Consider the following 111,389-nt stretch of genomic DNA (forward strand, 5'->3'; position numbering starts at 1 on the left):
ATCGGCGGTTCGATCCGCATCCCCGCCTCGTCCACCGGCACGGTCGGCTTCAAGCCCCCGTACGGGCGGGTGCCGGCCATGGCTCCGTTCAACCTCGACACCTACTGCCACGACGGCCCGATGGCCCGCACCGTCGCCGACTGCGCCCTGCTGCAGAACGTCATCGCCGGACCGCACCCGCTGGACGCGGTCTCGCTGCGCCCCAAGCTGGTGCTGCCGGACCGGTTCGAGGGTGCCGCGGGGCTGCGGGTCGCGCTCTCCGTCGGCCTCGGCGACTGGCCGGTCGACCCCGAGGTCGAGGCCAACACCCGGGCCGTCGCCGACGCGCTGCGCGCCGCCGGCGCGGTCGTCGAGGAGGTCGCGGTCCCGGTCACCCGGGCCCAGGTCCGCAAGGCGGCGATGATCCACTTCGGCTCGGTCTTCGGCCCGTACGTGGCCTCCGTCGCCGCCGAGCACGGCGACCTGCTCACCCCGTACGCGCGCGCCTTCGCCGAGGACACCGCCGCGTACGTGGCCGAGCCCGGCAGCTTCCTGGAGGGGCTGGTCGTGGAGGGCGAGGTGCAGGCCGCGCTCGGCACCCTGCTCGACCGGTACGACGTCCTGCTCTGCCCGACCCTCGCCATCCCGGCCTACGCCGCCGACGACGACTACACCTCGACCGAGGTCGTCGTCGACGGCGTGACCCTCGACCACTACATGGACGCGGCCCTGACCACGGTGTTCAACATCGCGAGCCGCTGCCCGGTGCTGAGCGTGCCGTCCGGCTTCGCCTCCAGCGGGGTGCCGACCGGGGTGCAGATCGTCGGCCGCACCTACGAGGACACGACGGTGTTCCGTGCCGCCGCCGCGATCGAGGCCGTCCGCCCGTGGACCGGCATCCCGACGCTCTGACGCAACCCCGAGGCCGCTCCGCCGAGTTGAGGTAGGTTCGCCGCATGACCGCACCGACCGGACCGACCGCACCCGCCTGGCCGCCGCCCGCCCCGATACGCACCGCCCGGCTCGCGCTCCGCGCGTCCGAGGCCCGGGACCGGGCGGCGTTCGTCGAACTGTTCTCCTCACCGGACGTGGGCGCCCACACCGGCGGCGCCCGCCCGCGCGAGGAGCTCGAACGCGCGATGCCCGAGGTCCCCGGGCAGCGCCCCGGCTGCTTCGTCGTCGACCTCGACGGCACGATGATCGGCCTGGTCACCCTCGACCCGCGCACCGTGGACCGCCCGGCCCCCGGCAAGACCGAACTCGGCTACCTCTTCCTGCCGCGGGCCTGGGGCCGGGGCTACGCCGCCGAGGCCTGCGCGGCCGCCCTCGACTGGTTCACCACCGGCCACCCCGGCGAACCCGTCCTGCTCGTCACCCGGATCGCCAACACCCGCGCCCTGCGGCTCGCGGAGAAGCTGGGCTTCACCGAGGTGGAGCGCTTCGAGGCGTACGGGGCGGAGCAGTGGCTGGGGGCGCGCTGAGCGCGCGCCGGCGCACCTTCATGGAGAAACGGTGCGGGATCCGACCCGGCGACGTGGGGTCCGGCGGGAGATGAGAGGGTCGGGCGGGTGAGTGAGACAGCGACGAACACCCTGCAATACCGATCCGACGGCCCCGAAGACGCCCCGGTCCTGGTCCTGGGCCCCTCCTTGGGCACCACGTGGCACATGTGGGACCGGCAGATACCGGAGCTCACCCGCGAATGGCGGGTCGTCCGCTTCGACCTGCCGGGCCACGGCGGCGCACCCGTGCAACCCGCCGGGTCGGTGGCCGAGCTCGGGGACCGGGTGCTCGCCACGCTCGACGAGCTGGGCATCCAGCGGTTCGGGTACGCGGGCTGCGCGCTCGGCGGTGCCATCGGGCTCGACCTGGCGTTGCGGGCCCCGCACCGGGTGGCCTCCCTCGCCCTGGTCGCCACCTCGCCCCGCTTCGGCACCCCCGACGAGTTCCGCCAGCGCGGGGTGATCGTGCGGACCAACGGTCTGGAGCCGATCGCCCGCACCGCGCCCGAGCAGTGGTTCACCCCGGCCTTCGCCGCCGCCCAGCCCGCCATCGTCGACTGGGCCGTGCAGATGGTCCGCACCACCGACCCCGGCTGCTACGTCGCCGGCTGCGAGGCGCTCGCCGTCTTCGACGTCCGCGAGGCCCTGGGCCGGATCGGGGTCCCCGCCCTGGTGCTGGTCGGCGCCGACGACCAGGTCACCGGCCCGGCCGAGGCCCGTACGCTCGTCGCCGGGATCGCCGACGCGCCACTGGCCGTCGTCCCGGGCGCCTCCCACCTCGCGCCCGTCGAGCAGCCGGCCGCCGTCACCGAACTGCTCGTCGGGCACTTCGCCGGCCTCGCCTCGGACACCGGCTCCCTCACCGCCCCGCCGGTGCCGCCGGTCCCCGCCCCCGTCGTCGCCGGGGAGCCGGCCCCGGCCGCGCCCGCCGAGGACGAGGAGTCGCCGCGCCCGGACCCGTACGAGCACGGGCTCAAGCTGCGCCGGGAGGTCCTCGGCGACGCCCACGTCGACGAGGCCCTGGCCGACGGGTTCGGCACCGACTTCCAGCGCCTGGTCACCCGCTTCGCCTGGGGCGAGGTGTGGAGCCGCGACGGCCTCGACCGGCGCACCCGCAGCGCCGTGACCCTCGCCGCGCTGATCGCCGGCGGCCACCACGACGCCCTCGCCGACCACACCCGGGCCGCCCTGCGCAACGGGCTCACCCCGGACGAGATCCGCGAGGTCCTGCTGCAGACCGCCGTCTACTGCGGACTGCCCGCGGCCGAGAGCGCGCTGCGGGTGGTCGGGCGGGTCGTCAAGGAGGACACCACGCCGCAGGCCTGATCGGCCCGGGGTGTCTTCGGCCATGCGGGCCGGACCCGGCGGGAAGGGGCGGACACGCCCTAGGGTGGGTGCCGTGAAGCTGACGAAGAACACGCACGCCTGTGTCCGGCTGGAGAAGGACGGGCGGTCGCTCGTCATCGATCCCGGCGCGTTCACCGAGCAGGACGCCGCGCTCGGCGCGGACGTCCTGCTCGTCACCCACGAGCACCCCGACCACTACGACGAGGGGCGGCTGCGGGCCGCCCTGGAGGCGAACCCGGCCGCCGAGCTGTGGACGCTGCGCAGCGTCGCCGAGCAGCTGGCGGCGGCGTTCCCCGGCCGGGTCCGCACCGTCGGGCACGGCGACACCTTCACCGCGGCCGGCTTCGACGTCCAGGTCCACGGCGAGCTGCACGCCGTGATCCACCCGGACATCCCGCGGATCACCAACGTCGGCTATCTGATCGACGGGTCCGTCTTCCACCCCGGCGACGCCCTCACCGTCCCCGACCACCCGGTGGAGACCCTGCTGCTCCCGGTGATGGCCCCCTGGAGCAAGATCTCCGAGGTCATCGACTACGTGCGCGAGGTCAAGCCGCGGCGCGCCTACGACGTCCACGACGCCCTGCTCACCGACCTCGCCCGGCCGATCTACGACCGCCAGATCGGCGCCCTCGGCGGCACCGACCACGGGCGGCTCGCTCCGGGGGCCTCCGCCGAGCTGTGAGCCGGCTCCCGGTGACTGTCACAGGGCGCGGCTAGGCTTGCGCTCATGCGCATCGCCACCTGGAACGTCAATTCGATCACGGCCCGACTGCCCCGGCTCCTGGCCTGGCTGGAGAGCACCGGCACCGACGTGCTGTGCATCCAGGAGACCAAGTGCACCGCCGAACAGTTCCCCACCGAGGAGCTCCGCGCGCTGGGCTACGAGTCGGTCGTCAACGCCACCGGCCGGTGGAACGGGGTCGCCCTGGTCTCCCGGGTGGGCCTGGAGGACGTCGTCACCGGGCTGCCCGGCGGCCCCGACTACGACGGCGTGCAGGAGCCCCGGGCCATCTCCGCCACCTGCGGCGGCGTCCGCGTCTGGTCGGTCTACGTGCCGAACGGGCGGGAGGTGGACCACGAGCACTACGCGTACAAGCTGCGCTGGCTGGAGGCGCTCAAGGCCGCCGTCGCCGACGACGCGGCGGGCGAGCGCCCCTTCGCGGTGCTCGGCGACTACAACATCGCCCCCACCGACGAGGACGTCTGGGACATCGCCGAGTTCGAGGGCGCGACCCACGTCACCGCGCCGGAGCGGGCCGCGCTCGCCGGACTGCGCGAGACCGGGCTCGGCGACGTCGTGCCCCGCCCGCTGAAGTACGCCCACCCGTACACGTACTGGGACTACCGCCAGCTGCGCTTCCCGAAGAACAAGGGCATGCGCATCGACCTGGTCTACGGCAACAAGCCCTTCGCCGAGGCCGTCAAGGACAGCTACGTCGACCGCGAGGAGCGCAAGGGCAAGGGCGCCTCCGACCACGCCCCGGTCGTCGTCGACCTCGACGTGTGACCGACGGCGCCCCTCCCCGGCCGGCGGGTGCCGGCCGGGCCGTCCGCTCCCGATGATCTCCGCGCGCCGGGTGGTGCCCCGGGAGGGTGCGGTGCGACGCTGTTCGGATGAACATTCCTTTCCTGGACAACTGGCGCAAGAAGCATGATGCGGGACGTTCCCCTCTGGTCTCGGCCTTCGACCGGGACCCGGAGGGGGCCGCCGAACTGCTCGCCGAGTGCGAGCTGCTGCGCGCCCGTGCCCAGGAGGCCGGAGTGGTGCTCGACGACACGCCCCGCTCGCTGGCGGCGCTCGACCAGCTCCCGCCGCGCTGGCGGGACGACCCCGAGGAGCTGCCCTGGATCGGCAACGACGCGGGGCTCTATCTGGGCACGGTCATCGTGCGCACGGTCGCCGCGGCCGGCTGGCGGCTGCGCCCCGACGGACAGCCCGTCGTGCTGCTGCCCTCCGGCCGCGAGGTCAACGTGGTCGAGGCCGGGCTCGACTGGGCCGCCACCGGGACCCCCGAGCTCTCCCAGGTCTACGCGGAATCGGCGGAGTACTGACGGTCCCGCCGGTCCTTCCGCAGTAAATACGGCTTATCGCGCTTATCCCGCTTTCATGCGTGTCGGCGGTGAAGTCCCTTTCCGAGCTGGATAGTTTGCGCTGACCTCGACACCAGCCGAGAGACACAGGGGCAGGGCAGCGTATGGGCGTCGTCGATGAACCGTTGATCGAGCTGCGTGGCGTCAACAAGCACTACGGCACCCTGCACGTCCTGCAGGACATCGATCTCACCGTCGGCCGCGGCGAAGTGGTCGTCGTCATCGGCCCCTCCGGCTCCGGCAAGTCGACCCTCTGCCGGGCCATGAACCGCCTGGAGGCCGTGGAGGCGGGCGAGATCCTCATCGAGGGGAAGGCGCTGCCCGAGGAGGGCCGGGAGCTCGCCCGGCTGCGCGCCGAGGTCGGCATGGTCTTCCAGTCCTTCAACCTCTTCGCCCACAAGACCGTCCTGGCCAACGTCTCCCTCGCGCAGATCAAGGTCCGCAAGCGCAAGCGGGACGAGGCGGACCGGCGCTCGCGCGAGCTCCTCGAACGGGTCGGACTCGCCGCGCACGCCGACAAGTTCCCCGCCCAGCTCTCCGGCGGCCAGCAGCAGCGCGTGGCCATCGCCCGAGCCCTGGCCATGGACCCCAAGGCGCTGCTCTTCGACGAGCCGACCTCCGCCCTCGACCCGGAGATGATCAACGAGGTCCTGGAGGTCATGCAGCAGCTGGCCCAGGAGGGCATGACGATGGTGGTCGTGACCCACGAGATGGGCTTCGCGCGCTCCGCCGCCAACCGCGTGGTCTTCATGGCCGACGGGAGGATCGTGGAGGACCGCGCCCCCGAGGACTTCTTCACCGCCCCGCGCAGCGAGCGCGCCAAGGACTTCCTGTCCAAGATCCTCAAGCACTGACCGGACCGGGAGCCATGCAGCGTACGAAACGAACCCTCGCCGCGCTCGCCCTGCTGCTCGCCGCGCTCGGCGCCGCCACGGGCTGCGGCAGGGAGGGCAGCCCGCCGGTCAAGGGCCCCCAGCCCGGCCAACTCCCCGTCTACCAGGTGCAGTCGGGCTTCACCCTGCCCGCCTCGCCGACCTGGGAGCGGGCGAAGAAGCGCGGCCACCTGGTGGTCGGCGTCAAGGAGGACCAGCCCTACATGGGCGAGAAGGACCCCGCCACCGGCACCTACTCGGGCTTCGACATCGAGATCGCCCGCATGATGTCCGCCTCGCTCGGCTTCGACCCGGCGACCATCCGGTTCCGCACCATCGCCTCGGCCAACCGCGAGACCGCCCTGCAGAACGGCCAGATCGACTACTACGTCGGCACCTACACCATCAACGACAACCGCAAGAAGCTGGTCGGCTTCGCCGGCCCCTACTACATGGCCGGCCAGTCGCTCCTCGTGCGCACCGACGAGAACGACATCCACGGGCCGCAGGACCTCGACGGCAAGCGGGTCTGCTCGGCCGCCGGATCGACCCCGTACCAGCGCATCCAGAGGGAGTACCCGAAGGCCGAACTCGTCGCGTACGACACCTACTCGGTCTGCGTCGACAACCTGCTCACCTACCAGGTCGACGCCGTCACCACGGACGACACCATCCTCATGGGGTACGCGGCCAAGGTCCCCGACGAGCTCAAGCTGGCCGGGAAACCGTTCTCGAAGGAGCCCTACGGCATCGGCGTGCCGCACGACGACAACGCGCTGCGCTTCGCCCTCGACGACGCCATCGCGGCCCACGAGAAGAACGGCGACTGGAAGAAGGCCTACGACGTGACCCTCGGCCTGTCCGGCGTGCCCGCCCCGACACCGCCCGCCATCGACCGCTACCCGGCGAGCTGAGGAAGGAGCACCGCCTCCCATGGACGTCCTGACACAGAACTTCTCGCTCTACGGCGACGGCTTCCTCGGCACCGTCGAACTCACCTTCTACGCCTCGATCCTGGCCCTCGTCCTCGGCTTCCTGATGGCCTCGTTCAGGGTCGCGCCCGTGGGCTCCTTCCGGGTCTTCGGCACCGTGTGGGTGACCATCCTGCGCAACACGCCGCTCACCCTGCTGTTCTTCGCGGTCATGCTGGGGCTGCCCCGGTTCGGAATCGTGCTGCCCTTCAAGCTGTTCGCGATCCTCGCCCTCGGCTGCTACACCTCGGCCTTCATCTGCGAGGTGCTGCGCTCCGGCATCAACACCGTTCCCCTCGGGCAGGGCGAGGCCGCCCGCAGCCTCGGCATGACCTTCGGGCAGACCCTCGGCGCCGTCGTGCTGCCGCAGGCCTTCCGCTCGGTCATCCCGCCGATCGGCTCCACCCTCATCGCCCTCGCCAAGAACTCGGCCATCGCCGGGGCGTTCAGCGTCACCGAACTCCTCGGCACGTACAAGACCCTGAGCGAGCTCGGCTACAACATCGTCTGGACCTTCGTCTGGATCGCCGTCGGCTACCTCATCATCACCCTCGCCATCAGCGCGCTCTTCCACTTCCTGGAGAAGCGCTGGGGAGTCGCCCGATGACCACCGCCACCGCCGCCTCCACCGCGCTCTACGACATCCCGGGCCCCCGCACCCGCAGGCGCCACCTGATCTACGGGCTCGTCTCGACCGTCGTCATCCTGGGGCTCGCCGCCTGGATCCTCTATCTCCTCTTCGACACCGACCAGTTCACCGCCACCAAATGGGCGCCCTTCACGTACAAGGGCATCCAGGAGCTGCTGCTGCGCGGCCTCGGCAACACCCTCAAGGCCTTCGCGTACGCCTCGGTGCTCTCGCTCGCGCTGGGCGCGGTGCTCGCCACCGGGCGGCTCTCCGAGCGCCGGGTCTTCCGCTGGACCTGCACGGTGCTCGTGGAGTTCTTCCGGGCCATGCCGGTGCTGGTGATGATCTTCTTCATCTTCGTGGCCCTCAAGGTCCAGCCGCTGCCCGCGCTGGTGGCCGGCCTCGCCCTGTACAACGGCTCGGTGCTCGCCGAGGTCTTCCGCACCGGCATCCACGCGGTGGCCCGCGGCCAGCGGGAGGCGGCGTACGCGCTCGGCATGCGCAAGACGCAGGTGATGACCTACGTCCTGGCGCCGCAGGCGCTGCGGGCCATGCTGCCCGCCATCATCAGCCAGCTGGTGGTGGCGCTGAAGGACACCTCGCTCGGCTACCTCATCACCTACGAGGAGTTCCTGCACGCCGGCAAGCTGATCGCGTCCAACCTCGACTACGACCTGCCGTTCATCCCCGTCGTGATGGTGATCTCACCCCTCTACATCGGGATGTGCATGCTGCTCTCCTGGTTCGCCACCTGGGTGGCCAGGCGAGAGCGGCGCGACCCGCGGACCAGGGCCGTGGACGTCGCCCCCGCCGAGCCGGTCACGGTGCTGCCGGGCCGGGAGTAACCCGCCCCGCACGGGCCCTGCCCGCCCGGCAGCAGCCGGTGATCACTCCGCCCGAAGCGGTACCGACACGTACGAGGGGTCGGCCGCGGGGGAGGAGAAGGTCAGCTGCGCGCCGGTCGGGTTGTGCTCGATGTACAGCGGGTCGACGGTGTCGACGACCAGGGCGAGCCGGTGTCCGGCGGGGACGTCGTACGCGGTGGAGAACAGGTCCAGGTCGACCGGGAAGGCCTTCCCCGGGGTCCGGTCGTGGAAGGTGTACGGGGCGTTGGTCACCAGCTTGCCGACGCCGAGCGGACCGACGTCGTAGAGGTACGCGACGAAGGTGCCGCTCTCCGCGGTCGGGGTGACCGTGGTGTGCAGCCGGGCCGTGCCGCGCACCCGCTGCGCGGTGGCGTACCGCTCGGACTGCCAGACGCCGGCGAAGGCGCGGGGGAGCAGCGGGATCGACGCGACCGGGGGTGCCTGGAAGAACTGGTCGAGCAGGTTGGAGAGCATGACGATGCCGCCGTTGGCACCGGAGTCCACGTTGGCCCAGACGTGTTCGGAGTCGGCGAGCGCGAACTTCCGCCGGTTCGCGTTGACCGACTTCCAGTCCGCGTACCCCTCGTAGCCCGCGTCGGAGCGCGGCTTGAGCTGGACGGGCCGCTCGCGGTCGATGCCGTTGTCGGCGCCCTTGAGGTAGTGGTCGAACCAGCGGTGTGCGTTGGTCCAGGTGTCGTTGGGCAGCCCGAGCAGGCCGGTGGCCTCGGCGGTGGCGTGGTCGCCGGGGCGGAACTCCAGCCGCTTGGGTCCGCTGAGCTTCTCGTAGAAGCTCGCGAACTGGTTGGGCGGGAAGATCGTGTCTCCCCAGGCGTTGCCGAGCATGAGGGCCGGGCGGTTGGCGTTGAGTGCGTTGAGGTAGGTGGCGGCGGAGCGCTCGCGCCCCCAGGCGATCATCTCGTCCTCCTTGTCCAGGTTGGACGAGAGGAAGTCGCCCAGGATCGCCTGGAGTTCGGGGCCGGGGCGGCCGGTGAGGTAGCCGGCGCCGCCGAGCAGGGCGGCGGCCTGGAGGTGCTGGGTGCGCCCGCTGTAGATGGAGTCGATGAGGTCCGCCCAGCCGCTGAGCGCGGCGACGGCCTTGATCCGCTTGTCGTGCGCGGCGGCGAGCAGGCTGATGCCGGCGCCGTAGGAGACGCCGGCCATGCCGACCCTGGCGGGGTCCGCGGGGGTGTTCGCCAGGGCCCAGTCGATGACGAGGGAGGCGTCGGCGATGTCCTTGGGGCCCGCGGTCTCGATCTCGCCGCCGGACTGCCAGAAGCCGCGCGAGTTGTAACCGACCACGACGTAGCCGGAGTCGGCCAGCTTCTTGGCCTGGGCGAGGTACTCGATCTGGGGCATGGCCCAGCTGGTGGGGAGCACGATCACCGGGTAGCGGGCCGAACCGTCGGCTCCGGCCGGGGTGACGACGTTGGCCTTGAGGACGGTCCCGCCGTCCCCGGCGATGTCGACGAAGCGGAGGGAAGCGTCGGTTCCGGCGGCCTGGGCGGCGGGGGCGAGCCCGAGGGCCGTCCCGGCGACGAGGGCGGCCGAGACGGCGAAGGCCAGGGCTGTGCGCACGGGTCACTCCTCACTGGTTCACTGAATGGGGGGCAGTGAAAGTGACCCGACGGTAACCTCGGCGGCTTACTCAAGGTAACTGGTCGGTAAGTTACGCGAGGGTAACGATTGTTGAGGCGTCTACATCACCGCAGCGCGCTCTTGCCCTGCCAGTCGGCCCACGAGAGGTTCCACTCGCCGTAGCCGTTGTTCAGCGCCTGCGTCCCCTTGGCGTCGGAGCCCGTGATCTCGAACGGGTCGCCCACCTGTACCTGGTCGTACACGGCCTTCGCGTCGGCGTCGCTCATCCCGACGCAGCCCGAGCTGTGGTTGGCGCGCCCGAAGTAGGCCGCGTTCCACGGAGCCGCGTGCGCGTACATGCCCGACCAGGTCAGCCGCATCGAGTAGTCGACCATCTTGTCGTACGCGTCCCCGAGCCCGACCGTCTCGGAACGCATGTTGATCGTCCCCTCCTTGGCCATCAGCACCGTCCTGCCGCGCCAGGACGCCTTCTCGCCGCCCGGCGTGCCGGCCGACATCGGCAGGTTCGCCACCTGCTGCCCGTCGCGCAGCAGCCGCAGCCGGTGGGAGTCCAGGTCGACCTTCACGACCTGGCTGCGACCGATGGTGAAGGTGGTCGTGTAGTCGCGCACGAACCAGCCGCCGGCGCCCGAGTCGATCCCGTTCAGGTCCGCGTCCAGGGTGACCTTCGTCCCGGACTTCCAGTACTCCTCGGGGCGCCAGTCGACCCGGTCCTTGCCCGACCAGTCCTGCATCCACCCCCAGGAGCCGACGGTGCCGTTCGAGGTGGTCACCTTCAACTGCCGCTCCACCTCGGCCTTGTTCTTCACCGGGTGGTCGAACACGATCGACAGCGGCTGCGCGATGCCGACCGTGGTGTTCTTCCCGGGGGCCAGGGTCAGCTTGTTCACCTTGTCGGCCGCCGCGGTGGTGAACGAGGCCGTCGCGGTGCCGCCGTCGGCGACCCGCGCCTCCACCGAGTACGCGGTCCCCGGCGCCGCCCGCCGCTCGGACGTCCAGCTCGCCCCGTCGGCGGTGACCTTCCCGGCCAGGTTCCCGCCCCGGGAGTCCGTCACCGTGACCTGCTGGAGCCGCTGCCCCTCGGAGGCCCGCACCACGACGGGCGCGCCGGGCGCCGCCTGGGTGCCGGCCAGGTTCACCGAGACGCGCACCGGCGGCTTTTCCTCCGCGGAGTCGCCCGCCCCGCCCTTCCCGCCGGACCCACCGGAACAGGCCCCGAGCGTGAGGGCCAGGGCGGTGGTGGCGAGCAGGGCGGGGACGGGTATGCGGCGCACGGGAACGACCTCCGTTGACGATCTCTTACGGGGGGAGAGAGTCCCGGCGATCGGGGATGGTTCCGAAAATATGAACTATTCCGCCGATGTCGGATGTGACATGGGCGATACGGGAACATCCGGCAGCGCCAAGGCGTCCGCGAAGTCCCGCCGCGCGTCCCCGTACCGCTCCACGGCGACGAGGAACATCGCGCGATCGGCGAGCGCCCGCGCCAGGGCCGACGGGGAGCCGGGGAGCCGGCGGGCCAGCGCGATCCCCTCGTCGTACGACGGGAGCAGCGTCTCCGCCGTCCGACGGCCACGGGTCTCCCAGAGCAGCGCCCGCCGGACCGTCAGGCGCCGCTGGACGGCGAGCAGCCCCGGGAGGTCGCCGGACGCGCGCAGGGCGTCGGCCCGCCCTTCCAGGTCGGGAACCGAGGCGAACCAGGCCTCCCGGACGTCGGGCGACCAGCCGTGCCCCGAGTAGCAGCCGAACGCCGGCAGCGGGACCTCGGCCGTGGCCGCCGGCTCGTCCTCTCGCCCCGACAGGGTGAACAGCGTGATCCAGCTCGCCTGGACGTTGCTCCAGCTCACCGGCTCGCCGTCCCGGGCGAGCCGGTCCAGCAGGCCGAGCGCCTCCGCCCGGACGGAGGCCGCCTCGGCCCGCCGCCCCGCCGCCCGGAGCATCCCGGCGTACCCGTGCAGCTCCCACACCAGGACCGCCAGCGGGCCGCGGTCCGCCGCCACCCCGCGCCGGCCGTCCGCCACGAGCTGCCCGAAGACCTCCAGGGCCCGCTCCCTCCGCCCGGCCGCGTCGAGCGTGCCCGCCCACTCGATCAGGGCCCAGCCGGACACCGCGTCCTCGGCACCCCCGAGGTGCCGCTCGTGCACCTCGGCCGCCTCCGCGTGCCGCCCCTCCTCGGCCAGCACCGTGGCCCACCGCCGGAACGCCCCGTTCTCCGCCCGCTCCGCGGACACCGCGCGCCCCTCGGCGCGCCGCCCCGAGGAGAACAGCGCGTACTCGTGCGCGCTCAGCGCCCTGCCCAGCAGCTCCGCCGCGTGCGGCGTGCCGGGGTCCAGACGCCGGGCCGCGGCCACCGCCTCCCCGGCCGGCGCCGCCGCGGACCCCTGGTCGGCGACCCGGTGGACGTACGCGAGCAGCGCGCCGACCAGCTTCGGCAGGTACGCGCGCGGACTCACCTCGGCCAGCACCCGGTACGCCCCGACCTCCTGCCACGGATCCAGCCGCCCGGACCCCAGCAGCAGCACCCGCGCCCGCAGCACCGCGTCCTGATCGATCCCGCTCGTGTCTCCCATGTGCCCCCTGTTCTCCGTCCGATGCACGACGGAGATTCTGGGAGTCGGCGGGCAGGGCGGACAAGGCTCCCGAACTGTGCGTTCCGTCCTACGAATAGCGCCGCTGACCTGTCATGATGGTGACGTCTTCACCCCTACGGGAGGGCCGTTGAGCGACGCGAGCGACGTACGCGAAGAGCCCGAGGCGTTCCACGTTCCCGGCGTGCCCGACGTCTTCGACCCGCGCCTGTACGCCGCGGGCATCCCGCACGACCGGTTCCGCGTCCTCCGCGACCACCACCCGGTCGCCCGCCAGGACGAGTACGAGGTGCTCGGCTGGCCCGCGGGCCCCGGGTTCTGGGCCGTGACCCGGCACGCCGACGTCCTGCGCGTCCTGAAGGACCCCGGCACCTGGTCCTCGCACCTCGGCGCCACCCAGATCCGCGACCCCGACCCGGCCGACCTGCCGTTCATCCGGCGCATGATGCTCAATCAGGACCCGCCTCACCACGGGCGGTTGAGGCGTCTCGTCAGCCGCGCCTTCACCCCGGGACGGATCGAGCGCTTCGCCGACACCGCGCGGCTGCGGGCCCGCCGGCTGCTCCGCGACGCGCGGGAGGCGGGGGGCGAGACCGATCTCGTACGGGCCGTCACGGACGACTACGCCCTGCTCAACCTCACCGACATCCTCGGCGTGCCACCGGACGACCGCGGCCTGCTGCACACCTGGACCGAGCGGGTCATCGCCTACCAGGACCCCGACGAGCCGCCCGTCCTGGACGCCGGGGGACGCCCGGTCAACCCCCGCTCACCGGCCATGCTCGCCGAGATGTTCGGCTACGCCCAGGACCTCGCCGCGCACAAGCGCGCCCACCCCGCCGACGACGTCATGACCGTGCTCGCGCACTCCGAACTCCAGGACGCCGAACTGGAGATGTTCTTCTTCCTGCTCACCGTCGCGGGCAACGACACCGTCCGCAGCGCCGCCCCCGGCGGAGTGCTCGCGCTCGCCGGACACCCCGACGAACGGCGCCGGCTCTGGGACGGCGAACGGGACGTCGACACGGCCGTCGGCGAACTCCTGCGCGTCCACCCGCCCGTGCTGCACATCCGGCGCACCGCCGCCCGCGACACCGAGCTCGCCGGCGTGCCGATCGGCGCCGGGGACAAGGTCGTCGTCTTCCACGCCTCCGCCAACTTCGACGAGCGCGTCTTCGCCGACCCCCACCGCCTCGACCTCACCCGTGCGCCGAATCCGCAGCTCGCCTTCGGCGACGGCCCGCACGTCTGCCTCGGAGCCCACTTCGCCCGGCTCCAACTGCGCGTGCTGCACGAGGAGATCCGGGACTCCTGCGCGGACCTGGAGACCGCCGGGCCGCCCCGGCGCCTGGTCTCCCACTTCATCAACGGGATCAAGTCGCTGCCGGTACGGGTGGACTGGCGGCGCTAGGCGTCAGCGCCCGCCGGGTCACGTCGGCCACCAGCTCGACGACGTCGGGGCCGTACGCCTGCGAGTTGACCACCTTCAGGAGCAGGACGAAGCTGCCGCCCCGATGGGAGCGGGCGAGCCGTTCGTGGTGCCGGGCCAGATAGCGGGTGGCCGCCTGGTTGGTGATCGCCCGCTGGCCGCAGAAGAGGAAGACCGGGCGGCCGCCCTCGCCCGCGGTGACCCGGGCGAGCAGGACGTACTCGCAGACACCCGGCTCCATGAGGTAGCGGTCCTCGCCGATTTGTATCGCCCCCCGCTCCGCCACCGGCTCCCGCTCCACGCTCATCGCCAGACCCGGCAGAAGGGACGAGAGGTGCGCCGCCATCCGCCGGTTCGAGCCCGGACCGCCGACGCAGAACTCCGTGCGGTCACCGAAGCCGAGCTGGGCCAGATCGTGCTGGACGATCTGCGCGTGCGCCCCGCAGTCCTTGATCAGCGCGGCGAGTTCGAGCAGCGCCGAGACGTCGAAGCGGTGCACCGCGCCGTCGTTGCCGGCCTCCCGGTTGACGACGAGCAGGCACTCCGAGTGGTGGGGCAGTCCGAAGAACGCCTGCTTCCGGCGGAGCCGCCGCCGCCACAGATAGGTGCGGGTCAGCCAGCCGAAGGAGCCGCTGACCCCGGTGGCGAGCACGCCCAGCACGATGTTGCGCAGGTCTTCGTTCATGGGCGCGCATGGTAGCGGGGGAGCGGGCTGTTGTTCGAGTGGCGTCCGCGTGACAGTCCTGTTGCGGCCCGGACGCGCTCCTGACGGGGAGCACGGGCAGAAGTTACGCTGCGCGGACGGGCGTTGACTGGAGGTACGGATGCAGTCTCGAATGCGGCGTTCCACCGCACGGAACCTGGCGGTCCTCACCGTCGCCGCGACGGTCCTCTCGGTGGGGGCGGCCGCCCCGCCGACGGCGGAGGCCCCGCCGCCGTCCGCCAAGGTGCCCGTCGCCAGCGGCTGGGGCGGGGCCGTGTCCAGCGTCGACGCGGACGCGTCGGCCGCCGGCATCGAGGTACTGCGCAAGGGCGGCAACGCGGTGGACGCCGCCGTCGCCGTCGCCGCGGCGCTCGGCGTCACCGAGCCGTACTCGGCCGGCATCGGCGGAGGCGGCTACTTCGTCTACTACGACGCCAAGACCCGTACGGTCCACACCGTCGACGGGCGCGAGACCGCGCCCCGCTCCGCCGACGCCGGACTCTTCGTGGAGAACGGCAAGCCCATCCCCTTCGAGGAGGGCCAGACCAGCGGCCGCGGCGTCGGCACCCCCGGCACCCCCGCCACCTGGGACACCGTGCTCGACGAGTGGGGCAGCAAGCCGCTGCGCCGGCTCCTCGAACCCGCCGAGCGGCTCGCCCGCGACGGCTTCACCGTGGACGCGACCTTCCGCGCCCAGACCGCCGCGAACGAGGCCCGCTTCCGCGACTTCCCCGCCACCTCCGAACTCTTCCTGCCCGGGGGGCAGTTGCCCGTCGTCGGCGCGACGTTCAAGAACCCCGACCTGGCGCGGACGTACGCGAAGCTGGGCCGAGAGGGCGTCGGCGCGCTCTACCGGGGCCCGCTCGCCCGCGACATCGTGAACACCGTCCAGCGCCCGCCGGTCCGCCCGGACGCCACCCGTGTGGTGCGCTCCGGCGACCTGACGGAACGGGACCTCGCCGGGTACGGGACGATCCTGCGCGAGCCCACGAAGGTGTCCTACCGCGGTCTCGACGTCTACTCCATGGCGCCCTCCTCCTCCGGCGGCACCACCGTCGGCGAGGCCCTCAACATCCTGGAGGGCGCCGACCTCTCCCGCGCCTCGCAGGCCCGTTACCTGCACCGCTTCATCGAGGCCAGCCGGATCGCCTTCGCCGACCGGGGCCGCTGGGTCGGCGACCCGGCCTTCGAGGACGTCCCGGCCCGCGCGCTGCTCTCCCAGCGGTTCGCCGACTCCCGGGCCTGCCTGATCCGCGACGACGCCGCCCTGACCAGCCCGCTCGCACCCGGCGACCCGCGTCACCCGGCGGCCTGCGCGAGCGGCGGGACGGCCGCACCGACGCCCTACGAGGGCGAGAACACCACCCATCTCACGGTCGCCGACAAGTGGGGCAACGTCGTCGCCTACACGCTCACCATCGAGTCCACCGGAGGCAGCGGCATCACCGTCCCCGGCCGCGGCTTCCTCCTCAACAACGAGCTGACCGACTTCTCCTTCGCCCCGGCGAACCCGGCCGTCCACGACCCCAACCTGCCCGGCCCGGGCAAGCGTCCGCGGTCCTCCATCTCGCCGACGATCGTGCTCGACAAGACGGGCCGGCCGGTCCTCGCGCTGGGCTCGCCGGGCGGCGCGACCATCATCACCACCGTCCTGCAGACCCTCACCGGGGTCGTGGACCGGGGCCTGCCGCTGGTCGACGCCATCGCCGCGCCCCGGGCCAGCCAGCGCAACCAGGCCACCACCGAGCTCGAACCCGGGCTGTGGGACAGCCCGCTCCGCGCCGCACTCGAAGCGATCGGCCACGGCTTCCGCCAGAACCCGGAGATCGGCGCCGCCACCGGTGTCCAGCGCCTGCCGGACGGCCGCTGGCTCGCCGCCGCGGAGCCCGTCCGCAGGGGCGGCGGCTCGGCGATGGTGGTCCGGCCGGCGCCCTGAGTGCGCCCCCGCGCGGGCGGGGTCCGGCCCTCGGGCTCACGGCGCCGTGAGGACGCGCACCCGCGCCCTCACAGCGCCGTCAGGATGCGCGGTCCCTCGTCCGTGATCGCCACGGTGTGTTCGGTGTGGGCCGCGCGGGAGCCGTCGAGGGTGCGGATGGTCCAGCCGTCGCGCGCCGTGTAGTGGGCGTCGCGGCCGCCGCCGACGAGCATCGGTTCGATCGCGATCACCATGCCGTGCCGCAGCGGCACACCCCGGCCCGGGCGTCCCTCGTTGGGGATGCCCGGTTCCTCGTGCATCGTGCGGCCCACGCCGTGGCCGCCGAGGCCGTCGGGGATGCCGTATCCGGCGCGGCGGCAGACCCGGCCGATCGCGTGCGCGATGTCGCCGACCCGGTTGCCGACCGTCGCCGCCCCGATCCCCGCCTCCAGCGCCTCGTACGCCGTGTCGACGAGCCGGGTGTCCTCGGGGCGGGCCCGGCCGACCGTGAAGCTGACGGCGGCGTCCCCGACCCAGCCGCCCAGGACGGCTCCGCAGTCCGCGCTGACCAGGTCGCCGTCGGCGAGCGGCGTGCCGTCCGGGATCCCGTGCACGATCGCGTCGTTCACCGAGAGGCAGACCACCGCCGGGAAGGGCACCGGGGCCCACTCCGGGTGGTAGTCCAGGAACGGCGATCCCGCCCCGGCCCCGGCCAGCACCTCCCGGGCCACCCGGTCCAGTTCGGCGGGCGTCACGCCGGGCGCGGCCTTCTCCCGTACGGCCGCGAGGGCCTGGGCGACCACCCGGCCCGCCTCGCGCATCGCCAACAGGGTCGCATCCGTCTTGATCTCCATCATGCCAATTACTATACCGGTATTAGAATGGGTGACATGGTGCGCACCCCCCTCACCCCAGAAGAGCGCGAACGCGGCGAACGCCTCGGCGCGCTGCTGCGCGACGCCCGTGGCGGGCGCTCGATGGCCGAGATCGCCGCGGCGGCCGGCCTCTCCGCCGAGACCCTCCGGAAGATCGAGACCGGCCGGGCACCGACCCCCGCCTTCTTCACCGTCGCCGCCCTCGCCGGGGTGCTCGGCCTGTCGATGGACGAGCTCGTGATCCGCTGCGCCCTCGCCCCCGTGTAGCCCCTCCGGCGCGGCGCGGTCCCGAGTGGACCCGCCGCGCCGGAGGGGGGACGCTGGAAGCGAGCGTCCGGGTGTGCCGAGGGCGTAGCGAACGGAGCCTCCGCCCGGTCGGAAAGGGCCGCGCCATGCGCATGCTGCTGAAGGTTCAGATGGACACGCCGGCCTCCAACGAGGCCATCAAGGCGGGCACCCTCCAGGAGACCATGGAGGCCGCACTCCAGAAACTGCGCCCCGAAGCCGCCTACTTCACCGTCGAGGACGGCTGTCGGACGGCGTACCTCTTCTTCGACCTGATCGACCCCTCCGACCTGCCGATGATCTCGGAGCCGTTCTTCATCAAGCTCGACGCCAAGGTCCACTACTCGCCGGTCATGAACCCGGACGACCTGCGCAGGGGCCTCAGCGCCATCCAGCCCAAGGGCTGACCGCCCCGCCCCGGGCGGTCCCGTGGCCCGGCAGCGGGTGCGCGGCCGGTCGGCGCGGGCCATCGTGGACGCGTGAACCGGCGTCAGAAGCTCCTCCCCGCCAGGCGTGCGCCCCTGGTCCGCGCCGCCGGCCGCACCCCTGCGTAGGCTCCCGGGCATGACGCCCGACACGATCCCCGACGAGCTGCGCCGCGGCCGCTACGTCAGCCTCACCACCTTCCGGAAGAACGGCACCGGGGTCGCCACCCCCGTCTGGTACGCGGTGGACGGCGACCGGCTGTACGCCTGGACCCGCACCGACTCCTGGAAGGTGAAGCGGCTGCGCCGTGACCCCCGGGTCGTGGCCGCCGTCTGTGACGTGCGCGGGAACGTCGCCGAGGGGGCCGTCCGGGTGGAGGGCACGGCCCGGCTGGTGACGGGGGAGGAGCTGCGCCGCGTGCGCCGGCTGCTCTCCCGCAAGTACACCTGGCAGTTCTGGGCCGTCGACTGGCCCGCGACCGTCGCCCGCCTCGGGAAGCGCCCCCACACCGGGATCGTCGTGAGCTTCCCGGGCGCCTGACCGAAAACTCTGCGTAGCCGTCCCGTAACACGACTGCGGTCCAATGCCGGGGACCGAAAGGCAGTGGTATGACGGTGTATCAACTTCCGGTGGAGCTCGCCGCGTTCGCCGGCTGGCTGAGCGAGCTCGCCGGCCGGCTCCGGCCGGGCGAGGGCTGGTACGGGGTCTTCGCCGCCCGCGACCCGGAAGGCCTGCGCGCCTGCTTCGACGGTACGGAGCTCCCGCCCTGGGACGTCGTCGCATCCCTGCTCCAGGACCTCGGCGAGCCGCCCGGCGCACCCCGGGCCGCCCGCGGCCGGGCCCTGTACGAGGCCGCGGCGGCCGCCCACGACCGCGCCCCGGACGCGGCGCGGTCCCTCGCCGCCCGCCACCGCCGGGCGCACGAGGCCGCCGCCGAGGCCGAGACCCGCCTCCAGCACCTGGCCGCCACCCCCGGCCCCGCCCTGGCCTGGGCCCGCGACGACCTGTACCGCGCCCGGGCGCGGGCGGCGGAACTGGGGGCGCGGAGGGCACGGATGCCGGAGGTGGCGGAGGCGGCGGGGGCGGGGGCGGGGGGAAGCGTGGCTGCGGGCGCGGACACGAGCGTCGCACCGGCCTCGGGCGCGGACGCGAGCGTCGCACCGGCCTCGGGCGCGGCCCCGGCCTCGGGCTCGACCCTGGCCCCAGGCGCTGCACCGGCCTCGGCCTCCACCCGCGATCCGGCCGCGGCCCCGGACTCGCCCCCGGCCGCAGCCCCGTCCCCGTCGGCGCCGGCGCCCAAGCGCCGCCCCCGTGGCGCGCGCTACGCGTGGCTCGACGGCGACGGCGACGGCGACGATGCCGCCGCCGTCGACGGTCCGGTGCGGTCCGCCGTCCCCGAGCTGCCCGCGGGGGGCGCGGCCCCGCGCGGTGCGCGGTTCGGCGGGGCGACGGCCGCCGCCCCGGTGCCCGCGCCCGCGCCGGTCGTCGACCCCGGGCAGGCGGCCCGCGCCGCGGGGAACGCCGTCTACGCCCTGCGGCGGCTGCGCGCCCAGGGGCGGGGCGGTGACGCGCACGGGCTGCTGTGCGAGGCGCTGGCCGGGCCGCCCGCCTGGCTGCCGGTCCTGGCGGCCGAGCTCCACCGCGCCGGTCTGGACGCCGACTGGGCCACCCTGCTGTGGGAGGCCGCCTCGCTGCCCCCGGCCCGGCTGGCCGCCGTCGCGGGGGCCCTCGCCGACGCGGGCCGCCCCCACGACCGCGACCAGCTCCTCCGCCAGGGCGTCGCCCGCCCCGTGGCGGAACTGGCCGACGCCTGCGCCGTCCTGTCCGCCGAGGGCCACGAGCCGGAGGCGCGGGCCCTGCTCACCGCGTTCGTCCGCGCCCGCACCCCGGAGGACGCGGCCCGCCTGGCCGCCCTCGACCCCGCCGCGCTCACGCCCCGCCTGCTCTCCGCCGCCCGCGACGTCTCGCCGTCCCGCGCGCGCGACCTGCTGCACGCGCTACGGGTCGCCGGTCTGGCGTGAGGCGGCGGCGCCCGGAGTGCCCGCCGGCCGGTCCGGAAAGTCTCGTACATGGGCGCGATCGCGCCGAAGAGGACGTGTCGGTACGTGTCCGACGTGGACCACTCGGGTATGAAACATGATCGACTAGGCCGGTTCGCGGCAGTGGTCTTGCTCCGGGCTGTGACGGGGCTTACGTTCTCCTCCTACGCACCGCGTCTACGTGCGTAGAGGCTCTCTGACGCCGTGCCGAAGGAGCAGCTCATGACCGACGTCGTACGCGCCGCGCTCGTCCAGGCGACCTGGACCGGCGACACCGAATCCATGATCGCCAAGCATGAGGAACACGCCCGCGAGGCGGCCCGGCAGGGGGCGAAGGTCATCGGGTTCCAGGAGGTGTTCAACGCCCCGTACTTCTGCCAGGTGCAGGAGCCCGAGCACTACCGCTGGGCCGAGCCCGTGCCCGACGGGCCGACCGTGCGCAGGATGCAGCAGCTCGCCCGGGAGACCGGGATGGTGATCGTCGTCCCCGTCTTCGAGGTCGAGGACGCCGGGTTCTACTACAACACCGCCGCCGTCATCGACGCCGACGGCAGCTACCTCGGCAAGTACCGCAAGCACCACATCCCGCAGGTCAAGGGCTTCTGGGAGAAGTACTACTTCCGCCCGGGCAACGCCGGCTGGCCCGTCTTCGACACCGCCGTCGGCAAGGTCGGCGTCTACATCTGCTACGACCGGCACTTCCCGGAGGGCTGGCGCCAACTCGGCCTGAACGGCGCCCAGCTGGTGTACAACCCGTCCGCCACCTCGCGCGGCCTCTCCGCCTACCTCTGGCAGCTCGAACAGCCCGCCGCCGCCGTCGCCAACGAGTACTTCGTCGCCGCCATCAACCGCGTCGGCCAGGAGGAGTACGGCGACAACGACTTCTACGGCACCAGCTACTTCGTCGACCCGCGCGGCCGGTTCGTCGGCGACGTCGCCTCGGACAAGGGCGAGGAACTCGTCGTCCGCGACCTCGACTTCGGCCTCATCGAGGAGGTCCGCCGGCAGTGGGCCTTCTACCGGGACCGCCGTCCCGACGCCTACGACGGGCTGGTGCAGCCGTGAGCGGCCTCTACGCGCGCCACCGCGCCGTCATCCCCGACTGGGTCGCCCTCTACTACCGCGACCCCATCGAACTCACCCACGGCGAGGGCCGCCACGTCTGGGACGCAGACGGCAACCGCTACCTCGACTTCTTCGGCGGCATCCTCACCACGATGACCGCGCACGCCCTCCCCGAGGTCACCAAGGCCGTCGCCGAACAGGCCGGGCGGATCATCCACTCCTCCACCCTCTACCTCAACCGCCCCATGGTGGAGCTCGCCGAACGGATCGCCGCTCTCTCCGGCATCCCCGACGCCCGCGTCTTCTTCACCACCTCCGGCACCGAGGCCAACGACACCGCCCTGCTCCTCGCCACCACCTACCGCCGTTCCCCTCAGATCCTGGCGATGCGCAACAGCTACCACGGGCGCTCCTTCTCGACCGTCGGCATCACCGGCAACCGCTCCTGGTCGCCCACCGGCCTCTCCCCGCTGCAGACCCTGTACGTGCACGGCGGCGTCCGCAACCGCGGCCCCTACGCCGAGTACACCGACGAGCGGTTCATCGACGCCTGCGTCGCCGACCTGGAAGACCTCCTCGGCCACACCCGGGACGTCGCCGCCCTCATCGCCGAACCCATCCAGGGCGTCGGCGGCTTCACCTCCCCGCCCGACGGCCTCTACGCCGCCTTCCGGCGCGTCCTCGACCGGCACGGGATCCTCTGGATCGCCGACGAGGTGCAGACCGGCTGGGGCCGCACCGGCGAGCACTTCTGGGGCTGGCAGGCGCACGGCCAGGCCGGACCGCCCGACATCCTCACCTTCGCCAAGGGCATCGGCAACGGCATGTCCATCGGCGGGGTCGTCGCCCGCGCCGAGATCATGAACTGCCTCGACGCCAACTCCATCTCCACCTTCGGCGGCTCGCCCGTCACCATGGCCGCGGGCCTCGCCAACCTCACGTACCTCCTCGAACACGACCTCCAGGGCAACGCCCGCCGGGTCGGCGGCCTCCTCATCGAACGGCTGCGCGCCGCCGCCGCGGGCGCCGCGTCCGTACGGGAGGTCCGCGGCCGCGGCCTGATGATCGGCATCGAACTCACCGAGCCCGGCACCGACCGCGCCGCCCCCGACACCGCCGGGGCCGTCCTGGAGGCCGCCCGCGCCGGCGGCCTGCTCATCGGCAAGGGCGGCGGCCACTCGACCAGCGCCCTGCGCGTCGCGCCCCCGCTCTCGCTCACCGTCGCCGAGGCCGAGGAGGGCGCGGCCATCCTCGAACAGGCCCTGCGGTCGGTCTAGTCCGCCAGTGCCGGCGGCCCGCCGGCCCGAGCCCCGTCCCGCCCGCCCACACCAGACCGCACCCGTCCAGTTCGCAGGGGAGAAGTCCGTGAGCAGCACCCGTACTCTCATCCGGGGCGGTCTGGTGATCACCGCCGCCGACGAGCTCCACGCCGACGTGCTCATCGAGGACGGCCGGATCGCCGCCCTCGCCGCCCACGGCTCCGACATCGCCGCCGGGTGGACCGCCGCGCGGACCATCGACGCCACCGACCGCTACGTCATCCCCGGCGGCGTCGACGCCCACACCCACATGGAGCTGCCGTTCGGCGGCACCTCCGCCTCGGACACCTTCGAGACCGGCACCCGCGCCGCCGCCTGGGGCGGCACCACCACCATCGTCGACTTCGCCGTACAGAGCGTCGGCCACTCCCTGCGCGCAGGGCTGGACACCTGGTACGCCAAGGCCGACGGCGTCTGCGCGATCGACTACGCCTTCCACATGATCCTCTCCGACGTCGACGAGCACTCCCTCAAGGAGATGGACAAGCTGGTCCAGGAGGGCATCACCTCCTTCAAGCTGTTCATGGCCTACCCCGGCGTCTTCTACAGCGACGACGGGAAGATCCTGCGGGCCATGCAGCGCGCCTCCGCCAACGGCGGACTGATCATGATGCACGCGGAGAACGGCATCGCGATCGACGTCCTCGTCGAGCAGGCCCTCGCCCGCGGCGAGACCGACCCGCGCTATCACGGGGAGGTCCGCAAGGCGCTCCTGGAGGCGGAGGCGACGCACCGGGCGATCCAGCTCGCCCGGGTCGCCGGAAGCCCGCTCTACGTCGTCCACGTCTCCGCGGAGGAGGCCGTCGCCGAGCTGGCGGCCGCCCGCGACAAGGGCCTGCCGGTCTTCGGCGAGACCTGCCCGCAGTACCTGTTCCTGTCCACGGACAACCTCGCCGAGCCCGGCTTCGAGGGCGCCAAGTACGTCTGCTCGACGCCGCTGCGGCCCAAGGAGCACCAGGAGGCGCTCTGGCGGGGGCTGCGCACGAACGACCTCCAGGTGGTGTCGACGGACCACTGCCCGTTCTGCTTCAAGGGGCAGAAGGAGCTCGGCCTCGGCGACTTCTCCAAGATCCCCAACGGTCTGCCGGGCGTCGAGAACCGCATGGACCTCCTCCACCAGGCCGTCGTCGACGGGCACATCTCCCGGCGCCGCTGGATCGAGATCGCCTGCGCCACCCCGGCCCGCATGTTCGGCCTCTATCCGCAGAAGGGGACCCTCGCGCCCGGCGCGGACGCGGACGTCGTCATCTACGACCCGCACGCCCGCCAGACCCTCTCCGCGACCACCCACCACATGAACGTCGACTACTCCGCGTACGAGGGGAGGACGGTCACCGGGCAGGTCGAGAGCGTCCTGTCGCGCGGCGAACCCGTCATCGACCGGCGCGCCTACGTCGGCCGCGCCGGACACGGCAGCTTCGTACCCCGTTCCACCTGCCAGTACCTGAACTAGGAGACCGCCCCGTGGACTTCGGACTCGTCCTGCAGACCGACCCGCCCGCCTCGCAGGTCGTCGGCCTGATGCGCCGGGCGGAGCGCAACGGCTTCCGCTACGGCTGGACCTTCGACTCCGCCGTACTGTGGCAGGAACCCTTCGTCATCTACAGCCAGATCCTCGCCCACACCACCAAGCTCCACGTGGGCCCCATGGTCACCAACCCCGGAACCCGCACCTGGGAGGTGACCGCCTCCACCTTCGCCACCCTCAACGACATGTACGGCAACCGGACCGTCTGCGGCATCGGCCGCGGCGACTCCGCGATGCGCGTCGCCGGCCGCAAGCCGAACACCCTCGCGCGCCTCGGCGAGGCCATCGACGTCATCCGCGACCTCGCGGAGGGCCGTGAGGTGGAGGTCGACGGCAACCCGATCCGGATCCCGTGGGTGAAGAACGGCAAGCTGCCCGTCTGGATGGCGGCGTACGGCCCCAGGGCCCTCGCGCTCGCCGGTCAGAAGGCCGACGGCTTCATCCTCCAGCTCGCCGACCCCTTCCTCACCGAGGGGATGGTCAAGGCCGTCCGGCAGGCCGCCACCGACGCAGGCCGCGACCCGGACGCGCTCACCGTCTGCGTCGCCGCCCCCGCGTACGTCACGGCCGACGACTCGCCCGAGGCCCTGGCCCACGCCCGCGACCAGTGCCGCTGGTTCGGCGGCATGGTGGGCAACCACGTCGCCGACCTGGTCGCCAAGTACGGCGAGCACTCGTCGATGGTCCCCGAGGAGCTGACGGCGTACATCAAGGACCGGCAGGGCTACGACTACTCCCACCACGGCCGCGCCGACAACCCCGACACCGCCTTCGTCCCGGACGAGATCGTCGACCGCTTCTGCCTCCTCGGCCCCGCGGAGTCCCACATCGCCAGACTCCGCCACCTCAAGGACCTCGGCGTCGACCAGTTCGCCGTCTACGACATGCACGACAACCGCGAGGGCACCATCGACGCGTACGGCTCCGAGATCATCCCGGCGCTCACCTCCTGAACCCGCCGCTGCCCGTGCCGACCGTCGCGGAGCCCGGTGCGCCGGCGCCGGCACAGGTGTCACCCGCATGGTGGGGGGAAGGAGACGGGGGACGCTTGTACGCGTCATGAGGCTTCCCCGCTCCGCGCCGGGGAGCTACGGGGGAGGCACGTTGCTGGAACCGATCACCGAGCTCGCCATGTCGGGCGCGACGGCGGTGGTGGCCGCCATGGCCACCAGCGCCTGGGGCGGGACGCGTGAGGCGGTCGTGCGCCTGTTCCGCCGTCAGGAAGGGCAGACCGAGACGTCGATCGAGGAGCAACTGGACTCCACGGCCGCCCGCGTGGCCGGGGCGCCCGACGCGGTCGTCGCACGCGAACGGATCATCCCGCTCTGGCAGGGAGAGCTGGAGGACCTGCTCCGGCGGCATCCCGAGGCGGCGGAGGAACTCCGAGGACTGATCGCCCGGGCCCGCGCCGGACTGCCGCGTCCCGAACAGGCGCCGGTGCAGAACATCACCGCTCACGGCGCGGGGCACGCCTACGGCGCGCTGAACGGGAACGTCGTCGTCCACCACCACCCTCCTGCCGCCCCGCCCCCGGACGAGGGCCCCGGGGCGTGAGGTGACAGCGGACGCCGACGGCCCCGTCGGATTCCCCCGGTTCACCCAGCACGTCACCGCGGTCAACGGGTTCGCCTACGGGGTGATGGGCGCCGACCTCCATGTGACCGCCACGGGGGTTCCCGTCTACCTGCTCGCGCGGTGGCGGCCGGCACCGTCCACGGATCCGCAGTGGCTGCGCGAGCTTCCCAGCAGGATGCTCAACGCCCGCCGCTCCGTGGTCCCCTTCGTCCTGCGCGAGGAGGAACTCGACGATCTGGTGTCCTGGCGCGACGGTGACGCCCGGCTCGCGGTGCGCTGGCTGTACGCACCGGGCGGACAGGGCAAGACCCGGCTCGCCGGCGAGCTCGCGAGGAGGTCCGAGGAAGAGGGCTGGACGCCGGCCGTCGCCTTCCACGGACCCGACGCGGACCCCGTCCCCCCAGGCAGCCAGGACCTCCGCGTCGCCGACGGGGGCAAGCTCCTGCTGATCGTCGACTACGCCGACCGCTGGAGCATGGAGAGTCTGACGTGGCTGCTGAAGAACGTGATGCTCCACAAGGAGGAGGTCCGGGCGCGCGTCCTGATGATCGCCCGCACCGACCACGCCTGGCCCGCGGTGCGGGCGCTCACCGACGCGCACCAGGCCCGTACGTCCCTTCGGCGCCTTCCCCCGCTGGACGGCGACATCGAACGCACCCTCATGTTCCGCACGGCGGTCGCCGCCTTCCGGACCCTGTACGGCTCCCGGAGCACCGAGGAACTCAGCCCCTCGGACTCGCTCGACGGCGATGACCTCGGGCTGCCCCTCGCCCTGCACGTCGCCGCCCTCGTGGCCGTCGACGCCCACGCCCGGGGCGCGTCCGCCCCGGCGGGACTCGCCGGACTCACCGCCTACCTCCTGGACCGGGAACACCTGCACTGGCACCGCCTGTACGCCGCCGGGAACCGGGAGGGACCACCGACGGGCGACGACGGGAGCGGCTACGCCACGGAGCCCGAGGTGATGAACCGGGCGGTGTTCACCGCCTGCCTGACCGGGACGGTGCCGCACGCGCTGGGCGACGCGGCCCTGCGGGCCCAGTCCCTTCCCCGGATCGACGGAGTCCTGCGGGACCACGCGTTCTGCTACCCGCCGCTGGACGGCGGCGCCGGCACGGTCCTCGAACCGCTCTACCCGGACCGGCTCGCGGAGGACTTCGTCGCGCTCACGCTGCCCGGTCACACCGGCGAGTACCCGGTCCGCTCGTGGGCACCTCGTACGGTCACGGCACTGCTCGACCACGGCAGCTCGGACGGCGGGGCCGTCCCGCGCTGGACCCCGCGCCTGATCACCGTGCTCGCCTCGGCCGCGGGTCCGGGCCGCTGGCAGCACGTGGCGGACCTCCTGAACGGCCTCCTGTCCGACGACCCCGGTCTCGCCGTCGCGGCGGGCGGAGCGGCGCTCGCCGCGCTGGCGGACGCGCCCGCCGTGGACGCCAGGGTGCTGGAAGAGGTCGCCGCGCGCTTTCCCGTGGGCTCGCATCCGGAGCTGGACGCGGGGATGGCCACCCTGACCTACCGCCTCGCGCACCACCGGCTCTCACGGACGCAGGACCCCCTCGCCCACGCGACGGTCAGGGACGACCTCGCCGCCCGGCTGCACCACGCGGGCATGCACCGCGAGGCGGTGGTCGCCCAGCGGGACGCCCTGCCCGCGTGGCGCCATCTGGCGCGGGTCGACCGGGCCCGCCACGGCAGCGGGCTCGCCACCGCCCTGGCGGATCTCGCGGTCGCTCGGTCGGGTCTGGGCGACGAGAGCGCATCCGCCGGATCCGAGGGGATGCGGAGCGATCCGGTGCTGCACCAGATACGCGAGGCCCGCGCCCTCTACGAAGAGCTCGCCGATGAGGACCCGGTGGCACATCGCAGGGGCCTGGCGGTCACGTTGCGCAAGATGTCCACCGTCCTGCTGGCCCGCAGGGGACCCGCCGATGCCGCCCGCTGCGCCGACGAGGCCACGGCCTCCTTCCGGCTCCTGCCGCAGAACGACCTGCGGCAGTGGCGCGAGGACCTGGCGCACGCCCTGAGCGCCTCGGGGCTGATGTGGCAGACCGCGGGCGACAGGGAGCGGAGCGTGTCCCACGGCGAGGAGGCCGTCCGCCTCTACCGTGCCCTCGCCGAGGCGGACCCGGGGGCACTCACCGTCGAGCGCTGCAAGGCCTTCCTCAACCTGTCCGTCGGCTACGCCCTTCTCGGACGAAACCGTGAGGCGATCGCGCTGGCGGAAGAAGTCCTGCCCACCGTCCGGCACTTCGCCCAGGTCAACGACGTGGCGTGGGTGTCCGAACTGGCCCTCGCACTGAACAACCTCGCCATCAACCAGGCACGCGTCGGCGCGACGGGCGACGCCCTGGAGACGGCGCACGCCGCGGTGTCCCTCGCACGGCAGTGCGAGGCGGCCGACCCCGTCCTGCACGGCGGGCTCCTGATGATGGCCCTCATCACCCTCGCCAACCGGCTGACCGAGGCGCGCCGGCCGCGCGACTCCCTCGCCGCCGCGGAGGAGGCCGTAGGGGTGAGCCGGAGGAACGTGCGCTACGACCGCAGGCACCATCTGCCGGGGCTCGCCCTCGCCGTGCGCGTGCTCCGCGAGCGGCGACTCGGCCTCCAGGACCGGTCGGGAGCCGTCGAAGCCGCCGGAGAGGCGGTCGAGCTGCTGAAGGAACTGGCGCTCCAGGACCCCGGGACGTTCCTGCCGTCCCTCCGGGAAGCGGAGTCGCGCTTCCTCATGCTGACGTCGATCGCCGTCATCGGCTTCGACCCCTGACTCGCGTCACCCCAAGTCAAGTTACTCAAAAGTAATGTTGACACCCCTTCAACTTTTCGGCGGCCCGCTGCGAGACTCCAGCTCCTGGCCCATCGGCCGACCGAGTGAGTGAAGGAGTCCGCTCCGTGACCGACGCCTCCCGTACCGCGTGGGAGCACCTGCGTGACACAAGTGCCTTCCAGTGGTACGTCATCCCGCTCCTGCTGATCGTCCTGTACGTGTACGCCGTCGAGGTCGAGCGGCGGAACTGGAACGTCTTCTTCGCGGGCCTGGCCTTCTGGGGCATGGACTGGTTCAACGAGATCTGGAACGCGCTGGTCTTCCACTTCACCGGACGCGCCCCCGTGTGGGGAGCGCCGGGCGGGGAGTCGGCGTACCTCGTCCTCATCGGGCTGAACATCGAGATCTGCTTCATGTTCGCGGTGTTCGGCGTCGTCGCGGCCAAGCTGCTGCCGACCGACCGGAACCTGCGGGTGCTCGGCCTGCCCAACCGCTGGGTGCTCGCCGGCGCGGGGGCCGCCGCGGCGGTCGTCGTCGAGATCGCCCTCAACGCCATGGGCGCGCTCACCTGGGAGTGGTCGTGGTGGCGGGCCGGAATGCCGCTGCTGGTCTGGCTGGTGGGGTACCTGCCGTTCTTCCTGGTGAGCTACTGGGTCCACGACCTGCCCAAGGTCCGCTCCAAGGCGCTCGCCGTCGGCGCGCTGCTCGGCCTGGACGCCCTCGCCCTCATCGTCTTCATCTCCCTGGGATGGATCTGACATGCTGCGTCACACCCTCGCCGCGACCCTCCTCGCCGTCGGGGCCCTCGCCCCCGCCGCCCCCGCGGCGGCGGCCGACGGCCCGTGCCGGCCGGTCGGCACCGCCGGACTGGCCGACCTCGTACCGGGGGACGGCACCCTCGGCCTGTCCGCGTTGCCGCCGGCGACCGTCGACCTGCCGCCGCAGGTCTTCCTCCGAGGCACCGCCGAGACCTTCAACCGGCGCTGGTCCTTCGCGCTGCGCGACGGGCGCATGTACGTGAAGAAGGCGACGGCCGCGGGGGAGTGGCGCACCATGGCCCTGCCCGACTGCCTGGCCGGCCGCGTCACGGGCATCTCCGTCGACGACGACGAGCTCGTCGCGCTCGACGACGGCGGCCGCATCTACACGATGGACCACGCCCTCAACGCCCCCTGGACCTGGAACTGGACCTACCGCTACGGCGCCCCGCTGTGGCTGGGTGACGGCAACACCGTCCCGTACGGCTCGACCCGCTGGACCTGGTCGGTGCTCTCGCCCGGCGAGGACCAGGTGTGGCGCGACACGGCCGGCAACGACCACCCGGTCGGCGGCGCGAAGGTCTCCCACGTCTTCGCGCTCAGCCCCGACGGAAGCCGGATCACGTACGTCGACCCCTGGCTCCCCGCCGACCACAGCTACGAGATGGCCACCCCGCACCGCGGCCGCTTCCGGGCCGAGGCGCTGTCCACCGCGGCCTCCACCTCGCTCGTCGTCAACCGCTACGGCGACCTGTACACGCGCCTGTACGACTTCGACATCGCGGGCTCCGACCCCGTCTTCTTCGGCTACTCCTACGAGGACCAGCGCGGGGCGGTGTTCCCGAAGATCCAACTGCCGGCGCCCGACTGGGTCCACCAGCCCAAGGTCCCCGCCTCCGGGGAGGTCACCGACCGGATCTCCGTCCACAAGACCGGCCGGGGCTCGGACGCCCGCGAACTGCGCGTCGAGGGGCGGGCGCACGGCGTCACCGGGTACTGGCACAAGGCGCTGACCGCCGCCGGGTGGAGCTTCACCGAGACGGGCGAGCCCCTCCGCGGCCGCCTCCTCCAGAACACCCCCGACGACCGCTCCACGGACACCCTCGCGGCGCCGTCGCCCTACGACTACGCCGGCACCCAGGGGCAACTCGGCGTCCGAGTAGCCGAGTTCGATCTCGCCGTCGAGTCCACCCCGCTGCTCCTCCAGGCCGGCGACCGTACGCTCACCGTCACGCTGCACACCGTCGACGGCCTGCGCCAGACCGTCCAGGCCCCGGGCCTCGGCTCCCAGCCCCGCACCTTCTACGGCACGGTCGAGGTCCCGCGGTCCGTCCTCGACGCCCTCGACGCCCAGCCCCCCGCGCTGCGCGACTTCGTCCGCGACCGCCTGCGCTCCGCACGCTTCACCGCGACCGACGTCGTCGTCACCGACCGCACCATGACCCTCCCCGGCCTGGGCCTCACCCTGAACCGCGCCTGAGCACCCGGGGGCCCGTTCACCCGTCGGCCGGGTCCCCGTCGCCCGGCCGCCGAGCCCGTGCTGGTCGTCAAGGGACTGCGCCGCGCCTACGGGGCCGTGCAGGCCGTCGACGACGTGTCGTTCACGCTGCCGCCGGGTGGATCGCTGGGCATCGTCGGCGAGCCGGGCTCCGGCAAGACCGCCACCGCGCGGATCGTGGTCGGCCTGGAGCGGGCGGACGAGGGCGAGGTCCACGTCCTCGGCCGGTCTCCCCCTGCGGCCCCCCCGGCGGCACTGATCACGACGACGCGCCGTGAACCCTGGACCAGGCCCTCCCGTTGCCATAGCCTCCACATACCGAGACACGAAGGCGTGCCCCGGTCCGGCGCCTGCCCGTGTCCGGACGGGCCTCCGCCTCCGTAACTCGCTTCCCACGGTGTCGTTCTGCGTTCATACGACGCAACGAAGGCGGTCATCACATGTCCGGCACGGAGTCATCCGACTACACCCAGCGGCTCGCGCGGCTCGAGACCTCGGGGATCAAGCGGCTGTTGCCGACACAGGCCCCCTACCGGTGGAACCTCAAGCGCCTCGGTCTCGGCCGGGTGCTCGACGTGGGCTGCGGCCTCGGGCGCAACCTGCTGAACTGCGGTCCCGACAGCGTCGGTGTCGACCACAACGCGACCTCGGTCGAGACCTGTCGCGAGCGGGGCCTCACCGCCTACACGCCCGACGAGCTCGCCGCCGCCCCGGACTGCGGCCCCGGCTCCTTCGACTCGCTGCTGTGCGCCCACGTCCTGGAGCACATGGACGAGTCCCTCGCGAACTCGATCCTGGAGCAGTACCTGCCGCTGGTGAAGCCGGGCGGCTCGGTCGTCCTCATCACGCCGCAGGAGGCCGGCTACAAGACGGACGCCACCCACGTCCGCTTCGTCGACTTCGAGGGGCTGCGCGGGCACGCGGAGAAGGTGGGCCTGACCATCGACCGCACCTACTCGTTCCCCTTCGCGCGCTCGCTCGGCCGGGTCTTCCCGTACAACGAGTTCATCCTCGTCGCCCGCACCTGAGGCCGGTCCGGGGCGGCCCCGGCCGGGCCGCCGGAGCCGGCCCGGCCGGTCCGCGGCACCGTGCCCCCCCGGATCCTGGATCCCGCCTCACGGCACCCGGGCGATCCACTCCGGGGTGGCGAACTTCGTCTCCGCGAGCTCCTTCGCGCGGGTCAGCTCCTCCTCCGTGACCGTGCCCTCGGACAGGCCGTAACGGGAGCGGAAGGAGGCGACCATCCGGTCGATGACCGCCTCCCGGGGCAGCCCGGTCTGGCGGCGCAGCGGGTCCACCCGCTTCTTGGCGCTCTTGGTGCCCTTGTCGGACAGCTTCTCCCGGCCGATGCGCAGCACCTCGGTCATCTTGTCGGCGTCGATGTCGTACGCCATGGTCACGTGGTGCAGCACCGCGCCGTCGCCCGCCACCATCCGCTTCTGCGCGGCCCCGGCGATCTTGCCGGCCTCGGTGGCGATGTCGTTGAGCGGCTGGTACCAGGCCTTGACGCCCATGTCGCCGAGCGCCCCCAGCACCCAGTCGTCCAGATACGCGTAGCTGTCGGTGAAGGACAGGCCCTGGACCAGGGCGTCGGGGACCGACAGCGAGTACGTGATGGTGTTGCCCGGCTCGATGAACATGGCCCCGCCGCCGCTGATCCGGCGCACCACCTCGATGCCGTGCCGCTCCGCCGCCTCCGGGTCCACCTCGTTGCGCAGCGACTGGAAGCTGCCGATGACGACGGCGGGGGAGCCCCACTCCCACACCCGCAGGGTCGGCGGACGGCGGCCCGCCGCGACCTCTGCGGTCAGGACCTCGTCGAGCGCCATGTGCAGGGCGGGGGACTGCGGCGGCTCGTGGATCAGCTGCCAGTCGTAGTCGGTCCAGTCCGTGGCGTGCGCGAGGGCCCGCCGGACCGCCACCCCGATGCCCTCCGTGGTCAGCCCGTACATCTGCGTCCCGGGCGGCAGCGCCGCGTCGATGCGGGCGGCGAGACCGGCGGCGTCCGTGTCGGCCGGGGCACCCTCCAGGGCGCGGTCGATCGCCAGGATCGCCTCGTCCGGTTCCAGGAAGAAGTCGCCCGCGACCCGGACCCGGCGCAGGACGCCGTCCTCCGCGTCGAGGTCGACGACGACCAGCTTGCCGCCCGGAACCTTGTACTCGCCGTGCACGGGACCCTCCCTGGAAGTAAGGGGTGAACTCGATCAAAGCGTACTCGCGGCCGGCAGGTCGTCCTCCGGTTGTCCACAGGTCGCCACGGGGCCTCCGGAATGTCAGCCGGGTGTGCTTGGCTGGTCACATGACCGGATACGCCGAGACCGCAGCCAGCGCAGCCGCAACGGCCAGCGCAGTCACCGCAGCCTTCCTCGAGCACGTCCTCGCCGGAGGTACGGCCGAGGTGGAGGAGGCGGTCCGCAAGGCCGCCGCCGAAGAGATCATGCCGCGCTTCCGGCAGCTCGGCGCGGAGGAGATCGTCGAGAAGAACGGGCCGCACGACCTGGTCACCGTCGCGGACCGGAACGCCGAGGCCCACCTGACCGCCTCCCTCACCGCCCTGCTCCCCGGCTCCGTCGTCGTCGGCGAGGAGGCCGTGCACGCCGACCCCGAGGTCTACGAGGCGCTCAAGGGCGACGCCCCCGTCTGGATCGTCGACCCCGTGGACGGCACCCGCCAGTTCGTGCAGGGCGAGGCCGGCTTCTGCACCCTGGTCGCCCTCGCCCGGTACGGCGAGCTGATCGCCTCCTGGACCTACGCGCCCGTCCTGGAGGAGCTGGCCGTCGCGGTCCGCGGCCGCGGCGCCACCGTGAACGGCGCGCCCATACGTTCCGGCGCGCCCGCCCCGGGAGCGGCCCTGGACGTCGCCACCTCGCACCCCGACTACACCACTCCCGACCAGAAGCGCGCCCTGCTCGGACTGCGCACCGACGGCGTCCGCCCCCGTCCCTGCGGCTCGGCGGGCCTGGAGTACCTGGCCGTAGCCAAGGGCGAGCTCGACGCCGTCGCCTTCTCCTGGGAGTACGCCTGGGACCACGCCGCCGGGCTGCTCCTCGTCGAGGAGGCCGGCGGCACCGATCTCACCCTCACCGGCGACCGGTTCCGCATCACCGGGGGCAACGCGCTGCCGTTCACCGCGGCCCGGGACACGGCCACCGCCCAGCGGATCCGGGCCCTCCTCGGGGCTGGGTAAGTCCCTTACGGGGCCGCGCATATGCTGGGATCCCTGGCCATCGGCTGACGAAGGAGTCCGAAGGTGCCGTCGATGCTCGATGCCGTCGTCGTGGGGGCGGGTCCCAACGGGCTGACCGCCGCCGTGGAGCTCGCGCGGCGCGGATTCTCCGTCGCGGTCTTCGAGGCGAAGTCCACCGTGGGCGGCGGAGCCCGGACCGAGGAGCTGACCCTCCCCGGCTTCCGCCACGACCCCTGCTCGGCCGTGCACCCGCTGGGCGCCGGATCGCCCGTCTTCAAGACGATGCCGCTGGACCGCCACGGCCTGGAGTGGCTGCACCCCGCGCTGCCCATGGCCCACCCCTGGGACGACGGCACCGCGGCCGTCCTCTCCCGCTCCGTCGCCGAGACCGCCGCCTCCTTCGGGCCGCGCGACGCCGGCACCTACCGGCGGCTCGTCGCGCCCTTCCTCGGCAAATGGGACACCCTCGCCGCGGACTTCATGCAGCTGCCGCTGACGGCGCTGCCCCGCGACCCGGTCACCCTCGCCCGCTTCGGACTCGCCGGACTCCCGCCGTCCACCTGGCTGACCCGCCGCTTCCGCGACGACAAGGCGCGCGCCCTGTTCGCCGGCCTGGTCGGCCACGTCATCGCCCCGCTGGAGGGCTTCGCCACCGGCGCGGTCGGCCTGGTCTTCGCGCTGGCCGCGCACGCGGGCGGCTGGCCGCTGCCGCGGGGCGGCTCCCAGTCCGTCTCCGACGCCCTCACCTCGTACCTGACGGAGCTCGGCGGCGCCGTCCACACCGACTACGAGGTCAAGCGGCTCGACGACCTGCCGCCGGCCCGCGCGTACGTCTTCGACACCTCGCCCACCGCGCTCGCCCGGATCGCGGGCCTCGGCGGCCACTACGACGCCTACCGCTACGGCGCCAGCGCCTTCAAGATCGACTACGCGCTCTCGGGCCCCGTGCCGTGGACCGCCGAGGCCGCGCGCCGCGCCGGCACCGTCCAGATCGGCCCCACCGCGGGGGAGATCGGCACCGCCCTGCGCCAGGCCTCCTCCGGCACGGCCCCCGACACGCCGTTCCTCATCGCCGCCCAGCCCAGCCTCGTCGACCCCGGCCGCGCGCCCGAGGGCAAGCACGTCTTCTGGGTCTACGGCCACGTCCCCAACGGCTGGCGGGGCGACCTCACCGACGCCATCGAGCGGCAGATCGAGCGCTTCGCCCCCGGCTTCCGCGACCTGGTCCTCGCCCGTGCCACCGCGGGCCCGCCCGAGCTGGCCGAACGCAACGCCAACTACGTCGGCGGCGACATCGCCTGCGGCGCGGCCCGCGGCCTCCAGCTGCTGCTGCGCCCCAAGCTGTCCCTCTTCCCCTACTCCACCCCGCACCCCGCGGTCTTCCTCTGCTCCTCCGCCACCCCGCCCGGCCCCGGCGTCCACGGCATGTCCGGCCACAACGCGGCGAAGGCGGTCTGGCGCAGACTGCGCACCCCCGTCGGACGGTAGCCGCGAGGCCGCCGGCCGCCGCGGGCAGACCAGGTGCGGGGCCGGGGGCCGGGGCGGGAGGATGGAGGCATGACCTTCCGGCCCGCGATCGTCCTCGTCCTCGGCGACATCACCCACCAACACGCCGACGTCATCGTCAACGCCGCCAACTCCTCGCTGCTCGGCGGCGGGGGAGTGGACGGCGCGATCCACCGCAGGGGCGGGCCCGCCGTCCTCGCCGAGTGCCGCGCCCTGCGCGCCGGGCACTACGGCCGCGGCCTGCCCACCGGGCGCGCCGTCGCCACCACCGCCGGTGACCTCGCCGCCCGCTGGGTCGTCCACACCGTCGGCCCCGTGCACAGCACGGAAGAGGACCGCTCGGAGCTGCTGGCCTCCTGCTACGCCGAATCCCTCCGGCTGGCCGCCGAGCTGGGCGCCGAGACGGTCGCCTTCCCCGCCGTCTCCACCGGGGTCTACCGCTGGCCCATGGAGGACGCCGCCCGCATCGCGATCCGCACCGTCCGCGAGGAGGCCACCGCGCCCGTCCGGGAGGTCCGCTTCGTGCTCTACGACACGGCCGCCTACGCCGTCTTCGCCCTGGCGCTCGCGGAGGCCGACGCCGGCGGACGTTGATGTCGTTTTCTCGCCAGCCCCGACCGCCGTCGATCACCGATCCTTGACCCATGCACACCGACACCGAGCGCTGCGTGCGGGCCGTCCGGTCGAAGGACGCCCGCTTCGACGGCGTCTTCTTCACCGCCGTCCGCACCACTCGGATCTACTGCCGGCCCAGCTGCCCGGCCGTCCCGCCCAAGGACGAGAACATGGAGTTCCACCCCAGCGCCGCCTCCTGCCAGCGGGCCGGGTTCCGGGCCTGCAAGCGCTGCCGCCCCGACACCAGCCCCGGCTCGCCCCAGTGGGACGTGCGGGCCGACGCCGTCGCCCGCGCCATGCGGCTCATCCGGGACGGCGTCGTGGACCGGGAGGGCGTACCGGGACTCGCCGCCCGGCTCGGCTACTCCGCCCGCCAGATCGAGCGGCAGCTGCTCGCCGAGCTCGGCGCCGGGCCGCTCGCGCTCGCCCGCGCCCAGCGCGCCCAGACCGCGCGGCTGCTCATCGAGACCACCGCGCTGCCGATGGCCGAGATCGCCTTCGCGGCCGGCTTCTCCTCCGTCCGCACCTTCAACGACACCGTCCGCGAGGTCTTCGCCCTCACCCCCGGCGAACTCCGCGCCCGCGCCGGCCGCGCGCGCACCGCGCCCGCCCTCACCCCCGGCGCGATCACCCTCCGGCTGCCGTTCCGCGCCCCGCTCAACCCGTCCAACCTCTTCGGCCACCTCGCCGCGACCGCCGTCCCCGGCGTCGAGGAGTGGCGCGACGGCGCCTACCGCAGGACGCTCGCCCTGCCGTACGGACACGGGATCGTCGCCCTCGCGCCCCGCCCCGACCACGTCCTGTGCCGGCTCTCCCTCACCGACCCGCGCGCCCTCACCCACGCCATCAGCCGCTGCCGCTGGCTGCTCGACCTCGACGCCGACCCCGTCGCCGTCGACGGACAGCTGCGCGCCGACCCGCTGCTCGCCCCGCTCGTCGACGCGGCGCCCGGACGGCGGGTGCCGCGCACCGTGGACGCCGCCGAGTTCGCCGTACGGGCGGTGCTCGGCCAGCAGGTGTCCACGGCCGCCGCCCGCACCCACGCGGCCCGCCTGGTCACCGCGCACGGCGTCCCCGTCGACGACCCCGAGGGCGGCCTCACCCACCTCTTCCCGGCCCCCGAGGCGCTCGCCGGGCTCGACCCGGAGACCCTCGCGCTGCCCCGCAGCCGCCGCGCCACCCTGCTCACCCTCGTCGCGTCGCTCGCCGACGGCAGCCTGACCCTGGGCCCGGAGAGCGACTGGGCCGAGGCCCGGGCCCGGCTCCTCGGCCTGCCCGGCTTCGGCCCGTGGACCACCGAGGTCATCGCGATGCGCGCGCTCGGCGACCCCGACGCCTTCCTCCCCGGCGACCTCGGCGTCCGCCGCGCCGCCCAGGGCCTCGGACTGCCCGCCACCCCCGCCGCGCTCACCGCCCGTGCCGCCCGCTGGCGGCCCTGGCGCGCCTACGCGGTCCAGTACCTCTGGGCCACCGACGCCCACCCGGTCAACCATCTCCCCGCGTAAGGAACCCCGCTCATGCCCACTGTCCAGCACACGGTCGTGGACAGTCCCTACGACGCGCTGACCCTGGTCGCCGTCGACGGAGTCCTCAGCCGCGTCCACATGACCGACCAGCGCCACCGCCCGGCGGAGGACACCTTCGGCTCGCCCGACCCCCGCCCCTTCGCCGAGGCGATCCGCCAGCTCGACGCCTACTTCGCCGGCGAACTCACCGAGTTCGAGCTGCCGTTGCGTCTGATCGGCACCCCGTTCCAGCTGCGCGTCTGGGAGCAGCTGCGCCTCATCCCGTACGGGGAGACCCGGACGTACGGCGAACTCGCCGAGGCCCTCGGCAACCCCGGTGCCTCCCGCGCGGTGGGCCTGGCCAACGGCAAGAACCCGGTCTCCCTGATCGTCCCCTGCCACCGCGTCATCGGCGCCGGCGGCTCCCTGACGGGGTACGGCGGTGGCCTGGACCGCAAGAAGCGCCTGCTCGCCTTCGAGTCGGGCCGCGAGGACACCCTCTTCTAGCTTCTAGCGCAGGCGCTCCAGCAGCGCGGGCAGCGCCGTCCCGATCGGCTCCCGCACCACCTCGTCCGCCAGCGGGTCGTACGGCGTGGGCTCGGCGTTCACGACGATCAGCCGGGCCCCGTGCTCCGCCGCGATCCCCGCGAGGGAGGCGGCCGGCTGCACCTGCAGACTCGTGCCGACGGCGATGAACACCTCCGCCGCCTTGGCGACGGACATCGCGTCACCGAGCACTTTGGGATCGAGCCGCTGCCCGAACATCACCGTCGCCGACTTGAGGATCCCGCCGCACACCCGACAGGCCGGGTCGTCCTCGCCGCCCCGCACCCGGTCCAGGGCCTCGGCCATCGACGACCGGGCGTGGCACGCGGTGCACACCACCGACCGCGCCGAGCCGTGCAGTTCGAGCACCTTGCGCTCCGGTACCCCGGCGGCCTGGTGCAGCCCGTCCACGTTCTGCGTGACGACCCGCAGCGCGTGCCCGGTCCTCCCGAAGGCCGCGATCGCGTGGTGCGCCGCGTTCGGCTCGGCCCGCAGGACCGGCCCGTCGAGCCGCATCCGCCACGAGCGCCGGCGGATCTCCGGGTCGGTCATGTACGGCTCGTAGGTGACGAGCCGCTCGGCCCCCGGGTCGCGCCGCCACAGCCCGTCGGGCCCCCGGTAGTCGGGAATGCCCGAGTCGGTGGAGATTCCGGCTCCGCTGAGGATCGCGACCATGGTCATGTCGCGAGCGTAGAGCGGCCCGAACGGCTCACGCGAGCGGATAATCCGGTGTGACGTTCCGCGTCATGGTCAAGGTCGTCATCTCGCTCGACGCCGGGCTCGTCGTCGAAGTCATGGTCCTCGCGGGCGTCGGCAGCCCGCAGGACGCCGTCGAGGCGGTCGTCCGCGACCACATCGCCCGGGGCACCGCACCGAGGCCCGCACGGCTTCGCGCGACGAGCCCGTGCGCACCGGCGGCCTCACCCCGCCCGAGCCCGAGCGTGGCTGAGGGCGAACCCGGCCGGTGCGCCCGCGCGGCTCAGCGCGCCACGCGGCCGTTCTCCAGCTCCGCCGGACCGTGGCCCGCGGCCAGGACGTCGAGGGCGGCCAGGACGCGGAGGCCGAGGGCGCCCGGCAGGTGGGCGGTGGCCTCGGAGGGGTCGATCAGCTTCCAGGAGAGCAGTTCCTCCTCCTGGAGGCGGATCGCCGCGAAGGCGGATTCCGACAGGACGCCGCCGTCGTACACGTACGCCACGACCGGCGGCCGGGCCGCCCCGTGGACCCAGTCGACCACGAGCAGCGCGCCCAGCTCCAGGTCGAGGCCGATCTCCTCGGCCGTCTCGCGGCGGGCCGCCTGGCGGGGCGTCTCGCCCGTGTCGGACTCGATCGTGCCGCCCGGCAGCGTCCAGCCCTCCCGGTAGTTCGGCTCGACGACGAGGATGCGGCCGTCGGCGTCGCGGAACAGGGCGGCCGCGCCGGCCAGGACACGGGGCAGGCCCGCGATGTACGCGGCGTACGTGGAGGATTCGGAGGTCGTCATCCCGTCAGCGTAGCCAGCCGCAGGGTCCGTTCGGCCAGCTCGCCGATCCGTACGCCGTCGAAGCCGGACACCGCGCTGCGCACCCGGTCGCGCAGCGGCTCCGACCACTGCGCAGGGATCGCCGCCGCCCCGCACAGCACCCCCGCCACCGAGCCGGCCGTCGCCCCGTTGGAGTCGGTGTCCAGGCCGCCGCGCACGGTGAGCGTGATGGTGCGGGTGAAGTCGCCCTCCCCGTAGAGGAGTCCGGCGGTGAGCACGGCGGCGTTCGGCACGGTGTGGATCCAGCCGAGCCCGCCGGTGTCCTTCCGGAGCTCGGCGAGGGTCTCGGACCACTCCAGACCCGCCTCGTGCAGGGCCATCGTGTGCCGCACCACCCGGGCGAGCCGGCTGCCGGCGGGGACGCGGTCCAGCGCGGTCTCCAGGGCGTCGCGCGGGCCGGGCGCGGTGAAGGCGGCGGCGACCAGGGCGGCCGCCCACATCGCCCCGTACACCCCGTTGCCCGTGTGCGAGAGGACCGCGTCCCGGCGGGCCAGCGAGGCGGCCCGGCGCGGATCGCCGGGGGAGGTCCAGCCGTAGACGTCCGCCCGGATCAGCGCGCCGATCCACTCCTGGTGCGGGTTGTCGTAGGTGGCCGTCAGCGGCGGCTTCAGCCCGTTGGCGAGGTTGCGGTACGCGACCCGCTCGGCCGTGAAGGTCTGCAGGTACGGCAGCCGCAGCAGCCACACCTCGCCGACCTGCTCCGTGGTGAAGGCGAAGCCCCGCGTCTCCAGGAGGTGCAGGCCCAGGATCGAGTAGTCGATGTCGTCGTCCCGGCAGCTGCCGTTGATCCGGCCGCGGACGCACTGCGGCCACTCGGGCCGCAGCTCGAAGCCGTCCGCTCCGGCGGGCGGCGGCGGCAGGTAGTCGGTGAGCGGCAGGGCGTCGGTCAGGCGCAGGTAGGCGTCGATCCGCTCGGGCGTCCAGTGGTCGCCGCGCTCGACCGGCTTGCCGAGCATGTTCCCGGCGATCCGCCCCGTCCAGCCGCCGAGGATCCGGTCGGCGAGTTCGCTGTGCTTGAGGAGGCCCATGGCACCGGTCTACCGAATGCGCCGCCGGGCCGCGCGCCGACGCACCCGCGCGGCCCCGAGGGATCGTTCCGCCGGTCCTCCCCGGTCGCCGGACGGCCGGTCAGAAGCCGTCAGCGGCAGTCAGCGTCCGTCAGCGTCCGTCAGAGGTCTTCAGCGGCCGCCGCCGGCGTTCCTCGGCCTGCTCGGTCGTCCCCGGACCGTCGCCCTGGCCGCCCGGACCATCCTCAATCGCCCTCGCCCTCGCCCTCGCCCTCGCCCTCGCCCTCGCCCTCGCCCTCGCCCTCGCCCTCGCCCTCGCCCCCGCCCCCGTGCTCATTCGTCCTCCGCGCCCGAGCGGGACTTCGCCGCCCGGCGCAGCCGGTGGTGCCGGGACGCCCCCTGCTCGCTGATCGCCTCGCCGACCGCCGCGCGGACCGCGTCCCGTACCCCGTGCAGCGCCTGGTGGCGGGCCGGGCCCGCGCCCGGGTCCTCCCGGAGCTCCTTCAGGAGCGCCCAGCACAGCCCCAGCATCACCAGGACGAAGGGCAGCGCGACCAGGATCGTCGCCGTCTGCAGCGAGCTGAGCCCGCCCGCCACCAGCAGCACCGCCGCGACCGCGGCCATCAGCACGCCCCAGGCCACCACGAGCCAGGTCGGCGGGTCCAGCGCGCCCCGGCTGGTCAGCGAGCCCATCACCAGGGAGGCCGAGTCGGCGCTGGTCACGAAGTACGTCATCACCAGGAGCATCGCCAGGTACGAGGTGACCGTGCCGATCGGCAGCGCGTCGAGCATCGCGAACAGCGCGGCCTCCGGGCCGTCCTTGACCGACGTCGCCAGGTCCGCCTCGCCGGTGGACTGGAGCCGGATCGCGGTGCTGCCCATCACGCAGAACCAGATGACCGTCGCCCCCGACGGCACGAGCAGCACCCCGAGCAGGAACTCGCGGACGGTCCGGCCGCGCGAGATCCGGGCGATGAAGGTGCCGACGAACGGGGCCCAGGACAGCCACCACGCCCAGTAGAAGATCGTCCACGCGCCCAGCCACGTCCGGTCCGTGAACGCGCCGGTACGGCTGGCCATCGGCAGCAGCTGGTGCAGGTAGCCGCCCACCGAGGCGGGGATGGTGTCGAGGATGTAGACGGTCGGGCCGATCAGGAAGACGAAGAGCGCCATGCACCCGGCGAGGACGATGTTCAGCGTGGAGAGCCACTTCACGCCCTTGTGCAGGCCCGAGAAGGCCGACAGCACGAAGGCCGCCGACAGCGACACGATGATGATCAGCTCGGTGGCCGTGGAGTCCTTCACGCCCATCGTCAGGTTCAGGCCCTCGGAGACCTGGAGGGCACCCAGCCCCAGGCTGGTCGCCGTGCCGAAGACCGTCGCGAAGACGGCCAGCAGGTCGATCGCCTTCCCTGGCCAGGACCGCGCCCGGCGCTCGCCCATCAGCGGCACGAAGGCGGCGCTGAGGGTGTTGCCGCGCCCCTTGCGGAAGCCCGCGTACGCCAGGGCGAGGCCCGCGATGCCGTAGATCGCCCACGGGGTCAGCGTCCAGTGGAAGAACGAGTACTCCAGGGCCGTACGGGCCGCCGCGCCGGACTGGGGCGGCACCCCGCTCGCCGGGGGCGGACTCAGGAAGTGCTGGAGCGGTTCGCCCACCCCGTAGAACATCAGACCGATGCCCATGCCGGCGCTGAACATCATCGCGATCCAGGCCAGATCGGTGAACTCCGGCTCCGAGTCGTCGGCGCCGAGCCGGATCCGCCCGTAGCGACTCAGCGCGATCACCACGCACAGCACCAGGAAGACGTCGGCGGCGGTGACGAAGAGCCAGGCGAAATTCGAGAGGACCCAGTTCAGGGCGGAGGACGAAGCACTGTCGAAGGATTCCTTGCCGAGCGCTGCCCAGCCCACCACGCCGACCACGACCGCCATTCCGATGGCGATGAGTTTCCCGTCGGGACCGGGAGAAGGGGCGGGACCAGGGCCTTCTGCTGATGTTTGATCGATCAGTTCCGTACTCATGATGGCCCACTATGGTGCGGAATTTCGCTTTATCAGGGGGTGGCACGCCGTCTTGCCGTGCGGATAGGGTCGGCCTCGGCGCGACTGCCTGTTCGAAAGCAAGGGATGCAAGGTGACGGACGGAGCAGTAACTGAGGTCGCACGCGTACTGGTCGCGGCTGACAAGTTCAAGGGTTCGCTCACGGCCGTACAGGTCGCCGAGCGGGTCACGGCCGGCCTGCGACAGGTCGTCCCGGAGCTCGAAGTGGAGACACTGCCCGTCGCGGACGGCGGCGACGGCACCGTCGCGGCCGCGGTGGCGGCCGGATTCGAGCGCCATGAGGTCACCGTGACCGGGCCGCTCGGCGAGCCCGTCACCGCGGCGTTCGCGCTGCGCGGGACCACGGCGGTGGTGGAGATGGCGGAGGCCTCCGGCCTCCAGCTCCTGCCGGCCGGGGTCTTCGCGCCGCTCACCGCCACCACCTACGGCTCCGGCGAGCTGCTGCGCGCGGCCCTCGACGCCGGTGCCACCTCGATCGTCTTCGGTGTGGGCGGCAGCGCCACCACCGACGGCGGAGCCGGCATGCTCGCCGCGCTCGGCGCGGTCTTCCTGGACGCGGACGGCGCCCCGGTCGGCCCCGGCGGCGGCGCCCTCGCGGGCCTGGCCTCCGCCGACCTGTCCGGCGTCGACCCGCGCTTCGCCGCCGTGGACCTCGTCCTCGCCAGCGACGTGGACAACCCGCTCACCGGCCCGAAGGGCTGCGCCGCGGTGTACGGGCCGCAGAAGGGCGCCACCCCTGAGGACGTGGCGACCCTGGACGCGGCCCTCGGGCACTACGCCCGGATCCTGGAGGAGGCCATCGGGCCCAAGGCCGCCGAGCTGGCCGCCTCCCCGGGCGCCGGCGGCGCCGGCGGCATCGGTTACGGCGCGCTGCTCCTCGACGCGAGCTTCCGTCCCGGCATCGAGCTGATGCTGGACGTGCTGGGCTTCGCCCCGGCCCTGGAGCGCGCGACCCTCGTCATCACCGGCGAGGGCTCCCTCGACGAGCAGACCCTGCACGGGAAGGCCCCTGCGGGCGTCGCCGCCGCGGCCCGCGCGGCCGGCAAGGAGGTCGTCGCGGTGTGCGGACGCCTCGCCCTGGCCCCCGAGGCCCTGGGCGCCGCCGGGATCCGGCGCGCCTACCCGCTGACCGACCTGGAGCCCGAACCCGCGAAGTCCATGGCGAACGCGGGGCCCCTCCTGGAGCGGGTCGCGGCGAACATCGCGCGGGACTTCCTCGGCTAGCCCCCGGCCGCCTGAGCCGCCGGACACGTGTACGTAACACGCACATGTGAGGCTCGCCCGTATGAACGCACACGACGGCACCATCCGACCGCTCGCGCCCGAGGAAGTGCTCCAGCGGGCCCCTGAGGGCCTCGGGGCCCTCCTCGTGGACGCGGTGGCCCAAGGAGCCTCCCTCGGCTTCCTGGCACCCCTGGACGCCGTGGAGGCAGCGGCCTGGTGGTCCGCCGCGGCCGCCACCCACGAGGTCTGGGCGGCGTGCGGCCCCGGAGGCGAGGTGCTCGGGGCGGTCACCCTGGTCCGGGACGGCAAGGCCAACGGGCGGCACCGGGGCGAGATCGCCAAGCTGGTCGTGCACAGCGACGCCCGCGGCCGCGGCCTCGGACCCCGGCTCCTGGCCGCCGCCGAGGCCCACGCCGCGGCCACCGGCCTCACCCTGCTCGTCCTCGACACCGAGACCGGCAGCCCCGCCGAACGGCTCTACCGCGCGGCCGGCTGGACCGCGGCCGGGGTCGTCCCGGACTTCGCGGCCGACCCCGGCGGCACGCTGCGGGCCACCACCCTGTTCTACAAGCGGCTCGGCTGACCCGGAGGCGGCCGAGCCGCCGTGCGGGCCCGGAGCGGATCGGCCCAGGACCGGCCCGAGCCCGGGCGCGCACCGGCCCGAGCCCGGGCCCGCACCGGCCCGAGCCCGGGCCCGCACCGGCCCGAGCCCGGGCCCGCACCGGCCCGAGCCCGGGCCCGCACCGGCCCGAGCCCGGGCCCGTACCGGTCTCCCGGAGGGCATGCGAAAGGGCCCCGGACGTTCTCACGTCCGGGGCCCTTCCGTATGTCCTGCGGTCTGCGCTACGGCAGCTGCGCCGCCTGCGCCTGCCGCGCCTCCCGGCTCTCACGCCGGTTGTCGCGGAAGGTGTTCACGCGGCGGGCGGTCGCGAAGAGGGGGATCACGGCGCCCAGTACCACCTGCAGTGCACAGCCGGTCTGGAGCAGGAACGCTCCGCCCGGTGCGTCGAACGCCCACGCCGCCAGCATCGCCATCGCGCCGACGATCCAGCTGAGCATCGCCACCGCGAGGATGCCCCGCGGCTTCGGGTACTCGACCCGGCTCACCATCAGCCAGGCGACCCCGATGATCGCGAGCAGCGTCGGGATGAACGGCAGCTCGAGCAGGATGATCGACACGACGGTCAGGGCGCCGAAGGGGCTCGGCATGCCCTGGAACATGCCGTCCTTCATCGTCACGCAGGAGAACCGCGCGAGTCTCAGCACCACCGCCAGCAGCACCACGATCGCGGCCAGCGCCGAGACCTTCTGCTGGGCGTCGTCCGCGACCATGCCGTACACGAGCACGAAGTAGGCCGGGGCGAGGCCGAAGCTGATCAGGTCCGACAGGTTGTCGAGCTCGGCACCCATCGGCGAGCTGCGCAGCTTGCGGGCCACGATGCCGTCGAAGAGGTCGAAGATCGCCGCGGCCAGCATCAGGATCACGGCGGTGGCGGCGCTGTTGCGCGCCATGCCGGTCTCGCTGCTGCCGGTGAGGTGCGGGATGAGGATGCCGGTGGTGGTGAAGTACACCGCCATGAAGCCGCACGTGGCGTTACCGAGCGTGAGGGCGTCCGCTATGGACAGCCTCAGCGACAGCGGCATCTCCTCGGCCTCGTCGGCGGCCTCCGCCTCCGCGTCGGCGGCCCAGTCGGCCGCCCGTGTGTCGGGATCAATCACGGTCAATGCGAGTCACCCCCGCGGTCGTGGTCTGTCCGACCTCGACGGCGACCTCGACACCCTCCGGAAGGTAGATGTCGACGCGCGACCCGAAGCGGATCAGACCGATGCGGTCACCCTGCTCGACCTTCGTCCCCTGGGGGATGTACGGCACGATGCGCCGGGCGACGGCGCCCGCGATCTGGATCATCTCGATGTCGCCGAGCTCGGTGTCGAAGTGCCAGACAACGCGCTCGTTGTTCTCGCTCTCCTTGTTGAACGCGGGCACGAAGCCGCCGGGGACGTGCTCCACGGACGTGACCGTGCCGGCCAGCGGCGCGCGGTTGACGTGCACGTTCAGCGGGCTCATGAAGATGGCGACGCGGGTGCGCCCGTCCTTCCACGGCATGATGCTCTGCACCACGCCGTCGGCGGGCGAGATGACCCGACCCTGAGCGATCTCGCGCTCGGGGTCGCGGAAGAACCACAGCATGCCGGCCGCGAGAGCGGTGGTCGGCACGGCGATGGCCGCGGCGCGCTTCGACTTGCGGGAGCGCGCGAGGCTCAGCGCCGCGGTGGCGACGGTCGGCAGAAGCCACGGCGATGCTCCGCGTGCGATGCGAACGCCCTTGCGGCTGTCGCGAGGTGCAGAGGTTTGGCTGTGGGGCATGGATGACCTTCGTAGCGGATGATGCCGCGCTGGCAACAGGGGGACGGCGGCTTTCCGGCGATGCTATCGGTTGCGGGGCGCAACTGGGCAAGCCAGGAACCGAGTCGGCGGCCGGAAGACGAACACGGGGTGTGATCTTCTTCGCGGCCGAACCGGCTCAAAAGCGACAATCAGCCCTGGAATCGGTACTCCTCCAGGAGGCGGCGGCCAATGATCATTTTCTGGATCTCGGCGGTACCTTCACCGATGAGCAGCATCGGCGCCTCGCGGTAGAGGCGCTCGATCTCGTACTCCTTCGAGAAGCCGTAGCCACCGTGGATGCGGAAGGCATCCTCGACGACCTCCTTGCAGTATTCGGAGGCGAGGTACTTCGCCATCCCTGCTTCGAGGTCGTTTCGTTCCCCGGAGTCCTTTTTGCGTGCTGCGTTCACCATCATCGCATGGGCGGCCTCGACCTTGGTAGCCATCTCGGCCAGCTTGAACTGAATCGCCTGGTGCTGAGCGATCGGCTTACCGAAAGTGTGACGCTGCTGGGCATACTGGACGCCGAGTTCGAAAGCACGCTGCGCGACGCCGCAACCACGGGCCGCCACGTTCACGCGGCCGACTTCCACGCCGTCCATCATTTGGTAAAACCCTCGTCCGGTCTCGCCGCCGAGGACCCGATTGGCCGGAATGCGCAGTCCGTCCATGATGAGCTCGGTCGTGTCGACGCCCTTGTAGCCCATCTTCTCGATCTTGCCGGGAATGGTGAGTCCGGGGCGGACCTCTCCGAAGCCCGGCTCCTTCTCGACGAGGAAGGTCGTCATCGACTTGTGGGGCGCGGTCCCCTCGGGGTGTCCTTCGTCACTTCGGACGAGGACGGCGACCAGCGTCGACGTGCCGCCGTTCGTCAGCCACATCTTCTGGCCGTTGAGGACGTACTCGTCGCCGTCCTTGACCGCCTTGGACGTGATGGCCGACACGTCCGAGCCGAGGCCCGGCTCCGACATCGAGAACGCGCCCCGCGTCTCGCCGGCCGCCATCCGCGGGAGGAAGTAGTCCTTCTGCTCCTGGGTGCCGTGCTGCTTGAGCATGTACGCCACGATGAAGTGGGTGTTGATGATGCCGGAGACCGACATCCAGCCACGCGCGATCTCCTCCACGCACAGCGCGTAGGTGAGCAGCGACTCACCCAGGCCCCCGTACTCCTCGGGGATCATCAGACCGAAGACACCGAGCTCCTTGAGCCCGTCGACGATCTGCTGGGGGTACTCGTCACGGTGCTCCAGCTCCGTGGCGACCGGGATGATCTCCTTGTCGACGAAGTCCCGGACGGTGGCGAGGATCTCCTGCTGGACGTCGGTCAGACCGTGGGTCTGGGCGAGTCGCGCCATGACTACTTCCCCTGTTCCTTCAGCTGGGGGCGGCCGGGCTGCTCGCCGCCGCGCGCTTCGATGTACTCGGCGGTCGGGACCATCACCTTGCGGCGGAAGACGCACACCAGGGTGCCGTCCTGCTTGTAGCCCTTGGTCTCGACGTAGACGATGCCGCGGTCGCTCTTCGACTTCGACGGCGTCTTGTCCAGGACGGTCGTCTCGCCGTAGATCGTGTCGCCGTGGAAGGTCGGCGCGACGTGGCGCAGCGACTCGATCTCCAGGTTGGCGATCGCCTTGCCCGAGACGTCCGGGACGGACATGCCGAGCAGCAGCGAGTAGATGTAGTTGCCGACGACGACGTTCCTCTTGAAGTCCGTCGTGTTCTCCGCGTAATTCACGTCCATGTGCAGCGGATGGTGGTTCATCGTCAGCAGGCAGAAGAGATGGTCGTCGTATTCGGTGACCGTCTTTCCGGGCCAGTGCTTGTAGACGGCGCCGATCTCGAACTCTTCGTAGGTGCGGCCGAACTGCATGGGGCTCAGGCCTCCGGGATCTCGAACTTGGTGGTGCGCTGCATGCCGGCGGCGCGGCCCTTTCCGGAGATGACCAGGGCCATCTTGCGGGAGGCCTCGTCGATCATCTCGTCGCCGAGCATGGCCGAGCCCTTCTTCCCGCCGGCCTCGGAGGTGTAGTAGTCGTACGCGTCGAGGATCAGCTCGGCGTGGTCGAAGTCCTCCTGCGCGGGCGAGAAGATCTCGTTCGCCGCGGCCACCTGGTCCGGGTGCAGCACCCACTTGCCGTCGAAGCCGAGGGCGGCGGCGCGCTTCGCGACCGCGCGGTAGCCCTCCTGGTTGCGGATCTGCAGGTAGGGGCCGTCGATCGCCTGCAGGTTGTTGGCGCGGGCGGCCATCAGGATGCTCATCAGGATGTGGTGGTACGCGTCCGCCGGGTAGCCGGGCGGCTGCTCGCCGACGACCAGGGACTTCATGTTGATGGAGGCCATGAAGTCGGCCGGGCCGAAGATGATGGTCTCCACGCGCTGCGAGGCCTGGGCGATCGCGTTGACGTTGTTGAGGCCCTGGGCGTTCTCGATCTGCGCCTCGATGCCGATCTTGCCGACCTCGAAGCCCATGGTCTTCTCGATCTGGGTGAGCAGCAGGTCGAGCGCGACGATCTGCTCGGCGTTCTGGACCTTCGGCAGCATGATGCAGTCGAGGTTCTGGCCGGCGCCCTCGACGACCGTGACGACGTCACGGTACGTCCAGTGGGTGGTCCAGTCGTTGACGCGGACCACGCGGGTCTTGCCGGTCCAGTCGCCCTCGTTCAGGAACTTCACGATGGTGTGCCGGGCCTCCGGCTTGGCCAGCGGGGCGCAGGCGTCCTCCAGGTCCAGGAAGACCTGGTCGGCGGCGAGGCCCTGGGCCTTCTCCAGGAACCGGGGGTTCGAACCGGGGACCGCGAGGCACGAACGGCGGGGGCGCAGGCGGTTCACGGGGGAGACGGGGCTGGTCATGCGGGGACCTCCGTACTTTCAAGGGGGCTGAGCTGGTTCGCTTTGCGGATCTCGTCGACGATACGGCCGATGATCCCGGTGATGCCGAAGTCCTTCGGGGTGAAGACGGCGGCCACGCCGGCGGCCCTGAGATCCTCGGCGTCGGCGTTCGGGATGATCCCGCCGACGACCACCGGGATGTCGGCCGCGCCGGCCACCCTCAGGCGGTCCAGCACGTCCGGCACGAGCTGGGCGTGGGAGCCGGAGAGGATCGACAGGCCGACGGCGTGCACATCCTCCTCCAGGGCCGCGTCCACGATCTGCTCCGGGGTCAGCCGGATGCCCTGGTAGACCACCTCGAACCCGGCGTCGCGGGCCCGCACGGCGATCTGCTCGGCGCCGTTGGAGTGCCCGTCGAGGCCCGGCTTGCCGACCAGGAAGCGCAGCTTGCCGACGCCCATGTCCTCGGCCGTGCGGTCCACCTTGCGGCGCACCTCGGCCATCGGGGAGCCCGGCTCGGCCGGGACGGCCACCGGGGCGGAGGAGACGCCGGTCGGGGCGCGGAACTCGCCGAAGACCTCGCGCAGCGCCCCGGACCACTCTCCCGTGGTGACACCGGCCCTGGCGCACTCCAGGGTGGCCTCCATCAGGTTCCCGGTGCCCTTCGCGGCCTCCTTGAGCTGCTCCAGGGCCTGCTGGGTGGTGGGGAAGACGAAGGGGTCGCCGTTGCCCTGCCGGTCCGTGGACTCCTGGCGCTCGGTGCGCCAGCGGCCGAGGGCGGAGACCACCCGGGCCTCGACGGCCGGGTCGACCGTCTGGATCGCGGTGTCCAGGTCGGAGGTGAGCGGGTTGGGCTCGGTCGTCTCGAAGATGTTGACGCCGATGATCTTCTCCTCGCCCGACTCGATGCGGGCGCGCCGTTCGGCGTGCGAGGAGACCAGCTGCGCCTTGAGGTAGCCGGACTCGACGGCGGCCATGGCGCCGCCCATCTCCTGGATCCGCTCGATCTCGGCCAGGCACTCGGCGACCAGGGACTCCACCTTGGCCTCGATGACGTGCGAGCCGGCGAAGATGTCCTCGTACTCCAGCAGGTCGGACTCGTGGGCGAGGACCTGCTGGATGCGCAGCGACCACTGCTGGTCCCAGGGGCGCGGCAGGCCGAGCGCCTCGTTCCAGGCGGGCAGCTGCACGGCGCGGGCGCGGGCGTCCTTGGAGAGGGTGACGGCCAGCATCTCCAGGACGATCCGCTGGACGTTGTTCTCCGGCTGGGCCTCGGTGAGGCCGAGCGAGTTGACCTGCACGCCGTAGCGGAAGCGCCGCTGCTTGGCGTCCTCGATGCCGTACCGCTCGCGGGTGATGGTGTCCCAGATGCGCCCGAAGGCGCGCATCTTGCACATCTCCTCGACGAAGCGGACACCGGCGTTGACGAAGAAGGAGATCCGGGCGACGACCTCGCCGAACCGCTCCTCGGGCACCTGGCCCGAGTCGCGGACGGCGTCGAGGACGGCGATCGCCGTGGACATCGCGTACGCGATCTCCTGGACCGGCGTGGCCCCCGCCTCCTGCAGGTGGTAGCTGCAGATGTTGATCGGGTTCCACTTCGGGATGTGGTTCACCGTGTAGGCGATCATGTCCGTCGTGAGTCGGAGCGAGGGCCCGGGCGGGAAGACGTGCGTCCCGCGCGACAGGTACTCCTTCACGATGTCGTTCTGGGTGGTGCCCTGGAGCTTGGTGATGTCCGCGCCCTGCTCCTCGGCCACCACCTGGTAGAGCGCCAGCAGCCACATCGCGGTGGCGTTGATGGTCATCGAGGTGTTCATCTGCTCCAGGGGGATGTCCTGGAACAGCCGCCGCATGTCACCGAGGTGCGAGACGGGCACCCCGACCCGGCCGACCTCGCCACGGGCGAGGATGTGGTCGGGGTCGTAGCCGGTCTGGGTGGGCAGGTCGAACGCGACCGAGAGGCCGGTCTGGCCCTTGGCGAGGTTCCGCCGGTAGAGCTCGTTCGACGCCTCGGCGGTCGAGTGGCCGGCGTAGGTCCGCATGAGCCACGGCCGGTCCTTCTGACGCTCTGTCATCTGTGGTCCCGGGGTCAGATGTTACGGAAGCGGTTGATGGCGTCGATGTGCTTGGCGCGCATCTCCGGGTTGCGGACGCCGAGGCCCTCCTCCGGGGCGAGGGCGAGGACGCCGACCTTGCCCTGGTGCAGGTTGCGGTGCACGTCGTACGCGGCCTGGCCGGTGTCCTCCAGGGAGTAGACCTTGGAGAGGGTGGGGTGGATCTTGCCCTTGGCGATCAGGCGGTTGGCCTCCCACGCCTCGCGGTAGTTGGCGAAGTGCGAGCCGATGATCCGCTTCAGCGACATCCACAGGTACCGGTTGTCGTACTGGTGCATGTAGCCCGAGGTGGAGGCGCAGGTGGTGATGGTGCCGCCCTTGCGGGTGACGTACACGGAGGCGCCGAAGGTCTCGCGGCCCGGGTGCTCGAAGACGATGTCGATGTCCTCGCCGCCGGTCAGCTCGCGGATCTTGGAGCCGAAGCGCTTCCACTCGCGCGGGTCCTGGGTGTTCTCGTCCTTCCAGAACTTGTAGCCCTCGGCGTTGCGGTCGATGACCGCGTCCGCGCCCATCGAGCGGCAGATGTCGGCCTTCTCCGGGGAGGAGACGACACAGATCGGGTTGGCGCCGCCGGCCAGCGCGAACTGGGTGGCGTACGAGCCGAGTCCGCCGCTCGCGCCCCAGATGAGGACGTTGTCGCCCTGCTTCATGCCGGCGCCGTTGCGGGAGACCAGCTGGCGGTACGCGGTGGAGTTGACCAGGCCGGGGGAGGCGGCCTCCTCCCAGCTGAGGTGGTCCGGCTTCGGCATCAGCTGGTTGGACTTGACCAGGGCGATCTCGGCGAGTCCGCCGAAGTTGGTCTCGAAGCCCCAGATGCGCTGCTCGGGGTCGAGCATCGTGTCGTTGTGGCCGTCCGAGGACTCCAGCTCGACGCTCAGGCAGTGCGCGACGACCTCGTCGCCGGGCTTCCAGGAGTTGACGCCCGGGCCGGTGCGCAGGACGACGCCCGCGAGGTCGGAGCCGATGACGTGGTACGGCAGGTCGTGGCGCTTGCTGAGCTCCGACAGACGGCCGTAGCGCTCCAGGAAGCCGAAGGTCGAGACGGGCTCGAAGATCGAGGTCCAGACCGAGTTGTAGTTGACGGAGCTGGCCATGACGGCGACCAGGGCCTCGCCCGGGCCGAGCTCGGGCAGGGCCACGTCGTCGAGGTGCAGCGACTTGCGCGGGTCCTTGTCGCGGCTGGCGAGCCCGGCGAACATCTCGGCCTCGTCCTTGTGGACGGTCACGGCGCGGTACGACTCGGGGAGCTTGATGTGGGCGAAGTCGGCCGAGGTGGAGTCGGGCGACTGGATCGCGTCCAGGATGTCCTTCACGGGATGCCTCCGGCGGTGCGGCGTCTGAGGGGGACGCGCTGAGGGTTACGTCGGGGTTGGTGCTGTGGAGGTGTGCCGTCGGTTCGGCGCGGTGGTGCGGTGGCGGCGCCGGGTGTGGCGCGAGGGGTGCCTGTGACGCAGGCGTCCGGGCGCACGAGCAGGATCGCTTGTGGGGACAGCCGGCGCGCGAGGCGATTCTCTGCGTGCCGGCCGCCCGGACACCTTCAACGTATGGCACGCCGTGTCACGTGACAAGGCACTGCGTGCCAACAATTTCACTCAGATGCAATCTGGTGGTCACGGATGAGCGATGATCGATCGAAAACCTGGCTGAGCTGCGCAAACGCGACATGGGCCGCCCCCGGAAAACCGGGAACGGCCCATGCGTGAGGGTGCCGGAGAGGCCCCGAGGGGGCCCCGCGAGGTCCTGCGAGGGCGGCTCAGCCCTGCTTGAGTGCCCTCTGGATCGTCCGCATGACCTCGTCGAGCGGTGCGTCCGTCCGGGCGACGGCGATGACCACGTCACCCGCCGTGGAGGCGGTGGCGGCCGGCACCGCCTCGGCGCCCGCGGCGGCCGCGGGCGTCCCCGAGGGCGCCGTGGGACGGCCCGCGCCTATGCCCGAGCCGAAGGTCTCCCGCACGATCGCGAAGGCGTGGTCGAGCTGTGTCTCCACGTCGCCCTGGCCGCCCGCCCGCAGCCAGCGCCGCAGCACGTGGTTGTGGGCGGTGACCACCGCGGAGGCGGCCACCTCGGCGAGCAGCGGGTCGTCGTTGCCGTCGTGGTGGTCGCGCTCGTCGAAGTGCCCGAGCAGATAGCGCGTGAACAGACGCTCGTAACGGGCCACCGAGGCGATCTCGCGCTCCCGCAGGGTCGGCACCTCGCGGGTCAGCCGGTAGCGCTCCACGGAGACCGCGGGCGAGCCGGCGTACATCTTCATGACTTCCTTGATGCCCCGGCACACCGTGTCGAGCGGGTGCTCGTGCGGCGGGGCGGCGTTCAGGACGGCCTCGGCGCGCACCAGGGTGTCGTCGTGGTCCGGGAAGATCGCCTCTTCCTTGGAGCGGAAGTGGCGGAAGAAGGTCCGCCGGGCCACCCCGGCCGCCGCGGCGATCTCGTCGACCGTCGTGGCCTCGTACCCCTTGGTCGCGAAGAGCTCCATGGCCGCGGCCGCGAGCTCACGGCGCATCTTGAGCCGCTGTGCGGCGGCTCGGGTCCCCGCGGCGCTCTCCTGAGCGTCGGGCGTGGACGTGGCACGGGGTGTCTTCGCGACCTTGGACATGTCCCGAACGTACTGCATCGGAGCGGGAGTGTGCCCAGGTGGGGGAGGGGAGCCGGACCCGGCACCGGTGGTGCCCGAGGGGCTCAGCAGCCCTCCCCACTGCCCGTACGCCTCGGTGTGGGCCTCAGCGGCGGGCATATTCGCGGAAGCCGCGCCCGGTCTTGCGGCCCAGGCAGCCCGCGGCCACCAGGTGCTCCAGGAGCGGCGCCGGGGCGAGGCCCGGGTCGCGGAACTCGCGGTGCAGCACCTGCTCGATGGCGAGCGAGACGTCCAGGCCGACCACGTCGAGGAGCTCGAAGGGCCCCATCGGGTAGCCGCCGCCCAGCTTCATCGCGGCGTCGATGTCGTCCAGGGTCGCGTAGTGCTCCTGGACCATCTTGATCGCGTTGTTCAGGTACGGGAAGAGCAGCGCGTTCACGATGAAGCCGGCCCGGTCGCCGCAGTCCACCGGGTGCTTCCGGATCTTCGCGGTGACCTCGCGGACGGTGGCGTGGACGTCGTCGGCGGTCAGGACGGTACGGACGATCTCGACCAGCTTCATCGCGGGCGCCGGGTTGAAGAAGTGCATCCCGATGACGTCCTGCGGGCGCGAGGTGGCCCGGGCGCAGGCGACGACCGGCAGCGAGGAGGTCGTGGTGGCGAGCACCGCGCCCGGCTTGCAGATCTTGTCCAGGCGGGCGAAGAGCTCCTGCTTGATCTCCAGGTTCTCGGCGACCGCCTCGACCGCGAGGTCGACCTCGGCGAAGGCGTCCAGCGAGCCGGCCGCGACGATCCGGGCCAGCGTCTCGTCGCGCGCCTCGCCCGTCATCCGGCCCTTGTCCACGGAACGGGCCAGGGACTTGGCGATCCGGGCCTTCGCCGTGTCCGCCTTCTCCTGCGAGCGGGCGGCGAGGACGACGTCGTAGCCGGCCTTGGCGAAGACCTCGGCGATGCCGGAGGCCATGGTGCCGGAACCGGCGACGCCCACCGAGCGGACCTCGCGGCTCTCGCCGGCGGCCGCGGCGTCCGCCGGGGTCAGCGCGTCGCGGACCACCTCGGCGGAGCCGGGGGCCTCGTACGTGTAGAAGCCGCGGCCGGACTTGCGGCCGGTCAGGCCCGCCTCGCTGAGCTGCTTGAGGATCGGGGCGGGGGCGTGCAGCCGGTCCTGCGAGGAGGAGTACATCGCCTCCAGGACGGTACGGGCGGTGTCGACGCCGATCAGGTCGAGCAGCGCCAGCGGGCCCATCGGCAGGCCGCAGCCGAGCCGCATGGCCGCGTCGATGTCCTCGCGGGAGGCGTACTTGGCCTCGTACATCGCTGCGGCCTGGTTGAGGTAGCCGAAGAGCAGCCCGTCGGCGACGAAGCCGGGCCGGTCGCCGACGGCGACGGGCTCCTTGCCGAGCTCCTGCGCGAGGACGGTCACGGCGTCGACGGCCTGCGGGGCGGTCAGCACCGAGGAGACCACCTCGACCAGCTTCATCGCCTGGACCGGGGTGAAGAAGTGCAGCCCGAGGACCCGCTCGGGGTGGGCGGAGTCTGCGGCGAGCCGGGTGACGGAGAGCGCGTTGGTTCCGGTGGCGAGGATCGCGTCGGGCCGGACGATGCCGTCCAGGGCCCGGAAGACCTCCTGCTTCGTCTCGTACGACTCGGGCACGACCTCGATGACGAGGTCGGCGTCGGCGGCCGCCTGGAGGTCCGAGAAGGTACGGAATCGGGCCAGGACGTCCTGCCGTTCCTCCTCGGTGATCCGGCCGCGGTCCACCGCACGGGCGGTGGAGGCCTCCAGGGCGGCGACGGCCTGGGCGGCGGCGTTCTCGCTGATGTCGATGCCGATGACCTCGCGGCCGGCCCGGGCGAGGACATCGGCGATACCGGTGCCCATCGTGCCGAGACCGACGACGGCGATGGTGGAGAGAGGGGTGTCCATCAGGGGACTCCTGGGAGGAAGAGTGACGACTGAAGGCAGTGCGGCGAAAGCCGCGCGGAAAGGCACGCGGAATGCCGAAGGAAGGTGCGCGACGGCGCACGGAAAAGAAGGGGACGGACTCTGTCCCGGAGTCACGTCGAAACTGCCGAACCGACAAGCGCTCACCACGGCTGCGTCACCAGGCCGTGGGGAGAAGTGCGGGGGGTGGCCCGCTCACCTGAGACTAACCGGCTGGTAACGAGCGCGCCAGTCCCGGGAAGTTGAGGAAAATGTGATCTGGATCGCGGATAGGCTCCGATTCATGGTCCGATTCATGAACAGTGCCGAGGATCCCGAATTCTGCTCGATGATCGATCGATTGAGGGAAGAGATCGAGAATGCGGAAGGCACCCTCCCCGCCGCATTCGAGGAACTCGCCGGGCCGCTCGGGGCGGCGGAGCTGCACGAGGCCCTCACCGCCCCCGGGCAGCCGCTGTGGGCCCGCGAGATCGCGGCCTTCCGGCTCGGCCTGGCCGGTGACCCACGGGCCTTCGAGGCGCTCGTCCTCTTCCTCAACCACCGCGACCCCGAGCGCTGCGTCTCCGCCGCCTACGCCCTGACCCGGCTCGGCGACCCGCGCACGGCGCGCGCCGCCGCCGCGCTCGCCACCAACGAACTTCGGGTCGCCTACGCCCTGTTGCCGGTCCGGCTGCTCGCCGCACTGCGCGCCCCGGAGAGCGTCCCCGCGCTCGTCGCGGTCCTGGAGCGACGGCTGTCGGCGGCCGACCCGCACTGGCGGGTCGGCCTCGCGTGCGTGGAGGGGCTCGGCGCGCTCGCCGACGCGCGCGCCCGCGGCGTCCTGGAGGCGGCGCTGCCGCACCCGCGGCTCGGGGGAGCGGCGCGGGAGGCGCTGGGGCGGCTGGACGGGTAGGGGCTTGACAGTTTTTACTAGAGTGTCGGATGCCATCCACTCTCACTGCTTCTGTCAAGCGGAGGCGCGCCATGCCCCCTGTGAGTCCGACCGACCCCGCGGGTGGGGTCACCGCGCGCGTGCGCCGGCTGATCGGCGCCGCGCTGGCGGACGGGGCCGTGCCCCCGCCGGAAGAGGTGGCCCGCCTGCTGGCCGTCAGCCCGCAGACCCTGCGCCGCAGGCTGGCCGCAGAGGGGACGACGTACCGACTCCTGCGCGACCAGGTCCGGCGTGACCACGCCCTCGCCGAGCTGGCCGGCGGCTCGCCGTCGATCGAGGGGCTGTCGCGGCGGCTCGGCTTCTCCGAACCCAGCGCGTTCCACCGGGCGTTCCGTCGCTGGACGGGGGTGACCCCCGGGGTCTACCAGCGCTGCGCAGGCTGAGCGGTACGGTCACGGCGGGCGCCCGGTGCGGGTCCTACCGTCCCGGCCATGGAAGTGAACCCCCGGTCCCGCGGGCTCCCCCGGGTGGCGGCCGCCGCCCTCGGCACCCTGGCCGTGCTCGTGCTGCTCGCGGGCGTCGCCGTGACGGCGCTGAGCGTGCGGATCGAGGGGGTGAGCATGGCGCCCACCCTCCAGGACGGCGACCGGCTCCTCCCCGTGCCCGGATCGGCGGGCGAGGTGCGCCGGTTCGACGTGGTCCTGCTGCGCTCGCGCCACCAGGACGCCCTGCTCGTGAAGCGGGTGATCGCGGTGCCGGGCGACCGGATCGCGATCGTGTCCACCCCGGACGATCCCTTCCGGGTGCTGCTCCAGGAGCACGGCACGGGCCCCGTGCGCCGGGTGACGGCCCCTCAGTGGGCCGACCGGGCGCGGCGGACCGGCAACTGCTGTGCGCCGGAGGGCACCCGATCGGCGCGGCCCGCGCTGCGGACCGTTCCGGCCGGGTCCTTCTTCTACCTGGGGGACAACCCGGATCTCTCCGACGACTCCCGGAGCCACGGCTGGGGTGAGATCGCGCGTGTCGAGGGCCGGGTGGGGTGGAGCGGCAGCCCGCTGCCGGTCTCGTCCGGGCTGGGCGGAGTGCCGGTCCTGGAGGCGGACCGGGGGCCGGTGCCGTGAGGGGGAGGCGCCGTGAGCGGGGAGCTGTCGTGAGAGGGGAGGCGCCGTGAGCGGGGAGCTGTCGACCTAGCGGGCGCCGGTCGCCTCCCCCGCGCTGAGCGCGATCCGCAGGAAGGTGTCCGCGATGCGGCGGGCCGACTCCTCGGGGGAGCCCGTGGCCTGGACCATGTGGCTGATGGTCAGGCGCACGGCCGCGTCGACCGCCAGGTCCCGGGCGACCGGGTCGACGGCGGGCCAGGCCTCGGCCACGTAGGCGTCGGTCATCGCCGTCGCGGTGGCGAAGGCCGAGGTGGCGCGGGTGGTGAGGAAGGGCAGCAGTCCGTCGTCGCCGGTGCTGGTGAGCGTCGCCTTCACCAGGGGGTTGCGGGCGGCGAGCGCCAGCGTGAAGCAGACGGCGGCCGACACCGCCTCGCGCAGGTCGTCACGGTGCTCGTCGAGGGCTGCCTGGACGCCGACCAGGCAGCGTTCCAGCTCGCGTTGGAGCAGCGCCTCGCCGACCGCCTCCTTGGACGGGAACTCCGAGTACAGCGTCTGCCGGCTCACGCCCACGGCGGCGGCGACGTGCGCCATGCGCAGCTTCTCGAAGCCGCGCTCCGTGACGAGTTCGTACGCGGCGTCCAACAGGCGCTCGCGCAGCAGCGTGCGCACCGTCTCCCTGAACCTGGCCATCGCCCCACCCTAGTCCAGCAGGATTTTCGGGCGGGACTGTCCAGACTGTTGACACCTCCTCTAATAGTGTCCAATTCTCGGACGAGTGGCCACGCACTGTCCTGACTCCGCTCCATCACACGACAGTTGGAGAAGGCACATGACCGAAGAGACGAGACGGACGGCCTCGGAGCCGCGCGGCGTCACCCGCTGGCGCAGGTCCGTGTTCCTGGCGCTGCCGGCCGGCGCGGCCGTCGCCGGGATGGCCACCGCGATGGTGCAGGGCGCGCTCGCCGCGAACCTCTCGCTGACCAGCGTCCCCTTCACCCTCAGCTCCCGCACGGTCGCCGCGCCCACCGGCATCGGCGCCGTCATGCACACCGTCGACGCGGGCGGGGCCAAGGGCGCCGCCGAGGTCGGCATCGCCCAGGCCGGACTGGACGGGCTCTGCGTCCACGCCACCCAGGCCGTGAACCTGCCGGTGATCGGCAGCCTCGGCACCTGGTCGCTCAACATCTCCTCGCCCGCCGCGGCGACCCCGCTCACCCCCGACCAGCTCGCCGGGGGCGAAGGGCTCCAGGCGCGCAAGCTGATCCTCGACGCCCAGGCGCTCAAGACCTCCAGGGCCACCCTCACCGCGAGCGACACCACGCCCAACGTGATCGGCGCCGCCGCCGACGGCAGCGGCATCAAGGGCAGCGGCATCAACGACGGCACCCCGGGCCAGTTCGGCCTCGACGCCACCGGCGGACGCACCACGATCGAGGGCCTCAAGGCCGACGCCAACGGCGCGACCATCGCGGGCGCGATCACCCTGCCGGACCTCACCATCGGCATCGCCCACGGCACCACCAGCTGCTGACCGGGGCGACCCGCACCGCACGACCCGCCCCACCGGTCCGGGGCGCCGCACGGGACGCGGCGCCCCGGACCACCCCGAGGGGGCCGCCCCGCACCGGCCGCCGGCCCCCGTACGTCCCCGACCCAGACCGCTGCGAGGCACCCCATGACCTCTGATCCGGCAACCGCACCGCCCGGGCCCGCCCCCGTGCACCGGGCCCGTCTCGCCTTCCGGCGCTGGCGCCGCACCCGACCCTTCTGGGCGGGGCTGTGGACCGGCCTCGGCGGCTTCGTGATCTTCTTCCTGCCGCTGGCCCCGCTCGGCAGGATCCTGCAGATCGGCGTCGGCGGCATCGCCGGGATGTCCGGCGGGGTCGTCCTGATGGCGATGGCCCTGCTCATCCTGCTGCTGCCCGGCCAGCGGCACACCGCGGGCGTCATCGCCGTGATCGCCGGGGTGGCCTCGTTCCCGCTGTCCAACCTCGGCGGCCTGTTCGTGGGCATGTTCCTCGCCGTGCTCGGCGGCTCGATGGCCTTCTCCTGGCTGCCCGGGAAACCGGCGAGGCGCTCAAGGCGCCGCCGGGCGTACGAGGGGAGCACGGCCGCATGAGCCCCCTGCCCGGCGTCCGCGAGGCCGCCCGGTCCCTCGCCCGCGCGGCCGCCGACCGGAACGCCGCCATGCTCGCCGAGGCGGCCGACGGCACCCGACGGGGCACCCGGTGGGGGCGCGGCGCCCTCGCCTTCGTCCCCTCCGTGCTCGCCGTCGGCGCGCTCGGCGCCGCCCTGGCCCAGGGCGCCCTCGCCGCCAACTTCAGCGTCACCGGCCAGCCCTTCTCGCTCACCTCCAACGGCATCTCGGGCACCGGCTTCGGTGCCGTCGTCAACACCCCACCGGTCGGGCACGCGGACGGCACCACCACCACCGACACCGGCATGGCCCGGGTCGGCTTCGCCAGCGCGGGCCTCGCCGGCCTGTGCGGGATCGTCCACCAGTCGATCGCCGGGGTGCCGTACTCGCTGCTCCTGACGGCCGGCCAGAAGGTGACCGCGACCCCGCCCGCCGCGTTCACCACCGACATCGACGCCTCGAACCTCTTCATCCAGGCCACCGAGCTCAGGTCGTACGGCCCCACCACCCTGCAGAACGCGGTGATCGGCCAGTCCGCCGACCAGGTCCTCGTGGGCGGCAAGCCGCTCACCGGCGCCGTCCCCGGCGGCTTCGGGCTCGGCTCGGCCGGCGGACCGGGCGGCAGCTCGGTGAACCTGCACGGCCTGGACGCCACGGCCTACGACGCCGAGATCGCGGGCGCGCTGGTGCTGCCCCAGCTCGACATCAGGATCGTCGGCGGAACGGCCACGACATGCTGAGCGCCCTCGCCGCGCGGGCCGCCGCCGCGCACCGCTGGTTCCGCGCCTTCCGGCGCACCCGCCCGTTCTGGGGCGCGGTGTGGCTGGTGGCGGGCGGCTGGACCGTGCTCCGCTTCTCGCTCAGCTCGGTCCAGCTGATCGTCAGCACCGGCTTCGGCGCGCTGGCCGGCTACCTCACCGGCGGCGGCATGATCCTGTGCGGGCTCGTCCCGCTGGTGGCCCCCCGGCAGCGCTACACCTTCGGCCTGATCGGCAGCGTCCTGGCCGTCGTCTCGCTCGTCGTCTCCAACCTGGGCGGCTTCCTCCTCGGCATGGCGCTGGGCGTCCTCGGCGGCGCGATGCTCGTCGGCTGGGGCCCCAAACGGCCCCTCAAGGCCCTGCGGGAGGCGCGATGAGCGCGATACGGGCCTGGCGTCGCGCCCTCGTCGTCGGCGCCGTCCTCCTGGCCGCCGTCGGCACGGCCGTCGGACCGCCCCAGTTCAGCGACGCCGCGCCGCGGGCCGCCGCGCCCGTCCCGCTGGGCGTGCCGTTCCTGCCCTCGCCGGACCCGCTGGACGTGCGGATCGACAGCCTGCTCGCCGTCTCCCTCACGGTGGAGTGGGACGTGACGATCCGGCTCTCGGACGGCAGCGAGGTGCGGACCAACCGGTACACCTTCACCAAGCTGAAGATCCGGCGCCATATGAGCGTGACCCAGCGCGCGGCCGGTCACACCCTCACCATCGACGTGCCCGACGAGGGCTCGCTCGGCGGCTACGACAGCGCGGGCAAGGCCGAGACGACCGTGATGTGGGGCCGCATCGACCGCATCTGCGTCCTGCTCATCGCCTGCAACGTGCAGGGACTGCTCGACTGGTTCGGCCAGTTCATCCCCCTCACCGCGGGGGCCACGGAGTTCGCGGGCACCCTCTACGCGATCCGCACCACCGACGACCACGCCGCCCTGGGCAGCACCGACAACCCCGTCCACCTGCCCGGCACGATCACGGTGACCGGCCCGTGAGCGGCACCCGGGCGTCCCGGGAAGGGCGCACCCACTGGCGCCGCTCGCTCGCCGTCGCCCTGCCCGCGCTGCTCGTCGCCGGGTTCCTCGCGGCCGCGATGGCCCGAGGCGCGCTCGCCGTCGGACTCCGGATGCAGGACCAGCCCGTCGACTTCACCACCAGCAGCCTGTACGGCACCCAGTACGGCGCCGCCGTCGTCGACCAGACCGTCGGCAGGCCCGACGGATCCACCGGCACCGTGCGCGTCCTGCGGATGGGCTTCGCCGACGGCGTCCTCAACGGACTGTGCCTGAGCCGGCGGCAGCAGATCGCGGGAGTCACGTACACCCTGCTGCTGACCCTCGGCGACAGCGACCCCGGGACCTGGGAGATCCGGACCAGGAACACCGTCCTCGACCTGCGGACCGCCACCGGCACCCTCGACATGGACGGGATCGTCGACCTCAACGTCAACGGGGCCGACGTGAAGACCGTGAAGGACTCCTCGGGCGACCACGTCGTCAACCCGCTGGACAGTCCGCAGCACCGCTTCGGCATCCAGGCCCGCTACGCCAAGTTCGACGCGATCACCGGCACCGCGCAGGACATGCAGATCCCCGGTCTGCTGACCACCCCGAGGCTGAGCCTGTCGGTGAGGCGCGGCGCCGTCGCCTGCCCGAGACCGGCCGACCCGACGGGCACCCCGGGATCCCCGTAGCCACGGTCCCCGGATCCGCCGCTCAGGCCCGGTCCTCCGGTATGAGCGCGAACGCCTCGATCTCGATGAGGAGTTCGGGCCGGACCAGGGCGCTCACCTGCACCGCCGAGCTCGCCGGCAGCGGCGCCGCGCCGAACGCGGCGTCCCGGGCGGCGCGGACCGCGGGCAGGTGGGCCACGTCCGTCACGAAGTACGTCAGCTTCACGACGTCCTCGAAATCCGCGCCGGCCGAGGCGAGGCAGCGGCGCAGGTTGTCGAAGACCTGGCGGGCCTGCGCCGCCGGGTCGCCGACGCCGACGACCGCGCCGGAGGCGTCGAAGGCGCACTGCCCGGACACCGCCACGAACCGGCCGGTGCCCCACACGACATGGCTGTACTGCGGGCTCGGGGCGAGGCCCTCCGGCGCGGACACATGGGTCAGGTGGGTGCTCATGCGTCACATCCTGACGCACCCCACTGACAGTCCGGCCGAGCGGCCGCGCCCCGAGTCCGCTCGGGACGCGTTTCAGGACCCGCTCAAGGCCCGCTCAGGGCCCGCTCAGGGCCCGCTCAGTGCTCGTGGCCGAGCAGCCCGTGCAGCGCGGTGCCCGCCGACGGGGCGGCCTCGCGGCCCGCGCCGGCCTTCGCGGGCTCGGGCTCGGGGAGCGTCTCGCAGACCGCGTCCGCCTCCGACCCGGCCGCGCCGCGCGGCACCGTGCCGGTGGCGAGGTACGTGTCGAGGTGGGTGTCCAGGCAGGCGTTGCCGGCCAGGGTCACCCCGTGGTTGCCGCCGCCCTGGTCGACCACCAGGCTGGAGCCGCTCATCATCCGGTGCAGGGCGACCCCGCCCTCGTAGGGGGTGGCCGCGTCCTCGGTCGCCTGGAGGATCAGCACCGGCGGCAGCCTGTCGTTGGTGACGTCCGGCGGGGTCAGCGAGGCGACCGGCCAGAACGCGCAGGGCGCGTTGTACCAGGCGTTGTTCCAGGTCGAGAAAGGCGCCTTGGTGTGCGCCTCCCAGTTGTCCTTGCGCCAGACGTTCCAGTCGCGCGGCCAGGCGGCGTCGCGGCACTGGACGCTCGTGTAGACCGAGTAGCCGTTGTCCGCGGCGGCGTCCGCGGCGCCGAAGGCCTCGTACGCCTTCACCAGCGGGGCGGGGTCGGCGTCGTTGACGTACGCGGCGAAAGCGCCCGCGAGCAGCGGCCAGTAGCCGTCGTAGTAGCCGCCCGGCAGGAAGGTGTCCTCCAGTTCTCCCGGCCCGACCTTGCCGCCGGCCGGCGCGGAGCGCAGCGCCTCGCGCATCCGGTACCAGGCCGCGTCGACCTCCTCGGGGTCGGTGCCGAGCCGGTACGTGGCGTCGTTGCGGGCCACCCAGGAGGTGAAGTCCTTGTGCCGGCTGTCGAAGGCGTAGTCCTGCGCGAGGTTGTCCTCGTACCAGACGCCGTGCGGGTTGACGACGGAGTCCAGGGCCATGCGCCGGACCCGCTCGGGGAACAGACGGGCGTACACGGCGCCCAGGTAGGTGCCGTAGGAGTAGCCGAGGTAGTTGAGCTTCGGCGCGCCGAGCGCCGCGCGGATGGCGTCGAGGTCCCGGGCGGTGGAGACGGTGTCGATGTGCGGGAGGACGTCGGCGTACTTGTCGCCGCAGGCCTTGGCGAAGGCCTGGGCGCGCTCGACCCCGGCCCGCTCGTCGTCGGCGCCGCGCGGGACGGAGTCCGGGCGGACGGGGGCGAAGTGGCCCGGCTCGCAGTCCAGGGCGGGCTCGCTCTTGCCCACGCCGCGCGGGTCGAAGCCGACGACGTCGTACTCTGCCGCCACCTCGGGCTTCAGGGAGGCGGCCACGTACCCGGCCATCCCGCGCCCGCTGCCGCCCGGGCCGCCGGGGTTGACGAGCAGCGGCCCCTGGTAGGCCTTCGCCGTGTGGGCGACCCGGGTGAGGGCCAGCGTGATCGTCCGCCCGGTGGGCCGGTCGTGGTCCAGCGGCACCTTCAGGGTGGCGCACTGGAGCCTCGGGTACGCCTGGGTGGGGCAGCCGGACCAGCGGAGCGGGGCGGTGGGGCGGGGGGCCGGTGCGGTCCCGTCGGGGGTGGTGGCCGAGGCGGACGCGGGCAGGACGGTGACCGTCCCGGCGACCAGGGCCCCAGCGGCGATCAGTGTTCCTGCGCGGGGTGTCATACGGCGTCCGTGCCCCGAACGCGGTCCGGAGGGACCGGTTCCGGCCAGAGTTGACCCGATCAGAGGACGTTCCGGCGGCTCCGGTACGTCGAATCAGAGCAGGGTGAGCTGTTCGGCCGCCGGCGGGGGAGCGTGGTGGTCGGGTACCGGTATGCGGCGCGGGGTGCCCCGGCGGGCGGGCCCGATGCCGAACTCGGCGGCGAGTTCGTGCACCTGACGGGTGATCCGGCGCTGGTACCAGGTCGGCGCGTAGGCCCCGGCCGCGTACATCCGCTCGTACCGCCCCACCAGTTCCGGATGGTGGTGCCGCAGCCAGTCGAAGAACCACTCGCGGGCGCCGGGCCGCAGATGGAGCACGAGCGGGGTGACGGACCCGGCGCCGGCCTCGGCGATGGCGCGGACCGTGTCGCGCAGCTGCTCGGGCCGGTCGCCCAGGAAGGGCACGACCGGGGCCATCAGGACCCCGCAGTCGATGCCGTGGCCGGCGAAGGCGCGGACCACGTCGAGGCGCCGCTCGGGGGAGGGGGTGCCGGGCTCGATCGTGCGCCACAGCTCGCGGTCGGTGAAGCCGACGGAGACCGACACGCCGACCTCCGTCACCTCGGCGGCCTGCCGGATGAGCTCCTGGTCGCGCAGGATCAGCGTCCCCTTGGTGAGGATGGAGAACGGGTTGGCGCGGTCCCGCAGCGCCTCGATGATGCCGGGCATCAGCCGGTACCGGCCCTCGGCCCTCTGGTAGCAGTCCACGTTGGTGCCCATCGCGATGTGCGCGCCCTGCCAGCTCCGGGAGGCCAGCCGGGCGCGGAGCAGCTCGGGGGCGTTGACCTTGACCACGATCTGGGAGTCGAAGCCGATCCCGGTGTCCAGGTCCAGATAGGCGTGGGTCTTGCGGGCGAAGCAGTACACGCAGGCGTGCGTACAGCCCCGGTACGGGTTGACCGTCCATTCGAACGGCATCCGGGAGGCGCCGGGCACCCGGTTGACGATCGACCGGGCCCGCACCTCGTGGAAGGTGATGCCGCGGAACTCGGGCGTGTCGAACGTGCGGGTGACCGCGTCCGCGCCGAACAGGGCGATGTCGGCGGGCGCGGTGGGCGTGGCGGCGGTGGCAGGGCTGTCGGCCAGACGGTCCCATCGCATGGCGCCTCCTCGGGGCGGGGGTGGAACCAGAATAGAACACATGTTCCCTTGATCGTCGCAACCCGGATTTCGCGCCCCGGCGCGCAGGTGGTTGGCTTGGCGCACATCCCCGAGAGATCAAGCTGGAGGAAGTCCAATGGCGCAGGTCGAGGCCACGACGGAGCGGATCATCGCCGCCGACGCGGAAACGGTGTTCGATGCCCTGGCCGACTACAGCGGCACGCGCGCGAAGCTGCTCCCCGAGCACTTCAGCGAGTACGAGGTGCGCGAGGGCGGCGACGGGCAGGGCACCCTCGTCCACTGGAAGCTGCAGGCCACCAGCAAGCGCGTGCGCGACTGCCTCCTGGAGGTCAGCGAGCCCACCGACGGCCAGCTCGTCGAGAAGGACCGCAACTCCTCCATGGTCACCACCTGGACCGTCACCCCGGCCGGCGAGGGCGGCTCGAAGGCCGTCGTCAGCACCGTCTGGAACGGCGCCGGCGGCATCGGCGGCTTCTTCGAGAGGGCCTTCGCGCCCAAGGGCCTCGGGCGCATCTACGACGCCGTGCTGGCCAAGCTGGCCGCCGAGGTGGAGAAGTAGCCTCGGGAAACGGATCGGAGAAGTAACGCCCCGATCCCTCACCGATTCGAGTGGTTTCCCCGCGACCCCCACGAGAGCGCCCGGCGCGCCCAGGGGTCGCGGGGAGTTTCGTAAACGCCCTGATGAGCGCCCCAAGTGCGCCGTCCCCGAGGGGTGTTCGGGAACCGGCGCCCCACCCTCCTCCCGTGCCGCCCGACTTGCTCCCGCTTCGCGCGCAATGCGAAGAATGACGCGCGCAGACGCCGTGACGAGGGGAGCAGCACGTGGGTGCGATCACGCTGGCGAAGCACGCCCGAGGAACCGAAGCCGCCCAGGCCGCCCAGGCGGGCGGTGAAACGGTCCCGCTGGCCGTGGACGGCCCTCCCGCCGACCAGGCGGCACCGCCCGGACCGGAGGCCGCCCTCGACCCACGACGGGTCCGGCTCGTCTTCTGCGGCCTCATGCTCGCGCTGCTGCTCGCCGCGCTGGAGCAGATGATCGTCGCCACCGCCCTGCCGAAGATCGTCGGCGAACTCCAGGGCCTGGACCGGATGTCCTGGGCGATCACCGCCTACCTGCTCACCGCCACCATCGGCCTGCCCGTCTACGGGAAGCTGGGCGACCTCCTCGGCCGCAAGGGCGTCTTCCTCTTCGCCATCGTCGTCTTCGTGATCGGCTCCGGACTGGCCGGCTGGTCGCGCAGCATGGACCAGCTCATCGCCTTCCGCGCCCTCCAGGGCGCCGGGGCCGGCGGCCTGATGATCGGCGTCCAGGCGATCATCGCCGACATCGTCCCCTCCCGGGAACGCGGCCGCTACATGGGCCTCATCGGCGCCGCCTTCGGACTCGCCTCCGTCGCCGGACCGCTGCTCGGCGGCTTCTTCACCGACCACGTCTCCTGGCGCTGGTGCTTCTACTTCAACGTGCCCTTCGGGCTCGTCACCCTCGCCGTCGTCGCCGTGGTCCTCAAGCTCCCCAAGCCCGCCGTCCGGGCCCGCTTCGACGTCCTCGGTGCCCTGCTGCTCGCCGCCGCCTCCACCTGCCTGGTCCTGCTGACCAGTTGGGGCGGCACCCGCCACGCCTGGGACTCGCGGGTCATCCTCGGCCTCGGCTGCGGTGCCGTCGTGGCCACCGCCCTCTTCTTCCTCGTCGAGCGCCTCGCCCCCGAACCGCTCATCCCGCTGCGCCTGTTCCGCGACTCCGTCTTCACCGTCACCAGCCTCGTCGGCATGGTCGTCGGCATCGCCCTCTTCGGCGCCGCCAGCTATCTGCCGACCTTCCTGCAGATGGTCGAGGGGGCCACCGCCACCGAGTCCGGCCTGCTCATGCTCCCGCTGATGGGAGGCATCGTCGCCGCCTCGGTCGTCTCCGGCCAGCTCATCAGCCGCACCGGCCACTACAAGGTCTATCCCGTGCTCGGCGGCGCCGTCGCCACGCTCGGCATGTGGCTGCTCTCCCGCCTGGACACCGACACGCCCCGCCTCCAGCAGGGCCTCTGGCAGGCCGTCCTCGGCCTCGGCATCGGCCTCGTCATGCCGGTGCTGGTGCTCGCCGTGCAGAACTCCGTGCGCCCCGCCGACCTCGGCACCGCCACCAGCGCCCACACCTACTTCCGGCAGATCGGCGGCAGCGTCGGCGCCGCGGTCTTCGGCACCCTCTTCGCCTCCCGCCTCGACGCCGCCCTCGCCGACCGGCTCCCCGAGGACGGCGCCGGCGCGCTGCCCGCCGCCGACTCGATCACCCCGCAGGCGGTCCACACGCTGCCGCCCGCCCTGCGCGACGCCTTCGTCCAGGCGTACGCCGACGCGATGCCCCGGATCTTCCTCTACCTCGTGCCGGTCCTCGTGCTCGGCCTCGTCCTCGCCTTCTTCCTCAAGGAGAAACCGCTGGTGTCCCACCACACCCCCGCCACCGAGGCCCCCGCCCCCGCCCCCGTCACCGCCGTCCCGCACGCCCGGCCCGGCGTCCCCACCGGCGCCCCCGCCCCGCTGCTCGCGGGAGTGCCCGTCTGCGGCACCGTCCAGCACCACGACGGCAGCTGCGTGCCGCGCGCCGCCCTCACGCTCATCGACGTCCAGGGCCGCCAGATCGGCCGCGGCGCGAGCGGCGACGACGGACGGTACGCGCTGAGCGTGCCCGGCCGCGGCGCGTACGTCCTGATCGCGGCCGCCGGCGGACACCAGCCGCAGGCGGTCTCCGTCACCGTCGGGGAGCGCCCGGTCGACCTCGACGTCGTCCTCGGCGGCGCCGGGCGGCTCGCCGGTGCCGTCGTCACCGCCGACGGCACCCCCGTACGGGACGCGGCAGTCACCCTCACCGACGTCCGCGGCGAGGTCGTCGCCTCCACCCGCAGCGGGCGCGAGGGCGGCTACGTCATCGGGGAGCTGGTCGCCGGCGAGTACACCCTGGCCGCCAGCGCCCCCGCCTTCCGGCCCGCCGCCCTCCCGGTGAGCGTCCAGGCCTCCCGGGAGACCCGCCAGGACATCGAGCTGGCCGGCGGCGCGGTGCTGCGCGGCACGGTGCGGGCGGGCGGCGGGCGGCCCGTCGAGGACGCCCGGGTGACCCTGCTCGACGCCGCCGGCAACGTCGTGGACACCCTCACCACCGGCCCCGACGGGACCTTCCGCTTCGTCGACCTGTCCTCCGGCGAGTACACGGTCATCGCCGCCGGGTACCCGCCGGTCGCCACCGTCCTCCAGGTCGCGGGCGGGGGGCGCACCGAGCGCGACCTCCAGCTCGGCCACGAGGACTGAGCGCGCGGCGGGAGCGGAGGGCCGACCCGGTCGTCCGGGCCGGCCCCGTACGGATCAGGAGGCGGTGGTCGCCTTGCGGATCGCGCTGATGCAGGCGCCGATCGCCTCCTGGAGCGCCTCAAGGCGCTGGAGCATGTCCTCCTCGACGACGTCCTCCTCCAGGACCTCGTCCAGCGTCAGCTCCTCGAAGACCTTCGTCGCCTTCTGCAGGCTGTTGTAGAACTTCGTGCGTCGCTCCTGCACCCGCAGCGCCGGATCCGCCTCCACGGCCCGGACGACCAGCGACTTCACCGTGTCGTAGGCCTCGCCGGCCCACTCGCCGGCCTCCTCCGAGTCGTCGAGCTCGTCGATGAGCGACAGGTGCCGCTCGGCCTCCGCGCGCAGCTCCGCGGGGGCGTCGACGGTCTGCCCCGCGGGCGTCCTGATCTGCCCGCCCTCGGCGATCTGCCGGACGTAGTCGATCCGGTCGGCCGCCTTCGCCTCCTGCGCCACCGCCTTCTTCAGGTCGCCGGTGCGGGCGATGGCCCGGGCCATCTCGGTCTGCAGCGCCGGGTCCTCCTTCATCCGGTCGAGCAGCGCGCCGCGCGCCGCCTCGGCCGTGCCGGGGTCGGCGAGGATGGCCGCGCGCAGCGCGGTCGGGTTCTCGGCCACCTCCAGCGCCTTGGTCGGCTTGATGCCCTCGGCCTCGGCCGCCGCGCTGATCGCGTGGCCGCGCACGGAGGTCGCGCTGGAGCGGGAGGAGTAGTAGGAGAGCCAGACGTCGGCCTCGGGCAGCTCGACCTCCTGGCCGGGGGCCAGGGCCTCGAACTGCGGCACGAGGGCGTCGTCCGCGGCCATGTCCCAGGCCTTGTAGTAGCGCATGACCCGCTCGGGGGAGCAGCCGGCGAGCTCGGCGAAGGCCTTCGCCGACACCTTCTCCGTGCCCTCGGCGGCCTGGCCGCCCGGCCGAACGCTCCGCGCCACCTTGAGCGCGAACGCCCAGCCGCCCGTCCGCGCGTACACGCCGAAGTCGTGGGCGTCCCGGACGACGGCCTCGGCGACGGCCGCCGCGGCGGGCTCGACCCACTCGCCGGTGTCGAGGACGACGGGAGTCCCGGCGTCGGGCTCCGTGCCGGTCTCGCCGACGGGCCCGGCGGTGGTCCCGATGCCGGTCTCGGCGGCGGGCCCGAGGCCGGTCCCGAGCTCGGTCCCGATGCCGGTCTCGATGGGTGCGGGGGTCTCGGACGGGGCGAGCGAGGTGGTCACCGAGGGGTCTCCTGGGGTCTGCGGGGCGAGAAAACTGCGCCCGTCAGCCTATACGTACGAGATGAAAGGATTCGCCCGAATCACCACCGCCACTGGTCCACGCCTCCGACACTTTTCCACAGGGGTGGTCGGGTCCGCCGGTCGGCGCGTACGGTGCCAGGCATGAAGATCCTGATCAGCGCCGACATGGAAGGCGCCACCGGTGTGACCTGGCCCGCCGACGTGCTGCCCGGCACTCCCCAGTGGGAGAGATGCCGGTCCATGTTCACCTCGGACGTGAACGCGGCGGTGCTCGGTTTCTTCGACGGCGGCGCCGACGAGGTGCTGATCAACGAGGCGCACTGGAGCATGCGCAACCTGCTGCTGGAGCGGCTCGACGAGCGGGCCGAGATGCTCACCGGGCGCCACAAGTCGCTCTCCATGGTCGAGGGCGTCCAGCACGGCGACGTCGACGGCATCGCCTTCGTCGGGTACCACACCGGCGCGGGGTCGGAGGGCGTCCTCGCCCACACCTACCTCGCCAACTCCATCACCGGCGTCTGGCTCGACGGGGTGCGCGCCAGCGAGGGCCTGCTCAACGCGCACGTGGTCGCCGAGTACGGGGTCCCCGTCGTCCTGGTCACCGGCGACGACCTCACCTGCGACGACGCCCTGGGGTACGCGCCGGAGGCGCACAAGGTCGCCGTCAAGGACCACGTCTCGCGCTACGCGGCGGTGTGCCGCACCCCCACCAGGACGGCCGCCGAGATCCGCGCGGCGGCGAAGGCCGCGGCCTCGCTGGCCGTGCGGCACGAGCCGGTCAGCGGCGGGCCGTTCACGGTGGAGCTGGAGTTCGACGCGGAGCACCTGGCCGCGGCCGCCACGGTGGTCCCGGGCGCCGAGCGGAGTGGCGAACGCAGGACCGCCTACACCAGCGAGACGATGTACGAGGCGATTCGCACGTTCAAGGCGGTCACGACCATCGTCTCCGCCGCAGTGGAGGAGCAGTATGGCTGAGGAGGTCCGGGGCCCGGACACGACGGCGCTCGACGAGGTGGTCGCCTTCACCTCCGAGCTGATCAGGATCGACACCACCAACCGTGGCGGCGGCGACTGCCGCGAGCGGCCCGCCGCCGAGTACGTGGCGGAGCGGCTCGCCGGCGCCGGCCTCGAACCGGCCCTGCTGGAGCGGACCCCGGGCCGCACCAACGTCGTCGCCCGCATCCCCGGCACCGACCCGACCGCCGAGGCCCTGCTGGTCCACGGGCACCTGGACGTCGTCCCGGCCGAGGCCGCCGACTGGACCGTCCACCCCTTCTCCGGCGAGGTCCGCGACGGCGTCGTATGGGGGCGCGGCGCCGTCGACATGAAGAACATGGACGCGATGGTGCTCGCCGTCGTCCGTTCCTGGGCCCGGGAGGGCTTCCGGCCGCGCCGCGACATCGTGCTCGCCTACACCGCCGACGAGGAGGCCAGCGCCGAGGACGGCTCCGGCTTCCTCGCCGACCGGCACCCCGGCCTCTTCGAGGGCTGCACGGAGGGCATCAGCGAATCGGGCGCCTTCAGCTTCCACCCGGACCCGCGGACGACGCTCTACCCGATCGCCGCGGGCGAGCGCGGCACCGCCTGGATCAAGCTCACCGCCCACGGGCGGGCGGGCCACGGCTCCAAGGTCAACACGGCCAACGCGGTCACCCGCCTCGCCGCGGCCGTCGCCCGCATCGGCGCCCACACCTGGCCCGTCCGGCTCACCCGGACGGTGCGGGCCGCGCTCACCGAGCTGGCCGCGGTGTACGGCATCGACGTCGACGTCGACGCTCCCGACTTCGACACCGACCTGCTCCTGAAGAAGCTGGGTCCGGCCGCCGCCCTGGTCGAGCCCACCGTCCGCAACAGCGCCAATCCCACGATGCTGGACGCGGGCTACAAGGTGAACGTGATCCCGGGCCACGCCGTGGCCTACGTCGACGGGCGGATGCTGCCCGGCGGCGAGAAGGAGTTCGTCGCGACCATGGACCGGCTCACCGGCCCGGACGTCGCCTGGGAGTTCCACCACCGCGAGGTGCCCCTGCAGGCACCGGTCGACTCGCCGACCTTCGCCAAGCTGCGCGCGGCCGTCGAGCACTTCGACCCGGACGGGCACGTCGTCCCCTTCTCCATGTCGGGCGGCACCGACGCGAAGCAGTTCTCCCGCCTCGGCATCACCGGCTACGGCTTCTCGCCGCTCAAGCTGCCCCCGGAGCTCGACTACGGGGCGCTCTTCCACGGCGTCGACGAACGCGTCCCGGTCGACGCGCTCCACTTCGGCGTCCGCGTCCTCGACCGCTACCTGCGGTCCGCCTGACCACCGCGGCGGCCCGCCGCGGTGTCGACACCCGACCGTTCTCACATTCCGTCCAGGGGGGATCGAGATGGTAACCACGGCCGCCTACGGCAGCTGGCCGTCACCCATCGGCGCGGCGCTCGCCGCCGCACACGACGGGCGTCCCGACCATGTCGGGGTCGTCGGCGACGAGGTGTGGTGGACCGCGCCGCGCCCCACCGAAGGCGGCCGCCGCGCGCTGGTGCGGCGCCGCCCCGACGGAACCGAGGAATCCGTCCTGCCCCCACCGTGGAACGTGCGCACCCGGGTCATCGAGTACGGCGGACAGCCCTGGGCCGGCACGGTGCGGGCCGACGGCTCACCGCTCCTCGTCTTCTGCCACTTCCCCGACCAGCGCCTCTACGCCTACGAGCCGGACGCGGCCGCGGGCGCCGGGCCCCGGCCGCTCACCCCGGTCTCGGCGACCGGCGGGGGACTGCGCTGGGCCGACCCGGTCGTCCACGCCGACCGGGGCGAGGTGTGGTGCGTCCTGGAGGAGTTCACCGGGCCCGCGCCCACCGACGTGCGCCGGGTGCTCGCCGCCGTGCCGCTGGACGGCTCCGCCGCCGACGACCGGGGCCGGGTGCGCGAGCTCTCCGACGGGCGGCACCGGTTCGTCACCGGACCGCGCCTCTCGCCGGACGGCCGCCAAGCCGCCTGGATCGCCTGGGACCACCCCCGGATGCCGTGGGACGGCACCGAGGTGCAGCTCGCCCGGGTCGCCGACGACGGCACCTTCCACGACACCCGCACCGTCGCCGGCGGCCCCGAAGTCTCGGTGCCCCAGGTCGGCTGGACCGCCGACGGGCAGCTGCTCCACCTCAGCGACCGCACCGGCTGGTGGAACCTCTACCGCACCGGCGCGGACGGCGAACCGGTCGCGCTCACCCCCCGCCCCGAGGAGTTCGGCGGACCGCTCTGGACGCTGGGCCGGAGCTGGTTCGCGCCCCTGGAGAACGGTCTGATCGCCGTCGTCCACGGCAAGGGCGCCAACGCCCTCGGCATACTCGACCCCGACAGCGGCGACCTCGTCGACGCCGTCGGCCCCTGGACCGAATGGGCCGCCACCCTCGCCGTGCACGGCACCCGGGTCGTCGGCGTCGCCGCCGGCCCCCGCAGCGGCGCCGAGGTCGTCGAGCTGGACACCCGCACCGGCCGGACCCGGGTCATCGGCGCCCCGCACACCGACGCGGTCGACCCCGCGTACTACGCCGAGCCCCGGAGCCGCGTCTTCACCGGACCCGACGGCCGGGAGATCCACGCCCACGTCCACCCGCCGCACAGCCCCGACCGGACCGCGCCCGACGCGGAGCTCCCGCCCTTCGTGGTCCGGGCGCACGGCGGCCCCACCGGGCACTCCCCGCTCGTCCTCGACCTGGAGATCGCCTACTTCACCTCCCGCGGCATCGGCGTCGCCGAGGTCAACTACGGCGGCTCCACCGGCTACGGCCGGGAGTACCGCGAACGGCTGCGCGAGCAGTGGGGCGTGGTCGACGTGGAGGACTGCGCCGCCGTCGCCCGGGCGCTCGCCGACGAGGGCACGGCCGACCCGGACCGCCTCGCGATCCGCGGCGGCAGCGCGGGCGGCTGGACCAGCGCCGCCTCCCTCGCGCAGACCGACGTCTACGCCTGCGGCACGATCATCTACCCGGTCCTGGACCTGACCGGCTGGGGCACCGAGGAGACCCACGACTTCGAGTCGCAGTACCTGCACTCGCTGGTCGGCCCCCTCGACGAGGTGCCCGACCGGTACCGCGAGCGCTCCCCCCTGGAGCACGTCGAGAAGATCACCGCACCCTTCCTGCTGCTCCAGGGACTCGACGACGTCATCTGCCCGCCCGCGCAGGCCGAGCGCTTCCTCGCCCGGATGGCCGGCCGGGGCGTCCCGCACGCCTACCTCGCCTTCGAGGGCGAGGGGCACGGCTTCCGCAGGGCCGACACGATGATCCGCGCCCTCGAAGCCGAACTCGCGCTCTACGTCCGGACCTTCGGCATCGAGCGGACGGACGTCCCCCTCCTGGAGCTCCGCACGTGACCGCCACCGCCATGACGCCGCACACCGACCCGCCCGCGACCGGGCCGGTGCCCGCGCTCACCCGGCCGCCCCGGCTGCGCCCCGGCGCCCGCGTGGCGGTCGTCGCGCCCAGCGGCCCCATCCCGGAGGACCGCCTCCGGGCCGGCCTCGACATCCTCCGCGGCTGGGACCTCGACCCGGTCGTGGCCCCGCACGTCCTCGACACCCACCCCGGACTCGGCTACCTCGCCGGGGCGGACGAGGCCCGCGCCCGCGACCTCACCGAGGCCTGGTGCGACCCGGACGTCTCCGCCGTGTTCTGCGCCCGCGGCGGGTACGGCGCCCAGCGGATGGCCGACCTCGTCGACTGGGCGGCGATGCGGGCCGCCGACCCCAAGGTCCTCGTCGGGTACAGCGACGTCACCGCCCTCCACGAGGCCTTCGCCACCCGGCTCGGCCTCGCCACCCTGCACGGCCCCATGGTGGCGGCCGCCGCCTTCCTCCAGGACCCGCACACCCGCGAGTCCCTGCGGGCCACCCTCTTCGAGCCCGAGTCGGTGCGCACCCTCGCCACGGCGACGGCCGGCGCCCTGGTGCCGGGCCGGGCCCGCGGCGTCACCCTCGGCGGCTGCGTCAGCCTGCTCGCGGCCGAGCTCGGCACCCCGCACGCCCGGCCCTCCGCCCGGGGAGGGCTGCTCCTCCTGGAGGACGTGGGGGAGGAGCCGTACCGACTGGACCGGATCCTCACCCAACTGCTGCGCTCCGGCTGGCTGGACGGGGTCGCCGGGATCGGGCTCGGGTCCTGGGAGGAGTGCGGCCCGTACGAGGAGGTGCGCGCGGTGCTCGCCGACCGGCTGGGCGGGCTCGGGGTCCCCGTCGTCGAGCGGATGGGCTTCGGGCACGAGGCGAGCGCGCCGACCGTTCCGTTCGGGATCCCCGCGGTGCTGGACGCGGAGGCGGGGACGCTCACCCTGGAGGTCCCGGCCCTGCGCTGACCGGCGCGCGGGCGCACGGCCATTCGCTGAATCTCCGTCAACAAGCCCCGCCCGGCGCGTTGACGGCCTGGTGACGCGTGTCACACCATGGGCGCGGATCGGTGCCCACCGGCAGGTGGGTACCTCGTGCGTCCTCGGTGTGGAGGTCCCCGTGTCCCGTGCCCTGCCCCGCTCCCGAACCCTGCTCGCGACGCTCACGGCCGGGGCCGCGCTGGCCGCTCCCCTCGCGCTCGCCGCCCCGGCGCAGGGCGCCGGGACCGGCACCTACACGGTCACCCCGCTGAGCTTCACCGTCGAGGCGGGCGGCCGCCGTTGCACCGTGGACGCCGATCTCTACCGGCCCGACGGCGTCGACGCCGCCCATCGCGCCCCGGCCGTCCTCGCCACCAACGGCTTCGGCGGGAGCAAGAACGACGGCACCACGGACGCCATCGGCAGGGCCGTCGCCTCCCGCGGCTATGTCGCGCTCGTCTACTCCGGCCTCGGCTTCGGCCGGACCGGCTGCCTGATCTCCCTGGACGACCCGCGCGTGGACGGCCAGGCCGCCACACGGCTCGTCGACTTCCTGGGCGGCGGCCGGGCCGCCGACGACGGCACCCGCGCCGACTTCGTCACCCAGGACGGCACGGGCGACCCCCGCGTCGGCATGATCGGCGGCTCCTACGGCGGCGCCGTCCAGCTCGCCACCGCCTCCGTCGATCCCCGGCTCGACGCGCTCGTCCCGCTCATCACCTGGAACGACCTGGCCTACTCCCTCGCCCCCAACGGCGCCGACCGCGCCACCCCCGGCGTCTTCAAATGGCAGTGGACCAACGCCTTCTACCTGATGGGCGAGGGCCAGCCGCTGCTCGTGCCCTCGCTCGACCCCAGCCGGATCAACTCCCTGAGCTGCCTGCACTTCGTCACCGACGCCTGCGACACGGTCCGGCTGCTCAACTCCGGCTCCTACCCGGACGCCGAGACCAGGAAGGTGCTCGACTTCGCCCGCGGCGTCTCCCCGGTCTCCTACCTCGACCGGGTCAAGGCCCCCACCCTCGTCGTCCAGGGCCAGGCCGACAGCCTGTTCAACCTCAACGAGGCCCGCGCCACCTACGAGCGACTGGCGGGCCAGGGCGTCGAGACCCGGATGATCTGGCAGTCCTGGGGCCACAGCGGCGGCCAGAAGCCCGGAGAACTCGACCTCGGGCAGGGCGATCTGGAGAACAGCTACGTCGGCCGGCGGATCCTCGGCTGGTTCGACCGGCACCTGCGCGGCGACCGGACGGCCGACACCGGCCCCGCCTTCGCCTACTACCGCGACTGGGAGAGTGGCTACGGCACCGCCGCCACCGTGCCCGCGCTCAGCCAGAAGCTGTACCTCTCCGGCGACGGGAAGCTGGTCGACGCCCGGTCCAAGGTGGCCCGCGGCTCCCGCTCGTACGTCAACTGGCCGCTGCCGACCAGCCATTCCGAGTCCTCGATCGCCGGCCTGATCGGACTGCCCGACCCCGCCCCGTACGACATCGCGGGCACCTACCTCGGCTGGCGCAGCGCCCCGCTGACCGCCCCCGTCGACCTCGTCGGCGCGCCGCGCGCGACGCTCCGGGTCGACTCGCCGTGGACCGAGCGCGTCCAGGACTCCGGCGACGCCGCCGACAAGCTGGTGCTCTTCGCCAAGCTGTACGACGTCGCCCCGGACGGCACCCGGACCCTGGTCAACCGGCTGGTCGCCCCGGTCCGCGTGCCGGACGTCACCCGGCCCTTCACCGTCGAACTCCCCGGCATCGTGCACCGCTACGGGACCGGCCACCGGCTGGAGTTCGTGATCGCGGCGAGCGACACGGCGTACTTCAGCAACCGGGGCGTCAAGCCCGTGACCGTCACCAGCGCCCCCGAGGAGGCGGGGGCGCTGGAGCTGCCCCTGGTGCGGGGGCGGGTCGAGTAGCGACTAGCGCGCCGCGAGGGCCGCGTACCCGGGGCGGACCAGCTCGTCGATCAGGCGACGGCGCTCCGGCAGCGGCAGGAACGCGGCCTCCAGGGCGGCGACCGTGAACTCCTCGAAGACCTCCGGGCCGTAGCCGAAGGTGTTCGCCATGTGCTGGAACTCCTCACTCATGGTGGTGCCGGAGACCAGCCGGTTGTCCGTGTTCAGGGTGATCCGGAAGCCCAGCCGGCGCAGCTCGTCGATCGGGTGCGAGGCGTAGTCCTTCGCGGCGCCGGTCTGCAGGTTGGAGGTCGGGCAGACCTCCAGGGCGATGCCGTTGTCCCGCACGTACGAGGCGAGCCGGCCGAGCGTGCCGTCCTCGGCGATGTCGTCGGTGATCCGCACGCCGTGGCCGATCCGCTCGGTGCCGCAGACCTGCACGGCCTCGTGGATCGACTCCGCGCCGACGGCCTCGCCCGCGTGGATGGTGAAGTGGCAGTTCTCGCGCTTCAGGTGCTGGAAGGCGGGGAGGTGGCGGGCCGGCGGGTTGCCGATCTCGCCGCCGGCGATGTCGAAGCCCGCCACGCCCTTGTCCCGGTGGGCGACCGTGAGCCGGGCGATCTCCAGCGAGCGGTCGGTGTGCCGCATGCCGGTGAGCAGGGTGCGGACGGTGATCCGGCCGCCGCAGCGGCGCTCGCCCTCGCGGAAGCCCTCGTTCACGGCCTCGACCACCTCGTCGAGGGTCAGCCCGCCCTCCAGGTGCTGCTCGGGGGCGTACCGGATCTCGGCGTAGACGACCCCGTCCGCGGCCAGGTCCTCGGCGCACTCGGCCGCGATCCGCTCCAGGGCCTCGCGGGTCTGCATCACCGCGCAGGTGTGGGCGAAGGTCTCCAGGTACCGCTCCAGCGAACCGGAGTCGGCGGCGTCCCGGAACCACACGGCGAGCTCCGCCGGGTCCTCGGTGGGCAGCGCGGTGTAGCCGCAGGCGCGGGCCAGTTCGATGATCGTGGCCGGGCGCAGTCCGCCGTCGAGGTGGTCGTGCAGGACGGCCTTCGGGGCCTCGCGGATCCAGTCGGCGACGGTGGGGGCGGACGCCAGGGAGACCGGGGCGGAGGCGGGGGCGGCAGGGTTGTCAGACAAGTGCATGGCCGGGAAGTGTACGCCACCGCGGCCGGGCCGGGATGTGACGCCGGCGACACCGGTCAGTTCGACTGCAGGACCGGCAGTGCCGGGGCTCCGGTCGGCAGCATGTGCTTGGCCGCCAGGACCGGGGTCTCCCCGACCCGTACGACCTGGGTGACCAGCACGGCGGGGGTGTCCGCGGAGCGCCCGAGCTGCTCGCCCCTGCGGCGCCCGAGCAGGGTCGCCGTCACGGCGCTGTGCCCCGCGAGCTGCACCCCGCGCGAGGCCCCGGCGAGGACGGCCAGCATCGAGGTGCGCTCCGGCGAGGGCGCCGCGCGCAGGGCCGCGGCGAAGGCCGGGTGGGTCCGCTCCAGGACCTCGTCGGCCGCCGCCCACTCGTGGCTCAGCGCGGCCGGGCCCGCCTCGCCGGTGAGCACGGACTCCCAGAACCGCAGCTCGGCCCCGGCCGGGGCGAGCAGGTGCTGGGTGGTGAAGTCGGTGGGCTCCTCCGTGGAGCGCAGCAGGCCCCGCACCCGCAGCGGGCCGGCCCCGCCGAGCAGTTCCTCCAGTGGCTGGAGGTGTTCGAAGCCGCGCCGGGGCGGGTGCGCGTTGACCGTCCGGCCGACGCCGCGCCGCACGGTGAGCAGCCCGTCCTCCTGGAGCAGCAGCAGCGCCTCGCGCAGGGCGGGCCGGCTGACCCCGAGCTCGCCCGCCAGCTTGGGTTCGGAGGGGAGCGTCGAGCCCGGCGGGTAGGTGCCCTCGTGGATGGCGTCCGCGATCCGCTCGTAGAGCGCGACGACCGGTCGCCGCTGCTGTCCGCCGGCTGCCACGGATCCTCCTCGTGCTCGTGCTCGTGCCCGCCCGTCCTTCTGCACCTGCGTTCCTACCGTAGCCGCCCGACGTTGTCTGACAAGTCACTCGGACGGGCGTGTTCACCGCCTCCCCAAGGTGCGAATCGGCCCATCCTGGTGGGACGGACGACGGAGGAGAGGGCCGGCGATGAGTTCCAGGGAGACGTCGAGCACGGAAAGGGCGGCCCGCTCCACGCTCCTCGGCGCGGTCTGCGGTTCCTACGCGGCGGCCCGGAGGCGCAAGTGAGGCGCGCGGCGATCGTCGGCGCGGGGGCCGTGCTCGCCCTCGCCGCGATGGCCGTCAGCTCGGCCGAGGCGGCCGAGGCGGCCGAGGCGGAGGGAGCGGCGGACGCGGCCGGTGCGGACGGGTCGCCGATGCCGGACTTCCTGGGCAAGGGGCTGTGGCGGGTGTTCACCTCGCTCGACCCGCGCACCCGGCTCGACGTCCACGACGTGGGCGGCGGCGACCGGCGGGTGCTGTGGCCGCCGAACTGGCGCGTCTGCACGCAGCACCCCGCGCCCGGTGGCCGACGGCGCGCGCGGGGGCGGGTGGTGGTGGGCGTGGTGAAGAAGGGCGAGGTCTGCCCGGCCCGGGTGACGGCCGCCCGGCGCTGACCGGCCCCGCGCCGGGTGCCGTGCGCCCGGGCCCGGCTCGGCACGCCCGGCCCTGGCCGACGCCCCGGCCCGACTCGGCACGTCCGGCCCCGGCCGACGTTCAGCGCTTGTAGTTGATCTTCATCGTGTCCATGTCGGTGACCTTGGACTTCAGACCGCGGAAGCCGTGGCCGAGTTCCTTCAGGGCGCTCTCCACCCGGTCCTCGGCGATCGCCCCCGCCATCTCGTCGCCGTCCGCCGCCTCGGAGACGACGACGAGGCGGTACGAGAAGTGCTTCAGGTTCCGGTCGTAGGCGAGCGAGCCCTCCTCGGTGAACTGCATCGCCGACATGCCGTGCTCCTCGACCTCGGCGAGCAGCCGCTCGCGGCTCGCGTCGGTCAGCCCGTCGAACGTCCCGCGCACGATCACCCGGTAGGTGTGCTGCGTGCCCATGCCCTGCCTCCTCGGTGAAACAACCGCAAAACAACCACCCTACGGCGACGGGTGTACGCCGCAACGGAATTTCCGGGCGCCCGGGCGGGGTGTTGTCCACCCTCTGGCCAGCGGTGGTTCCGGCGTGTTCCATGGGCGTCATGACGACCGTACGACGTGCCGTACTCACCCTGCCCGCGGCGCCGTTGGGCCCGGACAACCCCCTCCCGGCCCTGCGTCTCCTCGACGGGTTCGCCGCCCCCGCGGTCGACGACCGGGCCTTGCTCCCGCGCGACATGGCCCGCCAGCTCGGGCACGCCCCGCTGCGCACCCTGCTGCCCGTCCCCGTCCGGGACGGCTACGGGCGCGAGCGGACGCCCCTGGACCTCGACGCGATCGTGCTGGAGAACGAGCGGCTGCGGGTCACCGTGCTGCCCGGTCTCGGTGGGCGGGTCCACTCCCTGTTCGACAAGGCGGGCGGCCGTGAACTGCTCTACCGCAACCCGGTGTTCCAGCCGGCGGCCTTCGCCCTGAACGGGGCCTGGTTCTCCGGCGGCATCGAGTGGAACATCGGCGCCCGCGGCCACACCACCCTCTCCTGCGCCCCGCTGCACGCGGCGATCGTCCCCGCGCCCGACGGCGGCGAGATGCTCCGGCTGTGGGAGTGGGAGCCGCTGCGCGACCTGCCGTTCCAGGTCGATCTGTGGCTGCCCGCCGAGGCCGGGCACCTGCGCGTCGGGATCCGGATCCGCAACCCGCACGAGCGGGCCGTCCCCACGTACTGGTGGTCCAACACGGCCGTCCCCGAGGACCGCCGGATCCTCGCCCCCGCCGACCGGGCCTGGCAGTACGGCTACGAGCGCGCCCTGCGCCGGGTGCCGGTGCCCCTCGCCCCGGACGGCGCCGACCACACGTACCCCCTCCGGAGCACCCACGCCGCCGACTACTTCTACGAACTGCCGGACGGACGCCGCCGCTGGATCGCCGCGCTCGACGCGAGCGGCACGGGACTCGTGCAGACCTCCACGGACACGCTGCGCGGCCGCAAGCTGTTCCTCTGGGGCTCGGGCCGCGGCGGCCGCCGCTGGCAGGAGTGGCTGACCGAACCCGGCACTCCCGGGTACGCGGAGATCCAGGCCGGGCTCGCCCGCACCCAGCTGGAGCACCCCACCCTGGAACCGGAGACGGAGATCTCCTGGATGGAGGTGTACGGCCCGCTCTCCGCCGACGCGACGGCCGTCCACGGCGCGGACTGGGCCGCGGCCACCGGGAGCGTCGAGGAGGAGCTCGGCCGGGTGCTGCCCCGGGACGAGGTCGAGGCCGCGTACGCGCGGTGGCGGGAGCGGGGCGCCGACGCCGAGCCCGGTGCGCGGCTCGCCACCGGCTCGGGGTGGGGCGCGCTCGAAGTCCTGCGCGGGGGCTACGCGCTGCCCGGCACGCCGTTCACCGAGGAGCACCTCGGCGACGAGCAGCGGCCCTGGGTGCATCTGCTGCGCACGGGTGCCCTGCCCGCGCCCGAGGCGGCGCCCGCCGGGCGCACGCCGGTGTCGGGGGCCTGGCGGGACATGCTGGAGACCGCGCCGGCCGATCCGGCCACCGAGTACCACCTCGGCGTCGCCCAGTGGGCCGCGGGTGACCTCGCCCAGGCGGTGCGCAGCTGGGAACGCGGCCTGAAGAACGCCTCCGTGCGCTGGCCGCTCCTGTACTGCCTGGCCGTCGCCGACCGGGAGTGCGGCCACCCGCGCCGGGCCGCCGAGCGCCACGAGGAGGCCTTCGAGGAGCAGTACGGGGGCGATCCGCTGGTCACGGCGGCGCTCGGGCGCGAGACGGTGGCCGTGCTCCTGGAGAACGGCGGCACCGCGCGGGCCCGCGCCGTCCTGGAGCGGCTGCCCGCCGAGGTGCGGGAGCGGGGCGCCTTCCGGTTCCTGGAGGCGCGGCTGCTGCTCGCCGAGGGCCGCGCGGACGAGGCCCGTGCCGTGTTCGACGCGGGCTTCGAGGTGGCCGACCTGCGGGAGGGGGCGGAGATCCTGGGCGAGGTGTGGGCGCGGATCACGGACGAACCGCTCCCGGACGCCTACGAGTTCAGGATGCGCCCCCGCTGAGACGGGGCCGGGGCGGGGGTGGTCGTCAGACGCGGCACAGGATCTCGCCGTGCGGCACCATGAACCAGGCGTCCTCCCGGGCGCCCCAGGCGCGCCACGCCCCGGCGATCCCGTCCAGCTCCTCCCGCGTCGCGTGGCCGCCGTCGACGGTCAGCCGCGCGTACGAGGACTGCGTGGTGCGGTCCGCCCACAGGCCGCTCCACCAGGCCCGCTCGTCGGGCTGGGCGAAGCACCAGGTGGCGGCGGTGGTGGCGATCTCGGTGAAGCCCGCCTCGCGGGCCCAGGAGAACAGCCGCCGCCCCGCGTCGGGCTCACCCCCGTTGGCGCGGGCCACCTGCCGGTACAGGTCGGACCAGCGGTCCAGGCCGGGGTGCTCGGGGAACCAGGTGAACGCCCCGTAGTCGCTGTCCCGGGCGGCGACCAGGCCGCCCGGCCGGCACACCCGCCGCATCTCCCGCAGCGCCTGGACCGGGTCGCCGACGTGCTGCAGCACCTGGTGGGCGTGGACGATGTCGAAGGAGTCGTCGGGGAAGTCCAGTGCGTGGACGTCGGCGACCGCGAACTCCACGTTGTCGACCCCTCGTTCGGCCGCCTCCGCGCGCGCCTTCGCCAGGACGTCCTCGGCGGCGTCCACCGCGGTGACCCGGCCCGGCGCGACCCGCGCGGCCAGGTCGGCGGTGATGGTGCCCGGGCCGCACCCGACGTCCAGGACCTCCAGCCCGGCCCGCAGCTCGGGGATCAGGTAGGCGGCGGAGTTCTCCACGGTGCGCCAGGTGTGCGACCGCAGCACCGACTCGTGGTGTCCGTGGGTGTAGACGGCGGTCTCGTGCGGCGCGCTCCGCTCGTCGGCGTGCGTCATGGCCGGACTCCCTCGTGCTCGTGTGAGTGGGTACGGCAACGGTACGCCGATCACTCGTATAGTGAGACCCCGTTCTCGCCATGTGGACGATTCAGCTCAACAGATCTGTCCGGTAACGGAGTTCGGTGAGTAGGCGACCGCCGGTTTCCTCCGTCACGGACGTACCGTCCGGACGCCAACCGGCCGCCTCGTAGAAGGCCCGGGCCCGGGGGTTCCCCTCCAGCACCCAGAGCCCCGCCTCGCGGAACCCGGCCGCCGTCATCGCGTCGACCGTCGCGGTCAGCAGGGCGCGCCCCACGCCCCGGCCCCAGGCCTCCGGCACGGCGTACAGGGCCGACAGCTCGGCCGTCACCCCCGCGTCCGGCTCCCCGTCGGACCACGGACGGAAGCACGAGAACGCCACCGCCCCGCCGCCCTCCTCCTCGGCCACCAGCACGGTCGGCGCGCCGGGCGCCGACAGCCTGTCCCGCCACACCTCCGTCCGCTCCCCGACGTCGAGGGAGTCGAGGTACGCGTCGGGCACCAGGCCGCGGTAGGCGGCGCGCCAGGAGCGGACGTGCACGGCGGCGACGCCCGCGGCGTCGGAGGGTCCTGCTGTACGGATGCGCATGGGCGCATTCTGGGGACCCGGCCAGGCGGTCGGCCAGTCGGTTTCCGCCGACGGCGCGCCCTTACGCGGAACCGGCCTCCGCCTCCGCGGTCCTCGCCTCCGCGGCCTTCGCCTCCGCGGCCTTCGCCTCCGTCGTCGGCCCCGTGAGCCCCGCCCGTTCGGCGAGAGCGCCGCCCTGGAAGCGGCTCTCGGCGCCCAGTTCTTCGAGGAGTTCGGCGATGTGGCGGCGGCAGGTGCGCAGCGACATGCCCATGCGACGGGCGATGACCTCGTCCTTGGCGCCCTGGGCGAGCAGCCCGACCAGCGCGCGGCGCAGGCTCGGGCCGACCTCCTTGTAGGCGGCCTCGCTGGTGCCGCGGAACGGGATCGCTCCGGACCAGTGCTGCTCGAAGACGCGGCACAGGTACGCCACGACGTCCGGGTCGCGGACGAGGACCGCGCCCTCGCCCGTGCCGCCGTCGGCGCGGCGGGGCAGGAAGGCCACCGCCCGGTCGAACACCACCGCCCGGTCCGGCAGTTCGGCCGCCGTGCGGTACGCGGCTCCGGCCTCGGTGAGACGCTCCACGTACGCCTGCGTGGAGAGGCTGGAGCGTGCCGAGTGCTGGTACAGGGTGCGCATCCGCACGCCCCGGCCCAGCATCGCCAGGTCCCGGTCGATGGCGTCGCCCAGCCGGCCGGGCGCCCGGCCGCCGCCCGGCTGGATGCTGAAGACCTCGTCGCGGCACCGGGCCGACTCCTCCGTCAGCATCGCGGACGCGGACGCCATGTCGGGCAGCAGGTCGACGCCCTGACGGCGCGCCTGCTCGCTCCGCGCGGCCCGGTACTGCGGCATCAGGGCGTGCAGTTCGTCGCGTACGGCCTGGGCGTGCGCGGCGGCCTGGGCGAGCTCCGCCTCCAGGGGGCCGACGACCTCCGCCGCCGCGGCGTCCGGGCTCACCGGTATCAGCTCCTCGGGCCTGCCGGGCGCCGGGCGCAGCAGCCGCAGGCGCAGCAGGGTGCGGGACGCGGCCTCCACCTCCTCATGGCTTAAGCCGAGCGCGGGGACGACGTCGGGCGGCCAGCGGGTCAGGCTGCCGCGGGCGAGCACGTACTCGAAGACGGCGACGGCCCGCGCGTCCAGACGTGGCATTGCATCGAGATGTGCCCCCATCGGCATGGATTCCCCCCGCTTTGCGGCCCTGCTACTTCCGTGCCATGCAGGGTATTGCCGGGTCACGGCCCTGGACCAAGCGGGCCCGCCGGGATGGACTGTGGATGTCCGGCAGGGGCAAACCCCGCCAGGGCGACATCCGGCGCGAACCCGCCAAACGCGGGTCTTCCGCCATCCCGCGCCTCCCGAACCAGGAGCCTTCGCATGTCCGCAGCCGTCCGCTGTCTCCTCGTCCTCACCGTCCTGCTCACCGGCGCCGCCGCGACCGCAGGGCACCAGGGAGACGGGGGCGGTTCGCCCGCGGCGCGCACGGTCGCCGCCTCGCCGCTGGACACCAGCTGGGGCGACGACTACGTCCGGCCGCAGCAGTAGGGCGGGGCGGGACCGTGTCGACCTCCTCCCCGCTCACGACCGGCCCCGGCCCCCGCCGGGCCCGCGCCGAGCACGCCGCCGACCTCGCGCTCCTGCCCGACCTGGTGCGCGCCGCCGTGGCCCGCTCCGGCGCCGTCGGCTGGTCCGTCGAACCCGGCCCGTTCTGGTGCCACGTCGTGCCCGCCGGAGCCGTCCGCCGGGCACAGGGCTGGAAACTGCACGTCTCCGCCACCCCGCTGTCCGCCCCGCTGGTCCTGGCCCGCGCCGCCGAGGTGCTCGTCGCCCACGGCGCGACCTTCAAGTTCGCCGGCAGCCCCGCGAGGGTCGCCGCGCTGGTCTCCGGGCGCTCCGCCCGCGGCGGGGGCGGCAAGTTCCTCACCGTCTACCCGGCCGACGACGACCGGTTCCGGCTGCTCGCCGAGGAGCTGCACCGGGCCACCGCGGGCCTGCCCGGTCCGACCGTCCTCTCCGACCGCCGCTACCGCCCCGACAGCCAGGTCTCCTACCGGTACGGCGTGTTCTCGGGCGTAAGAGAGCTGACCGCCGACGGCGGTTTCGCGGCCCGGCTCACCGACCCGGAGGGCCGCCCCGTCGAGGACGAGCGCAACGCCTGGTTCAGTCCGCCCGCCTGGGCCGGCGACCCCTTCCCGGACCGCCCGGCCGCCCCGGCCCGCAGCACGACCGCCGCCAGACCCGTCCTCCTCGCCGACCGATACGTCGTCAGGGGCGCCATCCAGCACTCCAACAAGGGCGGCGTCTTCCGCGCCGAGGACACCCGCACCGGCGCCCAGGTCGTCGTCAAGCAGGCCCGCCCGCACGTCGGCGCCGGACTCGAAGGGCTCGACGTCCGCGACCTGCTGCGCCGCGAGGCGGCCCTCCTCGGGCGTTTCGCCGCGGCCGCCCGCGACCGCGTCCCGCAGCCCGTCGAGGTGTTCGAGCAGCAGGGCAGCGTCTTCCTCGCCGCCGAGTCCGTACCCGGTGCCACCCTGCGCCGCACCGTCGCGGAGCGCCTCGCCGCCGAGGGCACCGCCTGCCCCGACGCGCGCACCGCCGACTCCCTCGTCTGGCAGCTGACCGAGCTGGTCGCCACCGCGCACGGGCTCGGCGTCACCCTGCACGACTTCAACCCCAACAACGTCATGGTCACCCCCGACGGGCGCCTGCTCCTCATCGACCTGGAGATGGCCGCACCGCCCGGTGAACGCTGGGTGCTCGGCGCCACCCCCGGCTACACCGCACCCGAACTGCGCGCCGCCGACCAGGTGGCCCCCGCGTTCCCGCCGGGCGTCGACCTGTACGCCCTGGGCGCGACGGTCCTGCACGCGCTGAGCGGCGCCGACCCGCTGTTCGCCGCCGACCGGCCCGTCGCCGACGCCCGTCCCGACGAGGACCGCCTGGCCGGACTCGTCGCCCTGCTGGCCCGCGACCACCCGCTCGTCCGCCGCTTCGCCCCGCTCGTCCGCGGGCTCATGCGGGACGCCCCGGAGGACCGCTGGAGCCTGGAGCAGGCACGGAACTTCGTCACGCGCCTCCGCGGCGACGGGCGCCCGGCCCCGGCACCCCTCACCGCACCGGCGGCGGACGCCCGCATGGCGGAGCCGCCCGACCCGCGGGCGACCCGCGACCGTCTGCTCCGCGACGGCCTCACCCACCTGCTGGCCACCCTCCGCCCCGACGACCCCGAACGGCTGTGGTCCTCCGACTCGTTCGGCGAGAACTGCGACCCGGTCGCCGTCCAGCACGGCTCGGCCGGCGGGGTCGCCGTCCTGGCCCGGGCTCTGCGCCACGCGGACGCCCTCGACACCGCCGGAGCCCCCCTGGAACGGGCCGCGCTCCGCGAAGGACTGCGCACCGCGGCCCAGTGGACCGCGGACCGGGTGGACGCCCTGCCGGGGCACCTCCCGGGGCTCCACTTCGGCCGCTCCGGCACCGCCTGGGCCCTGCTCGACGCCGCCCGGGCACTGGACGACCCCGCCCTGGCCGGGCGCGCCGCCGAACTCGCCCTCGCGCTGCCCGTCCGCTGGCCCAACCCCGACGTCTGCCACGGCGCGGCCGGCTCCGGCCTGGCCCAGCTGCACTTCTGGCGGGCCACCGGCGACCCCCGCTTCCTCGACCGGGCGGCGCAGGCCGCCGAAGGGCTCCTGGCGGCAGGGCGGCGCACCCCCGAAGGGCTGTTCTGGCCGGTGCCGGAGGACTTCGGGTCCGCCCTCGCCGGAGCCTGGCACTACGGCTTCGCGCACGGCGTCGCCGGAGTGGGTACCTTCCTGCTGCTCGCCGCCGGGGCGACGGGGGAGGACCGGTTCCGCGCGGCGGCCGTCGAGGCCGGCGCCACCCTCGCCTCCGCAGCGCGCGGGGGAGCGGCCGGCGTGCTGTGGCCCGTGGACCGGGCCCGCCACCTGTCCGACTCCCCGGAGCTCGCCCGCCACTGGTGCAGCGGCTCGTCCGGCGTCGGCACCTTCCTCGTCCGGCTCTGGGCGGCCGGCGACGGCGCCGCCGACGGCCTGCTCGCCCTGGTGGACGGGGCGGCCCGCGCGGTGCGGGCGGGCCGGGTCACCGACTCGCCCGCCACCTGCCACGGACTCGCGGGCAACGCCGAGTTCCTCCTCGACGCCGCCGTGCTCACCGGAGACCCGCGCCACCGCGCCGACGCCGAACTGCTCGTCGAACACCTGGCGGCGCAGGCCGTCCTGCGCGACGGACGCCTCCTGGTGCCCGACGAGAACCGCAGGACCGTGCTCGCCGAGTACGCCACCGGCCTCGCCGGCAGCCTCTCCCTGCTGCTGCGTCTGCGCTTCGGCGGCCCCCGCGCCTGGCTGCCCGAGGGCTGAGACGCCCGCACCCCCCCCAGGACTTCCGTCGGCCGCCGGCCGACGGACGCCGGTCCCGCACGGGCCGGCACCACCCGGAACACGCGAAGGAGAACGCCATGATGGAGCACGACATCGACGCCCTGCAGGTGCTGCCCCAGGAGGTCCGCACCGAGGACGCCCGCGGTGAGGAGCACGCCGCCGCGCTCATCACCGCCTGCCGTTGGCTGACCAGCGGCTGCTGACCCACAGCCGGGAGCGGGACCCCCGACGGGGGGTCCCGTTTGGCGTCCTCACGGCGCTTGCCCGGGCCCCCGGGGCTCGCTCAGGCCCGCCACTCCCAGCGCCGCTCCCCGTCCTCGAAGGTCTCCGTCGGTGCCAGGCCCGCGGCCGCGGCCACCGTCGCCGAGGCGTGGTGGTCCGGGTGGACGTGCGCCAGGAGCACCGGCGTGCCGAGCGAACGCAGCCAGGCGGCCAGCGCGCCCGCCGCCTCCTTGGCGAGCCCCCGGCCCTGCCAGGCGGTGCCGGTCACCCAGGCGATCTCGGCCGCCCCGCCCGTGACCGTCGCCTGGACGGTCCCGACGGCGGCACCCGTGGCCCGCAGCCGCAGCACCCAGTTGCACCAGGCCGTCCCCGGATCCGACGGCCCCGCCAGCATCCTGGCGTAGCGCGCCCGCAGCTCCGGCTCGGACAGCGGGGCGCCCCCGATGAACACGTGCAGCGCCGGATCGGCCAGCGCCTCGGCCATCTCGGGCGCGTGGTCGAGCCGCAGCGGCTCCAGGTCCAGACGCGCGGTGTGCAGGGGGACGACGGTGACGACAGGGATCATGCGACAAGTGTCGCCCGAGGCGTGTCAGACGGGTGAGGCGGGCGCGGCCCACGCGATCCGGCCCACGCGATCCGGTCCGGCGATCCGGTCCGGCGATCCGGTCCGGCGATCCGGTCCGGCGATCCGGTCCGGCGATCCGGTCCGGCGATCCGGTCCGGCGATCCGGACCGACGATCCGGCCCGACCTGACGAATGTTCACATGACGGCTCCGTGAACGGCCCGTCCCGACCCCGGGCCCGCCCCTAGGGTGTGGCCGACCCCGCCCCGAAGCGCCGAGGAGAACCGCCCGTGCCCGCCCGCCGCACCCTCCTGAAGGCGCTCGCCGGCGCCCCCGCCCTGCCCCTGATGGGGAACGCGCCCGCCACGGCCGCCCCCGTGCCCGACCTCGCCCCCGACCTCGCCCCCGGCATCGTGAAGCCGACGCCGCCCGAGTACTTCACCCTCCGCGGCACCAACGCCGAAGCCCGGTACGAGACCTTCGCGGGCACCGGCCCGCTCACCCCCGTCGACCGCTTCTTCGTCCGCAACCACACCTCCACGCCCGTCCTCGACGCCGCCACCTGGAGCCTCACGGTCTGGGGCGACGGACTGCACGGACGCACCCCGGTCCGCTTCGGGTACGGGCAGCTGCGCGACCTGCCCGCCGTCACCCGGACGGCCCTGGTGGAGTGCGCCGGGAACGGCCGCAGCCTCTACACCACCCAGCAGGGCGAGACGGTCGCCGGCACCCCCTGGACCCTCGGCGCGATCGGCGCCGCCCGCTGGCGAGGTGCCCGCCTCTCCGACGTGCTGCGGCTCGCCGGGATCGCCGCCGACGCCGTCGACGTCCAGCCCCGTGGCCTCGACGACCCGTACGTCACCGGCGGCGTCGACCTCGGCCGGGTCCGCCGTCCGCTGCCCGTCGCCAAGGCGCTGGACGACGTCGTCCTCGCGTACGAGATGAACGGCGAGCCCCTCCCGTACGACCACGGCCACCCGGTCCGGCTCATCGTGCCGTCCTGGATCGGCATCGCCTCCATCAAGTGGCTCGGCGACATCCAGGTGTCCCGCACCCCGCTCGCCTCGCCCTGGTCCACCGACTACTACCGGCTGTTCGGCGCAGCCCACCCGCCCGGCGGCAGCGCTCCGCTCACCCGCCAGACCCTCAAGAGCGCCTACGAACTGCCCTTCGGCGCCACCCTGGAGAGCCGCAGGACGCACCGGCTCACCGGCCGCGCCTGGTCCGCCCTCGCACCCGTGGCCCGCGTCGACGTCTCCACCGACGGCGGCGCCCACTGGCGGCCCGCGCGGCTGCTCGACGCGCCCCGCCGGGCCGGCTGGGTCCGCTGGACGGCGCCCTGGCACCCGCACGGCACCGGGCCCGCCACCCTGCTGTCCCGGGTCACCGACGCGGCCGGCAACGTCCAGCCCGAGCGGGCCGTCCCCAACACCCAGGGGTACCTCTTCGACGCGATCGTCCGCCATCCCGTCACCCTCGCCTGAGCCGGAGCGGGCCCTGCCCGGCCCGGGCCGAGCGGCGAGATGACCCGAACCTCCGTATAAAGGGCACTGGGGTGCCGTCGGTGCCGTGCGCGCCCCGGCAGAGTCCCCAGCAGGGCCCGGGAGGTTGGGAAGATGCGGCAGACAGCTCCGGAGGGCCGCGGACCGGTGCGCTACGGACCGCCCGCACCGGAGCCCGGCCTCCCCGTGCTGCCCGGCCTCGCCGCCCTCCTCGCCGCCGCGGCCGGCCGCACCACCCCCGAACCGCCCGGCGGCGGACCGGTCCTGCGCGGGGCCGCCGCCGGCTACTGGTGGCGCCGCGGCCTGCGCACCCACGCCGAGGACGTCGTCGCCGCCCCCGGCGCCCCGCCGCTGCTGCTCGCGCTCATCGCCGCCCACGGCGGCGACCTCCTGCTGCCCCGGCCCTGCCCCGCCTGGTGGACCCCGCAGGCCCGGCTGCTCGGCCGGCCCGCCTACCACGTGCCCACGCCCGCCGAGTGCGGCGGCGTCCCCGATCCGTACGCCCTCCTGGAGACCGTACGGCGGATCCGCGCCGAGGGCGGCAGCCCCCGCCTGCTGTTCCTCTCCGTCGCCGACGACCCCACGGCCACGGTCGCCCCGCCCGAACTCGTCCGCGAGGCCTGCGAGGCGGCCGTCGCCGAGGGCCTGCACATCATCAGCGACGAGACCTGGCGCGACACCGTGCACCGCCCGCAGGAGACGGTGCTGCTCAGCCCCGCCGAGATGTGCCCCGACGACGTGACCGTCCTCAGCGACCTGTCCGGGGCCCTCACGCCCGCCGGCTGGCCCTGCGCCGTCGCCCGCTTCCCGCCCACCGCCGCCACCCGCACCGACCGGTACGCCGACCCCAGGGCCCGCACCCTCGACATCCTCACCGCGCTCGGCGCCCTCGTGGCCGGCCCGGTCGCCCCGGCCGCCGCCCACGCCCTCGACGAACCCGAGGACGTCACCGTACGGGTCCGGACGACGGCCGCCCTGCACGGGCGGATCGCGGCGGCCGCCCACCGCGCCGTCCTCTCCGCCGGGGCCCTCGCCCGGCCCCCGCAGGCCGGCCGCCACCTCTACGCCGACCTGGGCCCGCTGCGCGCCGGGCTCGCCGCCCGCGGGGTCACGGACTCCCTGGAGCTGGAGAACCACCTCACCGAGCGGCTCGGCACCCCCGTCCCCGGCGGCCACCGCTTCGGCGACGAACTCGGCGCGCTGCGCGTCCGGTTCGGCACCGCCGCCTTCCTGGGCGCCACCGAGGAGGAGCGGAGCGAGGCCCTCGGCTCCGCCCGCCCGGAGGAATCACCCCACGTGGCCCGGGCGTTGAGCGCCTTCGGGGCCGCGCTCGACGAGCTGGCCCGCTGACGGAGGTGGACGACGACCCGGATGGCGCGCAGACAGCACGGACGGCGGCACCGAAAGCAACGACGGCACGGACGCCGGCACCGAAGGCCACGGCAACACCGAAGGCGGACGGAAAGACGGAGGTAGCAGCGATGACGGAACAGACCGCCCGGCCGCCCCGGGCCCCGCACCCCGCCGGCACCCCTGACGCCCCCGACGTCCCGCGTCCCGCGCCCGTCCTCCAGCCCCTCGGCCGGGTGCGCCACGACTGGCCGCGCTCCTTCGCCGACCGGCTCACCGCGCCGCTGCCCGGTGTCCGCGCCATGGCCCGGCTCGCCCGCGAGGGTGCCGTCCGCCCCGGGCCCGAGGGGCTGCGGGACATCCCGCTGCTCCCGTTCGCCCCCGGGCCGTTGCCCGAGGCCGGGCCCGGCACCCTCGCCGTCACCTGGGCGGGACACGCCAGCTGGGTGCTGCGGATCGGCGGGCTGACCGTGCTCACCGACCCCGTCTGGTCGCGCCGCATCCTCGGCACCTCGGCGCGGCTCACTCCCGTCGGCGTCCGCTGGGAGGACCTGCCGCGCGTCGACGCCGTCGTCATCAGCCACAACCACTTCGACCACCTCGACGCCCCCACCCTCCGACGCCTCCCGCGCCACACCCCGGTCTTCGTGCCCGCCGGGCTCGGCCGCTGGTTCACCCGCCGCCGGTTCAGCCGCGTCACCGAGCTCGACTGGTGGGAGGCGGCCGAACTCGACGGCGTGCGCTTCGAGTGCGTCCCGGCGCACCACTGGTCCAAGCGCACCCTCCTGGACACCTGCCGCTCCCTGTGGGGCGGCTGGGTGATCGGCGACCGGGAGGGGCGGCGGGTCTACTTCGCCGGGGACACCGGCTACGGCCACTGGTTCGCCGAGATCGGCCGGCGCCACCCCGGCATCGACCTCGCGCTGCTCCCGATCGGCGCGTACGACCCGCGCTGGTGGCTCAGCGACGTCCACACCGACCCGGAGGAGGCCGTGCGGGCCTTCCAGGACCTCGGTGCGCGGCGGATGGCGCCCATGCACTGGGCGACCTTCGTGCTCTCCTCCGAGCCCGTCCTCGAACCGCTCACCCGCGTGCGGGCCGCCTGGGAGCGCGCCGGGCTGCCCCGCGAGGACCTGTGGGACCTCGCGGTCGGAGCCTCACGGGCGGTCAGCCCTTAGGGTTTCCGCCGGGCTGCTCCGCCGTCCGCCCCCGCAGCCGCCGCCACAGCGAGGGTGCCGCGCCGAGCAGCACCGTCAGACCGACCGCCGCCACCACGCCCTGCCACGGCTCGGGGAAGAGCGAGCCGCCCAGGATGCCGATGAGCTGGTACGTCGCCGCCCAGGCCAGGCACGCGGGCAGGTCACCGCGGGCGAAGCGGCGCAGCGGCATCCCGGCGAGCAGACAGGCCAGCATCACCGGGATCCGTCCCGCCGGCACCAGCCGGGAGAGCACCAGCACCGGCACCTGATGGGTCTCCAGGCGCTTCTGGGCCTGGGCGAGCCGCTCCGGGGTGACCCGGCCGCGCAGCGCCGCCAGCCAGCGCGAGCCGTTGCGGGAGCGGACCCCCCGCTGTCCGAGCCAGTACAGGGCCAGGTCGCCCAGGAACGCCGCGGAGGCCGACACCACGAAGACGTAGAGCAGGGCCAGCGGCGCCGTCTGGTGGAAGGCCACCACCGCGGCCGAGCTGACGATCGCCCCGGTCGGCACCACCGGCACCAGCGCGCCGAGCGCCACGAGCAGGAACAGCGAGGGATAGCCGACGGCCTGCTGCGTCGACTCCGGCGGCAGCTCGCGCACCGCCGTCACGATCCGGTCGATCACCGGGCGACCTCCGGCCGCACCCGCTCGCCGTGGCCGAGGAGGTGCACCGCGACCTTGGGCGCCAGCCGGGCCGCGTGCCGGACGAACTCGTCGCCCGGGGCGTGGAACTCGTGGGGCCGGATCGCGTCCATGCCGATCGGCCAGTACGTGCCGTAGTGCACCGGCACCGCGGCGGCGGGCGAGAGCGCGGCGAGCGCCTGCGCGGCCCGGCCCGCGTCGAGGTGCCCGTGGCCGAGGTACGGCCCCCAGCCGCCGACCGGCAGGAGCGCCACGTCCACGGGGCCGACGGCCTCCGCCATGGCGTCGAACAGGCCGGTGTCACCGGCGAAGTAGGTCCGCGCCTCGCCCTCCACCACGTAGCCGAGCGCGGGGGAGCGGTGCGGTCCGACCGGCAGTCGCCGCCCGTCGTGCAGCGCGGGGACGGCCCGTACGGTCACGCCCTCGACGCCGACCTCGTCGCCGGGCGTGACCTCGGTGAGCCGCAGGCCCAGCCCGTCGAGCCGCCGCAGCGCCGGTACGGCCCGCGGCGCGCCGGCCGGGACGATCACCCGGGTGCCGGGGGCGAGCCGGGCCAGCGAGGGCAGGTGGAGGTGGTCGGCGTGCAGATGCGAGACGAGCACGGCCTCGGCGCGGGCCGCCTCGGGCGGGGGCAGCTCGCCGCGGCGGCGGCGCAGGTGCGCGAGCCGCCGGGTGAACAGCGGGTCCGTCAGGAAGCGGACCCCGGAGTCCTCGACCGTGCATGTGGCATGACCCCACCAGGTGACCTCCACCGGCACGCCGCCCTTCCTCGTCCGTTCCGCCCGTCGTCCCGGCCTGTCCGCGACCCCTTCCGTAACGAGGGTAAATGTCCGGTGCCGTCGGTGTGGCCGGTCTTCGACGGAGCACCCGCAGGCGGTACGCGGAAGATCTCCTCGGGTGTCCGGCGACGCAGTAGGGTCGCCCCATGAACGACGTTCGGGTGGCGGCGATCGCCAGCCTCACCCCGCTCGAAGAGCTCGACGAAGATCCCTTCCTGGTCGACACCCGCAGCCAGCACGCCATGTGCGTCCGCTGGGCCGTGGACAAGGGGTACGTGGTGGCGAGGCGGCTGCTGTTCTACGGCATCCGGCCGGACCACGAGGCCCTGTGGGCTGACGTCGACGCGGGGGTCGTGGACCTGTTCGTCGCCCCGAACGAGCGTGTCCTGGCCCGCGCGCTGACGGACGTGCCGGAGTTCCTCGCCGAGTGCGAGCGGCGCGGGGTGCGGCTGGAGACCGCGGGACTCGACGAACCCGCGTACGACGCGCCGATGAAGGCCGGGGTGCACCGGCGCATGTCCATGCCCACCGCCGGGTACGACGGCTGCTGAGAGCGCCCGGACCCACCCGCCTTTTCCCCGGCCGACCTGCGCGCGGTGGCCGTTGTGCCACGCTTGGGGCAGGAAACGGGTGAAAGGTGAACCAGGCGTGGGTGAACGGCGAGGGCGTCCCACCGGCCGCTGGCGGAGCACGGGCCGGGCCGCGATGCGGGTGATCACGGTCTGGGTGGTCTCCACCCTCACCCTGCTGGTCCTCGCCGGCGTCCTGCCCGACTTCCAGCTCCAGTCCCGCGACGGCGACAGCCTCACCACGATCGCGTTCACCGCCGCCCTGGGCGCGGGGGCCTTCGGTCTGCTCAGCGCCCTCGTGTGGCCGCTGATCGTGCGCGCGCTGCTGCTCGTACCGGCTCTGGTGCTCGGCCTGTTGGTGTTCTTCCTCAACGGCTCGCTGCTGCTCGTCGCGCTCTGGCTCACCCCCGACGGGCGCGGCACCGCGGCCCCGCAGACCGCCGTCCTGGTGGCCGCCGTGATGTCCGCGGTCGCCTCGGCCACCGCCACCTCCCTCGCCGTGCGCGACGACGAGGCGTACCGGCGGCGCCTCTACCGGCTCGCCGACCGCCGGCGCCCCCGCCTCGCGCGCGGCCCGGAACCCGCCCCCGGCACGGTCATCCTGCAACTCGACGGCGTCGGCCACCGGGTGCTCCGCGACGCCGTCGACGACGGCCTGATGCCCACCGTCGCCGACTGGCTCGCCACCACCCACCGCCTCACCGACTGGCGCACCGACTGGTCCAGCCAGACCGGCGCCAGCCAGCTCGGCATCCTGCACGGCTCCAACGAGGACGTGCCGGCCTTCCGGTGGTACGAGAAGGACACCGGCCGGCTCATGGTCTCCAACCGCCCCGCCGGCGCCGTCGAACTCCAGCGCCGCGCCGTCGAGCGCACCGGCGACGGCGGACTGCTCACCTTCGACGGCGCCTCCCGCGGCAACCTCTTCAGCGGCGGCGCCGACCAGCTCGCCCTGGTCCTGTCGATGGCCGCCCGCCGGGGCCGCCGCAACCGTTCGCGGTCCGGCTACTTCGCGTACTTCTCCGACCCCGCCAACGCGGTCCGCACCGCCGGCTCCTTCGTCACCGAGACGCTGCGCGAGGTGGCCCAGTCGACCCGGGCGCGGCTGCGCCGCGAGACGCCCCGGGTCTCCCGTGGCGGCCTCTACCCCCTCGTCCGGGCCTTCGCCACGGTCATCGAGCGGGACGTGGTGGTCGCCGCGGTGATGGGCGACATGCTCGCCGGCCGGACCGCCGTCTACGCCGATCTGGTCGCCTACGACGAGGTCGCCCACCACTCCGGGCCACAGGGCCACGACACCGACCAGGTGCTGCGGCGGCTCGACCGCTCGCTCGCCCTGATCGCCCAGGTCGCCGAGCACGCGCCCCGCCCGTACCGGATCGTGCTGCTCTCCGATCACGGCCAGAGCCCGGGGAAGACCTTCGAGGACGCGTACGGGCTGGCCCTGCGCGACCTCGTCCGGGCGGGCTGCGGGCTGCCGGTGCCGCGGCGGGTGCGGCGCATCCGCCGGGGGCACCCCCAGGCGGAGTCCGGGGGAGGCTCGGAGGCCAGGGACGCGGCCCGCGACGCACTGCGCGGCGCGCTGCACCGGACCGTCGACGAGACGGCCGAGCAGGGCAGGGAAGGGGCGGAGGCGGCCGCGGTGGCGGCGGCCCGGGCGCCCGAGCCGCTGGTGCTGGCCTCCGGCAACCTCGGCCTGGTCTCCTTCCCGGGCGTGCCGCACCGGATGACCCGCGAGGAGATCGACCGGCTCCACCCCGCGCTCCTGCGCACCCTCGCCCACCACCCGGGCATCGGCTTCCTGCTGGTGGCGAGCGAGGAGCACGGCTCGGTGGTGCTGGGCCGCGACGGGGTCGAGGTGCCGGTCGCGGAGCTGACCGACGACGGGCCGCTCGCCGTCTTCGGCCCGGGCGCGGCGGACGCGGTGCGGCGCACCGACGGTTTCCCGCACGTCGCCGACATCATGGTCAACTCGATGTACGACCCGGCGACGGGCACCGTGCACGCCTTCGAGGAGCAGATCGGCTCCCACGGGGGCCTCGGCGGCGAGCAGGGGCGTCCGTTCCTCCTCTGGCCGCGCGAGCTGACGGAGCCGCCCGCCGGGATCGTGGGGGCGGAGCAGGTGCACCGGGTGCTGCGGGGCTGGCTGCGGGAGAACGAGGGGCCGCAGGTGCCGCTGGAGATTTCACCGTCCAGCAGCGATGCGGAAGCATTTCTTCCGGTCGTGGACCCGGCCGTACAGGACAAAAGCGGCTGATTTGGAGCGCCGTCTCAGCAGGCGGACGATGGGTGCGTTTGTACGACGAGAGGCGCACCACCCCCCATGAGCACGGCCACCCTTGAGACCCACCGCCGCACCCCCGACGAGGAGCCGCAGCCCGAGCACCGGCCGGACGGGGAAGCGACCGGGAAGCACGCCCGCGGCTTCGGCCTCCCCGTCGCCACCGCCCTCGTCGTCGGCAACATCATCGGCGGCGGCATCTTCCTCCTCCCCGCCTCCGTCGCCCCCTACGGCACCATCAGCCTGGTCGCCTTCGGCATCCTCACCCTCGGCGCGCTCTCCCTCGCCCTGGTCTTCGGCCGGCTCGCCCACCGGCACCCGCAGACCGGCGGCCCGTACGTCTACGCCCGCGCCGCGTTCGGCGACTTCGCCGGCTTCCTCGCCGCCTGGTCGTACTGGATCACCACCTGGGTCTCCAACGCCGCGCTCGCCGTCGCCGCCGTCGGCTACCTCGACGTGCTCGTCCCGATCCACGAGTCCACGGCCGCCACCATCGGCGCCGCCCTGCTCGTCCAGTGGCTGCCCGCGCTCGCCAACCTGGCCGGCACCCGCTACGTCGGTGCCGTCCAGCTGGTCGCGACGGTGCTCAAGTTCGTCCCGCTGCTGCTGGTCGCCGTCGGCGGACTGTTCTTCTTCGACAGCGCCAACCTCGGCCCCTTCCGGGCCGGCGACACGAGCGCGCTCGGCGCGGTCTCCGCGTCCGCCGCGATCCTGCTCTTCAGCTACCTCGGCGTCGAGTCCGCAGCCGTCAGCGCAGGCGAGGTCCGCGACCCGCGCCGCAACGTCGGCCGCGCCACCGTCCTCGGCACCCTCGGCGCCGCCGCGCTCTACCTGCTCGGCACCCTCGCCGTCTTCGGCACCGTCGCCCACGACAAGCTGATCACCTCCACCGCGCCCTTCTCCGAGGCCGTCGACGTCATGTTCGGCGGCTCCTGGGGCGGCGCCGCCGTCGCCTGCATGGCACTGGTCTCGATGGTCGGCGCGCTCAACGGCTGGACCCTGCTGAGCGCCCAGGCGCCCTACGCCGCCGCCCGCGACGGCCTCTTCCCGAAGGCCTTCACCGTCAAGCGGCGCGGCGTCCCCACGGTCGGCGTCCTCGTGACCGTCGTCCTCGCCTCGCTCCTGACCGTCTACAACTACACGGCCGGCACCCAGGGCGTGTTCGAGATGCTGGTGCTCGTCACCACGTTCACCGCCACCGTCCCCTACCTGCTCTCCACGGCCGCCCAGGTCTACTTCCTGCTCTCCGGACAGGGCGAGAAGGTCTCGCCGGCCCGCCTCGCCCGCGACGCCGTCCTCGCCGTCGCCGCCTTCGGCTTCTCCCTCTGGCTCGTCGCGGGCTCCGGCTACGCGGCGGTCTACCAGGGCGTCCTCTTCCTCTTCGCGGGCGTCCTCGTCTACGCGGCGATGGCGGCGCGCAGGACGCGCGCTTCGGCGGCCGGGCGCGCCGAGGACTGACCACCGGGGACCGACCGCGCCGGGGCGCCGCCGTGCCGCGGCGCGTGCGCCACCGCGCTCCGGCGCGCGCGCCCGCCGGTGCGGTGAATTCCGGTCCCGGCACGTAGGCCGCACGGGCGGTTGTGGCGTACGGGGCGGCTCGGGGCCGCCCCTACGGGGCAGGACGGATCTCCATGAGGTCCCTCCCCGCGCGCCCCGGCGTCCCCGCCGTGCGGGCCCGGCGGTTCGCCGTCGCGGTGCTGCTCGTGCTCGCCGCGCTGCTCGGCACCGGGGGAGCCCTCGCCGGGACGCCCGGCGCGGAACCGCGCGCCGTCGGCGCGGCGGCCGACCCCGCGCCCGAGGTCCACGACCTCGCCGAGACCGACGCGACCACCCCCGGACGAGGAGCGCGGCGCCCGGCGCCGCCCCGCGGCGTGCGCACGACCGCGCCCGCCGCCGCTCCCGCTCCCGCTCCCGCGCCCGTACCGCCGCCGTGCGGCGACGCGCCCCGGTCGGCGGTGATGCGGTGCTGAGAGGCCCGGCCTCCCCAGCACCCCCTCACCCCACCGCAAGGAGCTTCGTCATGCCCGTGGACCCCTTCGCCGTGCTCAACGCGCTGCTGCGCGCCGAGGCGGCCCGTCAGGAACGCTCCGGCCACCCCGCGACAACGGAACACGAACCGGAACGGACCCCCCTCCGTGCCGCCCCCGGACCGGCCGCCGAACCGGAACCGACGGCTGACTGACCCCCGGCCGGGCCCGGGACCCGCCGCGGGCGGGCCGTCCCACGCGGCCCGCTCACGGCACGATCCCGCTCGCCCGCCGGGCGCTCCCGGCCGCCCGCTACCCGGCGGCCGCCGCCCGCGCCCGGTGGTCGTGCGCCGTCACCAGGGCCGTCACCGCGGCCGCCAGCAGCGCCATGGCGAGCAGTGCCGGGACCAGGGCCACCAGCGGGCCAGCCGCCAGGCAGCACACGCCGCCCACGAGGAGGGCGGTCGGGCGCGGGCCCGAGCAGCGCAGCACGATCGCCGCCGCGCCGAGCAGCAGCCGCGGCGGCCCGTCGTACGCGCAGCCCATGAGCAGCAGCACGAACGGCGGCGCCACCGACAGCAGGGCCGTGCGCCGCAGGGTGGCCCGCAGCGCCGTGTCACCGGGGCTGGACACCCAGTACGAGACGAGGTGCAGCGTCCGCACCAGGCCGTAGCAGACGACGAACACCACCGGCGCGGGCAGTCCGCCCGGCGCGTCCGCGAACACCTCCGGGACCGCGAGCGACACCACGAACACCACGGTCATCACGGTGACGAGCACCGCGAACAGGGCGCCGGAGTCCGCCCGTACGACATTGCCCAGCCAGGCGAAGGCACACCAGCACCACCACAGCAGCGCCAGCACCGTCATCGCGCCGACCACCCGCACCGGGGACGGATGGGCCGCCATCAACGCGGTCACCTGGGTGATCGCGTAGACGAAGACCAGATCGAAGAAGAGCTCGGCGGGCGTCACCTTGTGATCGCCCCCGGCCGCGACCATCCGCGCCCGTTCCCTGCCAGCCACCGCATCCCCCTTGCGCAGCGCACACTTTCGGCCATCCAGGCGCGCACCCTACAACGCCCGCACGGCACCCGGACCACGCCCCGGCATTACCTCCCGCGTAATCGACCCCCGCCGCCCGCCCCGGCATCCTCGTGAGCACCGGGTCCCGGGCGGCGCACTCCGCCCGGGCACCGGCCCCGATCCCGTAGAAACAGCCTTCCAGGAGGGTGATCCGCCATGTCCCAGGCCCTGCTCGCCGGTCTCTCCCGCACCACTCAGCCGCGGTCCATGGTGCGCCGGTTCCTCGCGCTCGACGCCGTCGTCACCGGCGGCAACGGGCTCGCCTACGCGGCCGCCTCCGGCCCCCTGGGCGAGCTCCTCGGAGTGGGCCGCGGCCTGCTGCTCGGACTCGGCGTCTTCCTCACCGTCTTCGCGGCCGGGGTGGCCTGGCTGGCGAGCCGGCCGCAGCCGCCGGTCCTCGGCGTCAAGGCCGTCGTCGACGCCAACCTGCTGTGGGCGGTGCTCAGCGTCGTCGCGCTCGTCGCCTGGCTGGAGCCCAGCACCGCGGGCGCCGTCTGGACGCTGCTCCAGGCGGGCACCGTCGCCGGCTTCGCCGCCCTCCAGTGGGGCGCGCTGCGGGCGACCGCTACGCCGTGAGCGACTGGAGGTACGCGACCGTCTCCGGGTCGGCCGGCAGGAAGGTCTCGATGGCCAGCTCGGCGACGGTCACGTCCAGCGGTGTGTTGAACGTCGAGATCGACGACACGAACGACAGCACCCGCCCGTCGTGCTCGATCCGCAGCGGCAACGCGAAGGAGGGGTACGGCTCCGGGTCCTCCCGGTCCGCCGGATCCCCGGCCCCCTCCGGCAGCGGATAGGCCGCCACCTCCTCGTACAGCGCCCGCAGCGACTCCGAACGGACGAGCCCGATCTGACGCTCCATCTGGGCGAGCAGGTGCCCCCGCCACTCCCGCAGATTGCGGATGCGCGGCGCCAGGCCCTCCGGGTGAAGGGTGATCCGCATGGCGTTCAGCGGCGGGGTCAGCAGGTGCTCCGGCAGTCCCGCCAGCAGCATCCCGATGCCCTGATTGGCCGCCACCACCGTGTACGAGCCGTCCACGACCAGGGCCGGGTAGGGCTCGTAGCCCTGGAGCAGCCGCTCGATGCCGTCGCGCAGCGCCTCCAGGAACGGCGCGTCCAGCGTCGACTCGGTGAACCGCGGAGCGTAACCGGCCGCCAGCAGGAGGGCGTTGCGCTCGCGCACCGGCACCTCCAGGTGCTCGGCCAGCCGCAGGACCATCTCCTCGCTCGGCCGCGAACGGCCCGTCTCGACGAAGGAGATGTGCCGCGCGGACGAGTCCGCCCGCAGGGCCAGCTCCAGCTGGCTCAGCCGCCGCAGCTCGCGCCAGCCGCGCAGCAGCGGCCCCACACCCGTGTCGGTCGCGACAGTTGTCATGGCCAGACGGTATCCCAGAGGGGTACTCGGGTACCTTCTCCCCGGTGACCACCCGGTCACCTCAGGACCCGACCGGAGGGAGCAGCACGTGCCCACACAGCCGCTGTCGCAGAAGGAGATCGAGGACCGCCTGCGGGAGCTCCCCGGCTGGTCCCTCGACGGTGACCGGATCACCCGCACCTACCGGCTCGCCGACCACTTCGCCGCGACCGCCCTCGTCGTCCACGTCGCCTCGATCCAGCAGGAGCTGGACCACCACAGCGATCTGACGCTCGGTTACAACAGCGTCGTCCTGTCCGTGAACACCCACACGGCCGGCGGCGTCACCGACAAGGACTTCGCGCTCGCCGACCGCGTCGAGGCCGTGGCACCCGGACACGGCGCGAACTGACCCCCGCGTCATCTCCCCCGTACGATCACCGCATGGGGGAGACCATGCTCGACTACGAGACCGAGGCCGCGCGCTACGACGAGACCCGCGGCGGGGTGCCCAGGGCGGAAGCCGCCGCGGCCGCCGTGCTGCGGCTCCTTCCGCCCGGCACCCGCACCCTCGTCGACGTCGCCTGCGGCACCGGCCTCGTCACCGAACGCCTCGCCCGGACCGGCCTCACCGGCCCCGCCGTCTACGGGATCGACGCCGCGCACGCCATGCTGCGCGCCGCCGCCGGACGCCTTCCCGGCCGTGCCGTGCGGGCCGACGCCCGCCGCCTCCCGCTGGCGGACGCCTCCGTCGACGCGGTCAGCGCGATCTGGCTGCTGCACCTCGTCCCCTTCGCCGGGGCGATCGTCGCCGAGGCCGCCCGGGTGCTGCGTCCCGGCGGCGTCCTCGTCGCCACCGTCGACAAGGACGCCGCCCACGACGTCGGCAGCGACATCGACGCCCTGCTGCGCCCGCACCGCGCCCCCGACGGCGGCTCCGACCGGTCCGGCCTCGTCACCGCCCACGCCGCCGCCCACGGCCTCACCCCCGCACCCGGCACGACCTTCACCGGCCACGGCCAGGGCGCCACCCCGCGCGGCACCGCCGAGAAGCTGCGCAGCGGCTACTACGCCTCCTGGTTCCACGGCACCCCCGTGACCGTGGACCGGTTGACGAGCGCCCTCGGCGCCCTGCCGGACCAGGACCGCCCCCGCGACGACCCCGCGTACCGACTGGCCCTGTTCGTGAAGCGCGACACGAGCCCCGGGCCCGCCCCCGACGTCAGGCGCGGCTGAACTCCATCACCCAGTTCACCACCCACTCCCCGGAACCGGCGGGCGCGAAGGCCTGCTCCCAGCGGGCCGTCCCCTCCGCGATGTCCGACCAGCGGAACCGCACCCGCACCGGCTGGCCCCGGTAGCTGTCGTCGCCCAGGAACTCGCCCGTGCCGTCCTCGGCGAACCGGCCCCTGACCGGCGGACACAGCGCGCCCGTACGGCTGTCGGACCAGTTCAGCGTCCACTCGCCGGTCTCCGGCTCGTACAGGCGCAGGGTGAGCCCGCGGAAGTCCTCCGTCGGGAAGACGATCTCGTCCACGTGCGCCCGGCCGTCCCAGAACAGCCGGCCCGTCGTGTGGCCGTCGAACTCCGCCCAGCCGCTGTCCGGGTCCAGGAAGTCGGCGAGCCGGCGGTTGCGCACGGCCCACCGCCCGTCGAGGAAGTCGAAGCCCCGCCCGCTCACGCGCCCGCCCCCGTCGTGCCGGAGGCCGGCACGTCCGCGAGGTAGCCCGCCAGGTCCGGGCGGTCCGGGACCAGCATGTGCCGCACCCAGGCGTCCCGTTCGTGGCCGAGCGGCGCCAGCTCCCACACGCAGCCGATCCAGTTCCGCGCGCCCGGGGCCATCCGGACGAAGTGCGCCGGATCCGTGTCGGGGCAGTCCAGGGCCGGCTGGCCCGCCGCCGCGCCGCCGAAGTGGAGCACGTTGTCCCACACCCAGCTGTACGCGTTCAGGTACGCGCCCGTGTCGCCGCCCCGGTGCAGCACCACGAAGGCCGCCGCGGGGGTGCCGTCCGGCTCCGGCAGGAGCTCGGGCAGCAGCGCGTACGCCGCCTTCTCCACCTCCGGCTCGATGCCGGCCGGGTCGGCGGTGACGTGGTAGCGCTTGACGTGCCGGCCGGCGATCTCCACCGGCTCCAGGACGAAGAGGTTCTTCTCTGCGAAAGCCATGGCTGGACTCTAGGAACCCTTCACTGACACCTTGTGTCAGTGAAGTCCAGCCGACTCCTGTCCATCCTGCTGCTCCTCCAGACCCGGGGCACGATGACCGCCGCCCGGCTCGCCGAGGAGCTGGAGGTCTCGGTCCGGACCGTCTACCGGGACGTCGAGGCGCTGCACGCCGCCGGGGTGCCGCTGTACGGGGACGCCGGGCACCGCGGCGGCTACCGGCTGCTCGCCGGACACCGCTCCCGCCTCACCGACCTGTACGCGCGCGAGGCCGAGGCCCTCGTCCTCGCCGGACTGCCCGTCGCCGCCGACGAACTCGGCCTCGGCGGGCACTTCGCGGACGCCCAGCTCAAGCTGCGCGCCGCCCTCCCCGTTCCGCTGCGGGAGCACGTCGACCGGCTGCGGACCCGCTTCCACATCGACGCCCCCGGCTGGTACGCGGAGGAGACCGAGGTCCCCTTCCTCGCCCAGGTGGCCGAGGCCGTGCGCACCGGGCGGGTGCTCGCGGTCCGCTACAGCCGCTGGAAGGAGCCGACCGAGGTCGACCGCAGGCTCGAACCGTACGGACTCGTCCTGAAGGCCGGCCGCTGGTACCTGGTCGCCGGGCCCGGACCGCGCACCTACCGGGTCGACCAGATCCTCGACCTCACCATCACCGAGGAGGAGGCCCGCATCCCCGAGGGCTTCGACCTGCCCGCCCACTGGCGGGCGAGCCAGGCCGACTTCCACGCCCGGCTGCACCAGGGCGACGCCCTCGTCCGGATCTCCCCGCACGGCGCCGCCCGGCTCACCGGCGCCGCCGCCCGGGCCCTCGCCGAGAACGGCACCCCGGAGCCCGACGGCTGGACCCGGGCCACCCTGCCCGTGGAATCCCCCGAGCACGCCCACGGCTTCCTCCTCGGCCTGGGTGAGGAGGTCGAGGTCCTCGCCCCCGAGGACCTCCGCGAGCGCATCGCCGCGACGGTGCGGACGCTGGCCGAGCGATACGGGTGAGGCGGGGGCCGACGCCACGGGCGCCGCGCACGGCGACCCGCCCGGCGGCCCGCACGGCGACCCGCACGGCGACCCGCCCGGCGTCACGCCCGGACGTCCGCCCGTGTCCGTGCGCCGGCGCCGAACGCCCGCTCCGCGTACGCGGAGAAGTCGCGCGGCTCCCGGCCCAGGACCCGCTTCACCCCGTCCGTCACCGACGCGTTGTGCCCGTCGAGCAGCATCGCGAACAGCCCGGCCAGCCAGACCGCCTCCGGCTCCGGGAGCCCGAACTCGCCCAGCATGCCCGCGAACTCGGGCTCGCTCATCGGCACGTACACGACCTCGTGGCCGGCCGCCCGGGACACCTCCGCCGCCACCTCGGCGAAGGTCAGCAGCCGCGGACCCGTCACCTCGTGCACCAGGCCCGCGTGCCCGTCCTGGACCAGCGTCGCCACGATCACGTCCGCGAGGTCGTCCGCGTCGATGAACGGCTCGGCCGTGTCGCCCGCCGGGAAGGGGAGCGTGCCGGCCGCGACGCCCTCCGCGAGCAGCCCTTCGTCGAAGTTCTGCGCGAAGAACGAGGCCCGGACCACCGTGAGTTCGACCCCGGTCGCGCGCAGCGCCTCCTCCGCCGCGACGGCCTCCGGCTCGCCCCGCCCGGACAGCAGCGTCACCCGCCGCACCCCGTGCGCGACGGCCAGCTCGCCGAAGGCCCGCACCGCCTCCACCGCGCCGGGCGCGGCGAGGTCGGGGTAGTAGTTGACGTACGCGGCGTCCGCGCCGTCCAGGGCCGGGCCCCACGTGGCCGCGTCCTCCCAGTCGAAGCGGGTGGTGCCCGCCCGCGATCCCGCCCGTACCCGCGCGCCGTGCTCGGCCAGTCCCTCGGCGACCCGGCGGCCGGTCTTCCCGGTGGCGGCGGTCACGAGGACCGTCGACGCCGTGGTGAGGTCCGTGCCGCCCGTGCCGCTCGTCGCGTCCGCCGTGTGCCGCGTGTTCGTCGGGTCCGCCGTGTCCGTCGTGTTCTTCGTCGTGTTCGTCATGGCTCCACCTTCGCGGCCCGGCCGCCGCGTTCCCATGCTCCACCGGCTCACCCGCATACGCCTCCGTCTACGCTTGCCGCCATGGACGCACTCGCCGGCCTGCTCGACGGGCCGAGGGCCCAAGGCGCCTTCATCCTGCGGATGGTCATGGACCCGCCCTGGTCCGTACGGATCGAGGACCGGGCCCCGCTCTGCCTGATGTGCGTCACCAACGGCGAGGCCTGGATCGTGCCCGAGCGCGGCGCGCCGGTGCTGCTGCGCCCCGGTGACATCGCCATCGCCCGCGGCCCCGCGCCGTACACCGTCGCCCACGCCCCCGACGCGCCGCCGTCCGCCGTCGTCGGGCCCGGCGGCCGGTGCACCACCCTGCGCGGCGAACCGCTCGCCGAGGCGATGAACCTGGGCGTACGGACCTGGGGCAACGCCCCCGACGGCGGCACCAGCGTCCTCGTCGGCACCTACCTGCTGGCCGGCGAGGTCAGCCGTCGGCTCATGGACGCGCTGCCCGGGCTGCTCCATCTGCCGGCCGAGGTGTGGGACTGCCCGCTCATGCCGTTCCTGGAGGACGAGATCTCCCGCGACGAGCCCGGACAGAGCGTCGTCCTCGACCGGGTGCTCGACCTGCTCCTGATCGCCGCCGTGCGGGCCTGGTTCTCCCGGCCCGGCGGCGAGGCGCCGGCCTGGTACCGGGCGATGGGCGACCCCGTGGTGGGGCGCGCGCTGCGGCTGCTGCAGAACGACCCGGCCCACCCGTGGACCGTCGCCGCGCTCGCCGAGAAGGCCGGCGTCTCCCGGGCCGCGCTCGCCCGGCGCTTCGCCGAGCTGGTGGGGGAGCCCCCGATGGCGTACCTCACCGGCTGGCGGATCGCGCGCGCCGCCGACCTGCTGCGGCAGACCGACGCCACCGTCGAGTCCGTCGCCCGCCAGGTCGGCTACAGCAGCGCGTTCGCGCTGAGCGCCGCCTTCAAGCGGGTCCGCGGCGTGAGCCCGCAGGAGCACCGCGGCGCACGGGGCTGAGCCCGGCGGCGGACCGCGGCGACCCGGCGGTTGCCGGAACGGCAAGTTTCCTCGCGCTTCCGGCAGGCGCGGCGCACGCTGTCCGCATGAGCGAAAACGACCTCCACGACGGACACGGGCAGGACCAGGGCACGGCTCACGGCCACGGGCAGGGCCACGGCCACGGGCACGGAGACGCCCACGGCGAGGGCGAAGGCCACGGCCACGGCAAGGGCGCCGGCCACCACCACGACCACACCCACCTCGACTGGGCCGAGCTCGCGCCGCTCCTCACCGCACAGGCCGAGACCGCGAGCCCCCTCTACACGGAGGCCGCCGCCTGGCTGGCCGCCCTCGCCCCCGCCTCGCGGGTCCGCAGGGTCCTGGACTTCGGCAGCGGGCCCGGTGTCGTCACCGCGCTGCTCGCCGAGGCCTTTCCGGAGGCGGAGGTCGTCGCCGTCGACGCGACCCCCGAACTCCTCGCCCTCGCCCAGGAGCGCGCCGAGGCCCGCGGGCTCGGCGACCGGGTCACCACCCTGCGCGCCGAACTCCCGGCGGACTTCGACGCCCTGGGCACCGCCGACCTGATCTGGGCCAGCCACTCCCTGCACCACATCGGCGACCAGCAGGCCGCGCTCACCTCGTTCGCCAAGGTGCTGAACCCCGGCGGGATCATCGCCCTCGCCGAGGGCGGGCTGCCGGCCCGGCACCTGCCGTGGAACGCCGGCGTCGGGCGCCCGGGCCTGGAGGCCCGGATCGACGCGGCCGCCGCCGACTGGTTCGGCGAGATGCGGGCCTCGCTGCCCGACGCCAAGGAGGAGATCGACGACTGGAACGCGCTGCTCACCGGCGCCGGGCTCACCCCGAGCGGCACCCGCAGCTTCCTGTCCGACGTACCGGCGCCGCTGCCGGCGGAGGTACGGGGACAGATCGTCGCCCACTACGAGCGGCAGCGCGGCGGCCTGGTCGAGAGCCTCGCGGCCGACGACCGCGCGGCCCTCGACCGGCTGCTCGACCCGGCCGACCCGCTCTCCCTGCACCGGCGCCCCGACCTGTTCCTGCTCACCGCCCGTACGGTCCACACGGCGCGCAAGGACGGCTGAGGCCGGGGCTCAGGACACCGGCTCCAGGCGCCACCACTGCGCCGGGGAGTCGGTGTCCTCCCACTGCCGCACGTCGCCGCCGTCCTCCGGCGAGCCGTCCGCCACCTCCAGGAGCAGTCCGCTGACGAAGCTGACCAGCGCGACCGTGCCGGGCGACTGGAGGTCCTCCTCGATGGTCCACTCCTGGGCCCCGAAGTTGTTCGGCTTCCACTGCTGGATCGCCGCGCCGTTCTCGGTCGAGGCGCCCTTCACGTCGAGGCGCTTGCCGCCCGCGACGTTCACCAGGTGATAGAGGCCGCCGCCGTTCGGGACCGGCGCTATGTGCCACTGCTGGCCCGGCGTGCCCCGGTCCACGGCCTGGCGCACCGGGGCCCCGCTGCGCGTGGACCCCTCGTACACCTCCAGAAGGAGCCCGCTGGCCACGTTCCGTACCCGGTAGACCCCCTCCGCGACCTGCATGGATCAGGCTCCGACGTGGAACTCGGCCGGGTCCGGGCCGAGACGGCGGCCCTCGTCGAGGGCGGCGAGGCCCGCGAGGTCCTCGGCGTCCAGCGTGAAGTCGAAGACGGCGATGTTCTCGCGGATGCGGGACGGGGTCACCGACTTGGGGATGACCACGTTGCCGAGCTGGACGTGCCAGCGCAGCACCACCTGGGCCGGGGTGCGGGCGTGCTTGCGGGCGATGGCCACGATCGCGGGGACGTCGAGCAGCCCGCGGCCCTGGCCCAGCGGCGACCACGCCTCGGTCACGATGCCGTGCCGCTCGTGCGCGGCGCGCGAGGCGGCCTGCTGGAGCTGCGGGTGCAGCTCGATCTGGTTGACCGCGGGCACCACCGAGGTCTCGCCGATCAGGCGCTCCAGGTGCTCGGGCAGGAAGTTCGACACGCCGATGGCCCGGGCGCGCCCGTCGGCCAGGATCTTCTCGAAGGCGCGGTACGTGTCGACGTACGCGCCCTTGTTCGGCACCGGCCAGTGGATCAGGTACAGGTCGACGTACTCCAGGCCCAGCTTGCCGAGGGAGTCGTCGAAGGCACGCAGGGTCGACTCGTAACCCTGGTCGCTGTTCCACAGCTTGGTGGTGACGAAGAGCTCCTCGCGGGGGAGGCCCGAGGCGGCGACGGCCTTGCCGGTGCCGGTCTCGTTGCCGTAGACCGCGGCAGTGTCGATGGAGCGGTAGCCCGCCTCCAGGGCCGTGCCGACGGCCTGCTCGGCCTCCGCGTCCGGCACCTGCCAGACGCCGAAGCCGAGCTGCGGCATCCGCACGCCGTTGTTGAGGGTGAGGAAGGGGACCTTGCTGTCCGTGCTCACGAGCGGTCGATCCTTACGTTCGTCGTCCATTGCAGGTGTCAGCTTCAACGATCGGCGCGCCGATCTCATTCCGCCGTGCCGGACGACTCGGCCGTGCGGGAGGAATCCGCCGGGCCGGACGCCTCAGCCGCCCCCAGATACGCCGCCCGCACCCTCGGGTCGGCCCGCACCCGGTCCGCCGGCCCCTCGGCGAGGACCCGGCCCAGGTCGAGCACCACGACCCGGGCGCACAGCTCCATCACGAAGGAGACGTGGTGCTCGACGAGCAGCACCGCGCAGCCCTCCTCGTCGGCCACGTACCGCACCACGGCCGCGAGTTGCCCGCGTTCCTCGGCCGACATGCCGGAGGCCGGCTCGTCGAGCAGGAGCAGCCGGGGCGGGTCGGCCAGGGCCCGGGCCAGCTCCACCATCCGGGCCTGCCCGACGGGCAGCGCGCCCGCGTACGTGCCGGCGAGCGCGTCGAGCCCGCAGGAGCGCAGCACCTGGGCGGCCCGGTCCCGGCGGGCCCGGGCCGGGCCCCGGCGCCACTCCTGGGCGACGACCAGGTTGTCCGTCACCGTCAGCTGGCCGAAGAGCTGCTGGCGCTGGAAGGTGCGCCGCACCCCGTGCCGGGCCCGCCACACGGGGGAGCGGCGCGAGACGTCCGTACCGTCCAGGAGGACCCTGCCCCGGTCCGGGCGCCGGATCCCGGACAGCACGTCGAAGAGGGTCGTCTTCCCGGCGCCGTTGGGCCCGATGAGGCCGCAGACCTCACCGGACCGTACGGAGACGTCGACGTCGTCGAGGGCGCGGACCCCGCCGAAGCGGACCCCGACGCCCCGGGCGTCGAGCAGCGTGTCGTCACTCATGTCCGGACCCCCATCCCCAGGTAGGCGTCGGCGAGCCGGTCGGCGTCGGCCTCGGCGCGCGGCCCGCACCACACGATCCGGCCCTCGGCCAGGTAGGCCACGGTGTCCGCGAGGCCCAGCGCCTCGGCGGCCTTCTCCTCGACCAGGAGCAGCGCGGTGCCCCGCGCCCGCAGCTCGGCGAGCAGCCGGAACACCTCGTCGACGACCCGGGGCGCGAGGCCGAGGGACGGTTCGTCGGCGACGAGGACGGCGGGCGGGCGCTGGAGCAGCGGGGCGAGGGCGAGGAGTTGCTGCTCGCCGCCGGAGAGCGAGCCGGCCGCCACGGTGCGGCGGGCGGCGAGCGCCGGGAAGCGGCTGTAGACGGCCTCCCGGTCCCCGGCGTCGGGGAGTTGGAGCGCCAGGTTCTCCTCGATGGAGAGCCCGGCGAAGATGCCCCGCCCCTCGGGCGCGAGCCGCACCCCGCGCCGGGCCCGCGCCACCGCGGAGTCGCCGCGCGCCTCGGTCCCCCCAACCCGTACGGCGCCGTCCCTGGCCGCGAGGAGTCCGCCGGCGACCCGGCACAGGGTGGACTTCCCGGCGCCGTTGGCCCCGAGGACGGCGACGATCTCCCCGGGCCGGACGAGCAGGTCGACCCCGTGCAGCACGTCCGCTCCGCCGCCGTACCCGGCCCGTACGGAGGTGAGCTCCAGGGCCGCGGGCCGGGGCGGCGCGACCGCGGCGGGTCCGGCTCCGGCCTCGGCCCGCGCTGCTGCCTTCGCCCGGCGGGCCGCCCAGCGGGCGGGGACGGCCGCCGCGTAGCCGTCCGGGTCGTTGGCCAGGGCGAGGCCCGCGAGGCCGAACAGCACGACGGGCAGATGGGCGGAGTCGGTCACGTACTGGGCGAGCAGGTGCGGGGCCACCGCGAAGACCAGGCCCGCGACCACCGCGTACTGCGGGCGCCGCACGCCCGCCGCGACCACCACCGCGAGCCACACCAGGCCCGTCATCGCCGGGAAGTCGGTCGCCGTGACGCGCGTGTTGTACGAGGCGTAGAGCACCCCGCCGAAACCGGCGACGGCCGCCGACACCGTGAACACCAGCAGTTTGGTGCGCACCACCGACACCCCCGAGGCCGCCGCGGCGGCGGGCGCCGAGCGGACCGCGAGCATCGCCCGGCCCCGCCGGGAGTTCCGCAGCCGCGTCAGCCCGGCCACGCCCGCCGCGCTC

The 111,389-nt window shown here is 73.8% G+C and carries 110 protein-coding genes and 1 pseudogene (2 of these 111 running past the window's edge); 69 read left to right on the plus strand and 42 right to left on the minus strand.

Translation table 11 applies throughout. The features are described from left to right. The 10 genes from OG309_RS30390 to OG309_RS30435 all read left to right on the plus strand — a co-directional run. Nucleotides 1-891: the 3' portion of an amidase gene (locus tag OG309_RS30390; protein ID WP_329425679.1), read on the plus strand. It extends 537 nt beyond the left edge of the window; the window shows 891 of its 1,428 coding nt (coding positions 538-1,428); its start codon lies off the left edge, out of view; its stop codon occupies nt 889-891. A 44-nt stretch (nt 892-935) separates the two neighbouring features. Beyond that, a complete protein-coding gene (locus OG309_RS30395; RefSeq protein ID WP_329425681.1) occupies nt 936-1,460 on the plus strand; it encodes a GNAT family N-acetyltransferase in 525 nt (174 codons plus the stop codon). A gap of 87 nt (nt 1,461-1,547) precedes the next feature. Beyond that, on the plus strand, nt 1,548-2,807 hold the full coding sequence (gene pcaDC / locus OG309_RS30400; protein WP_329425684.1) for a bifunctional 3-oxoadipate enol-lactonase/4-carboxymuconolactone decarboxylase PcaDC: 1,260 nt from the start codon (nt 1,548-1,550) through the stop codon (nt 2,805-2,807). A gap of 22 nt (nt 2,808-2,829) precedes the next feature. Then, a complete protein-coding gene (locus tag OG309_RS30405; RefSeq protein WP_329425687.1) occupies nt 2,830-3,513 on the plus strand; it encodes an MBL fold metallo-hydrolase in 684 nt (227 codons plus the stop codon). Between the two features lie 45 nt (nt 3,514-3,558). Then, on the plus strand, nt 3,559-4,338 hold the full coding sequence (locus OG309_RS30410; protein ID WP_329425690.1) for an exodeoxyribonuclease III: 780 nt from the start codon (nt 3,559-3,561) through the stop codon (nt 4,336-4,338). Between the two features lie 107 nt (nt 4,339-4,445). Further along, entirely contained in the window at nt 4,446-4,883 is a 438-nt protein-coding gene (locus OG309_RS30415) for a DUF6278 family protein (protein ID WP_329425693.1), read from the plus strand. Between the two features lie 143 nt (nt 4,884-5,026). Then, the gene (locus OG309_RS30420; protein WP_329425695.1) at nt 5,027-5,776 is read left to right on the plus strand and encodes an amino acid ABC transporter ATP-binding protein; all 750 of its coding nucleotides are present in this window, start codon (nt 5,027-5,029) and stop codon (nt 5,774-5,776) included. A 14-nt stretch (nt 5,777-5,790) separates the two neighbouring features. After that, the gene (locus OG309_RS30425; protein WP_329425697.1) at nt 5,791-6,708 is read left to right on the plus strand and encodes a glutamate ABC transporter substrate-binding protein; all 918 of its coding nucleotides are present in this window, start codon (nt 5,791-5,793) and stop codon (nt 6,706-6,708) included. Nucleotides 6,709-6,727: 19 nt separating this feature from the next. Then, the gene (locus OG309_RS30430) at nt 6,728-7,372 is read left to right on the plus strand and encodes an amino acid ABC transporter permease (protein WP_329425699.1); all 645 of its coding nucleotides are present in this window, start codon (nt 6,728-6,730) and stop codon (nt 7,370-7,372) included. Continuing rightward, a complete protein-coding gene (locus OG309_RS30435) occupies nt 7,369-8,238 on the plus strand; it encodes an amino acid ABC transporter permease (protein WP_329425701.1) in 870 nt (289 codons plus the stop codon). The genes OG309_RS30430 and OG309_RS30435 overlap by 4 nt, the downstream gene beginning before the upstream one ends. A gap of 42 nt (nt 8,239-8,280) precedes the next feature. On the opposite strand, the gene OG309_RS30440 is transcribed toward OG309_RS30435, so the two are convergent. From OG309_RS30440 to OG309_RS30450, 3 genes are all read right to left on the minus strand, one after another. Continuing rightward, nucleotides 8,281-9,834 (minus strand): alpha/beta fold hydrolase, encoded by a 1,554-nt coding sequence (locus OG309_RS30440; RefSeq protein ID WP_329425703.1) that lies wholly within the window; start codon nt 9,832-9,834, stop codon nt 8,281-8,283. A 125-nt stretch (nt 9,835-9,959) separates the two neighbouring features. After that, nucleotides 9,960-11,129 carry a L,D-transpeptidase gene (locus OG309_RS30445; protein ID WP_329425705.1) on the minus strand — a complete coding sequence of 390 codons (1,170 nt, stop codon included), beginning with the start codon at nt 11,127-11,129 and terminating at the stop codon, nt 9,960-9,962. 75 nt (nt 11,130-11,204) lie between these two features. After that, nucleotides 11,205-12,425, minus strand: a complete 1,221-nt coding sequence (locus OG309_RS30450; protein WP_329425707.1) for a hypothetical protein — start codon at nt 12,423-12,425, stop codon at nt 11,205-11,207. A gap of 148 nt (nt 12,426-12,573) precedes the next feature. Between OG309_RS30450 and OG309_RS30455 the strand changes: the two genes are divergently transcribed. Continuing rightward, a complete protein-coding gene (locus OG309_RS30455; protein WP_443067601.1) occupies nt 12,574-13,854 on the plus strand; it encodes a cytochrome P450 in 1,281 nt (426 codons plus the stop codon). On the opposite strand, the gene OG309_RS30460 is transcribed toward OG309_RS30455, so the two are convergent. Continuing rightward, on the minus strand, nt 13,817-14,557 hold the full coding sequence (locus OG309_RS30460) for a hypothetical protein (protein WP_329425709.1): 741 nt from the start codon (nt 14,555-14,557) through the stop codon (nt 13,817-13,819). The two genes, OG309_RS30455 and OG309_RS30460, sit on opposite strands and share 38 nt — an antisense overlap. Before the next feature lie 151 nt (nt 14,558-14,708). Here OG309_RS30460 and ggt point away from each other — a divergent pair, with 151 nt between their 5' ends. Then, the gene (gene ggt, locus OG309_RS30465; protein WP_329428618.1) at nt 14,709-16,511 is read left to right on the plus strand and encodes a gamma-glutamyltransferase; all 1,803 of its coding nucleotides are present in this window, start codon (nt 14,709-14,711) and stop codon (nt 16,509-16,511) included. Nucleotides 16,512-16,579: 68 nt separating this feature from the next. Here the strand turns inward: ggt and map are convergent, their stop codons facing one another. Beyond that, complete coding sequence (gene map / locus OG309_RS30470) at nt 16,580-17,347, minus strand: type I methionyl aminopeptidase (protein WP_329425711.1); 768 nt, start codon at nt 17,345-17,347, stop codon at nt 16,580-16,582. A 33-nt stretch (nt 17,348-17,380) separates the two neighbouring features. On the opposite strand from map, the gene OG309_RS30475 reads away from it, so the two are divergent. From OG309_RS30475 to OG309_RS30540, 14 genes are all read left to right on the plus strand, one after another. After that, nucleotides 17,381-17,632 (plus strand): helix-turn-helix domain-containing protein, encoded by a 252-nt coding sequence (locus tag OG309_RS30475; protein WP_329425713.1) that lies wholly within the window; start codon nt 17,381-17,383, stop codon nt 17,630-17,632. Between the two features lie 125 nt (nt 17,633-17,757). After that, complete coding sequence (locus OG309_RS30480) at nt 17,758-18,057, plus strand: hypothetical protein (RefSeq protein ID WP_329425715.1); 300 nt, start codon at nt 17,758-17,760, stop codon at nt 18,055-18,057. A 157-nt stretch (nt 18,058-18,214) separates the two neighbouring features. Beyond that, nucleotides 18,215-18,616 (plus strand): PPOX class F420-dependent oxidoreductase, encoded by a 402-nt coding sequence (locus OG309_RS30485; RefSeq protein ID WP_329425717.1) that lies wholly within the window; start codon nt 18,215-18,217, stop codon nt 18,614-18,616. A gap of 68 nt (nt 18,617-18,684) precedes the next feature. Then, the gene (locus OG309_RS30490) at nt 18,685-20,097 is read left to right on the plus strand and encodes a UL36 very large tegument protein (RefSeq protein WP_329425719.1); all 1,413 of its coding nucleotides are present in this window, start codon (nt 18,685-18,687) and stop codon (nt 20,095-20,097) included. 240 nt (nt 20,098-20,337) lie between these two features. After that, entirely contained in the window at nt 20,338-21,180 is an 843-nt protein-coding gene (locus tag OG309_RS30495) for a nitrilase-related carbon-nitrogen hydrolase (protein WP_329425721.1), read from the plus strand. Further along, nucleotides 21,177-22,457: an aspartate aminotransferase family protein gene (locus OG309_RS30500; RefSeq protein ID WP_329425723.1), complete on the plus strand. Its 1,281-nt coding sequence runs from the start codon at nt 21,177-21,179 to the stop codon at nt 22,455-22,457. The genes OG309_RS30495 and OG309_RS30500 overlap by 4 nt, the downstream gene beginning before the upstream one ends. Before the next feature lie 88 nt (nt 22,458-22,545). After that, a complete protein-coding gene (gene hydA, locus OG309_RS30505) occupies nt 22,546-23,952 on the plus strand; it encodes a dihydropyrimidinase (RefSeq protein ID WP_329425725.1) in 1,407 nt (468 codons plus the stop codon). An 11-nt stretch (nt 23,953-23,963) separates the two neighbouring features. Next, on the plus strand, nt 23,964-24,980 hold the full coding sequence (locus OG309_RS30510) for a TIGR03842 family LLM class F420-dependent oxidoreductase (protein WP_329425726.1): 1,017 nt from the start codon (nt 23,964-23,966) through the stop codon (nt 24,978-24,980). Nucleotides 24,981-25,131: 151 nt separating this feature from the next. After that, nucleotides 25,132-25,581 carry a hypothetical protein gene (locus OG309_RS30515; RefSeq protein ID WP_329425728.1) on the plus strand — a complete coding sequence of 150 codons (450 nt, stop codon included), beginning with the start codon at nt 25,132-25,134 and terminating at the stop codon, nt 25,579-25,581. A 1-nt stretch (nt 25,582) separates the two neighbouring features. Continuing rightward, a complete protein-coding gene (locus OG309_RS30520; protein WP_329425730.1) occupies nt 25,583-28,369 on the plus strand; it encodes a hypothetical protein in 2,787 nt (928 codons plus the stop codon). A gap of 125 nt (nt 28,370-28,494) precedes the next feature. Beyond that, entirely contained in the window at nt 28,495-29,127 is a 633-nt protein-coding gene (locus tag OG309_RS30525; protein ID WP_329425732.1) for a hypothetical protein, read from the plus strand. A gap of 1 nt (nt 29,128) precedes the next feature. Next, a complete protein-coding gene (locus OG309_RS30530) occupies nt 29,129-30,607 on the plus strand; it encodes a hypothetical protein (protein ID WP_329425734.1) in 1,479 nt (492 codons plus the stop codon). 114 nt (nt 30,608-30,721) lie between these two features. Beyond that, nucleotides 30,722-31,009 carry an ATP-binding cassette domain-containing protein gene (locus tag OG309_RS30535; protein ID WP_329428620.1) on the plus strand — a complete coding sequence of 96 codons (288 nt, stop codon included), beginning with the start codon at nt 30,722-30,724 and terminating at the stop codon, nt 31,007-31,009. Nucleotides 31,010-31,065: 56 nt separating this feature from the next. Next, nucleotides 31,066-31,653: a class I SAM-dependent methyltransferase gene (locus OG309_RS30540; RefSeq protein ID WP_329425735.1), complete on the plus strand. Its 588-nt coding sequence runs from the start codon at nt 31,066-31,068 to the stop codon at nt 31,651-31,653. An 87-nt stretch (nt 31,654-31,740) separates the two neighbouring features. Here OG309_RS30540 and OG309_RS30545 read toward each other — a convergent pair whose 3' ends face one another. After that, nucleotides 31,741-32,796, minus strand: a complete 1,056-nt coding sequence (locus OG309_RS30545; protein WP_329425737.1) for a lipoate--protein ligase family protein — start codon at nt 32,794-32,796, stop codon at nt 31,741-31,743. A gap of 128 nt (nt 32,797-32,924) precedes the next feature. On the opposite strand from OG309_RS30545, the gene OG309_RS30550 reads away from it, so the two are divergent. The 5 genes from OG309_RS30550 to OG309_RS30570 all read left to right on the plus strand — a co-directional run bounded on the left by OG309_RS30550 (nt 32,925) and on the right by OG309_RS30570 (nt 37,945). After that, nucleotides 32,925-33,812, plus strand: coding sequence for an inositol monophosphatase family protein (locus OG309_RS30550; RefSeq protein WP_329425738.1), 888 nt, complete (start codon nt 32,925-32,927; stop codon nt 33,810-33,812). A gap of 63 nt (nt 33,813-33,875) precedes the next feature. Beyond that, nucleotides 33,876-35,300: a phytoene desaturase family protein gene (locus OG309_RS30555; protein WP_329425740.1), complete on the plus strand. Its 1,425-nt coding sequence runs from the start codon at nt 33,876-33,878 to the stop codon at nt 35,298-35,300. Nucleotides 35,301-35,369: 69 nt separating this feature from the next. After that, nucleotides 35,370-35,912: an O-acetyl-ADP-ribose deacetylase gene (locus tag OG309_RS30560; RefSeq protein ID WP_329425741.1), complete on the plus strand. Its 543-nt coding sequence runs from the start codon at nt 35,370-35,372 to the stop codon at nt 35,910-35,912. A gap of 50 nt (nt 35,913-35,962) precedes the next feature. Continuing rightward, a complete protein-coding gene (locus OG309_RS30565; RefSeq protein ID WP_329425743.1) occupies nt 35,963-37,438 on the plus strand; it encodes an AlkA N-terminal domain-containing protein in 1,476 nt (491 codons plus the stop codon). Nucleotides 37,439-37,450: 12 nt separating this feature from the next. Further along, nucleotides 37,451-37,945 carry a methylated-DNA--[protein]-cysteine S-methyltransferase gene (locus tag OG309_RS30570; RefSeq protein WP_329425745.1) on the plus strand — a complete coding sequence of 165 codons (495 nt, stop codon included), beginning with the start codon at nt 37,451-37,453 and terminating at the stop codon, nt 37,943-37,945. Nucleotides 37,946-37,948: 3 nt separating this feature from the next. Here OG309_RS30570 and OG309_RS30575 read toward each other — a convergent pair whose 3' ends face one another. Beyond that, nucleotides 37,949-38,665, minus strand: coding sequence for an SIR2 family NAD-dependent protein deacylase (locus OG309_RS30575; protein ID WP_329425747.1), 717 nt, complete (start codon nt 38,663-38,665; stop codon nt 37,949-37,951). A gap of 65 nt (nt 38,666-38,730) precedes the next feature. Between OG309_RS30575 and OG309_RS30580 the strand changes: the two are divergent. Beyond that, nucleotides 38,731-38,933: pseudogene (locus tag OG309_RS30580) on the plus strand (DUF2191 domain-containing protein). Between the two features lie 30 nt (nt 38,934-38,963). On the opposite strand, the gene OG309_RS30585 reads toward OG309_RS30580, so the two are convergent. The 3 genes from OG309_RS30585 to OG309_RS30595 all read right to left on the minus strand — a co-directional run bounded on the left by OG309_RS30585 (nt 38,964) and on the right by OG309_RS30595 (nt 42,442). Continuing rightward, on the minus strand, nt 38,964-39,464 hold the full coding sequence (locus OG309_RS30585) for an NUDIX hydrolase (protein WP_329425749.1): 501 nt from the start codon (nt 39,462-39,464) through the stop codon (nt 38,964-38,966). Further along, a complete protein-coding gene (locus tag OG309_RS30590; RefSeq protein ID WP_329425751.1) occupies nt 39,461-40,531 on the minus strand; it encodes an ADP-ribosylglycohydrolase family protein in 1,071 nt (356 codons plus the stop codon). Before OG309_RS30590 ends, OG309_RS30585 begins: the two co-directional genes overlap by 4 nt. Nucleotides 40,532-40,843: 312 nt before the next feature. Next, nucleotides 40,844-42,442 carry a BCCT family transporter gene (locus OG309_RS30595; protein ID WP_329425752.1) on the minus strand — a complete coding sequence of 533 codons (1,599 nt, stop codon included), beginning with the start codon at nt 42,440-42,442 and terminating at the stop codon, nt 40,844-40,846. Between the two features lie 202 nt (nt 42,443-42,644). On the opposite strand from OG309_RS30595, the gene OG309_RS30600 reads away from it, so the two are divergent. Next, nucleotides 42,645-43,796: a glycerate kinase gene (locus tag OG309_RS30600; protein WP_329425754.1), complete on the plus strand. Its 1,152-nt coding sequence runs from the start codon at nt 42,645-42,647 to the stop codon at nt 43,794-43,796. Between the two features lie 61 nt (nt 43,797-43,857). Further along, a complete protein-coding gene (locus tag OG309_RS30605; RefSeq protein WP_329425755.1) occupies nt 43,858-44,379 on the plus strand; it encodes a GNAT family N-acetyltransferase in 522 nt (173 codons plus the stop codon). 260 nt (nt 44,380-44,639) lie between these two features. On the opposite strand, the gene pssA is transcribed toward OG309_RS30605, so the two are convergent. From pssA to OG309_RS30650, 9 genes are all read right to left on the minus strand, one after another. Then, the gene (gene pssA, locus OG309_RS30610; RefSeq protein WP_329428621.1) at nt 44,640-45,515 is read right to left on the minus strand and encodes a CDP-diacylglycerol--serine O-phosphatidyltransferase; all 876 of its coding nucleotides are present in this window, start codon (nt 45,513-45,515) and stop codon (nt 44,640-44,642) included. Continuing rightward, a complete protein-coding gene (locus OG309_RS30615) occupies nt 45,508-46,164 on the minus strand; it encodes a phosphatidylserine decarboxylase (protein ID WP_329425756.1) in 657 nt (218 codons plus the stop codon). The genes pssA and OG309_RS30615 overlap by 8 nt, the downstream gene beginning before the upstream one ends. Nucleotides 46,165-46,334: 170 nt before the next feature. Then, nucleotides 46,335-47,540, minus strand: a complete 1,206-nt coding sequence (locus tag OG309_RS30620; RefSeq protein WP_132917148.1) for an acyl-CoA dehydrogenase family protein — start codon at nt 47,538-47,540, stop codon at nt 46,335-46,337. Nucleotides 47,541-47,542: 2 nt separating this feature from the next. Then, the gene (locus OG309_RS30625) at nt 47,543-48,055 is read right to left on the minus strand and encodes a MaoC family dehydratase (protein WP_132917147.1); all 513 of its coding nucleotides are present in this window, start codon (nt 48,053-48,055) and stop codon (nt 47,543-47,545) included. A gap of 5 nt (nt 48,056-48,060) precedes the next feature. Then, entirely contained in the window at nt 48,061-49,035 is a 975-nt protein-coding gene (locus tag OG309_RS30630; protein WP_329425762.1) for an HpcH/HpaI aldolase/citrate lyase family protein, read from the minus strand. Then, nucleotides 49,032-51,092, minus strand: a complete 2,061-nt coding sequence (locus OG309_RS30635; protein ID WP_329425764.1) for a protein meaA — start codon at nt 51,090-51,092, stop codon at nt 49,032-49,034. Before OG309_RS30635 ends, OG309_RS30630 begins: the two co-directional genes overlap by 4 nt. 14 nt (nt 51,093-51,106) lie before the next feature. Next, a complete protein-coding gene (gene ccrA, locus OG309_RS30640) occupies nt 51,107-52,444 on the minus strand; it encodes a crotonyl-CoA carboxylase/reductase (protein WP_329425766.1) in 1,338 nt (445 codons plus the stop codon). Nucleotides 52,445-52,884: 440 nt separating this feature from the next. Further along, the gene (locus OG309_RS30645) at nt 52,885-53,742 is read right to left on the minus strand and encodes a TetR family transcriptional regulator (protein ID WP_329425768.1); all 858 of its coding nucleotides are present in this window, start codon (nt 53,740-53,742) and stop codon (nt 52,885-52,887) included. A 106-nt stretch (nt 53,743-53,848) separates the two neighbouring features. Next, a complete protein-coding gene (locus OG309_RS30650; RefSeq protein ID WP_329425770.1) occupies nt 53,849-55,630 on the minus strand; it encodes a 3-hydroxyacyl-CoA dehydrogenase family protein in 1,782 nt (593 codons plus the stop codon). A 313-nt stretch (nt 55,631-55,943) separates the two neighbouring features. Here OG309_RS30650 and OG309_RS30655 point away from each other — a divergent pair, with 313 nt between their 5' ends. The 3 genes from OG309_RS30655 to lepB all read left to right on the plus strand — a co-directional run bounded on the left by OG309_RS30655 (nt 55,944) and on the right by lepB (nt 57,640). Continuing rightward, complete coding sequence (locus OG309_RS30655) at nt 55,944-56,540, plus strand: HEAT repeat domain-containing protein (protein ID WP_329425772.1); 597 nt, start codon at nt 55,944-55,946, stop codon at nt 56,538-56,540. Between the two features lie 71 nt (nt 56,541-56,611). Further along, nucleotides 56,612-56,962 carry a helix-turn-helix transcriptional regulator gene (locus tag OG309_RS30660; protein ID WP_329425774.1) on the plus strand — a complete coding sequence of 117 codons (351 nt, stop codon included), beginning with the start codon at nt 56,612-56,614 and terminating at the stop codon, nt 56,960-56,962. Nucleotides 56,963-57,010: 48 nt separating this feature from the next. Beyond that, a complete protein-coding gene (gene lepB, locus OG309_RS30665; RefSeq protein ID WP_329425776.1) occupies nt 57,011-57,640 on the plus strand; it encodes a signal peptidase I in 630 nt (209 codons plus the stop codon). A 66-nt stretch (nt 57,641-57,706) separates the two neighbouring features. Here the strand turns inward: lepB and OG309_RS30670 are convergent, their stop codons facing one another. Then, on the minus strand, nt 57,707-58,309 hold the full coding sequence (locus tag OG309_RS30670; protein ID WP_329425777.1) for a TetR/AcrR family transcriptional regulator: 603 nt from the start codon (nt 58,307-58,309) through the stop codon (nt 57,707-57,709). A gap of 139 nt (nt 58,310-58,448) precedes the next feature. Here OG309_RS30670 and OG309_RS30675 point away from each other — a divergent pair, with 139 nt between their 5' ends. The 6 genes from OG309_RS30675 to OG309_RS30700 all read left to right on the plus strand — a co-directional run bounded on the left by OG309_RS30675 (nt 58,449) and on the right by OG309_RS30700 (nt 62,197). Beyond that, on the plus strand, nt 58,449-59,150 hold the full coding sequence (locus OG309_RS30675; protein ID WP_329425780.1) for a DUF6230 family protein: 702 nt from the start codon (nt 58,449-58,451) through the stop codon (nt 59,148-59,150). Between the two features lie 144 nt (nt 59,151-59,294). Beyond that, a complete protein-coding gene (locus OG309_RS30680; protein ID WP_329425782.1) occupies nt 59,295-59,738 on the plus strand; it encodes a DUF6114 domain-containing protein in 444 nt (147 codons plus the stop codon). Continuing rightward, a complete protein-coding gene (locus OG309_RS30685; RefSeq protein ID WP_329425784.1) occupies nt 59,735-60,496 on the plus strand; it encodes a DUF6230 family protein in 762 nt (253 codons plus the stop codon). The genes OG309_RS30680 and OG309_RS30685 overlap by 4 nt, the downstream gene beginning before the upstream one ends. Further along, nucleotides 60,490-60,891 carry a DUF6114 domain-containing protein gene (locus OG309_RS30690; protein ID WP_329425785.1) on the plus strand — a complete coding sequence of 134 codons (402 nt, stop codon included), beginning with the start codon at nt 60,490-60,492 and terminating at the stop codon, nt 60,889-60,891. The genes OG309_RS30685 and OG309_RS30690 overlap by 7 nt, the downstream gene beginning before the upstream one ends. Beyond that, on the plus strand, nt 60,888-61,499 hold the full coding sequence (locus tag OG309_RS30695) for a hypothetical protein (protein ID WP_329425787.1): 612 nt from the start codon (nt 60,888-60,890) through the stop codon (nt 61,497-61,499). The genes OG309_RS30690 and OG309_RS30695 overlap by 4 nt, the downstream gene beginning before the upstream one ends. Next, on the plus strand, nt 61,496-62,197 hold the full coding sequence (locus OG309_RS30700) for a DUF6230 family protein (RefSeq protein ID WP_329425789.1): 702 nt from the start codon (nt 61,496-61,498) through the stop codon (nt 62,195-62,197). The genes OG309_RS30695 and OG309_RS30700 overlap by 4 nt, the downstream gene beginning before the upstream one ends. A 22-nt stretch (nt 62,198-62,219) precedes the next feature. Here the strand turns inward: OG309_RS30700 and OG309_RS30705 are convergent, their stop codons facing one another. From OG309_RS30705 to OG309_RS30715, 3 genes are all read right to left on the minus strand, one after another. Next, complete coding sequence (locus tag OG309_RS30705; RefSeq protein ID WP_329425790.1) at nt 62,220-62,630, minus strand: RidA family protein; 411 nt, start codon at nt 62,628-62,630, stop codon at nt 62,220-62,222. A gap of 116 nt (nt 62,631-62,746) precedes the next feature. Further along, the gene (locus OG309_RS30710) at nt 62,747-64,348 is read right to left on the minus strand and encodes an alpha/beta hydrolase (protein WP_329425792.1); all 1,602 of its coding nucleotides are present in this window, start codon (nt 64,346-64,348) and stop codon (nt 62,747-62,749) included. A 93-nt stretch (nt 64,349-64,441) separates the two neighbouring features. Next, nucleotides 64,442-65,488 (minus strand): Rv2578c family radical SAM protein, encoded by a 1,047-nt coding sequence (locus OG309_RS30715; protein ID WP_329425793.1) that lies wholly within the window; start codon nt 65,486-65,488, stop codon nt 64,442-64,444. 136 nt (nt 65,489-65,624) lie between these two features. Between OG309_RS30715 and OG309_RS30720 the strand changes: the two genes are divergently transcribed. Next, nucleotides 65,625-66,068 (plus strand): SRPBCC family protein, encoded by a 444-nt coding sequence (locus tag OG309_RS30720; protein WP_329425795.1) that lies wholly within the window; start codon nt 65,625-65,627, stop codon nt 66,066-66,068. Between the two features lie 263 nt (nt 66,069-66,331). Beyond that, nucleotides 66,332-68,800: an MFS transporter gene (locus tag OG309_RS30725; protein ID WP_443067602.1), complete on the plus strand. Its 2,469-nt coding sequence runs from the start codon at nt 66,332-66,334 to the stop codon at nt 68,798-68,800. Between the two features lie 54 nt (nt 68,801-68,854). Here the strand turns inward: OG309_RS30725 and OG309_RS30730 are convergent, their stop codons facing one another. Further along, nucleotides 68,855-70,045, minus strand: coding sequence for a hypothetical protein (locus OG309_RS30730; RefSeq protein ID WP_329425796.1), 1,191 nt, complete (start codon nt 70,043-70,045; stop codon nt 68,855-68,857). Between the two features lie 162 nt (nt 70,046-70,207). Here OG309_RS30730 and OG309_RS30735 point away from each other — a divergent pair, with 162 nt between their 5' ends. The 5 genes from OG309_RS30735 (at nt 70,208) to OG309_RS30755 (ending at nt 77,319) form a co-directional block, all read left to right on the plus strand. After that, nucleotides 70,208-71,041, plus strand: coding sequence for a M55 family metallopeptidase (locus OG309_RS30735; protein ID WP_329425798.1), 834 nt, complete (start codon nt 70,208-70,210; stop codon nt 71,039-71,041). Beyond that, complete coding sequence (locus OG309_RS30740) at nt 71,034-72,368, plus strand: M20/M25/M40 family metallo-hydrolase (RefSeq protein ID WP_329425801.1); 1,335 nt, start codon at nt 71,034-71,036, stop codon at nt 72,366-72,368. Before OG309_RS30735 ends, OG309_RS30740 begins: the two co-directional genes overlap by 8 nt. Nucleotides 72,369-72,435: 67 nt before the next feature. Then, nucleotides 72,436-74,421, plus strand: coding sequence for a prolyl oligopeptidase family serine peptidase (locus OG309_RS30745; RefSeq protein WP_329425803.1), 1,986 nt, complete (start codon nt 72,436-72,438; stop codon nt 74,419-74,421). A gap of 11 nt (nt 74,422-74,432) precedes the next feature. Then, complete coding sequence (locus OG309_RS30750; protein WP_329428625.1) at nt 74,433-75,395, plus strand: S66 peptidase family protein; 963 nt, start codon at nt 74,433-74,435, stop codon at nt 75,393-75,395. Nucleotides 75,396-75,534: 139 nt separating this feature from the next. Then, nucleotides 75,535-77,319: a CocE/NonD family hydrolase gene (locus tag OG309_RS30755; RefSeq protein WP_329425805.1), complete on the plus strand. Its 1,785-nt coding sequence runs from the start codon at nt 75,535-75,537 to the stop codon at nt 77,317-77,319. Nucleotides 77,320-77,322: 3 nt separating this feature from the next. On the opposite strand, the gene OG309_RS30760 is transcribed toward OG309_RS30755, so the two are convergent. Further along, nucleotides 77,323-78,444, minus strand: coding sequence for an adenosine deaminase (locus tag OG309_RS30760; protein WP_329425806.1), 1,122 nt, complete (start codon nt 78,442-78,444; stop codon nt 77,323-77,325). Between the two features lie 56 nt (nt 78,445-78,500). After that, nucleotides 78,501-79,250, minus strand: a complete 750-nt coding sequence (locus tag OG309_RS30765) for a GntR family transcriptional regulator (protein WP_329425808.1) — start codon at nt 79,248-79,250, stop codon at nt 78,501-78,503. A gap of 264 nt (nt 79,251-79,514) precedes the next feature. Here OG309_RS30765 and OG309_RS30770 point away from each other — a divergent pair, with 264 nt between their 5' ends. After that, nucleotides 79,515-79,886 carry a hypothetical protein gene (locus OG309_RS30770; protein WP_329425810.1) on the plus strand — a complete coding sequence of 124 codons (372 nt, stop codon included), beginning with the start codon at nt 79,515-79,517 and terminating at the stop codon, nt 79,884-79,886. A gap of 100 nt (nt 79,887-79,986) precedes the next feature. Here the strand turns inward: OG309_RS30770 and OG309_RS30775 are convergent, their stop codons facing one another. Beyond that, nucleotides 79,987-80,319 carry a DUF6204 family protein gene (locus OG309_RS30775; protein ID WP_329425812.1) on the minus strand — a complete coding sequence of 111 codons (333 nt, stop codon included), beginning with the start codon at nt 80,317-80,319 and terminating at the stop codon, nt 79,987-79,989. A gap of 131 nt (nt 80,320-80,450) precedes the next feature. Between OG309_RS30775 and OG309_RS30780 the strand changes: the two genes are divergently transcribed. Then, a complete protein-coding gene (locus OG309_RS30780; RefSeq protein WP_329425814.1) occupies nt 80,451-82,400 on the plus strand; it encodes a DUF5107 domain-containing protein in 1,950 nt (649 codons plus the stop codon). 25 nt (nt 82,401-82,425) lie between these two features. Here OG309_RS30780 and OG309_RS30785 read toward each other — a convergent pair whose 3' ends face one another. The 3 genes from OG309_RS30785 to OG309_RS30795 form a co-directional block, all read right to left on the minus strand. Beyond that, nucleotides 82,426-83,259: a methyltransferase domain-containing protein gene (locus OG309_RS30785; RefSeq protein WP_329425816.1), complete on the minus strand. Its 834-nt coding sequence runs from the start codon at nt 83,257-83,259 to the stop codon at nt 82,426-82,428. 91 nt (nt 83,260-83,350) lie between these two features. Then, on the minus strand, nt 83,351-83,869 hold the full coding sequence (locus OG309_RS30790; protein ID WP_329425817.1) for a GNAT family N-acetyltransferase: 519 nt from the start codon (nt 83,867-83,869) through the stop codon (nt 83,351-83,353). Nucleotides 83,870-83,930: 61 nt separating this feature from the next. Next, the gene (locus OG309_RS30795) at nt 83,931-84,998 is read right to left on the minus strand and encodes a hypothetical protein (RefSeq protein WP_329425819.1); all 1,068 of its coding nucleotides are present in this window, start codon (nt 84,996-84,998) and stop codon (nt 83,931-83,933) included. A 225-nt stretch (nt 84,999-85,223) separates the two neighbouring features. Between OG309_RS30795 and OG309_RS30800 the strand changes: the two genes are divergently transcribed. From OG309_RS30800 to OG309_RS30810, 3 genes are all read left to right on the plus strand, one after another. Beyond that, a complete protein-coding gene (locus OG309_RS30800) occupies nt 85,224-85,391 on the plus strand; it encodes a hypothetical protein (RefSeq protein ID WP_329425822.1) in 168 nt (55 codons plus the stop codon). A 14-nt stretch (nt 85,392-85,405) separates the two neighbouring features. Continuing rightward, complete coding sequence (lanL, locus tag OG309_RS30805; protein WP_329425823.1) at nt 85,406-88,219, plus strand: class IV lanthionine synthetase LanL; 2,814 nt, start codon at nt 85,406-85,408, stop codon at nt 88,217-88,219. A gap of 98 nt (nt 88,220-88,317) precedes the next feature. Then, complete coding sequence (locus OG309_RS30810) at nt 88,318-88,443, plus strand: ALQxL family class IV lanthipeptide (RefSeq protein WP_205628270.1); 126 nt, start codon at nt 88,318-88,320, stop codon at nt 88,441-88,443. 80 nt (nt 88,444-88,523) lie between these two features. On the opposite strand, the gene OG309_RS30815 is transcribed toward OG309_RS30810, so the two are convergent. After that, nucleotides 88,524-89,027, minus strand: coding sequence for a GNAT family N-acetyltransferase (locus tag OG309_RS30815; protein WP_329425826.1), 504 nt, complete (start codon nt 89,025-89,027; stop codon nt 88,524-88,526). A gap of 346 nt (nt 89,028-89,373) precedes the next feature. Here OG309_RS30815 and OG309_RS30820 point away from each other — a divergent pair, with 346 nt between their 5' ends. From OG309_RS30820 to OG309_RS30830, 3 genes are all read left to right on the plus strand, one after another. Then, a complete protein-coding gene (locus OG309_RS30820) occupies nt 89,374-90,510 on the plus strand; it encodes a sulfite oxidase (RefSeq protein WP_329428627.1) in 1,137 nt (378 codons plus the stop codon). A gap of 132 nt (nt 90,511-90,642) precedes the next feature. After that, nucleotides 90,643-91,878: an aminotransferase class I/II-fold pyridoxal phosphate-dependent enzyme gene (locus tag OG309_RS30825; RefSeq protein ID WP_329425828.1), complete on the plus strand. Its 1,236-nt coding sequence runs from the start codon at nt 90,643-90,645 to the stop codon at nt 91,876-91,878. A gap of 131 nt (nt 91,879-92,009) precedes the next feature. Further along, nucleotides 92,010-93,056, plus strand: a complete 1,047-nt coding sequence (locus OG309_RS30830) for an MBL fold metallo-hydrolase (protein WP_329425830.1) — start codon at nt 92,010-92,012, stop codon at nt 93,054-93,056. Here OG309_RS30830 and OG309_RS30835 read toward each other — a convergent pair. Together OG309_RS30835 and OG309_RS30840 are read right to left on the minus strand one after the other, a co-directional pair. After that, nucleotides 93,046-93,699 carry a DedA family protein gene (locus tag OG309_RS30835; protein ID WP_329425831.1) on the minus strand — a complete coding sequence of 218 codons (654 nt, stop codon included), beginning with the start codon at nt 93,697-93,699 and terminating at the stop codon, nt 93,046-93,048. The genes OG309_RS30830 and OG309_RS30835 overlap by 11 nt on opposite strands. Further along, nucleotides 93,696-94,475 (minus strand): MBL fold metallo-hydrolase, encoded by a 780-nt coding sequence (locus OG309_RS30840; RefSeq protein ID WP_329425833.1) that lies wholly within the window; start codon nt 94,473-94,475, stop codon nt 93,696-93,698. Before OG309_RS30840 ends, OG309_RS30835 begins: the two co-directional genes overlap by 4 nt. 167 nt (nt 94,476-94,642) lie before the next feature. Here OG309_RS30840 and OG309_RS30845 point away from each other — a divergent pair, with 167 nt between their 5' ends. From OG309_RS30845 to OG309_RS30865, 5 genes are all read left to right on the plus strand, one after another. Further along, entirely contained in the window at nt 94,643-95,047 is a 405-nt protein-coding gene (locus tag OG309_RS30845; protein WP_329425834.1) for a recombinase family protein, read from the plus strand. Between the two features lie 154 nt (nt 95,048-95,201). Continuing rightward, complete coding sequence (locus OG309_RS30850) at nt 95,202-97,322, plus strand: phage holin family protein (RefSeq protein WP_329428629.1); 2,121 nt, start codon at nt 95,202-95,204, stop codon at nt 97,320-97,322. 66 nt (nt 97,323-97,388) lie between these two features. Further along, nucleotides 97,389-98,804, plus strand: coding sequence for an amino acid permease (locus OG309_RS30855; RefSeq protein ID WP_329425836.1), 1,416 nt, complete (start codon nt 97,389-97,391; stop codon nt 98,802-98,804). A gap of 173 nt (nt 98,805-98,977) precedes the next feature. Further along, complete coding sequence (locus OG309_RS30860; RefSeq protein WP_329425838.1) at nt 98,978-99,316, plus strand: hypothetical protein; 339 nt, start codon at nt 98,978-98,980, stop codon at nt 99,314-99,316. A 50-nt stretch (nt 99,317-99,366) separates the two neighbouring features. Next, nucleotides 99,367-99,528, plus strand: coding sequence for a hypothetical protein (locus OG309_RS30865; RefSeq protein WP_329425840.1), 162 nt, complete (start codon nt 99,367-99,369; stop codon nt 99,526-99,528). A gap of 97 nt (nt 99,529-99,625) precedes the next feature. Here the strand turns inward: OG309_RS30865 and OG309_RS30870 are convergent, their stop codons facing one another. Further along, nucleotides 99,626-100,339, minus strand: coding sequence for a low temperature requirement protein A (locus tag OG309_RS30870; RefSeq protein WP_329425842.1), 714 nt, complete (start codon nt 100,337-100,339; stop codon nt 99,626-99,628). Between the two features lie 216 nt (nt 100,340-100,555). Between OG309_RS30870 and OG309_RS30875 the strand changes: the two genes are divergently transcribed. Then, nucleotides 100,556-100,975: a hypothetical protein gene (locus OG309_RS30875; RefSeq protein ID WP_329425844.1), complete on the plus strand. Its 420-nt coding sequence runs from the start codon at nt 100,556-100,558 to the stop codon at nt 100,973-100,975. On the opposite strand, the gene OG309_RS30880 is transcribed toward OG309_RS30875, so the two are convergent. Then, nucleotides 100,965-101,774: a helix-turn-helix domain-containing protein gene (locus OG309_RS30880; RefSeq protein ID WP_329425845.1), complete on the minus strand. Its 810-nt coding sequence runs from the start codon at nt 101,772-101,774 to the stop codon at nt 100,965-100,967. The genes OG309_RS30875 and OG309_RS30880 overlap by 11 nt on opposite strands. Nucleotides 101,775-101,862: 88 nt before the next feature. On the opposite strand from OG309_RS30880, the gene OG309_RS30885 reads away from it, so the two are divergent. Continuing rightward, nucleotides 101,863-102,165: a 4a-hydroxytetrahydrobiopterin dehydratase gene (locus tag OG309_RS30885; protein WP_329425848.1), complete on the plus strand. Its 303-nt coding sequence runs from the start codon at nt 101,863-101,865 to the stop codon at nt 102,163-102,165. Between the two features lie 44 nt (nt 102,166-102,209). Beyond that, on the plus strand, nt 102,210-102,989 hold the full coding sequence (locus tag OG309_RS30890) for a class I SAM-dependent methyltransferase (RefSeq protein ID WP_329428632.1): 780 nt from the start codon (nt 102,210-102,212) through the stop codon (nt 102,987-102,989). Here OG309_RS30890 and OG309_RS30895 read toward each other — a convergent pair. Then, nucleotides 102,976-103,434: a hypothetical protein gene (locus OG309_RS30895; RefSeq protein ID WP_329425849.1), complete on the minus strand. Its 459-nt coding sequence runs from the start codon at nt 103,432-103,434 to the stop codon at nt 102,976-102,978. The two genes, OG309_RS30890 and OG309_RS30895, sit on opposite strands and share 14 nt — an antisense overlap. Then, nucleotides 103,431-103,919 (minus strand): hypothetical protein, encoded by a 489-nt coding sequence (locus OG309_RS30900; protein WP_329425851.1) that lies wholly within the window; start codon nt 103,917-103,919, stop codon nt 103,431-103,433. Before OG309_RS30900 ends, OG309_RS30895 begins: the two co-directional genes overlap by 4 nt. Before the next feature lie 39 nt (nt 103,920-103,958). Between OG309_RS30900 and OG309_RS30905 the strand changes: the two genes are divergently transcribed. Beyond that, entirely contained in the window at nt 103,959-104,909 is a 951-nt protein-coding gene (locus OG309_RS30905) for a helix-turn-helix transcriptional regulator (RefSeq protein ID WP_329425852.1), read from the plus strand. Nucleotides 104,910-104,992: 83 nt separating this feature from the next. Here the strand turns inward: OG309_RS30905 and OG309_RS30910 are convergent, their stop codons facing one another. Continuing rightward, the gene (locus OG309_RS30910; RefSeq protein WP_329425854.1) at nt 104,993-105,928 is read right to left on the minus strand and encodes an NmrA family NAD(P)-binding protein; all 936 of its coding nucleotides are present in this window, start codon (nt 105,926-105,928) and stop codon (nt 104,993-104,995) included. An 81-nt stretch (nt 105,929-106,009) separates the two neighbouring features. Here OG309_RS30910 and OG309_RS30915 point away from each other — a divergent pair, with 81 nt between their 5' ends. Next, a complete protein-coding gene (locus OG309_RS30915; protein ID WP_329425856.1) occupies nt 106,010-106,945 on the plus strand; it encodes an AraC family transcriptional regulator in 936 nt (311 codons plus the stop codon). A gap of 86 nt (nt 106,946-107,031) precedes the next feature. Next, nucleotides 107,032-108,027 carry a class I SAM-dependent methyltransferase gene (locus tag OG309_RS30920; protein ID WP_329425858.1) on the plus strand — a complete coding sequence of 332 codons (996 nt, stop codon included), beginning with the start codon at nt 107,032-107,034 and terminating at the stop codon, nt 108,025-108,027. A gap of 9 nt (nt 108,028-108,036) precedes the next feature. Here OG309_RS30920 and OG309_RS30925 read toward each other — a convergent pair whose 3' ends face one another. The 4 genes from OG309_RS30925 to OG309_RS30940 form a co-directional block, all read right to left on the minus strand. Then, the gene (locus tag OG309_RS30925; protein ID WP_329425861.1) at nt 108,037-108,486 is read right to left on the minus strand and encodes an RICIN domain-containing protein; all 450 of its coding nucleotides are present in this window, start codon (nt 108,484-108,486) and stop codon (nt 108,037-108,039) included. Between the two features lie 3 nt (nt 108,487-108,489). After that, nucleotides 108,490-109,284, minus strand: coding sequence for an aldo/keto reductase (locus tag OG309_RS30930; protein ID WP_329428634.1), 795 nt, complete (start codon nt 109,282-109,284; stop codon nt 108,490-108,492). 116 nt (nt 109,285-109,400) lie between these two features. Then, the gene (locus tag OG309_RS30935) at nt 109,401-110,183 is read right to left on the minus strand and encodes an ABC transporter ATP-binding protein (RefSeq protein ID WP_329425863.1); all 783 of its coding nucleotides are present in this window, start codon (nt 110,181-110,183) and stop codon (nt 109,401-109,403) included. Continuing rightward, on the minus strand, nt 110,180-111,389 hold the end of the coding sequence (locus tag OG309_RS30940) for an ABC transporter permease subunit (protein ID WP_329425865.1). Its footprint extends 1,469 nt past the window's final position; the window shows 1,210 of its 2,679 coding nt (coding positions 1,470-2,679); its start codon lies beyond the right edge, outside the window; its stop codon occupies nt 110,180-110,182. Before OG309_RS30940 ends, OG309_RS30935 begins: the two co-directional genes overlap by 4 nt.

The organism is Streptomyces sp. NBC_01268 (assembly GCF_036240795.1).
Lineage (GTDB): Bacteria > Actinomycetota > Actinomycetes > Streptomycetales > Streptomycetaceae > Streptomyces.

What these genes read in the sequence shown, in the direction of transcription:
- OG309_RS30475 (WP_329425713.1), top strand. Translation starts at nt 17,381, where the DNA reads ATGGTGCGCACCCCCCTCACCCCAGAAGAGCGCGAACGCGGCGAACGC.
- OG309_RS30925 (WP_329425861.1), bottom strand. Translation starts at nt 108,486, where the DNA reads ATGCAGGTCGCGGAGGGGGTCTACCGGGTACGGAACGTGGCCAGCGGG.
- OG309_RS30865 (WP_329425840.1), top strand. Translation starts at nt 99,367, where the DNA reads ATGCCCGTGGACCCCTTCGCCGTGCTCAACGCGCTGCTGCGCGCCGAG.
- OG309_RS30460 (WP_329425709.1), bottom strand. Translation starts at nt 14,557, where the DNA reads ATGAACGAAGACCTGCGCAACATCGTGCTGGGCGTGCTCGCCACCGGG.
- OG309_RS30630 (WP_329425762.1), bottom strand. Translation starts at nt 49,035, where the DNA reads ATGACCAGCCCCGTCTCCCCCGTGAACCGCCTGCGCCCCCGCCGTTCG.
- OG309_RS30425 (WP_329425697.1), top strand. Translation starts at nt 5,791, where the DNA reads ATGCAGCGTACGAAACGAACCCTCGCCGCGCTCGCCCTGCTGCTCGCC.
- OG309_RS30780 (WP_329425814.1), top strand. Translation starts at nt 80,451, where the DNA reads ATGGGCGTCATGACGACCGTACGACGTGCCGTACTCACCCTGCCCGCG.
- OG309_RS30875 (WP_329425844.1), top strand. Translation starts at nt 100,556, where the DNA reads ATGTCCCAGGCCCTGCTCGCCGGTCTCTCCCGCACCACTCAGCCGCGG.
- OG309_RS30605 (WP_329425755.1), top strand. Translation starts at nt 43,858, where the DNA reads ATGAACGCACACGACGGCACCATCCGACCGCTCGCGCCCGAGGAAGTG.
- OG309_RS30550 (WP_329425738.1), top strand. Translation starts at nt 32,925, where the DNA reads ATGACCGGATACGCCGAGACCGCAGCCAGCGCAGCCGCAACGGCCAGC.
- OG309_RS30880 (WP_329425845.1), bottom strand. Translation starts at nt 101,774, where the DNA reads ATGACAACTGTCGCGACCGACACGGGTGTGGGGCCGCTGCTGCGCGGC.
- ggt (WP_329428618.1), top strand. Translation starts at nt 14,709, where the DNA reads ATGCGGCGTTCCACCGCACGGAACCTGGCGGTCCTCACCGTCGCCGCG.
- OG309_RS30650 (WP_329425770.1), bottom strand. Translation starts at nt 55,630, where the DNA reads ATGGACACCCCTCTCTCCACCATCGCCGTCGTCGGTCTCGGCACGATG.
- OG309_RS30405 (WP_329425687.1), top strand. Translation starts at nt 2,830, where the DNA reads ATGCGGGCCGGACCCGGCGGGAAGGGGCGGACACGCCCTAGGGTGGGT.
- OG309_RS30935 (WP_329425863.1), bottom strand. Translation starts at nt 110,183, where the DNA reads ATGAGTGACGACACGCTGCTCGACGCCCGGGGCGTCGGGGTCCGCTTC.
- OG309_RS30825 (WP_329425828.1), top strand. Translation starts at nt 90,643, where the DNA reads ATGCGGCAGACAGCTCCGGAGGGCCGCGGACCGGTGCGCTACGGACCG.
- OG309_RS30860 (WP_329425838.1), top strand. Translation starts at nt 98,978, where the DNA reads ATGAGGTCCCTCCCCGCGCGCCCCGGCGTCCCCGCCGTGCGGGCCCGG.
- OG309_RS30420 (WP_329425695.1), top strand. Translation starts at nt 5,027, where the DNA reads ATGGGCGTCGTCGATGAACCGTTGATCGAGCTGCGTGGCGTCAACAAG.
- OG309_RS30695 (WP_329425787.1), top strand. Translation starts at nt 60,888, where the DNA reads ATGAGCGCGATACGGGCCTGGCGTCGCGCCCTCGTCGTCGGCGCCGTC.
- OG309_RS30795 (WP_329425819.1), bottom strand. Translation starts at nt 84,998, where the DNA reads ATGCCACGTCTGGACGCGCGGGCCGTCGCCGTCTTCGAGTACGTGCTC.
- OG309_RS30845 (WP_329425834.1), top strand. Translation starts at nt 94,643, where the DNA reads ATGAACGACGTTCGGGTGGCGGCGATCGCCAGCCTCACCCCGCTCGAA.
- OG309_RS30655 (WP_329425772.1), top strand. Translation starts at nt 55,944, where the DNA reads ATGAACAGTGCCGAGGATCCCGAATTCTGCTCGATGATCGATCGATTG.
- OG309_RS30560 (WP_329425741.1), top strand. Translation starts at nt 35,370, where the DNA reads ATGACCTTCCGGCCCGCGATCGTCCTCGTCCTCGGCGACATCACCCAC.
- OG309_RS30815 (WP_329425826.1), bottom strand. Translation starts at nt 89,027, where the DNA reads ATGATCCCTGTCGTCACCGTCGTCCCCCTGCACACCGCGCGTCTGGAC.
- OG309_RS30620 (WP_132917148.1), bottom strand. Translation starts at nt 47,540, where the DNA reads ATGGCGCGACTCGCCCAGACCCACGGTCTGACCGACGTCCAGCAGGAG.
- OG309_RS30570 (WP_329425745.1), top strand. Translation starts at nt 37,451, where the DNA reads ATGCCCACTGTCCAGCACACGGTCGTGGACAGTCCCTACGACGCGCTG.
- OG309_RS30415 (WP_329425693.1), top strand. Translation starts at nt 4,446, where the DNA reads ATGAACATTCCTTTCCTGGACAACTGGCGCAAGAAGCATGATGCGGGA.
- OG309_RS30615 (WP_329425756.1), bottom strand. Translation starts at nt 46,164, where the DNA reads ATGCCCCACAGCCAAACCTCTGCACCTCGCGACAGCCGCAAGGGCGTT.
- OG309_RS30590 (WP_329425751.1), bottom strand. Translation starts at nt 40,531, where the DNA reads ATGGGCCTCCTCAAGCACAGCGAACTCGCCGACCGGATCCTCGGCGGC.
- OG309_RS30710 (WP_329425792.1), bottom strand. Translation starts at nt 64,348, where the DNA reads ATGACACCCCGCGCAGGAACACTGATCGCCGCTGGGGCCCTGGTCGCC.
- OG309_RS30530 (WP_329425734.1), top strand. Translation starts at nt 29,129, where the DNA reads ATGCTGCGTCACACCCTCGCCGCGACCCTCCTCGCCGTCGGGGCCCTC.
- OG309_RS30900 (WP_329425851.1), bottom strand. Translation starts at nt 103,919, where the DNA reads ATGGCTTTCGCAGAGAAGAACCTCTTCGTCCTGGAGCCGGTGGAGATC.
- OG309_RS30625 (WP_132917147.1), bottom strand. Translation starts at nt 48,055, where the DNA reads ATGCAGTTCGGCCGCACCTACGAAGAGTTCGAGATCGGCGCCGTCTAC.
- lepB (WP_329425776.1), top strand. Translation starts at nt 57,011, where the DNA reads ATGGAAGTGAACCCCCGGTCCCGCGGGCTCCCCCGGGTGGCGGCCGCC.
- OG309_RS30720 (WP_329425795.1), top strand. Translation starts at nt 65,625, where the DNA reads ATGGCGCAGGTCGAGGCCACGACGGAGCGGATCATCGCCGCCGACGCG.
- OG309_RS30690 (WP_329425785.1), top strand. Translation starts at nt 60,490, where the DNA reads ATGCTGAGCGCCCTCGCCGCGCGGGCCGCCGCCGCGCACCGCTGGTTC.
- OG309_RS30800 (WP_329425822.1), top strand. Translation starts at nt 85,224, where the DNA reads ATGTCCGCAGCCGTCCGCTGTCTCCTCGTCCTCACCGTCCTGCTCACC.
- OG309_RS30715 (WP_329425793.1), bottom strand. Translation starts at nt 65,488, where the DNA reads ATGCGATGGGACCGTCTGGCCGACAGCCCTGCCACCGCCGCCACGCCC.
- OG309_RS30930 (WP_329428634.1), bottom strand. Translation starts at nt 109,284, where the DNA reads ATGCCGCAGCTCGGCTTCGGCGTCTGGCAGGTGCCGGACGCGGAGGCC.
- OG309_RS30745 (WP_329425803.1), top strand. Translation starts at nt 72,436, where the DNA reads ATGGTAACCACGGCCGCCTACGGCAGCTGGCCGTCACCCATCGGCGCG.
- OG309_RS30430 (WP_329425699.1), top strand. Translation starts at nt 6,728, where the DNA reads ATGGACGTCCTGACACAGAACTTCTCGCTCTACGGCGACGGCTTCCTC.
- OG309_RS30855 (WP_329425836.1), top strand. Translation starts at nt 97,389, where the DNA reads ATGAGCACGGCCACCCTTGAGACCCACCGCCGCACCCCCGACGAGGAG.
- OG309_RS30920 (WP_329425858.1), top strand. Translation starts at nt 107,032, where the DNA reads ATGAGCGAAAACGACCTCCACGACGGACACGGGCAGGACCAGGGCACG.
- OG309_RS30585 (WP_329425749.1), bottom strand. Translation starts at nt 39,464, where the DNA reads ATGACGACCTCCGAATCCTCCACGTACGCCGCGTACATCGCGGGCCTG.
- OG309_RS30490 (WP_329425719.1), top strand. Translation starts at nt 18,685, where the DNA reads ATGACGGTGTATCAACTTCCGGTGGAGCTCGCCGCGTTCGCCGGCTGG.
- OG309_RS30480 (WP_329425715.1), top strand. Translation starts at nt 17,758, where the DNA reads ATGCGCATGCTGCTGAAGGTTCAGATGGACACGCCGGCCTCCAACGAG.
- OG309_RS30645 (WP_329425768.1), bottom strand. Translation starts at nt 53,742, where the DNA reads ATGCAGTACGTTCGGGACATGTCCAAGGTCGCGAAGACACCCCGTGCC.
- OG309_RS30820 (WP_329428627.1), top strand. Translation starts at nt 89,374, where the DNA reads ATGGGGAACGCGCCCGCCACGGCCGCCCCCGTGCCCGACCTCGCCCCC.
- OG309_RS30915 (WP_329425856.1), top strand. Translation starts at nt 106,010, where the DNA reads ATGGACGCACTCGCCGGCCTGCTCGACGGGCCGAGGGCCCAAGGCGCC.
- OG309_RS30810 (WP_205628270.1), top strand. Translation starts at nt 88,318, where the DNA reads ATGATGGAGCACGACATCGACGCCCTGCAGGTGCTGCCCCAGGAGGTC.
- map (WP_329425711.1), bottom strand. Translation starts at nt 17,347, where the DNA reads ATGATGGAGATCAAGACGGATGCGACCCTGTTGGCGATGCGCGAGGCG.
- OG309_RS30670 (WP_329425777.1), bottom strand. Translation starts at nt 58,309, where the DNA reads ATGGCCAGGTTCAGGGAGACGGTGCGCACGCTGCTGCGCGAGCGCCTG.
- OG309_RS30685 (WP_329425784.1), top strand. Translation starts at nt 59,735, where the DNA reads ATGAGCCCCCTGCCCGGCGTCCGCGAGGCCGCCCGGTCCCTCGCCCGC.
- OG309_RS30635 (WP_329425764.1), bottom strand. Translation starts at nt 51,092, where the DNA reads ATGACAGAGCGTCAGAAGGACCGGCCGTGGCTCATGCGGACCTACGCC.
- OG309_RS30485 (WP_329425717.1), top strand. Translation starts at nt 18,215, where the DNA reads ATGACGCCCGACACGATCCCCGACGAGCTGCGCCGCGGCCGCTACGTC.
- OG309_RS30775 (WP_329425812.1), bottom strand. Translation starts at nt 80,319, where the DNA reads ATGGGCACGCAGCACACCTACCGGGTGATCGTGCGCGGGACGTTCGAC.
- OG309_RS30785 (WP_329425816.1), bottom strand. Translation starts at nt 83,259, where the DNA reads ATGACGCACGCCGACGAGCGGAGCGCGCCGCACGAGACCGCCGTCTAC.
- OG309_RS30830 (WP_329425830.1), top strand. Translation starts at nt 92,010, where the DNA reads ATGACGGAACAGACCGCCCGGCCGCCCCGGGCCCCGCACCCCGCCGGC.
- OG309_RS30575 (WP_329425747.1), bottom strand. Translation starts at nt 38,665, where the DNA reads ATGACCATGGTCGCGATCCTCAGCGGAGCCGGAATCTCCACCGACTCG.
- OG309_RS30495 (WP_329425721.1), top strand. Translation starts at nt 20,338, where the DNA reads ATGACCGACGTCGTACGCGCCGCGCTCGTCCAGGCGACCTGGACCGGC.
- OG309_RS30735 (WP_329425798.1), top strand. Translation starts at nt 70,208, where the DNA reads ATGAAGATCCTGATCAGCGCCGACATGGAAGGCGCCACCGGTGTGACC.
- OG309_RS30705 (WP_329425790.1), bottom strand. Translation starts at nt 62,630, where the DNA reads ATGAGCACCCACCTGACCCATGTGTCCGCGCCGGAGGGCCTCGCCCCG.
- OG309_RS30675 (WP_329425780.1), top strand. Translation starts at nt 58,449, where the DNA reads ATGACCGAAGAGACGAGACGGACGGCCTCGGAGCCGCGCGGCGTCACC.
- OG309_RS30540 (WP_329425735.1), top strand. Translation starts at nt 31,066, where the DNA reads ATGTCCGGCACGGAGTCATCCGACTACACCCAGCGGCTCGCGCGGCTC.
- OG309_RS30660 (WP_329425774.1), top strand. Translation starts at nt 56,612, where the DNA reads ATGCCCCCTGTGAGTCCGACCGACCCCGCGGGTGGGGTCACCGCGCGC.
- OG309_RS30760 (WP_329425806.1), bottom strand. Translation starts at nt 78,444, where the DNA reads ATGCACTTGTCTGACAACCCTGCCGCCCCCGCCTCCGCCCCGGTCTCC.
- OG309_RS30790 (WP_329425817.1), bottom strand. Translation starts at nt 83,869, where the DNA reads ATGCGCATCCGTACAGCAGGACCCTCCGACGCCGCGGGCGTCGCCGCC.
- OG309_RS30740 (WP_329425801.1), top strand. Translation starts at nt 71,034, where the DNA reads ATGGCTGAGGAGGTCCGGGGCCCGGACACGACGGCGCTCGACGAGGTG.
- OG309_RS30850 (WP_329428629.1), top strand. Translation starts at nt 95,202, where the DNA reads ATGCGGGTGATCACGGTCTGGGTGGTCTCCACCCTCACCCTGCTGGTC.
- OG309_RS30680 (WP_329425782.1), top strand. Translation starts at nt 59,295, where the DNA reads ATGACCTCTGATCCGGCAACCGCACCGCCCGGGCCCGCCCCCGTGCAC.
- OG309_RS30395 (WP_329425681.1), top strand. Translation starts at nt 936, where the DNA reads ATGACCGCACCGACCGGACCGACCGCACCCGCCTGGCCGCCGCCCGCC.
- OG309_RS30910 (WP_329425854.1), bottom strand. Translation starts at nt 105,928, where the DNA reads ATGACGAACACGACGAAGAACACGACGGACACGGCGGACCCGACGAAC.
- OG309_RS30410 (WP_329425690.1), top strand. Translation starts at nt 3,559, where the DNA reads ATGCGCATCGCCACCTGGAACGTCAATTCGATCACGGCCCGACTGCCC.
- OG309_RS30565 (WP_329425743.1), top strand. Translation starts at nt 35,963, where the DNA reads ATGCACACCGACACCGAGCGCTGCGTGCGGGCCGTCCGGTCGAAGGAC.
- OG309_RS30595 (WP_329425752.1), bottom strand. Translation starts at nt 42,442, where the DNA reads ATGGCGGTCGTGGTCGGCGTGGTGGGCTGGGCAGCGCTCGGCAAGGAA.
- OG309_RS30435 (WP_329425701.1), top strand. Translation starts at nt 7,369, where the DNA reads ATGACCACCGCCACCGCCGCCTCCACCGCGCTCTACGACATCCCGGGC.
- OG309_RS30750 (WP_329428625.1), top strand. Translation starts at nt 74,433, where the DNA reads ATGACGCCGCACACCGACCCGCCCGCGACCGGGCCGGTGCCCGCGCTC.
- OG309_RS30890 (WP_329428632.1), top strand. Translation starts at nt 102,210, where the DNA reads ATGCTCGACTACGAGACCGAGGCCGCGCGCTACGACGAGACCCGCGGC.
- OG309_RS30450 (WP_329425707.1), bottom strand. Translation starts at nt 12,425, where the DNA reads ATGGGAGACACGAGCGGGATCGATCAGGACGCGGTGCTGCGGGCGCGG.